This is a genomic window from Cytobacillus firmus, from assembly GCF_023657595.1.
GTDB lineage: Bacteria > Bacillota > Bacilli > Bacillales > Cytobacillaceae > Cytobacillus > Cytobacillus firmus_B.
Genome location: NZ_CP098323.1, coordinates 2,991,074 through 3,106,416, shown reverse-complemented (window position 1 = coordinate 3,106,416; position 115,343 = coordinate 2,991,074). Strand labels below are relative to the sequence as shown.

Genomic DNA, 115,343 nt, shown 5'->3' with positions numbered 1-115,343 from the left:
ATCTTCTGATAAAAGAGTATTATCACGGTGACAGGCTCAGATAGTATGTTAAAATAGACAACTATAAAGTATAAATATTGAATATATTTAACATTTTAACAAAGGGGAAGGGTGAGATTGAGTGTCAATTGAAAGTGTGAAAGCCCATTTTAAGAAATGGGACAGGGAACAGGATGTAATGGAGTTTGATTCTTCAAGCGCAACAGTGGAGCAGGCTGCTGAAACAATCGGTGTCTGCTCTGCCCAAATTGCCAAGACGCTTTCCTTCAGGGGTAATGGGGACGAAGCAATTCTTGTGGTGACAGCAGGCGACGCGAAAATTGACAACAAGAAGTTCCGGAAAACGTTCGGATTTAAAGCCCGTATGCTTTCAGCGGATGAAGTTCTCGAACAGACCGGCCATGCTGTTGGCGGAGTGTGTCCATTTGGACTGAAGAATGACCTGGAAGTCTATCTGGATGAATCTATGAACAGATTCGAAACCCTTTTCCCTGCATGCGGAAGCAGCAATTCCGCCATTGAACTGACTCCTGATGAAATCAATACATATTCAGATGCCAAAGCCTGGGTGGATGTCTGCAAGGATTGGGAGGACGCACTGATCGTTGAACGGCCTTTGGAGAAAATAACGAAATAATTCGTGCTGTAAAATAATATAGAAATGTATTATTATAATTATATATGAATAAATATAGATTTGCGGATTAGGAGAGCAGATATATGGGGAAAAATCTTATTATTAACCAAATCGATGAGTTTCAAGATGATTTTAATAGAATAAGCACTTACATAGGCGAGAATCCCGAACTGGGGCATGAAGAGTACAAGGCATGCAAAGTATTGACAGAGGAGCTTAAGAAGCATGGTTTTACCGTGGAAATTGGCACTTGCGGTTTACCGACTGCTTTCACGGCTACTTATGACAGCGGGAAAGAAGGGCCTGTAATTGGATATATGTCTGAATATGATGCATTGCCTGAAGTTGGGCATGCATGCGGCCATAATCTTATTGGGACAATGGGGATTGCTGCCGGAATTGGACTGAGCAAAGTGATTCATGAAACAGGAGGAAAAGTCATTGTCTTTGGCACGCCTGCAGAGGAGACAAAGGGCGGCAAGGTGACCATGGCCGAAGCAGGTATTTTTGACGCTTTGGATGCAGCGATTATGGTTCATCCCCTCGACAATTATGTGAAGAGCGGTTCATCACTGGCGATGGATGCGATCCAGTTTGAGTTTTTTGGAAAGTCAGCACACGCAGCTGCCAGCCCGCATTTGGGAATAAATGCGCTGGATGCTGTTCTTCAAACGTTCAGCAGCATAAATGCTTTGCGCCAGCATATCAAACCAGATGCCCGAATCCACGGCATTATTACGGAAGGGGGCAAGGCTGCAAACGTTGTTCCGGATTATGCGGTTGCCCAATTTTATGTTCGTGCTGCAAAGCGTGAATATGTAAATGAATTAGTAGAAAAGGTCAAAAAATGTGCTGAAGGGGCAGCTCTGCAGACTGGTGCAGAAATGAAGTGGTCCTTTTATGAATTCTCTTATGACGATATGGTTACGAACAGTCCTTTATCAGAAGCATTTAATAAGGAACTGATTTCCCTAGGTGTCAATGAGGAAGAAATAATGGAACAAAAGGATGGCTCAGGTTCTCTGGACATGGGAAATGTCAGCCAGTCAGCACCTTCCATTCATCCCTATATTAAAATTACAAACGAGGCTTATGCCTGCCATACACATGAATTCCGTGAAGCTGCAATGAGTGAGCAGGCCAGAGAAGCCATGATTCTTGGAGCTAAGGCAATGGCACTTACCGGGTATGAAGTATTAACAAATAAGGAGCTTTTAAAAAGGGTTAAAGAAGAATTTGAGTCGAATAAGACATTAGCATAAGTTCAAAATAAGGCCATGATCCCCAATGGATCATGGCCTTTCATTATGATAAGCTATTCCATTCTGAATACAGTCCGGTTCCATTGCAGCCCTGGCAGTCAAATTGATTAGCATGATAAGCGAATTCATTCCCCGGATAAAGTGAAAAACCCCTGCCGTAACAGTCCGGACACTTGTTTTCTTCCTTCATGCGATTGACATGATTCTGATATCTCATTTCGCGCCATTCATTAAAGGCATTCAATAATCCCATTTTTTTCACCTCAGCCATTTTTTCCTTATTTTGAATAAAATGGACAGATTTTATACACGTCGACACTATAATATATGAATAAAGTGGGACTAGTGTGAAAAAAAGCTTGTCTTTTTTTTGAGTCTGAACCTGGAGCAGCTTCGGACACAGCGGTCAGGTTTTTCTAATGTTGAGTTCAAACCTGAAGCAACTTCGGACACAGCGGTCAGGTTTTTCCATTTTTGAGTCCAAGCCCGAGGTAACCTCCGACTCAGCGCCATTATTTATGATGCCATCTTTCGCTGAGAGCTTCGATAAAAATGCTGACATTCCTTTTTTCCTGCATTATGGGAGAAAGTACATAGGACAGAGTGCGTTTGAATTCCTGACTTTTCACCTTGATGATACACAGGTTGTTTTGTTTGACGTCTCTTGCGACTACGCTTCCGGAAAGAATGCTCATTCCCAGCCCATTGATGAGTGTTTCTTTTATTCCCTGGTTGCTTGAGATCGTCAGGAGTGATTTCACCTTAAGGCCATTTGATCTGACCACATGGTTAAAATATTCCCGGGTTCCTGAGCCGTTTTCCCTCATGATCCAGGCCTGATCCTGGAGATCAGCAATGGTTGCTTCTTCTTTTTGTGCCAATGGATGCTGGTTGGAGGTCACAATAAATAATTCATCCTCTAAAAAAGGAGTCACGATAAGCTCTTTTTCATTTGTCTGGCCCTCAATTAAGCCGATATCGACATGATGGGAGCGGGTCGACAGGACAACTTCCTCCGTGTTGGCGATCGTAATCTGGAGATTCAGTTCAGGATATTCATTCTGCAGGTCAAGAAGAAGGGGAGGAAGGATGTATTCCCCTATTGTGAAACTGGCCGCAATTTTCAAATCCCCTTTAATGGTATGCTGCTGATCTAAAATTTCCTGCCTGGTTTGCTCATAAATGGTAATCATCTGCTTGGCCCGGTCATATAATATTTCACCGCTGGGCGTAATCTTTAAGTATTTTGGTGAACGCTGAAAAAGTTTTGTCTGAAATTCCTTTTCCAGATTTTTTACGTGCATGCTGACACTGGGCTGCGACATGAGAAGGAGCTCAGCGGTCTTTGTAAAATTTTTCACCTCAGCCAAGGTTACGAATGTTTTTAACGCATCATAATGCAAAATATCACCCTTTTGTAATTAATAATATTAATAGTTATGATAATTAATATTTATTTTACTAATGCTAAATCATTCGGTAAAGTATTAGATATATATTTTTTTAATTATAAACCCGACTTTTTTTATAGGAAAAGAAGAATTTTTAAAAAATAAGAATAAACCAGCCCTACTCTGCTGGTTTGCGAGGTGGATCATGTTGCAACTTCAGGTAATGAACAGTCCGTTTAACCAGGAGCAGACAGAGCTCCTGAATCGTCTTCTCCCGACTCTGACAGAGACTCAATCCCTCTGGCTGAGCGGGTATCTTGCCGCGATACAGTCCTCAACTTTGCAGGCTGCCCCTGCAGTGGAAGAGCGTCCAGCATCGGCAGCGGCGCCGGCTATTCCAAAGGAAGTGACCATTTTATTTGGATCACAAACCGGGAATGCGCAGAATCTGGCAAAAAAAGCCGGGAAAACGCTTGAGGAGAGAGGTTTTCAAGTAAACGTTTCAGCAATGAGTGACTTTAAGCCTAATAATCTTAAAAAGGTCAAAAACCTGTTAATTGTCGTCAGTACTCATGGTGAGGGAGACCCTCCGGATAACGCATTAACATTCCATGAATTCATTCACGGAAAAAGAGCTCCAAAACTTGAAGACTTCCGTTACTCCGTTTTAGCTCTTGGCGACAGCTCATATGAATTCTTCTGCCAGACTGGGAAGGATTTTGATAAACGTCTCGAGGAGCTTGGCGGAACGAGAATAACACCAAGGGTAGATTGTGATCTTGATTTCGAAGAGCCTGCAGCAGTGTGGGCGGAAGCTGTATTAGCCGGCTTGAGCGATGGGGAAAGCAGCAGTCCTTCTCCTTCAGCCGCTTCAGTTTCAGCTTCAGCACCTGCCGAGTCAGTTTATTCCCGATCGAATCCGTTCCGTGCAGAAGTGCTGGAGAATATTAATCTCAACGGCCGCGGCTCCAATAAAGAAACACGTCATCTAGAGATTTCGTTAGAGGGTTCAGGACTGACGTATCAGCCTGGTGACAGCCTGGGAGTATACCCAGAGAACGATCCTGAATTGGTTGACCTGCTTTTAACTGAGATGAACTGGGATCCTGAGGAAGCAGTCAGAGTGAAGGAGGAAACAGTAAAATTAAAAGATGCACTTTCGTCTCACTTTGAGATTACTGTCCTGACCAAGCCGCTTGTAGAAAAGGCTGCAAAGCTTTCCGGTAATGAAGAGCTGCACCAGCTTGCATTAGACAGCAGCCGATTGAAATCCTATATCGATGGGCGTGATTTAATTGATTTAGTCCGTGATTTTAAGCCATGGAGCAGTTCGGCACAAGAGTTTGTCTCTATACTGCGTAAGATTCCTGCGCGTCTATATTCTATTTCCAGCAGTTTTGAAGCAAATCCTGATGAAGTACACTTAACTATCGGTGCAGTCCGCTATGACGCCCATGGCCGTGAACGTAAAGGGGTCTGCTCGATTCTATGTGCAGAGCGCCTCCAGCCTGGTGATACACTGCCGGTATTTATTCAGCACAATGAAAACTTTAAACTGCCTGAAAATCCGGAATCACCAATTATTATGGTTGGTCCCGGAACAGGAATTGCACCGTTCCGATCCTTTATGCAGGAGCGTGAAGAAAACGGCGCGGAAGGGAAGTCCTGGCTATTCTTCGGCGACCAGCATTTTGTAACCGATTTTCTATATCAGACTGAATGGCAAAAGTGGCTAAAGGATGGAGTCTTATCGAAGCTGGATGTCGCTTTTTCCCGTGATGATGATGAGAAGGTTTATGTTCAGCATAGAATGCAGGAAAACAGCAGGGAACTATTCCAGTGGCTCGAGCAAGGTGCGGCAGTCTACATCTGCGGCGATGAGAAAAACATGGCGCATGATGTCCATAACACACTCATAGATATTATTGAAAAAGAAGGCGGTATGAGCCGCGAACAGGCTGAGGAATATCTTGCCGATATGCAGAAAAATAAACGCTACCAGCGCGACGTATATTGATTTGGAAGGAAAGGAGTTTTTCAGCATGGTAAACCCAAAATTAAAAGCACCGGACGGACCTCCCAGTGATGTTGAGGGAATTAAGGATCGAAGCAACTTTTTGCGCGGAACGCTGGCGGAAGTTATGCAGGATCGGATCAGCGCCGGTATCCCGGATGATGATAACAGACTAATGAAGCACCACGGCAGCTATCTGCAGGATGACCGGGATCTCAGGAATGAACGCCAGAAGCAGAAACTTGAGCCGGCTTATCAGTTTATGCTCCGCCTGCGTCTTCCCGGAGGTGTCGCATCACCAAAGCAATGGCTAGTCGTGGATGACCTGGCTGAGAAGTATGGCAACAGCACTCTCAAATTAACAACACGCCAGACCTTCCAGATGCATGGAATCCTGAAATGGAATATGAAAAAGACCATCCAGGCCATTCATTCAACGATGCTTGATACGATCGCAGCATGCGGAGATGTGAACCGGAATGTCATGTGCATCTCCAATCCCGATCAATCTGAAATTCATGAGGAAGTGTATGAGCTGGCGAAGATGTTAAGTGACGATCTTCTGCCCCGCACACGTGCCTATCATGAAATTTGGCTGGATGAAGAAAAAGTAGCCGGCTCTCCAGAAGTGGATGAAGAGATTGAGCCGATGTATGGCCCGCTTTATTTGCCGCGGAAATTTAAGATTGGGATCGCTGTACCGCCTTCCAATGATATTGATGTCTTTTCACAGGATCTCGGCTTTATAGCGATAGTTGAAGATGGCAAGCTGGCAGGCTTTAACGTGGCAATTGGCGGAGGAATGGGCTTCTCTCATGGAGATAAAGCCACATACCCGCAGCTTTCGAAGGTAATTGGCTTTGTGACGCCAGATAAAATCTACGAAGTGGCTGAAAAGACTATTACGATTCAGCGGGATTACGGAAACCGCTCCGTCCGGAAAAATGCACGATTTAAATATACGGTTGACCGCCTCGGGCTGGAGACTGTTATTGAAGAACTGGAAACCCGCTTAGGCTGGAAACTGGAGGAAGCACGCGGATTCAAGTTTGATTCCAACGGTGACCGCTATGGATGGGTAAAGGGTGTCCGCGGAAAATGGCATTTTACGATGTTCATAGAAGGAGGCCGTGTGGCAGACTTCGAAGATTATAAGCTGAAAACAGCATTGCGGGAGATCGCCAAGGTTCATAAAGGCGATTTCAGGCTGACGGCCAATCAGAACCTGATTATCGGCAGTGTGGCTGACGAAGATAAAGCTGCGATTGAGTCGCTGATTGAAAAATATGGCTTAACAGACGGAAGCCGCTACAGTGCGCTGCGCCGTGGATCCATGGCCTGTGTGGCTCTGCCGACCTGCGGTTTGGCGATGGCTGAGGCTGAACGCTATCTGCCAGGATTGATCGATAAAATTGATGAAATCGCTGATGAGGCGGGCTTGCGGAATGAAGAAATCACGATCCGCATGACCGGCTGCCCGAACGGCTGCGCGCGTCACGCACTCGGAGAAATCGGCTTTATCGGCAAGGCGGTCGGCAAGTACAATATGTATCTCGGGGCAGCCTTTGACGGAAGCCGCCTCAGCAAAATGTACCGCGAAAATATCGGGGAAGAAGAAATCCTGAACGAGCTGCGCGTCATCCTGCCGCGCTACGCCCGTGAACGTCAGGACGGCGAGCATTTTGGCGACTTCGTTATCCGGGCGGGTATTATTGAAGCGACAACGGACGGGACTAATTTTCATAATTGAGGTTGAGGAAAGATGGGGCTTGTGCCCTGTCTTTTTTTCTTGGTGTGCTGAGCTGAGCTGTGGGCGTGAGCGCACAGAAATATTTTTAATCGCACATATTTTCTGCCTATCTGCACACAAAATCGATTATCCGCACACAAATTTCGGCTATCCGCACATAAACACTCTCTTCGCAGCTTTTCATAGAGGATTTGCAGGAATATTGTTGAATTTTTTAGTATGAAACAAGAATGGAGTGAAAAAATGATCCTCAAAGAACGAAAAATCCCACTTTAATGAGCTTTTGCCCTGACATTTTTCTTGGTGTGCTGAGCTGAGCTGTGAACGCACAGAAAAATTTTTATCCGTACATATTTTCTGCTTATCCGCACACAAAATCGATTATCCGCACACAAATTTCGGCTATCCGCACATAAACACTCTCTTCGCAGCTTTCCATAGAGGGTTTGCAGGAGTATTGTTGAATTTTTTTAGTATAAAACAAGAATGGAGTGAAAAAGTGATCCTCAAAGAAGAAAAATCCCTCTTTAATGAGCTTTTGCCCTGACATTTTTCTTGGTGTGCTGAGCTGAGCTGTGAGCGCACAGAAATATTTTTATCCGCACATATTTTCTGCTTATCCGCACACAAAATCGATTATCCGCACACAAATTTCGGCTATCCGCACATAAACACTCTTTTCGCAGCTTTCCATAGAGGGTTTGCAGGAATATTGTTGAATTTTTTAGTACGAAACAAGAATGGAGTGAAAAAATGATCCTCAAAGAACGAAAAATCCCTCTTTTGATTCGCAAAACAGAAGCTCTCCTCCGCAGGCTTCCATCCCATCACCCAAAAATCACACTCATTAACGAAGAAATGAATAAAAGACTTGCCGGTTATAAAGGAGAAACTTCATTGGATTTTCAACTTGATTTTCTGGACAGTAAGGAATATTTTATTCTTCATGATCTCCGCTTGCCGGATAATGATCGCTTTTTCCAAATCGATACTCTTATACTTACGAAAAAGTTCGCACTAATACTTGAAGTGAAAAATATAACAGGAATCCTGCATTTTGATACAGTATATAATCAATTAATTCGTATTAAGAATGGAAAAGAGCAAGTTTTTCCTTGCCCTTTAATTCAGGTAAATAGGCAGGCATCACAACTTAGAAGGTGGTTTAAAGCCAATGCCAGTAATGAGGAATTACCGGCCTATTCTTTTGTAGTCATTAGTAATCCGCATACAGGAATTAAAGTCATTCCCCATCATATTGACCTCAGCCGTAAAGTTATTCACCGAAATACTCTTCCTATAAAAATTGAGCAGATAGAGAGTTCAATTAAGAAAGATATCAGTGAAAAACTCCTTAAAAAGATCATTCGCTTATTAAAGAAGCAGAGCACTGAGCAGGAAAGCTCAATTCTATCAAGATTCCAGATCAATCAATCTGAAATTCTTACGGGCGTGTTCTGCCCTGCATGCAGCTTTCTGCCTCTTGAAAGAGTAAGTCGCACATGGTACTGTCCAAAATGCAAGATTACCAGCAAAGCAGCACATATGAAAGCATTACATGACTATAGTCTTCTGCTGGGACCTGCCATCACAAACAAGGAACTCAGAAACTTTCTGCATGTTTCTTCATCCCATGCCGCAACAAGGCTCCTTCAATCCCTCAATCTCCCCCAAACCGGAGCTCAGAAAAATAGAACATATACACTCATGTTCCCAGATGAATCCACGAATCAAAAAGGAATTAAAAGAGGTATTTAATAGGAAATGTCGAAACATTTAGATATCTAAAACCAACCAAAGGAGGATTTATCATGCCAAACGAGGAAATGCTTTTGATCCCGGGACCTACACCTGTTGTGGATTCGATTTATGAGGCGATGTCACAGGAAACAAGGGGGCATACGGATCCGAGATTTGCCGCTGTTTATAAGAGTGCGATTGAGAAAACGAGGGAGATGCTGAAGACAGATGGTGAGGTGTTTGTGATCTCCGGCTCCGGTACGATTGCGATGGAAATGGCTCTGGTGAACACGGTAGCAGCAGGAGAACGGCTATTGATTATAAGCCAGGGCTTTTTCGGTGATCGTTTCCTGCAATTAGCCAAGGCGTTCGGAATACAGGCAGATATTATTCAATCCGAATGGGGGAAGCAGGTGGACCCCGCCGCTGTTGAGGAAAAACTTGCATCACGTTCCTATAAAGCGGTGACGATAACCCATGCTGATACCTCAACCGGTGTTGCGGCTGACCTGGATTCCCTGATACCTATCACTAAAAAGCATGGGGCACTGGTTATTCTGGATGGAGTCTGTGCGACGGCTGCGATGGAAGAGGATATGAGCAAGTCATATGGCGAAGGGAAAATTGATGTCGTATTAACAGGCTCACAGAAAGCGATCGGTGTGCCGCCAGGACTCGCTGTTGTGGCATTCAATGAGACAGCATTGGCTGCCCGTGAACAAATGGAACGGGTTCCTGCCTACTATTGCGATATTTATAATTGGATTCCCATTATGCATGATCCGCAAAAGTACTTTGCTACGCCACCTGTTAATCTGATTTATGCCTATGAGGAGGGAATGAGGCTGGTGTTAGCGGAAGGAATGGAAAACCGTTACAAGCGCCATGAAGCATTTGGAAAAGCTGTCAGGGCTGCGCTTGCTGAATATGGAATGAAGGCAATTGCTGATGAAAATGCCGCTGCAGCTACTCTCAGCTGTATCCTTTACCCTGAAGGTATGGATGATGCTGAATTCCGGGCCTCTCTTGCGACAAAAGGTGTTATTGTTGCCGGTGCCCTGGCTCATCTTGCGGGGAAAGCATTCCGAATCGGCCATATGGGGAATACGACTGAAGACATGCTTGAAAGGGCCATTGTGCTAATCGGTGAAACAATGAACGAAATGGGCTTTGACACAGATATCCAAAAAGCAGCTGAGAGGTTTAGAGAACTGGCATTGCCCATTGCTTAATAAGGAGGGAAAGGATGTCTGAATTGATTTTGCGGGCTTCTGAGACAGAACGCGGAAGTTTGAGACTAATAGGGATCCGCGTCTTATGCCCGCCGGATCAGTACCTGGCTGAAATTCCGCGGGCTATTAAATTATTTACGGAACGCCTTACAGAAATTAAGGGAGCTGTAAATCCAGACCGGCTTGTTGGTGCTTTTAAAGTGGAGGAAGACTCTCCTGAAGAAGACGGCTATTGGATTGGCATTGAGGTAAAGGAATTTATCGGAGTTCCTGATGGAATGTTCTCATTAGAAATTCCACCGCAAAAATATGCCTCTATCCGGCACAATGGACCTAATGATGAGATTGGAAATTCCTATAGGGAATTGCACAGCTGGATTGAAGAAAAGGGATACAATCGGCTGAAAAATGAGTGGCACCTAGAAATCCATCATAGCTGGGAGAATATTGAGGATTTAGATATTGAGCTGCTGGATACGATAGCATAATGTTAAAGACTGCCATCCCGGCAGTCTTTTCCCTGAAAAAGAAGAAGGGAGAATTTAAAAGTGATAGATTATCGAATTAAACATGTGAAAGGTTACGATGAAAAAATTGGAGAACTTGTGTCAATGCTTGAACATGCCAGGTCTGTGACTCTTAATGATGTTGCTGGCTTGACACAGAAAGAGCTGGATTTTCTTCCTGATGATAACAGTAATTCAATTGGATCACTTTTGAAGCATATTGCTTTTGTTGAATATGTTCACCAAATCATTACTTTTGAAAATAGAGATCTTAACGATGAAGAATATTCAAGATGGGCCGCTGCGTATGAATTGGGTGAGAAAGCAAGGAATGAAATTAATCATCATCCTCTAGAATTTTACTTGGATGACCTATCATCACTTAGAGAGAAAACGTTAAACCTTTTAGCATCCAAACAGGATAGCTGGCTATATGAAGAAGGAAAGTGGAACAATGGAGTCCCTTTCAACAACTATTGGTTCTGGTATCACGTTATGGAGGATGAAATCAGCCATCGGGGGCAAATTCGGGTGTTAAAAAGACAGCTGGCAGCTCAGAGATGATAAGAATTCTTTTTTCCAAAAATATGAAACTAAACTTCTATTAGATCGTATATAAGGTAAAACATTTAAAGGCGGTTTAATGGATGATAAAAGTGAATTGGGGTTTTTCAGGAAGCGGAATGGCCTCTGGTCTGTCGCTGGGATTAGTTTTTGGAATGCTTTTTGAAAATTGGGCTTTGGGCATTGCCATGGGAGTTGCTTTCGGGGCATCGTTTGGATCCTCAGAAAAGAAGTAAAGGAGGATCTGACTTGATTAAAAATAAAAAGCTCTTTCTGACATCAACTGTCTTAATCGTTATTTCCATGGCATTAAACTTCCCTTTTCCGCATGAAAATCGACTAGGTGATACGGGAATAACAATTTTAAATATCCCAATCAACTCGGCAGATGGCTTTAATTTTGCAGGATTATTTATTCTCATATTACTAGTCCTGGGTATGGTCTTGCTTCATCGTTCACTCGAAAAATATCATTTACGATCATTTTTTGCCGTTATCATCATCGTTTCCCTTCTGCCTCCTTCTCTGGCAGAGGCTTATCAAAAAACGCTGGCCAATGGCATCAATGCCGTTTCCTATATAAAAGATGAAAGTCAATGTAAGTTTGTAATGATTGGTGAAGATACTTTGAAGGGAAAGTGTGAGCTGCCATTTGAAAATTACAGCAATGAAGAAGTGTCTTTTACTATCGGCTTTTATGACAGATATTTATTTGAAGAGGATGTAAAGATGCTTTCACTGATGAACAGCGGTGAACCTGCTAACGTTAAATTGCTCCCTAACGAGGTAAAGCTCATCCGGATTGAGAAAGAGATCGATGTGTCACAAATCAAAAACCATGTTGAAAATGGAGAGGCCGCTTATGTAAGCATCATTATTGATGATGGTGAGAAAAACAGGAAATTGTAAGAGGGGCTGAGGCTAATGACCATTAAGTTAAAACCCGTCACAAGAGACAACTGGGAAGAAGCCATACAGATGAAGGTAAAAGAATGGCAGCGTGATTTCGTTCCCTCAGCGGCTGTATCACTTGCCAAGGTTTATATTAAACCAGATGGGGATGCAGTAGAGTATATTCCATTCTCAATCTATGACAATGATAAAATGGTTGGTTTCATCATGCATGCCTATGAACCGGATACAGTTAATATGTATTGGATAAACGGTTTTTTTATTGATCAGAAGTATCAGGGCAGAGGCTATGGCCGTGCAGCATTAGCCGTGATGATCAGCTGGATAAAAAGTAAATTTCCAAAATGCGAGGAAATCCGCTTAACGGTTCATAAAGATAATCAACACGCAAGGATACTTTATAAAAACTTCGGATTTTCCCCCACCGGAGAGATATGGGGAGAGGAAGAGCTTTACTATTTTTTGGTTTAAGGGAGTTATTTATGATTAATGAAACACTGGAATTAAATAAGAAAAGCTGGGATGAAGCGGCTAAAAGGTTTTATGGTCGCAATCCGCTGCCTGAATATGGACCATTGGCGCCAACTGAAGATGACCTTCACTTGTTTGGAGATGTGAGCAGTTTAAAGATGCTGGAGATTGGCTGCGGCAGCGGGCATTCCCTAAAGTATTTGGACCAGCGGGGAGCAGGTGAATTATGGGGATTGGATTTATCGTCCCGACAAATCGATGCTGCCAAGGAACTTTTGAAAAATTCCTCCTCAAGAGTAAAGCTGGTTGAATCCCCGATGGAACAAAATCCCGGGATCCCTGCTGATTATTTCGATGCCGTTTTTTCCATTTATGCGATTGGCTGGACCACGAATTTAGAAGAGACGCTGAAAAACGTTCATTCCTATCTTAAATCAGGCGGGATGTTTATTTTCAGCTGGGAGCATCCCTTGTATAACCGGATTAAGGCTGAAAATGGAGTATTAATTATGGATAAATCCTATCATGAAGAAGGCCCCTATCAGCACATTGCATGGAACCAGCCTGCCATTATGCAGCAATATAAATTAAGTACATATATCAATCTATTAATTGAAAACGGGTTTGTGATTGAGAGGGTAATTGAAGATGTAAGTCTTACTGAGCAAGATGTTCAGCGGCATGCCAATCAATGGTATTCCTATGAAAAGGCGAGAGCAATACCCGCTGCTTTTATTATTAAATGCAGAAAGTTATTTTAGGAGGCAGCTGAGAGCGAATGACCTATCATATTAGAGTCAGAGCAGGTGCAGTAATTATAGAAAATAATTCAATTCTGCTGATTGAGTTTCAGGATGAGAGAGGCCTTCATTACAATTTGCCTGCAGGAGGGGTTAAACCCAAAGAATCAGTAATTGATGCAGTAAAAAGGGAAGCAAAAGAAGAGGCATCTGTAGATGTGACGGTCGGCCCATTGGCGTTCGTTTATGAATATGCCCCTCATTTAAATGAATTTAGGTATGGACAGATACATTCACTGGGCTTAATGTTTGAATGCCAGTTAAGGGAAGACTCATTGCCTAAAATGCCTTCAGCCCCGGACCTTGACCAAGCAGGCGTTAGGTGGGTGCCGCTTTCTGAACTGGCCAATATAGTGTTGTATCCTAATATGAAAGAACATATTTTGGAATATGTTAAAAATAAAAGAAACATAGATTTGATTGAAGAACACACACTGGATGTTTACGCAATGGAGATGAAAAAATGAAAAAAGAAATCATAATTGATTGCGGTGAAGTAATCCTCAGGGAATACCGAATGGAGGACGTCCAGGCACTCTATGAAATTACTTCCCAGCCGGAAGTTTATGAGTTTATTCCAGGTGCACAGGCTACGCTTGAGCAGCGGGTGGACTGGATGAATAATTATGAAATTCCGGCAAATGAAAAATTCAAGTCTTCAATGCCAGATCTGAAAGATGCCGGCTTTTTGAATTTGGGAATCATTTTAAAAAAAACTGGAGAGTTTATTGGCTTTTGCAATACAGGTATAAAGGATGAATTGCCGGAACCGAACAGGGAAATTGGCTATGCCATCTCAAAGCACTTCCGGAATAAAGGTTATTCCACCCTTGCAGCAAAAGGACTTATAGGTTTTCTTTTTGAAAAAACGGCTCTTGAAACACTAAATGCTGTTGCATTAACCAGCAATGCCAGTTCCAACAAAGTTCTGCAAAAATGCGGCTTCAAGCTTGCTGGCGAAATAGAGATTGATGGAGGACAGTTTTTCCATTACACCATTAGAAAAAGGGATTGGGCCTAGATGTTTTTCAAAGACACCCGCCATTCAACATGGGGGTGTCCCGTTATTTTGGCTATAGATCAGATTTTGGATTTGTATTAAATGTGCCGTTTTTATTTTCCTTTTCATGTCCGCGCACCTGGTCTCCGCCATTTCCCTTTTCGTGCACCTTTTTGCCGCCGAGTTTTACATTTGGATATTCTTGTTCCCGCATGGTCTTCACCTCCATGTTAATTAAATTATCCATAAAGGATAAAAATATATAAATTTTGGGGTTTTAATATGGAAATAACACTTATCAGACATGGCAGGTCAGCGCATATAGAAGATCACCGCCTGAATAGCCGTGAATTTAAGAAATGGGTTGAAACGTATAACCGCTTAGGGATTCTTGAAGATGAAGTTTGTCCTTCAGATGCTCTGGAAAAAGGGGTTTCAGCATCTTTTATACTTACGAGTAATCTGAAGAGGTCTATCGAGTCCGCTAAATGCTTAAACCCCCTCGCAAAGATACGAACAGACCGATTATTCAGAGAAGCTGAATTGCCCCTTCCTGCCAGTAATTTGCCGGGACTGAAATTAAGGCCCAAAACCTGGGCACTGGTATTAAGATTACTTTGGATATGCGGCTATTCGCAGGGGTGTGAATCATATAGGGATGCAAAGCTGCGGGCAAAGCAAGCATCATTATTATTAACCTCAATTGCAAAAGAACATCATTCTGCTGTTCTCGCGGGACACGGTTTTTTTAACCTGTTAATTGCGTGAGAGCTTCAAAAAGCCGGATGGACCGGTAAGAGGAAAACAGGTTCAAAGCATTGGAACACAGATACTTACGGTCTCGGAGGGGATGAAAATGTTAATACCTAACTTATCATTGAAATTTAAGACTTTTGGAAAATATGAATGCCGCGGTTCGAGTAATCTTTATGAATTTTTATCTAATAAAATTGCAGAGGATGAGGAATTGCTGGTTTTGGCATCTGAGGCGAGAGACGGCCAGCCAGTGCCAAATTTGTTTTTTGGAGCCATTCATTATCTGCTGTTACAAGGGAAAGAGCATGTACTTAAGGAATTCTATCCGAGTATAGTGGAGGATCCAAGAAACCCTCAGGATTCCTTTCAAAGCTTTAAAGATTTCTGCAGGCTGTATTCACAAGAAATTAAAGAGATAATACAAACAAGAATAGTTCAGACGAATGAAGTAAGGCGCTGTGCTTACCTGTACACGGTATTCGCTTATATTTACCAGCAAACCCAAAAGCCGCTGGCTCTGATTGAGATAGGGACTAGCGCCGGCCTGCAGCTTCTTTGGGATCAATACAGCTACTCTTATGGAACAGGAGAAACATACGGGAATCCAAGCGCGAACGTTCATTTATCCTCTGAAATCAAGGGGGGCCAAGTCCCGGTTTTTCCTGAAAAAATGCCGCCGGTTGCTTCAAGAATTGGCATTGATCTTCATATAAATGACTTGAATATCGGGGAAGATTTTTTGTGGCTAAAATCACTTATCTGGCCTGAACATGAGGAGAGAAGAACTCTATTCGAAAAAGCTGCCCAATGTGTTAGGGAAAACCCAATCTCCCTTATAGAAGGAGATGGTGTTGAGCTTTTGCCAGGTTTGATTGAAGGTATACCTGAAGAACATTCAATCTGTGTATTCCACACACACGTGGCCAATCAAATGCCGCCAGAAGTAAAAGAGAATCTGCTTGCAAAAATAAAAGCAAGCGGACGCATGAGGGATATCTTTCATATTTATAATAATATCCAGGACAGGAATCTGCATCTTGATTATTATTTGCATGCCGCAGAATACAAGAAACTGGTTGGCCAAACAGAAGGGCATGGAAAGTGGTTTACATGGGAATTGAATTAGATTCCATTAATCTTTCGCTCTCCGAAAATTTTGAAACTTGACATCATCTGTTATACTTATCTAGGTAAGTATATATTGTTTTAACCTATTAACAGATATATCTTGCAAATATTAAGTGATAGGTGGAAATACAAATGAGTCAAAAACCGTACAGAGTATTACTTTACTACATGTATGTTCCTATTGAGGACCCTGAAGAGTTCGCAAGGGAGCATAAAGCATTCTGCAATGAGCTGGGCCTTAAAGGGCGTATTCTTGTTGCGAATGAAGGAATTAATGGGACTGTATCCGGACCAGTGGAACAGACCGACCGCTATATGGAAGCGATGAAGCAGGATCCGCGCTTTGCGGAGATGGTTTTCAAAATAGATGAAGCAGATGGACATGCATTTCCTAAGATGAAGGTTCGAGCACGCCCTGAGCTTGTAACACTTCGCCTTGGAGACGATGTGAACCCGAACGAGATTACTGGCAAATACCTTGAGCCAAAAGAGTTCTACAAAAGACTTCAGGATGAAGACACGATTGTGCTGGATGCACGAAATGATTATGAATATGATCTTGGACACTTCAGAGGAGCGATCAGGCCGGATATTGAAAACTTCCGCGACCTGCCAAACTGGGTCCGTGAAAATAAAGAATTGCTTGGCGATAAAAAGATCATTACGTATTGTACAGGCGGCATCCGCTGTGAAAAGTTCTCCGGCTGGCTTGTAAAAGAAGGCTTTGAAGATGTAGCCCAGCTTCATGGAGGAATTGTCACATATGGAAAAGACCCAGAGGTACAGGGTCAGCTCTGGGATGGCCAGCTTTATGTTTTCGATGATCGCATTGGCGTACCGGTTAACCAAAAGGAGCATGTAATCGTAGGTAAGGACTACTTCACAGGCGAGCCTTGTGAACGCTATGTCAACTGTGCAAATCCTGCCTGCAATAAAAAAATCCTTTGCTCTGAAGAAAATGAGCATAAATATATGCGCAGCTGTTCTCATGAATGCCGCACGAATCCCCGGAACCGTTATATTGCTGAGCATGGCCTTTCAGAGGCAGAAGTGGAAGAAAGATTAGAAGAAGTAAAAGCATAAGATGATTAGAGCAGATTTTCTTTATGGAAACTGCTCTTTTTTATTGGAAATTTCATGAAAACTGATATAATATTCTTAAAATTTTTATCAGGTGGGTGTGATATGGAGAATTTGCTATTATTTTTGTTTATGTCGTTTCTGCTAGTCATTTTGCCGGGACCCGATACAGGAATACTAATTCAAAACACGATTTCAAGCGGGAAAAAAAGCGGCATTAAAACGATGTTCGGATCTGTCGCCGGGCTGATGGTCCATACAATGGCTGTCGTTTTTGGCTTATCGGCATTAATTGTAAAGTCTGCATACATTTTTTCTTTCATTAAGTATGCTGGTGCGATATATCTTATTTATTTGGGCATCGTTTCGTTAAAGTCTCTATCGAATAAACAAGAACCGGCTGACATGGAGAGAAAGCATAAGAAGAACAAATCGCATTTTCTTCAAGGCTTTTTCACTTGTGTGTCCAACCCAAAAGTGGCTGTATTCTTTTTAACTTTTTTTCCTCAATTTTTAAGCACGGAAGGGAATCACTTTGCGCAATTTCTTGCCATGGGCTTACTATATAGTCTTATAACAATCATATGGTTCTTTTTCTATGTATATTTGATAGACTTTTTCAGGGCCTGGCTGAAAAAACCTGCTGTTAATAATATGATCCAAGGATTATCTGGTGCGGTTTTAATGGGATTTGGCATTAAATTGGCACTTGAGAAACAGCCTTAAGGAAACGGCTGCTTAACCTCTAAAATGGGTTTAAGCAGTTTTTTTTATGGTGTTTAAAGAAGGAAATAGACTCTTTGATTATAGCTGTTCTCCCCACTTTCTAATGATTCCGGTCATAGCATATTTGTTCTGCTCAAACTGCTTAATCCTGTGGCCATTTGCACCTGAAGGATGCGGGAAGCCAAATAAAATGGTATGTCCTGTAAGCTGATTGGCTGTGTACAGGTGACGGAGGATCCTTTCAACGGTTATCCCTAGCGGAATAATGAGTGCATCACTATTAATTAGTTTCAGCTCTTCCGGGAATACTTTTGTTGCGTACTCAGCAAGAATTTCTGTTTTTAATGGATCAGGCTGGTGTCCGGTATAATTTTTGCCCCGGTAGAAAACAGGGTACTTTACAACGGAAGTGGTGTGCAGGAGTTCTCTATTTCGTTCAAATAGCGCAGCAGAGCTATCTATGCCAAGGGCATCCTGTACGCCGCATTGATCCAGCATGCTTATTAAATTTCTCCTCATCCCTCCTGCAAAACTGGCAGTTTCCTTGGTTTCTTTCAGTATTGTGTCTAGCTTCCTTTCTGCTTCCAGTCCTTTCATGAATGATTCAAAAGCAATCCTCATTTGGCTCCAACCAGGAGTAATTCCGACCATGACAATTTTCGCATTATTATTGATATATTCGTTGTGCGGGGCAAAATATATTTCTAAATCTCCATTCTTACTTATTAAAAAATCCCGGGTAATCAATTGATCCCTTGTCAGCGGCCTGCCAAAAGGAAGCTGCTGAATGGCCGGAAGAAACATTGAAAGTAATGAGGGCTCCATTAAATTCTCCTTTTAATCACAGTTAATATGATTAATGTTACCAAATCAGGAATAAAAAAAGCCATTTAAGAGACATTAACAAATAAAAAGGATTTTGCTATGATTGGACTGCTGGCAGCCACTATTCTTTTTAATCTTATTGCCTTTAAAACAAATAAGCGTTTGTCGAAAAACCAAATTTTACATATATGGACATTCACAATATCCCTTCAGCTGATATTTGATGTTATGATCGAGTTTAAATATTGGGGATATTGGTACTTTGACAAGGAGCCAAATTGGCCAGGGCTCTTGGCGCACATTGCGCTGGTGCCCCCGGTGAATATGATGTTTCTGAACTGGTATCCTTTTAAAGGAGATCTTATTAAACGTTTTTCTTATATCTTTTTTTGTGTCGTGGCCATTTTGCTATATGAAGTCATCGCCTTATTGCCGGAACCCTGGGGGTATTTTAACTATGGCTGGTGGAGATTATGGCATGCGGCAATACTTGACCCAATTCTCCTTCTATTAGTGGTGGTATTTTATAAATGGATTATCCGGCTGGAAGGGGAACTTAAATAATTGATGATTCAAAAGGGGGATATGCTCCCCCTTTTTGTGTTGTATTAAAATGAATTTAGGCAGTTGATTATGATACAATTTTGGTATAGATTTTCCCGGAAGGAGAACATTTGTGGATATTAAATTGACTCACAAAATGATAAAAGAAATGTGCGGTACTGTCTCCTTCAAAAGAGGGGACGCGTTTTTCAGGAATGATAAAGTAACGATAAATAAATACAATGGTGATATATGTAAGGCAACGGTATCTGCTGGTGAAGAGTTTTATGTTGAAGTAGAGAAAACTTCAAGTAATGGGTTTAAAACTACATGCAGCTGTCCCAAGCTTGCATCATTTGATAAAGAGTGCCAGCATGCTGCGGCTGTACTGCTGGCAATTCATGATATGCAGCAATATAGATTGCCAGCCCTATCAGCTGGAAGCCTTGAAGCTTCTCATGAACACGCCTTAACTGATAGCCTTATGACACTTTTCAGTGAACAGCCGGGAAGGTCAAGCGGACACCAGCTTCATTTTGAAAACAGGCAAGTCCTCCAGCCTGAGTTTACGTGTCTGCCTGTTCATTTGGGAAAAGGGCATTATTTGTTTGCCATTAAAATTTCTATCGGCCCAATGGCTGTCTTGGATATCCGTCAATTTCTCCATTCAGTTAAAGTGGGGAGTCCAAGCCTATTATCACTTTCTTTTTCCTATGATCCCGCCCTGCATTGTTTCCCTCCGGAAGCGGATGCAGTCCTTCAGCAGCTGATACAGGTAATACACGATGAATCTATCTATATCAATGCTTTAATGGATGATTTTGATTATACAGCATCGAAGCATATGCTCTTAATCCCTCCATCATCCTGGGAACGGCTGAAGCCTGCTTTGGCGTTTGCTGAAAAAGTAAAGCTTGAAATAACAGGAAAAACATTTGATCGGATGACTTTTTCAGAGGACCGGCTGCCACTGCGATTTGAACTGGCCGAAACAAAAAATCATTGTTATTTACATGTTAAAGGACTGGATCGGCTGCTGATCCTGGATTCGTATAGTGCGGTTCTATCCGGCGGAAAATTCATCACCCTCAGGAAAGATGAAGGTAAGCGTCTGTATGATTTAACACAGATGCTTGAGGCTGCCGGAAAAAACAAAATCCCTATAGCTGCTGAACAAATGGAGATGTTTCTGGAAAAAGTGGTTCCTGGATTAAGAAAACTGGGGGATGTCCATATTTCTGAAGACATGTCACACAGGTTTATGAAAACGCCTTTGACTGCCAAGCTGTACCTGGACCGTCTGCGGAACCGGCTGCTGGCAGGAATTGAATTTCATTATGAAAATATCGTGATTAATCCGCTGGAGAGCAGAGAGCCGAAGGGCGGCACGCGGATAATTAGAGATGTGGCATTAGAGGATGAGATCCTTCTGCTTATGGAGGAAAGCTCTTTTGCCAAGACGGATGGCGGCTATTTTCTTCAGAATGAAGAGCTGGAATATGAATTCCTTTATCACGTTGTCCCTAAACTGCAGAAACTGGTGAAACTATATGCGACTACGGCTGTCAGAAACCGGATTTTCAGGGAGAATGCCAAACCGCAGATACGGATAAAAATGAAAAAGGAGCGGACCAATTGGCTGGAATTCAAGTTTGAATTGACCGGCATAGCTGACCAGGAGATACGGGATGTATTATTTGCACTTGAGGAGAAACGAAAATACTATCGCCTGAAAAATGGCGCGCTCCTTTCTTTGGAAACACGGGAATTTGAGGAAATCCAGCGTTTTCTGAAAGCTGTGCCCGAGCAGGCAGAGGATCTGGAAAGCGGTTTGAACATGCCGATTGTATCTGGTCTTAGAATGCTGGACGCAGCTGGTGATCAGGAAGTGTTCTGTCATGAGGAATCTTTTCGGACGTTTTTGGCGGAGCTTGAGAATCCATCATGCCTGCAGATTCCTGTGCCGGAAAAACTGGATTCTATTTTAAGGGAATACCAGAAAAGTGGATATAAATGGTTAAAGACAATGGCGCATTATGGATTTGGCGGCGTTTTGGCTGATGATATGGGACTTGGGAAGACACTGCAAAGCATTGCTTTTATTCAGTCTGAGCTTAAGGATATTCGGGAAAGTACCCGCCCTGCCCTTATTGTGTGCCCATCATCCTTAACGTACAACTGGTTAAGCGAACTGACGAAGTTCACTCCGGACATCCAGGCAATTGTCATCGATGGAAATCAAAAAGAACGGGCTGAGCTTCAGATGGATTTATCCGGCGTTGATGTGGTGATTACTTCCTATCCGCTGGTGCTGAAAGATATAAAGTGGTATGAAATGCAGGAATTTCACACAGTATTTTTCGACGAAGCACAGGTATTTAAAAATCCGGTTACCCAAACAGCGAGAGCAGTAAAGAAAATCAATGCGAAATATCGGTTTGCATTAACAGGCACACCCGTTGAAAATTCAGCAGAAGAGCTGTGGTCTATTTTTCATGTTGTCTTCCCTGAATTGTTTGGCGGGTTAAAGGATTACGGTAATTTAACAAGGAAGACGATTGCGAGAAGAGTTCGCCCCTTCATGCTCAGGAGGCTGAAAGAAAATGTTCTTTCAGAGCTGCCTGAAAAGATGGAGCTGATTGATTCGTCTGAATTGCTGCCTGATCAAAAGAAGCTCTATGCTGCATACCTGGCAAAACTGAGAGAAGATACCTTAAAGCATTTAAATAAAGACACAATCAGAAAGAACCGCATAAGAATCCTTGCCGGTTTGACGAGGCTTCGCCAGATTTGCTGCCACCCTGCTTTGTTTGTGGATGGATATAAAGGGAGTTCAGCAAAATTTGAACAGCTGAAGAGAATTATTGAAGAATCCAGGTTGTCTGGCAGACGTGTTCTGATCTTTTCACAATTCACTAAAATGCTGGACCTTATTGGCAGAGAACTGGCCCTTATGGATTTGCCGTTTTTTTACCTGGATGGACAGACACCTTCGGGGGACCGGGTGGAAATCTGCCGCCGGTATAATGAGGGGGAGCGCGATTTTTTCCTGATTTCATTGAAGGCAGGCGGTACAGGCCTCAATCTGACTGGTGCTGATACCGTCATCTTATACGATCTGTGGTGGAACCCTGCCGTTGAGGAACAGGCAGCCGACCGGGCCCACCGCATAGGACAGAAAAACACCGTCCAGGTTATAAAATTATTATCGAGTGGCACCGTCGAAGAAAAGATGAATGAACTGCAGGATAAAAAGAAAAACCTGATCGAGGAAATCATCGATTCGAATGAAAGTGCAGCAGGAAGTCTGACGGAAGAGGATTTACGGGAGATCTTGATGATTTAGCATGGTGCAGCATCGGACTTGAAAGGGGTTATGGGTGGTTGTTGAGTAGGAGGTGGCTTGGGTTCCGACTCAAAACCAGAAAAACCAGGTCGCAGAGTCCGAAGTTGCTCCGGGTTCCGACTCAAAACTAGAAAAACCAGGTCGCAGAGTCCGAAGTTGCTCCGGGTTCCGACTCAAAACTAGAAAAACCAGGTCGCAGAGTCCGAAGTTGCTCCGGGTTCCGACTCAAAACCAGAAAAACCAAGTCGCAGAGTCCGAAGTTGCTCCGGGTTCCGACACAAAACCAGAAAAACCAAGTCGCAGAGTCCGAAGTTGCTCCGGGTTCCGACACAAAACCAGAAAAACCAGGTCGCAGAGTCCGAAGTTGTACCGGGTTCCGACTCTAAACCAGAAAAACCAGGTCGCAGAGTCCGAAGTTGTACCGGGTTCCGACTCTAAACCAGAAAAACCAGGTCGCAGAGTCCGAAGTTGCTCCGGGTTCCGACACAAAACCAGAAAAACCAGGTCGCAGAGTCCGAAGTTACACCGGGTTCAGACTCAAAACCAGAAAAACCAGGTTGCAGAGTCCAAAGTTGCTCCAGGTTCAGACTCAAAAAGACATACGCAAGTTCGCAGAGTCCGAAGATACCCCTCGCCTCTGACTAAAATAATGAAATTAGGGAGTTAAAGAGACGCGTCCCGCAAGGCGCGTCTTTTCTCATGCAAAAGAATAAAGGAGGATTTTCCCATCGCTTAGAGAATTTCATATGAATAAAAGTTTGGGGGGATTTCTAATATGTGCAATGTGGCATTAAAAGAATTCAAAGCAGTTGTCATAAGAAACAGGGGTTTATTTAAGGATTATGCCCATTTGGTGCCTGAAGCAGCTCAGGCTTTTTTAAAGCAGGGCCATCTTGTTCAAAACAGCAGCGGTTTAGAAGTGGCCTTTTATGAACCTAAGAGAGGGGAAGACCACTTGGAAGGAACCTTTTTTACCGGGTATTTAGCTCATGAAAAAGCAGAAATACTGCCATATGGGATGGAGTATTTAGAGGCCGAGCACACTTATGCATCGATCAGAGGAAAGACTGCTGAAATGGGTGATTTGCATTCGCGGCTTAACCGTTGGCTCAGCGAGAATAACCGCCAGCAGTCTATTGATCATTATATTATTGAAGTTTTTTATCCGGCCCCAAATGAGGAGGAAGAGGTAGAAGTTTTTATTCCAATCAAAGATTAAACCGCTCAGAAATTTGAGCGGCTGCTGTCTTAAATCTCTTTCGATGAAAGGGGAAGAAAGAGCTTTACCCCTCTCTTATTAAAGGGCAGGATTTTTAAATCCGCAATCAAATGGCTTATGTAACCGGCAAGGCAGGTATAATAGACTCCTTCTATGCCAAGGGATATTTCAAGTCTTGAAGAAATGAATGCGAAAAAAATAACCCCCAGCAGGGAATGAGTATAACTGCGGTGGGAAACAAAGGAAGCTATCAATATATAAATCCCAAATAATATGAGCCAAAGTTCCTGCAGAATGACGCCACCTGCCAGGACACCAATTCCCGTAATAGTCAGCATATGTTTTTGCCTGATTTTCGCAGAAATGGCGGTCATACTGATTCCTATAGCCATTCCAAGCCATTTCTCTTTAGGGGAGCCCTCATAAAAACTATAAATAATCATTAAAATTCCAATGATTTGGGCAACGGTCTGAACGACTTCATGTGATAGTGTAAGACGGTCACGAAGCTTCCCATCAATATCAAGATCAGGTACTAATCCTGAAACACTCCCGAGACCGACTAATAAAAGGGTTGTGGAGGGGCTGGCATGAACAGTGTTCGCTGCCACGTATCCTGCTGCTGCTCCAATTGCTGCATGGGCGGTACCATTCAATATTATTTCCACCTTTATGTCATATTTGCATTTTTTTCATGCATTCTTTTATTATATCAAAACATTTGTTCTGTTTGGCGGTTAATAGATTAAAATCTCCCGGCAGTTCATGATATAATGAGGACAAAGCTAAAGCATACATAATTGAATTTGTATCTAAGGAAGGTATTTATGTCAGAGGAAAACATAACAAGGATTCATTTAGACGGCAAGGAATACATACTGATCGGAACAGCACACGTGTCAAAGCACAGTGCAGAACAGGTGAAGGAAGTCATTGAGGCTGAACAGCCTGACTCTGTTTGTGTCGAATTGGATGAACAGAGATATCAGTCGATTACAGAAGGCAACAAGTGGAAAGAAATGGATATCATCCAGGTGATCAAGGAAAAGAAAGCATCACTGCTTTTAATGAATCTGGCGATTTCTTCCTTTCAAAACCGTATGGCTGACCAATTTGGCATTAAGGCAGGCCAGGAAATGATCCAGGGGATTGAGTCAGCCAAGGAAACAGGGGCAAATCTCGTTCTGGCTGACCGCAATATACAAATTACCTTTGCAAGGATATGGGGCAACCTTGGATTAAAAGGAAAATCACTGCTTCTCAGTCAGGTAATAGCAAGTATTTTCAGTAAAGATACCATAACAGAAGAAGAACTTGAAAAAATGAAGAATCAGGATACAATAAATGCGATTCTAAATGAATTTACCGATAGTTTTCCGCGATTAAAAAAACCACTCATTGACGAGCGGGATCAATACCTTGCGCAGAAAATTAAAGATGCACCAGGAGAAAAAATTGTTGCGGTGCTGGGGGCGGCCCATGTACCTGGGATCAAAGAGGAAATCAAAAAAGAACAGGATATGGCCAAATTGACTGAGCGTCCTCCAAAATCCAATGTTCCAAAGATCATTGGCTGGAGTATTCCGGTGTTCATTTTAGCTATTATCGCCTATACCTTCTTCGCAAATCCATCTGCGGGTCTTGCGCAGACGATCAGCTGGATAATCTGGAATGGGTCATTGTCAGCACTGGGGGCTGCCATAGCAATGGGGCATCCGCTGACCATTTTAACAGCCTTTGTTGCAGCACCCATTACGTCCCTGAATCCCCTTCTTGCAGCAGGCTGGTTTGCCGGACTGACACAAGCATATATGAGACGCCCCAACGTAAGAGATTTTGAGACTTTAACTGAAGATGTATTCAGTGTTAAGGGATTTTGGAGAAACAAAGTGAGCCGTATTTTATTGATTGTTGTCCTATCCAATTTGGGCAGCTCACTCGGAACCTTTATTGGGGGAGCAGATGTAATCAGAGTGTTTTTTGAAAATTTATAATTGACGAGTTTGAGGTGAAACCCAGATGGTTTCACCTTTTTTGATATTTTTACCGCACTTAATATGATGCTGGAAATCTTTTTAATAAATATGCGAATGGCGGGGAACCATATACCAGACAAAATGCAGGAGGGAAAGATATGCCTGGCGGAAATTATGAAGACAAGCTTACTGCAGCCGAACACGCAACCCTTTGGTCACAATATGTGAATGACAGCCTTGCTGTTTGTATCCTGCGGCATTTTTTGAACCATGTAAAGGACAAAGAGATCCGCAAAGTACTTGAATTTGCCCTCAAATTATCAGAAAGCCACATAAAAAAAATTAATGGGTTTTTATCAAAAGAGAATCAGCCAATTCCAATTGGTTTCACTGACAAAGATGTTAATGTGAATGCACCGTTATTATTTACTGATATTTTTATGGGGATGTACATACACATTATGGCAATACATGGGGGGACAAGATATTCAGGTGCCTTAAGCAATGCTACGCGGGCAGACATTAGGAAGTATATGAAGCAGGTTATAGATGAAACGATGGAATTATTTGATCGTTCTGCTGATGTTTTAATTGAGAAAGGGGTAATGGTCAAACCGCCGATATTAAACAACCAGCACGAAATTGACTTTGTAGGGAAACAGAGTTACTTAACTGGATGGTTCGGGAAGCGGAGACCTGTAAATGCGATTGAAATCAGCGGGATCTATCTGAATATGCAAAAAATAATGATGAAGGTTGTTTTAGAACTTGGATTTGGACAAGTAGCTCAACATAAAGAGGTTCAAAAGTATATGGAAAGAAGCAGACAATTATGCCGCAAACATCTTGAAATTTTATCAGGGATATTAACGCAGTCGAATCTGAATATCCCCAGGACATTTGAGGCAGAAGTAACGGATTCTACCACTCCTCCCTTTTCTGATAAACTTATGATGTATCATATCTCAACCCTTCTATCTGCTTCTATCGGCTTCTATGGGGAAGCGATGGCCATGTCGCAGCGAAGGGATATTGCAGCAAACTATGCACGGATGATTGCTGAGATTGGACTGCTGGCAGAAGATGGGATGAATCTCTTAATAGAACAAGGCTGGTTCGAAATGCCGCCTATGGCTGCTGATCATGAAAATTTGTCAAAGAAAAAGTTTTGAGAAAGCAATAGTATTAGGAGTTTCTCTTATCTAAGGTTATTAGTTCTAAAACATATGGTCCAGCCGCCTTATATAGGCAGCCGGGCCCTTCATTTTTATCTGTCTGCAGCAATCGCCTTTCGTTTATAAAGCACCGACCCCAGAAGGAAGGTAACCGCACCCCAAATCACCATCACAGCAATTCCTGCCCAAAGTGATGCAGTAGCTAAGCCGGTTTCATACACCATGCTCTCTCTTAAACCATCAGCGAAATAGGTGAGAGGCAGAACAGCCGAAATCGGCTGAATCCATTCAGGCATCGTTTCAATAGGGAAAAACACCCCGCTTAAAAACATCATGAGAAAGCTGCAGATATTCGCTACGCCCATATAAGCCTCGGTGGTTTTGCTGAAGGAGGAGAAGAAGTAGCCAAGAGCATTAAAGGATAAAGCGCCGATCAAAAATACGATAATCAGTGTAAAAGGGTTTATATAAAGATTGGCACCAAACACGAGCACTCCTATTAAAGACAGCAGGATGATCTGCACAATGCTGAACAAAAGTCTCATAACCATATCGCTTAACCCGAATATCCCCATATTGGCCGGCGTCATGCGCAGTCTTTTAATTAATCCCTTTCTGCGCATTTCCACCAGGTCCACCATGCCAAACATGCCGCCCTGGGCAATGGATAAAGCAATCATTCCGGTTAAAAGGAAATCCGTATAATCCAATTCATTGGTGCCTGATGTAATCGATTCATATTGCAGATCATATTTAGGAGAGGCACCTGCAGCCAGTAAATTAGCCTGCTGCACAAACTTATCCAGAATGCCGGAAACCGCCTGGGCTGCTGCACCCTGTTCATTTTCTTTATTGATAACAAGAAACACAGAGGATGCTTCCGCTGACTCCGGCAGGATAATGGCGGCATCGACTTCCTGATCTTTTACCCATTCTTCCGCTTTATCCCTCGTAACTGGCTTACCTGATTTCACCTCAAAAACAGGAAGCTCACTGATCTGAGATATCATCATCTCGGAAGCCTGATTCGGACTTGGATCGACTAAAGCAACCTCTGTTTTAAACTCTTCATCTGAATTTCCGCTGAAAATGACCATAAAGATGACCATTAAAATAACTGGGAAAAAGATGCCCCAGAACCATGCCTGTTTTTCACGAAGAGTTAATTTCAGCTGTGCCAGAAACATCATTTTAAATTGATTAAATTTAATGTTAATCCCTCCATTCTTTGCCGGTGAATGCAATAAACACATCTTCCAGGCTCATTTCCCGTATGGAGACCTGTTCCACTCCGTATGAATTTTCTTTAGTAAATTTAAATAAGTCCAAAAGGGTTTCTTCCGGTTTTGATGCCCATATTTTCAGAGCCGCCCCTTCCCGTTCTGTTTTCGAAACAGATGCCAGCTCCTTAGAAAAACTGTCAGCGTCCTCAGCTGCCTTTTCTCCATCAAGAAAGCTCATTCTTATTTCCCGCTCATCCGTCAGCTTCTCAATGAGTGCGGAAGGGGTATCGAGTGTAATCACATTCCCCTGGTCCACAATGCATACCCGGTCACTTAGCTTTTCCGCTTCTTCCATGTAATGTGTCGTTAAAATGGTTGTTTTGCCTAATTCCTTTAGATGGAGAATAATATCCCATATATTTCTTCGGGCCTGGGGATCGAGGCCGGTTGTCGGTTCATCCAGAAAAATGATCTCCGGGTCACTAATCAGGGCCAGCCCAATGGCGAGCCTTTGCCTCTGGCCGCCTGAAAGTTTTTTAACGTGATTTTTGCGGTGCTCAGTCAGGTTAACAATTTCAAGAATCTCTTCCGTTGGCCGGGCATGGTCGTAAAAGGAAGCAAAAAGGTTTAGGTTTTCTTCTGGTGTAAGCAAATCAAACATAGCACTTGACTGAGGCTGTACACCAATCTTCTTTTTTATCGAAACGGCATGTTTATTCCAATCAAGGTCACCAAAATGAATTACGCCATTATCAGGTGAAACAAGGCCTTCAATCATTTCCAGTGTCGTCGTCTTACCTGCTCCGTTAGGTACAATTATTGTGAAAACTTCACCGGCATGAACCGTGAAACTGATATCCTGGACAGCCTTGATGGAGCCAAATGATTTTTGCAGATTTCTTACCTCTAAAACAGTCATTCATTTTCCCCGCTTTCATGACAAGTTGGATGTCAGTATCCTGCAAAATTCCTAACCTTTTATTTAATACGTTGCTAATATTGAAAAAATTCACTTTTTTAGTAAACTTAACAATATCGTTGCATATCCATTTTTCAAGAACTGAGTTGATTGGAGCGGAGGGTGCGTGATCCTCGAAAATGCTGCCGCATTTTCTTCGTGCGTTCTCCGGTCGAAGAAGCATATTCAATGTCCTACGGGAGTAGCGTACCCAGGGAGACCCCGCAGACGCGCAACGTTGAGGAGGCTCCCGGCAGCCCCGTGGGATTGCTGAGTGCCTTCAGTGGAAATCAACGGGCAAGGTTATAAGAGGAAAAAGCTCTCTGAAAAGAATAAGGATGATGGTACCATAATATGGGACAAACCAAAAAGTGATAGTTGTTTGATAATGAGGCTTTTTCGTAAAAAGTCAGGGGAGTAGTGCAGATGAGAGAACTTCCAATAGCAGTTAATAATCTGCTGAATAAGTACATGAAACTATATAAAGAATATATGCCTAATCAGCTTGAAGGTCTATATTTGCATGGATCGCTTGCACTGGATGCTTATGTAGAAGGATCAAGCGATATTGATTTTATTGCGGTTACACATAGAGGGTTAACCCAATCAGAATTGGAAAAGGCTGAGGAGATTCATAAAATAATAGCTGACAATTATCAGTTTCCTGAGATGGATGGGGTTTATATAACTCAGAATGATCTCGGAAAACTCTGTGAAAGTTACTTTTATAATAACGGCAAAATGAATTATGGGCATTTCCTGAACCCAGTCACCTGGTGGCTTTTAAAAAAGAAAGGAATTGCCATTTATGGAGCTCTTCCGGTAATAGAGATAAATGACAATGATTTGGTTTTATACACTTATGAAAACATGAATACCTATTGGGCAAATCGAATCCTGGCAATCGAGAAATCGATTGATGAACTTGAACAAGTAGCCGAGTCTGAGGTGGATAAAGAAATTGAATGGACGGTGCTGGGTTTATTGCGGCAGTTTTACACATTGAGGGAAAAGGAAATTATCTCTAAGCAAGGGGCCGGGGAGTACTCTCTAAAGCATTTGCCGGAAGAATGGCACCCAATCATACAAGATGCCATCAATATTCGCAAAGGTGAGGAAGATAGACTTTATGCAGGAAAGCTTGAACGAATAGAAGAATCTATTAAACTGTCAAAATATCTTATAAACCAATCATCAGCAAATAGGAATAAGTGAGCTTCCCATGATGTGAAGCTCACTTGGCTGAAGGCGGTTATGTTAACCTCATTGGAGTATTCAAATTATGGGAATCCCGGTAGGATCGATAAGAAACAAATCTTTTTCCATGTGAGGATCCATCCAGTTGAAGAATTCGTTCATTGATTGTCTCCATATACAGAAAGTCATCATTCGCATTTAGCCGGTAAAAAGTGTAGGTGTTTCCAAGCAGCTCTCTCTTTGTTATTTGTGTATCGGGATGCTGCTGAATGAATTCTGACAGCTGCTTAACAGACACGGAAGGAATGTCTGCCATTTCATAAAGCTTCCCTTTAAGGTTTGATTTTAGCTTGTTTACGGCACTCATTGCCTTTTCTTTATATTTATTTCTGGACATGAAGTCACTCCTTAATAATGAGATATTAAGAATAATTTCCATTTGCAGAAAGATTAAACATTCCCGTAAGGAAAGTCAAGAACAGTATCAAATAAAAAAATATTGATGACATCTTTCCTGTACTTTGAACGAAAGGAAGTGCGTGTTCGAATGAGTAATTTAATACCCGATTGTGAAAATTGTTTTGGGCTTTGCTGTGTGGCCCTGCCTTATGCAAAATCTGCAGACTTTGCTTTCGATAAAGAAGCAGGCAAGCCATGTCCAAATCTTAAGGCTGATTATCGCTGTCAAATTCATGCTGACCTCAGGGGAAAAGGCTTCAGAGGATGTACCTCATTTGAGTGCTTTGGTGCAGGCCAGCAAGTATCTCAAAACACCTTTAAGAATAGAGACTGGCGCAGTCATCCAGAACTTCAGAAAGAAATGTTTGATGTGTTCCCCGTCATGCACCAGCTTCATGAAATGCTTTTCTACTTGACTGAAATTTTGCATTTGGAAGCCGCCAGGCCTATTCATGGTGAAGTCAGTGGAATTTTTTGCAAAACGGAGGAGTTAACTAATATGGAACCGGATTTAATTATGGCTATCGATGTTCAGGCACATAGGGAAGAAGTCAATAAGCTGCTTCTGATAGCCAGTGAGATTGTCAGGAGGAATTCAGGATTAAATCACAAATCTTCAAAAAAAAATAACGGCCGGCGAGATTTTATCGGGGCCAAATTAAGAGGTGAGGTTTTCTGCGGGGCGAATTTAAGAGGATCCTTATTTATTGCAGCTGACCTGCGCAAAGCTGATTTGAGATATACAGATCTTATTGGGGCGGACTTCAGGGACGCAGATTTAAGCGGAGCCAATCTAATGGGAAGTATTTTTCTCACACAGGCTCAGGTTAATTCAGCAAAAGGGGATATGCATACGAAGCTGCCTAAGGATTTACAGAGACCAGAGCATTGGGTGAATGAATAGGAAAGGAGATCTGCTGAATGACACAGAACGAAATCGTGCTTGTGGTCAGTACATCAATTATACAAGAAGGCAAAGTGCTGATGATAAAAGAGAATAAAGCCACAGTAAAGAATAAATGGAATTTCCCGTCAGGCCATGTTGAAAAAGGGGAAGATATTCTTGAAGCTGCCTGCAGGGAAGTTAAAGAAGAAACAGGCCTGGATGTTAAGCTGACTCATACAACTGGAATCTATAACTTTATCAGCAGTACGGACCATCAGGTCATCTTATTTCATTTTATTGGTCAAATAACAGGGGGGTTTTTGAGCCTTCAGGAAGAAGAAATAGCCGATAGCAAGTGGGTCAATCTATCAGACTTTAAAAGGTTTAAGGACGAGGAACTCCGTGATGCCAAAGTCATTAGGCAAATTCATGATGCCATAAGAGCTGATAAGCTTTATCCCATCGAACTGTTTCATAAAAAGTTAAGCTGACAAAGTGAAAGGGATTTTCAGGAATTTTGTCGAAAGAATACCCTATCGAAAAAAATAGGCGGGGTATGAATGGAGTTTATAATTAAGAATGATTATTTTTATAAAGCAATTGGAGAAGTAAGCAGTGTAGTATCAGCTAAGACTCCTTTTCCTATTTTGACCGGGATAAAGCTGACTGCAGGTGAGAATCATTTAACACTCACTGGGAGTAACGCTGATATTGTGATTGAAAAGGTCATTCCTGCATCTGATGAAGAAGCCGGACTTGAGATTGCAGAGAGTGGAAGTGTTGTTGTAACATCCAGATACCTGACAGAGCTCATTAAAAAGCTGCCGGGTGATATCCATATCAAAGCGGATGAAAAGAATAGCATGACAATAATGTCAGACGAAATCCTCACTTCATTAAATGGGTTTCCTGCTGAAGAGTATCCAGCACTTCCCGAATTTGAAGATTCTCAAGGAATTGAACTTTCTTCAGCAAAATTAATAGAAATGATAAAGCAAACCGTGTTTGCTGTTTCAAAGAATGATACAAGGCCGGCTCTTACCGGTGTACATATGAATTTTAACGGAAAAAGCTTTTCATGTGCCGCAACTGATTCACATCGATTAGCTTTTCTGGAGACAGGGATCCGTTATTCATTTAATGGCTCTTTCATTGTTCCGGGCTCCAGCCTTAAGGAACTTTTAAAGCTATTGGCTCATCAGGAAGAAAGTAAAGTACAAATCTTTTCATCAGAGAGCTATTTAGTTTTCAAAACAAAATCAATCATGCTCTGTTCACGGCTTATCGAAGGCAAGTATCCAGATGTAACTGGACTTATCCCGAAGGAAGCGAAAACAGTCATAAAACTGGATGCAAAAAAACTATTAAAGGGTATTGACCGCGCCTGCCTGTTTGCCCATGAGTGGAAAAATAATAATGTCCTTTTGGAGATGAAAGAAGGAGCATTGAAAATATCCTCTGTTTCCTCTGCCATGGGAAAAATTGAAGAAACACAGCCTCTTTTAGAAATCATTGGCGAGCGGGAACTATCTATTTCACTCGATGGGACCTTTTTAATGGATGCCCTAAAAGCCATACAGGAAGAGCATGTTCTTTTGAGCTTCAGCGGCTCAATGAGACCGGTTATAATCAAGCCTGTCAGCGGCGAGTCTTATATTCAGCTGGTTTCGCCTGTCCGGTCCTATTAAAAGATGAATTTTATTCTTTATGCACCATCCGTCAGCAAACTCAGCTGGAGGGTGGTGCTTTTTTGCGTCCTGCAAATACAAGTCTATATTTCCATTTTCACCCTATATAAAATAGAAGAGATAAGATTAATCCAATCCTCGTAAAGGCAGCTAACTACATTTGACCTCTGAGTTGATTGGAGCGGAGGGCGCTTGACTCCTGCGGGAAGTGAGGGAAGTGTGAGACCCCGCAGGCGGAGCCGAGGAGGCTCGCATTCCTCCCCGCGGAAAGCAAGTGCCTGGAGCGGGAATCAACGGGCAAAATTTAGAAAACACAAATCCAATCTTAAGAAATTCTTAAGATTTCTATTACATTAATGTTAAGATTTTACGTTTAGTATAAAAATATGAAAAAGAGCACCGTGAAAGCAGGGGAATTATGGATAACTATAATGTACTTGTCGTAGATGACGAAAAAGAGATCAGGGACGCCATTGAAATTTATCTCAAAAATGAAGGCATCACCGTTTTAAAAGCAAAGGATGGAATCGAAGCTCTGGAGATTTTGAATGAGAACCAGGTGCATTTGATTATTTTAGATGTCATGATGCCAAGGCTGGATGGCATTTCGGCTACATATAAAATTCGCGAGAAGAAAAACATCCCGATTATCATCCTGAGTGCCAAAACAGAGGATACCGATAAAATCCTCGGGCTGCAAGTTGGCGCTGATGATTATGTGACCAAGCCCTTCAATCCGATGGAATTGGTTGCCCGCGTGAAATCGCAGCTGAGAAGATATGTGACATTCGGAACATTTGAAGGAGTTAAAAAGGTCATTGATCTGAACGGCCTTATGCTTGATAAGGAAGCAAAAGCAGTGACTGTTAATGGAGAGCCGGTGAAATTGACTCCAATCGAGTATAAAATTGTGGAGCTTTTAATGACAAATGCCGGACGCGTTTTCTCCATAGATGAAATTTATGAACGGGTATGGAACGAACCGTGCTATAACGCGGAAAATACGGTGGCGGTACATATTCGGAAAATCCGTGAAAAAATTGAAATTGATCCGAAAAATCCGAGATATTTAAAGGTGGTATGGGGAATTGGATACAAGATGGAAAAATAGATTCATCATTGTGATGATAATGGTTTTATTTGCTTTCGGAGCAAGCGGCGTTTTGGCAGTTTTGATTAATGCGAGGGAATATGCAAACCCTGATTACTTTCACACAGCAGAGTTCAGAAGTGAAATAGATCAATATGCCGGCTATCTGGAATTGTATGAACTGAATAACGTGCCTATTGAAAAAGCGAAAGAAGCGATTGAGGTGACGGAAGAGGAAATTAATGAACATCGTTATCGTTATGGAACACTTCCTGAACAAATTGATAGTATAAAGAACCAATATGAGCCTAGGATTGAAGAAGCAAAAGCGGTGAACAGCAGTGAAATAGCACAATCTTTAAAAGATCAAATGTATAAAAAAATTGAAGATGTCACGAAAAACTTTGAAAGTGACGAACATGTACGCACCAAAGTGGTTAAGGAAAAAGAAGAGAAATTAGAAGAATTCTATAAAGAGAAAGAACAGCTCCGGGATCAGTACGATTACTATAAGGATTCATTTACCTATTATTTCAAAGACACTTCGACTGGTGAAGTATATACCAATTTAACTTTAGCCAGGAATGAATCTCCGGATGAAGTCATGGAAAAAGAAATGCTATATCATACCGATTATACGATGGATAAAAATTATTTCCTTCATTTTATTATGGGGGGATATGAGGAATTTGATCAGGCACTGGTTGAATCGCAATCAGGCTACTTTAAGGGACAAATAGGCCTTGCTAAAAACCTTCCTGAATCAAATATGTTCATTGATCAGAATAATCATTTCAAACAAAAACAGATTGTCTTATTAATTTATGGCGGTTCAGCGGTTTTAGCTGTTATCGCTGCATTGATTGCCGGCAGAAAATCAAAGGCCCTGTCAGCTGAAATCAAAAGGTGGGAGCCTTTATACAATAAGATGCCTATTGATTTACGGATCACCTTCTTAGGTTTATCAGCAATGGGCGGCATTTTAGCACTTTTTCTGGTAAACGATTTTCTTATAGACAGCTACAACATCTTCTCGCGTGTAATTGAATTGATTATTGTTCTCCTAGGAGCATCGGTTCTTTGCGGCCTGACAATTGTACAGTTCAAATATATTGCAAGTGAATTTAAGGACTTCGAAAACGCAAAATCAGTCTTGAAAAAAAGTCTGATGTATAGGGCGGCCAGCGGTTTGAAAACCAGCCTCCAGGAAGCTTTTATAAACCGGAGCACAGGAACGCAGCTGTTTGTTGTTCTATTAATCATCTTTGGAATGGGAATGGGTTCCATTATCATGTTCTTCCACCCGCTGTTTGTCCTGTTTTATGTACTAGTTTTAGCTTTTGCTGGTATTCCTCTTGTTATGGCATTAATCAGACGCGTTGGATATTTCAACCGTATTGTTGAGACTGCAGATGAATTGGCTTCAGGCCACATGGGACAGGACTTGCCGGTTAAAGGAAAAGGCGTCCTGGCTTCACTCGCAGGAAACATGAATGTATTGAAGCAGGGCGTAAAAACGTCCCTTAGCGAACAGGCAAAAAGCGAAAGGCTGAAAACGGAACTGATTACAAACGTCAGCCATGATTTAAGGACACCTTTGACTTCCATTATTACGTACACGCAGCTGATGAAGTCAGGCGAGGTATCAGAAGATGATCGCTCTGCCTACCTTGAGATCATTGACCGGAAATCTAAACGGTTAAAAGTTTTGATTGATGATTTATTCGAGGTCTCAAAGATGGCAACCGGCAATATTGAGCTTCGAAAAGAAAGAGTAGACCTGGTCCAGCTGCTGCAGCAGGCGCTTGCAGAGCATGATAATGCCATTAGGGAATCCAATCTGCAATTCCGTGTCACCAAGCCTGATCATCCGGCAATCGCCAATGTGGATGGCCAAAAGCTCTGGCGGGTATTTGATAATTTAATAGGCAATATTCTTAAATATTCATTGGAACATTCACGGGTCTATATTGCCCTTGCGAAAGCCAAAGGCCAGGCAGTCATTACGTTTAAAAATGTTTCAAAATACGAGCTCGATGACCAGAGTGAAGAATTGTATGAGCGATTTAAGCGGGGAGATAAATCAAGGCATACAGATGGTTCCGGACTGGGGCTCGCCATTGCGAAGTCGATCATTGACCTTCATGAAGGGAATCTCGAAATAGATACAGATGGTGATTTGTTCAAGGTGAGCATTTCGCTGAAATTAGAGGAGTAAGGGAAGAGGGGAATTATGGATATTGCAGAGCTGTATACCTGCTATTATAAACGGCTTTATCATATATGTTTTTCGATGACAAGGGACGCGTATCTTGCAGAAGATATCGTTCAGGAAACGTTTATTAAAGCCATGAAGAAGGCGGAAACCATTATAGATGAAGAAAAAGCAGGGGCATGGCTGTCTGTCATTGCCAGAAGAACCGCACTGGATATGATTCGGCGGGAAAAGCGGAAGACTGCAGTGCCGATGGAGCAGGACACTCTTGAAAGCTTCTGCCTCATTACAAAGCAAGATGTCGAACAGGAAGTGGAATCAGGTTTTGCGCTTAAGGAAATCAAGTCAGCCATCAGACAGCTTGCATCGAACTACCAGGAAGTACTTTTGCTCAAAGTTGATGGAGGATTAAAAGAGCATGAAATTGCCGCTGTTCTAAATTTAAAGCCTTCAACTGTGAAAACCAGGATTTTCAGGGCAAGAAAGCAGATGAGAGTATTAACGGGATTAGGAGCTTAATTGAAAGAGAGAGTTGACCAAGTTTTCTTACGGGTCTGCTCTCTTTTTTTATTTTAAAACTATTCAAATAATTGGAAAAATAATGTTTAAACTATGTATAACAGGGTATTCGCCAACCAGAGTCTATTATCTTCCATAATTACACCAAACAGGATAACTTCCCCTAATTTTGTAAACAATAGTAACGTTCTGAAAGGAAGGGATGATTAAGATTGACTAAAAAAATACCGCCGTTTTTGAGGAAATTGCGTTACTTTGGAAAATCGGAGGACATAACAGATCATGCCACCGTTTCACCTTATGACCGGGAAACTGAGAAAATTTACAGGAGACGATGGCAGCACGATAAGGTAGTGAGAACAACCCATGGTGTAAACTGCACGGGGTCCTGCAGCTGGAAGGTGCATGTCAAGGACGGAATTATCACATGGGAGACCCAGCAGACAGACTATCCTACCACAGGGCCTAATATGCCGGAGTATGAACCGAGGGGATGTCCAAGAGGTGCAACGTTTTCATGGTATACATACAGTCCCATTCGGATCCGTTATCCATATGTCCGCAGCGCTTTGATTGAGCTGTGGAGAGAGGCTTATAAAGAGCATAAAGATCCGGTTGAAGCCTGGAAAAGCATTGTAAATGATCCAGATAAGTCTGCCAGATATAAATCAGCGAGGGGTAAAGGCGGTTTTGTCCGCTCAAGCTGGGATGAATTGAACACGCTGATTTCGGCCTCACTGATTCATACAATCGAAGAGTTTGGACCTGATCGGATTTTTGGCTTCTCGCCGATCCCAGCCATGTCAATGGTCAGCTATGCGGGCGGTGCGAGATTTTTAAATCTGATTGGGGCATCACTCTTAAGCTTCTATGATTGGTATGCAGATTTGCCTCCTGCTTCACCGCAGATCTGGGGGGAACAGACCGATGTGCCGGAGAGCTCGGATTGGTATAATTCCAGCTATTTAATGGTTTGGGGCTCCAATCTGCCGCAGACACGGACTCCGGATTCGCACTTCATGGTGGAAGCCCGCTATCGCGGAACTAAAGTGGTGGCTGTAAGCCCTGACTATGCTGAATTCGTTAAGTTTGCCGATAAATGGCTGCCTGTACAGGCGGGCATGGACGGAGCCATCGCCATGGCGATGACTCATGTTATTTTGAAGGAGTTCTATGTTGACCAGCAGGTGGACTATTTTAATAACTATGTTAAGCAATATACAGATCTGCCTTATCTTCTTGTGTTAAAGAAAAATGGTGACTTTTATCAGGGAGATAAGTTTTTAAGAGCATCAGATATTGGCAGAAAAACAGAGAACGGGGAATGGAAAACCGTAGTGCTCGATAAGAACACAAAAGAGTTTGCCGTTCCTAATGGCAGCATAGGACACCGCTGGGAAAATAACCAGAGCTGGAATCTTCATTTAAAAGACAGTGATAATGAACTGGATGGCATAGACCCGGTTCTTACCCTTAAGGGTATGGAAGATGAAGTTGTAATGGCCGGATTTCCGTTCTTCGGGACAGAGAAAAAAGAAGTGTTAAAGCGTGGGATTCCTGTTAAAAAGTTTAAAAAGGACGGGGAAACCTATGTGGTGACAACCGTTTTTGATATGCTTCTGGCCAATTGCGGCGTGAATCGGGATTTGCCTGGAGATTACCCGAAGGATTACGATGATCCGAAGCCTTATACACCTTCATGGCAAGAAGGCATCACAGGGGTGAACAGGAAGGATTGTGCACAGATTGCAAGAGAGTTTGCTCAAAATGCCATCGATTCAAAGGGAAGGTCCATGATTATCATGGGATCGGGAATTAATCATTGGTACCATTCGGATATGATTTACCGCGCCATTTTGAATATGGTTCTCCTTACTGGCTGCCAGGGTGTAAATGGAGGAGGATGGGCGCATTACGTAGGCCAGGAAAAAGTCCGGCCGCTTGAAGGCTGGCAGACCGTTGCCATGGCGAGGGACTGGGGCGGCCCGCCAAGGCTCCAGAACGGGACTTCCTTTTTCTATTTTGCAACTGAGCAATGGCGCTATGACAATCAAATGTCTGATGAATTAATTTCACCGCTCGTCGACAAACCGACTTATAAGCATCCAGGTGATTATAATGTCCTTTCTGCAAGACTCGGGTGGCTGCCGTCCTATCCGCAGTTTAATGAAAATTCCATTAAAATTGCCGAAAAAACTGGACTGACAGACAAAGATGAAATCATTCAATCGGTCGTCAGGCAGCTGAAGGAAGGTACACTGAAGTTTGCCATCGAAAATCCGGAGGATCCGAAAAACTTTCCGAAGGTCCTGTTTGTGTGGCGGGCCAACCTGATCGGAAGCTCTGCCAAGGGACATGAATATTTCCTGAAGCATCTTCTGGGTACACATCATGGAAACTTGAGCGAGCAGAATGAGGAAGACCTGACCAATGAAATCAGCTGGGTGCAGGAGGTGCCTGAGGGCAAGCTTGATCTGATGATCGACTATGACTTTAGAATGTGCGGAACCGGCTTATACTCTGATATTATCATGCCGTCTGCGACCTGGTATGAAAAATATGATGTTTCGAGCACGGATATGCACCCTTTTATCCATCCGTTCAATCCGGCGATTACTCCTCCATGGGAAGCCAAATCGGACTGGGACGCATTTAAAAATCTGGCGAAGCGTTTTTCTGAAATGGCAGGAAAGTATTTTAAAGAGCCGATTACCGATCTTGTGGCAACACCGCTCTTGCATGATTCCAGGGACGAAATCTCCCAGGCATACGGGAAAATACCGGACTGGAAAAATGGGGATGCAGAGCCACAGCCGGGCGTTAATATGCCTAGGCTTCATCTGGTGAAAAGAGATCTTTCGAAGGTGTATGACAAGTTCATTGCACTCGGTTCGAATGTAAAAGAATCAATCGGATCAAAAGGAATCGGGTGGGATGCTGCCAAAGAATATGAAAAGCTGAAGGCCATGATTGGCACAGCTTCACAGACAAAGGATTACAAAGACCTGCCAAGCCTATATACGGATCGGAATGCAGCTGAGACGATTCTGACATTGTCCAGCACAACCAATGGTTCGCTTGCGATGAAAGCCTGGGGGGCATTAGAAAAGAAAACAGGATTGCAGCTGAAGGATTTGGCGGAGGAAAGGGCAGAAGAGCATGTGTCCTTTGCAGAAATTACAGCTCAGCCAAGGAAGGTTATTTCATCTCCGGTATTCAGCGGAACGGAAACCGGAAACCGGCGTTACAATCCTTTTACCACAAATGTGGAGCGCCTAGTGCCATGGAGGACCCTGACGGGCAGGCAGCATATTTACATGGATCATGATTTAATGCTGGAGTTTGGCGAAGAGCTTCCGAACTTTAAGGCGCCGCTCCATAAGCTTGCTTTCTACAAAGGTGATCATGAGCCTGCAGGCAAAGGAAATGAAATCACCCTTAGCTATTTAACACCGCATTTTAAGTGGTCGTATCACAGCACATACGGAGATACGCTCCCAATGCTGACCCTTTTCCGCGGCGGGCCGCATGTCTGGCTCAATAATGAAGATGCTGCGTCTGTCGGCATAGAGGATAATGACTGGATTGAGATGTATAACCGGAACGGTGTCGTCGTGGCCAGAGCTGTGGTCAGCCACAGAATGCCACAGGGAATCGTGTTCATGTATCACGTTCAGGAACGCCACATTAATGTGCCTGGTTCCCCTATCACCAAACAGCGCGGAGGCACCTTTAACAGCCCGACAAGAATCCATGTGAAGCCGACTCAAATGATTGGCGGCTATGCTCAGTTTAGCTACGGATTTAATTACTATGGACCAACTGGGAACCAGAGGGATGAAAAGGTGGTTATCCGGAAAATGAACAGGGATGAGGTGGATTGGCTTGAAGATTAAAGCGCAGTTCGGGATGGTCATGAATCTTGATAAATGCATCGGCTGCCATACCTGCAGTGTGACCTGTAAAAACACCTGGACGAACCGTCCGGGTGTTGAATACCAATGGTGGAACAATGTGGAGACCAAGCCGGGCATCGGCTATCCGAAGGAATGGGAAAACCAGGAGCTGAGAAAAGGCGGGTGGGCGCTGAAAAATGGGAAGCTGGAGCTGAAGGCAGGCGGCCGCGTCAATAAACTGCTCAATATCTTCTATAACCCTGACCTTGCCGATATTGATGATTATTATGAGCCCTGGACATATGACTATGAAAACCTGATTCAGAGCCCTGAGAAAAAACATCAGCCGGTAGCAAGGCCAAAGTCCCAGCTGACAGGTGAGTATATGGACATCCAATGGGGCCCGAACTGGGAGGATGACCTCGCAGGTGTGCATGTAACCGGAAAGAAGGATCCGAACATGGCTGGGCTGGATGATCAAATTAAATTTGAATTTGAACAGGCATTTATGATGTATCTGCCGAGGATTTGTGAGCACTGCATGAATCCTTCCTGCGTGTCTTCCTGCCCATCAGGAGCCATGTACAAGCGGGAAGAAGACGGTATTGTGCTTGTGGACCAGGAAGCATGCCGCAGCTGGCGGTTCTGTATGACGGGATGTCCGTATAAAAAAGTCTATTTTAACTGGAAGACCCATAAAGCTGAAAAATGCACCTTCTGTTATCCGAGAATTGAAGCAGGGCTGCCAACTGTCTGTTCGGAAACCTGTGTCGGCAGGCTTCGCTATATCGGGATTGTCCTATATGATGCCGATAAAGTGAAGGAAGCGGCATCTGTTCCTGATGATAAAGATTTATACGAAGCCCAGCTGGATATGTTCCTGGATCCTCATGATCCGGAAGTAATTAAGGAAGCGAAAAAAGAAGGCATTCCGGATGATTGGATTGAAGCCGCGCAAAGATCGCCAGTTTATAAAATGGCCGTGGAACAGCGGATTGCGCTTCCGCTTCATCCTGAATATCGCACGCTGCCGATGGTTTGGTATGTTCCGCCGCTAAGCCCATTTGTGAATGCGTTCGGAGGACAACTTGATGATTTGGATCCAAACATCATTTTCCCAACGATTAACCAGTTCAGGATCCCAATCGAGTATTTAGCCAATTTGTTCACAGCAGGTGATACAGAAGTGATTAAATCTGTGCTTAAAAAGCTTGTTGCGATGCGGACCTATATGCGCCAGATCAACCTGGGAAAAGAACCGGACACAAGCGTACTGCAAGCATCGGGAATGACAGAAGAGACAGCTCGCGATATGTATGAACTCTCAGCTATTGCCAAGTATTCCGACCGATATGTGATCCCAGCTTCCCATAAAGAAAGAATCGGTGATATGCACAAAATGCAAGGAAATGCCGGCTTTGATGATTTGGCCACAGACTGTAATTCCTGCAGTGTCGGTTCCGAAAGAGATCCGCTTTACTATTACGGCGAGGAATATTGGAGTGATTTGGATGAATCAAAGCCAAGCGGTCTATAATTTAGCATCTGTCCTGCTTCAGTACCCATCCAGTGAATGGAAAGACTATTTGCCTGACCTGCATAGTGAAGCGGACTCCCTGGATGATAAGCAAATCGCCGCCAGCCTGAAGAAATTTTTGAACTATCTGGACAGTACTGCTTATGAGAATCTGTGCCAAAATTATGTCCTGACCTTTGATTTTAATGAACGCAGCACCTTGTACCTGACATATTCCGTGTTTAAAGATAATCGGGAGAGAGGGCCGGCGCTGGTTAAATTGAGGCAGGAATTCAAGGAGGCGGGGGCAGAGCTCGAGAGCGGCGAGCTTCCGGACTATCTGCCGCTTATTTTGGAATTTGCGGCTATTACGGAACCTGAGAAATCAGCTAAGCTGCTGAAGCTGCACTTTCGGTCAATTGAGCGCCTGTCTTTGGAACTTGAAGCCCAGAACAGTCCTTATCACTTCCTGCTGGCGGCATGTGTCGACTGCATCAAGCTGCTTCGCGCATCTGATACAATTGGCAGCTCGGATGAAAGGAGAATCATATGAGCAGTCTTGATCTGTTTTTATGGGTGATTTTCCCTTATATTTGTCTGACGATATTCGTGCTCGGGCATATTTACCGTTACAATACAGACCAGTTTGGCTGGTCGGCTAAATCAAGTGAATTCCTGGAAAAGAAAAAGCTTAAATGGGGCAGCATTCTGTTCCATTGGGGCATTGTCTTCGTGTTTTTCGGTCATGTAGCAGGCGTATTGATACCTAAAGTATTCTACGATACTGTGGGGATTACGGAGCATATGTATCATTTTGGCGCCGTCTGGTTTGGCGGAGCGGCTGGAGTCATTTGCGTAATCGGCGGTGCATTGCTATTTGCAAGACGTGCATCCGTAAAACGGATTAAAGTGAACAGCCAATTCAAAGACTGGCTATCACTCGTTATGCTTGGCATTGTGGTCATCGTCGGTTTTACCAACACAGTCGGATACACGGCATCCGGAGGGGATTTCGATTACAGGGTGACCATTGGCCCATGGTTTAGAGGGCTTTTAACCTTTAACCCGGATCCCGCCTATATGATCGGAGCGCCGATCGGCTTCCAGGCACATGTATTGCTGGCATTTGTCCTATTTGCCATCTGGCCATTTACAAGGCTGGTTCATGTGTGGAGCCTGCCTTTGGCTTATCTGAAAAGGAGATATCTTGTGTATCGGAAAATGTCGCCTGCTAAAAATCAGGATGTAACTAAGCGCTAAAAGAAATAAGGAGCGGAAAGGCTTCATCGTGATACAGCCTTTCTTTTTCCTTTACAAGGAGGAATTATTGTTGGCAGGCCCAGCGTTAAAAAACCATTATTCACACCAATCCATTCATGACGGGTATTATACGGAAGGCCGCGATCTCACTGAAGTGCTCGTTAAACTGGATCGTGAAGGCAGAGAGAAGGAGTGCGGGATTGCTGCAGAGGCTCTCGTGGAGCATTGGGAGACCAGAACCATTGCCCATGCGGATTCCGAAGAGGAAGGGTTTTATCAGGAGGTTATGAACGATAAACCGGACCTGAAGGAGGAAGTCATTAAGCTGATCAGAGATCATGATCTCTTAAGAATGCTTGTTTCTGATCTGAAGGAAAGAATTCCGCGTGATGGAGTAACGGAAGAAGTGATTGACCGTTTTAAAACCATTCTCCTGCTGGTGGATATTCACAATCGTGCAGAGGAAAGAGTGTTATTCGGAATGAACCATAAAGGACATTTGCAAGAGTTGCGTGAAAACGATGAAGGAACCGCATCTGGCCTATAAAGTAGAAAACAGCTCCCATGGAGGAAGCTGTTTTTTATTTTTTTGAGATATCGCTGAACATCGCAACATGCAGCTTTGGTTCTTCTGCATCATTTTTGATGGTACTGATGGTTAGCCACTCTGGAAAGATCTCTCCGTTTTTCTTTTTGTTCCAGATTTCACCCTGCCAATATCCTTTCGTCTCAATTTCCTCCCACATCTGCTTATAAAAATCTTTTGTATGTTTTCCTGACTGCAGGATTGCAGGTGTTTTGCCGACCGCTTCCTCCGGTGTATATCCAGTAACCTTTGTAAAGGCAGGATTTACTTTTTTAATAATTCCTTTTAAATCGGTAATCATCATGCCGGACTCAGTACTTTCAAGGACCTGTTTCGATAAGCTGAGTTTATCCTGGTAGTAAAGCCAAACGACCAGAATTAAGCTTGCAAGGGCAAATTCGGATAATGCCATAAAACCAATGGCATAATGCCCGGTCCAATCGAACAGGATGGTTAAAATAATCGGCGGGAAAAATCCGCCAAGTCCCCCCATAGCAGCAACTATCCCATTGACAATCCCGGCTTGTTTGGAAAAATACATGGGCACAAGTTTAAATATCGTACCATTTCCGATTCCTGCACAAATTGCTACACCGAGACATCCAACTGTGTAGATCGGAAGTGATGGCGTGAAGGATAGGAGAAAGCCGCCGAATGTCAGCCCGGAGAATACAAGCATCAAAATGACAAAGGAATTGAATTTATCCCCAAGCCAACCGCCGACAGGGCGCAAAAAGGTAGCAATTGCAATAAAGCCGGCCGTCCGAAGTCCTGCATCCACTTTATCCAGTCCAAAGTGATTTACAAGGAAATTGGGCAAATAAATGGTAAAAGCTACGAAGGATCCGAACGTGATGAAATAAAACAAACTTAACAGCCATAACTTGGGATTGCGGTAAACACTTTTAATCTGCTCCCCGAGAGACACCTGGACTTTCTTTTCCTTACGGTCACCAAGCAGGAAGTTTAATACCGCAATGAGTGCTAAAAGGATGATAAAGAACTGCACCGTAATTCGCCAGCCGAAGCTGTTTGCCAGTACCGGCGCCAAAAAAGCGGTTAATGCTGTGCCGATGTTGCCGGCGCCATAAATGCCGTTTACAAAACCGTGCCGTTCTTTTGGATAGTATTTGGGCAAGGAGGTAACACCGACAGAGAAAACTGCTCCGCCTATTCCCAGTAAAAGCCCTCCGAGGATGAGGGTCATCTTCGTACCTGCTAAACTGATCACAAACACAGGCAGAATCAAGACAATGAAGCTTATGGTAAAAATAGGCCTTGCACCATACCGGTTGGTCCAGTAGCCGATTGGGACTCTTAATAAAGACCCCAATATGACAGGGATGGCCGTGACTAACGCCACCTCTCCCGGCTTGAGGGCAATATCGGACTGGATATAGGGCATAAGTGAGGAAAGAATGACCCACACCATGAAGCCGACAACCAAACTTCCTGTCTGCAGAACTAATTGAAAGCTTCCTTTTTGCATAACACTCTCCTTTCATGTATGAAAATGCATGTGTGAACGTGATGTATATAGGGCAATCTTAGTTTTAAAATACCCAAATGCTTACAGGTCAACCATACTTTTTACGAGACCATAACCTGAGTTGACAAAATCGGGAACATGATCTTTGCATAGCAAATTGATGAATAAGGAAAAATATATTAAAACTTTGATTATCTGTTGGGGGAGATAAGTTCTTTACATTAAAAGCATTGAAAAAATAAAAGGCGGTTCATTGTATGTATTGGTTTCCTTATCTTTCATTGGCCATTAATCTCATGTAATCAGGTTTATGCCAAAACGTTTAACAAATAAAGAAATATACTTCAGCTGGGCTGTCATTGCTTTGATTAACTTAAGTACAGACGTAACGCTAAGTTTATATTTTCGGCTGTATGAGTTAAACGGAGGGGGAGTACAGCTGGGGGTTCATATCATTGAATTAACTCTTGGGGCATCATTTGGGATCATCTTTTAATTTTATGCCGGAAAGCAGGCGTTCTTTTTTCTTTTATACAGCAGCCTGGGTCATTTTTTCGGTGCTTTTCGAAATGGTTACGTTAAGCTGGATTTTATCAATTATATCTCCTGGAAATGGTGGTATTCTGCATTCTACTATTTCGCTGCTTTTATATTTGTCCTGGCATTTGCATTATATCAGGTCAAATTAGAGCTTCCTGCTATTGCCGAAAGCTCACAGCCTGTCTTTATTCCTTTCCATTCTGTTATCGAAGAATTTCCTGGCCTCGCCTTTTATCATTCTTCTTATCGTACCTAATATTTTCATGTTCATCACCACTATAGGAATACGCGGAAGAAAATATTCTGTGCCAGTCCGTGTATCGGCTTAAATGAATAAAAGACTCCTGCTCCGATGATCAGAGGCAGCAGTCTATCAGAGCGGGTATTAATTTCTTTCAGGAGTGCCAGGCGGCATATAGCTTGGCGGGATTCTCAGCCATCCTCTTTCCTTCATTAAATTCTTAAGAGGGGATGCTATTTCCATTAAGTGCACCTGTAAGGAAAAGAACATTAACCCCACATCTGTTCTGACTGTTTTACTCATAGCCTGTGCACAGAAGGTTATGCTTGCTGCGAGTTTTACAGATATTAAATTAGCTATTTCATCTTCCGTTAACTTTACACCTTCAGGAACAGAATCCGGGTTGGAAAGTGGTTTTTCGGCATTAGTTAAAGGCAGCGGCACCCCTTCTTTAAGCAAAAAATCTTCAATCATTTTTGTGTCTGCCCTGCTTCCTTCAATGGAGGAGCGTATAATATGCAATAGTTCAGGATCTGTGGTCATATTTAAAGCAATATAGTAAAGGGAGTGGGCTTCATGGAATGCTGTATACAGAGTCCATAAATCCATAACCTCCCCGACATGAAGCGGCGGCTTTGGTTCGTTATCAACAAAATTCTTAATGGTTTCCTTAATGGCCTCGAATGGATTTTGCATTATTTCACTCCATAATATGTATTTTTTTTAGTTTTACCGAAATGCACAATTTCATTCGATTTAAGGAAGGGACTTATTTTTTGAAACTATATTTGAGAATATTCGTAATACATGAGGAGCAGTTCTTACTCGGAAAAGGGGGATTTCAGATTGAGAAATAGAGTGCTGAAGAGACTTTCATATCTTTTTACCGGAGAATCAATGAGTCTTATCATGTTTTTATTCATCAGTTACCTGGTGAACTATACATATCCGGATCTCCATTTATATTCACTTTTTTCTTTCTGGTCATCATTTCTGCTGCTGGAGCTCATATTGCTTCAGGGCTCCATTTATTGGGTTGTAAAATGGAAGCGATTAAAAAGAGAAAATACGTCAGTTGCCCCGATCAGGCTTATACAGCGGCTAAGAGTTTCCGAGAAATGGAATTTAGGCATAATTACAGTGATTCCAGGTGCATTCATGGCAGACTACATGATATGGCATCCTGCAGTTCCGCTGGGGCTTGTGATTGCCGGCTTTATCTATGTCTTTGCCATTCTGGAGTATATCAACTATTTTCATATTCAGCTATCCTATGACAATCGCTCTGACATTAACAGCCTTAAACAGACTAAGCGATTTAAACAGGCTTGCTTGAGCAAGGATTTTAAGAGGCTGGAGCATTTAAAAGCTGATGGGAGGAAATTAGGGTGAGGATATGGAACATATACGATATAGTATTGGTGGAATCAACATGATTGGTCATGTGGTTTTAAGCAGCTTGTCTTGATTTTGCTGAAATTCTATCAATCGAAATGGTTATTAGAAAAATACATATTAAATAGTTGAAAGCAGGAGATTGCAATGGCAAAAGTAGTTGGGTTTGAATTAAACTGTCAGGATCCGGAAAAAGCAGCTGAGTTTTATTCCAAAGTTTTTAACTGGGAGATAGAAGAGCCGAAGTGGGGGTATCGGCCCGTCCATACTGAAGGAACTCAAAATCAAGCAATTAATGGGGGAATCAGTAAAGGACCAAGTGATTACCCGCATGGAACCAGGATTCAGATTGAAGTAGAATCGATTGATGAAACCATATCACTTGCAACAGAGAATGGAGCAATGGTTGTAAGAGCTAAAATGGAATTTGATGACTTTTACCTTGCCTATTTGGCGGATCCGGTTGGGCTGGGGATTGGACTAATACAGAAAAAGCGATAATGGAGAAGGATTAAGGTGCCTGCCTTGTTTCTGTCACGGTAAAGGAGAACGTTAAAATGGAAATATTGATTGAAAAAGCAATGATGAAAGATGCAGTGCGGTTAACAGACATTATGAAAGCTGCATTTGATGAGGAAGCTCAAAAATGGCTTACAGGTGATGAACAAATATCAGATTTTAATATTCAGCCTCCCGGATATGATTCCCTGCAAATGACGAAATATATGATTCAGGAACTGGATTATTATAAAGTAATTTATAAAAATGAAATAGCAGGCGGGATTATCGTTACGATTTCCGGAAAATCATATGGACGGATTGATCGGATTTTTATGCGGCCTGATCTACAGGGGTGCGGAATTGGTTCAGCTGTCATTACGTTTATAGAAAATCATTATCCCTATGTGAAGGCATGGGAACTCGAAACATCGGCCAGACAAATCAATAATCATCACTTCTACGAGAAAATGGGCTTTCAATTATCTTTTAAAACGGATGAAGAGTATTGTTATGAGAAACGAACCGGTCCTTCGAAACAGGATCTTAGAGATTCTCAATTTGAGAACTCCGATATGGGAAACACTGAATTTTACAAAGTGAATATGGCGGAAAGTTCGTTCAGCAACAGCAGCCTGAGTAAAGCACATTTCAGCAATTGTAATTTAAGTCATTCAAAGTTTCAAAATATTAATCTCCAAAAAACGCTGTTTGCCGACTTGAATCTATCCGAAAGCAGGTTCATGCATGTTACATTAAGCGGAGTGCAATTTACTGAGACAAATCTTCGGGGTGGAGAGAATCCCGTTTCCTTTCATGGATGTAACCTGGAAGGGAGTAAAATAACGAACTGCCGTTTGAAAAATGTTGAAGTTTCCGATAGCAGCATTGCTGGAATGAAGATCAATGGTATTCCGGTGGAAGAATTATTGCGTGTTTATGAACAAAATAAATGAGGGCCGCACGATTCTGTATTATGATAACTTGAAATGAAGCGGGGAGCTTTTGGCATGAGTAAGCCTGATGTAATGGAAATGGTTAATCAGTTATTAGAAGAAGCAAAGTTCCTATTAAAGGATAATTTTAAAGGTTTTTATTTGCATGGCTCACTGGCGATGGGCGGATTTAACCCTGATAGAAGTGATGTTGATATTTTAGTTGTAACGTATCATTCCTTGTCATCTGTTATTAAAAGTAAGATGGCAAAGTTACTCTTAAAGTGCTCCAATGCACCATTCCCCATTGAAGTCAGCTTTTTGAATGAAAAAGATCTCATCAATTGGCAGCATCCATGTCCGTTTGATTTTCACTATAGTGAATTTTGGCGGGAGAGATTTGAAGAAGAAGTGGATCCGCATAGCGTTTCAGGTTATGATCCTGACTTGGCTGCTCATATTACAATCCTTCATCATCGAGGGATTTGTGCTGCTGGCGAATCTATAAAAGCAACCTTTCCTAATGTGCCGAGAGAGGACTACCTGTCTTCTATCCTGGGGGATTATCGTGATTGCCTTGAAAATCTTAAAGAGGATCCTGTTTATAGTGTCTTAAATATGATTCGGATATATTGGTATCTCAAGGAAGATGTTATATCATCCAAGTATGAAGCCGGGGAGTGGGCACTGAAGTCAATGCCGGATGAGTTTATATCTGCTATTCAAAAGATAGTGGGAATATATAGTTCAGCTGCAAATGATCATACTGACATAGATTTTACTAAGCTTTATGATTTAAGAGATTATATTGATGGTGAAGTCCAGAAGCTGCTAAGCTGGTATGGCACTTAGTCGAGAGGAACAATGGCGAAAAGGCGAGTGATAAAGGGAATTGGTGGTTAATCCTGCGTCTGCTTTTGCTCCGAAAACGGCTTCCTCTGACTGCATCTTTTATTTTTCCCATTATGTACCTAATGAGTCACGATCTTACTGAAGATAAAAAGGAGGTCATACTATGAGCTTAGGTTCAACATATCTAAAGATCGTAAAGAAAAGATTTCAGGCTGTGAAGGAATTGGCGGATATAACCATTCAGCGGCTTTCCGGGGAGGAGTTGAATTGGACTTTCAATGAAGAGTCCAATAGTACAGCAGTAATTATCAGGCATATGAACGGCAATATGGTTTCACGGTGGACAGATTTTTTGATCTCAGATGGAGAAAAGCCTTATCGAAACAGAGATGAGGAATTTTCAACAGCTACTGCTTCAAAAGATGAACTAATTTTGATTTGGGAAAGAGGGTGGAAGGTGCTGTTTTCCGCGTTAGAAAGTTTAAAAGAGCAGGATCTTCTTAAAAATATCACTATTCGAGGCGAGAGCCATCTAGTTATAGATGCAATAGAAAGGCAGATGGCACATTATTCTTACCATGTTGGACAGATTGTTTATATCGGCAAACTAATAAAAAGTGGTGAGTGGGAAAGCCTCAGTATTCCTAAAGGGAAATCAGATCAATTTCTTAAGTAAATGCTCGACAAACATAATGACGGTAAATAGGCATTGTGTCCATCTAAAATCGAAGGAAAGTCATTCAGTAAATAAAAGCATAACGATCTTGGCAGGCATTATTTTAATTTCTCTTTATATGTTATTTCTCTAAAATTTTGATTGGATTCCGTTTAGTTCTTTTCTATTAGGCATGTTGATGCTGGTGATAAGATTGTAAGAGCGGGAGAAAGGGGAATGTGGATATGGTATATAGGTATTTTTGAAACTGTATTTATCTTTTCATCGCACTTCAATCATTCCCAACATAATGGTATAATCAGGAAAAAATGAAAGAAGTGTTCTTTTTGGATCTAATTACGGGGAAAATCCTGTTTACTTCCTTATTCATCATTCTTATACATAGTATTGAAACACTGGCCTATGCTGTCCGATTATCGGGTGCCAGGGTCAAGCTGATCGCATCAGGGCTTTCTTTGTTCAGTACCATTGTCATTGTTTCACGAATGGCGAACATGGGGCAGCAGCCGCTGCTTGGGAGTATTATTGATACTGCTCCAGAACAAAACTTTCTCGGTTACGTTGAAAATCAGTTCAGGGTGTTAATTGGGGCATCCACAATAGGGACCATCGTTGGAATTTTGCTGCTGCCGACATTCATAGCGATTTTCTCAAGAGCCATTATCCGTCTCGCCGATGCAGAAGGGTCAGTGCCTTCGCTGCTAAAAGTCGGGTTTAGCTTGAAATCGGCAAAGACAGCAATCAGCCATTTTAAGTTTCCGGGAATCTCCTATTTAAATGGACTTAAATTCAGTGAAATACCCAAACGGCTATTTTTATTCAATATGTTTGTAACCGCCATCTATACAATTGGAGTGCTGTCAGCACTATATGCTTCGCTGCTTACACATGATAGCTCAAGAACAGCGATTATGGCATCTGGCCTGATAAACGGTGTAGCAACAATCCTGCTATCGATTTTTGTAGACCCAAAAATTTCTGTCATGTCAGATAATGTGGTGCGCGGAAAAGCCAAGTATACGAGTTTAAAAGGAATCTCCATTATGATGGTTACCTCCAGATTGATCGGGACTGTCCTTGCTCAGATCATATTTATACCCGGGGCCTATTATATTGCCTGGGCTTCAAAGTTTTTTGTATAGAAAAAACGGCACTGCTCATTCAGTGCCGTTTTCGATTTAGATACTTTTGCTCTTGCGCTTGCTGATGAATTTGTAAGCAAAGAAAATAATGAGTCCCGCAAGGATAATCAGGACTAGAGGAAGGGCGTAGCTATTGAAAATTTCCTCTGCTTCTTTATAATGAGGGCCAAGTTTAAACCCAAGATAAACATAGAATGCGGTAATCGGAAGCATTGCCAGGAATGTATAGATTGAGAACTTCCACACATTCATTTTGGCCATTCCGCATGGAATCGATATTGCTGTACGGACAACCGGCATAAAGCGGGCAAAGAAAGCGACCCCAGAACCGTACTTCTCAAAGAACTTGTCCGAAGCATCAATCTGTTTTTGTGAAACTAAGAAGTATTTTCCGTATTTTAAAACCATGGGACGGCCGCCATATCGGCCCAGCGCATATAATGTCAGCGGCCCGATCGTTCCTCCCACAGTGCCTGCTAATACAACCAGATAATAATTAAAGTCACCCTGGAAGACCCAAAAGCCGGCCAAAGGGAGAACCACTTCTGCCGGAACAAATTCAAAGCAGAGGGCAAGCAATATTCCAAAGTAAGAGAACTGTTTTAAAAATTCAATTAAGCTGATAACAATTTCTGACATAGCCACACATCCTGTAAATTTATAAAAAGGTAATTCTTCAAGTACATAAGTCAGTCTAACGGGTAATAGGAAAACAATCAAGTATTTATCGCTGTCTAACGGTCAGTAAGACCCCGCTTCAAGACTCAGAAGAACCAAAGGAGGATAAGTGGGGGTCAAACTGCCCGTAAAGGCCCGAAAGAAGGATAAAGACTAAGAACGCCACGTCCTGTGGCAACGTCTTTGTGACCCACTTCCTGTGGGCCTCAACTAACAATCAGCAGGGAGAAAAGCACTCCCTGCTGATTGTAGTTTCACTTTATATAGACACAAAAATGGCGGCTGCCGAAATCGGAGCCGCCGTTTTTTCTTAAGCTAACTGGGGCTTGCTTTTAAAAACCTCCAGATAATGAAGCTGGTGTCCATCTTTTTCGTGGACTTTAAAAGTAAATCCATCCGCTTCAATCTCTGTTCCTATCTCTGCTTCCATATGCTGTGTAAGGAACCAGCCGCCAATAGTATCTACGTCTTCATGCTCAAAATCCGTGCCAAGCAGATTATTGACATCTTCAATAAGAAGCTTGGAATCAAGGATATAATGGTTATCGTTTAGCTTTCGTATCTCAGGAACTTCATCTTCATCAAATTCATCACGGATCTCACCGACTATTTCTTCAAGAATGTCTTCAACGGTCACCAATCCGGAAGTTCCGCCATATTCATCCATTAAAATGGCAATATGAATGCGTTCCTTTTGCATTTTGACAAGCAGGTCATGAATTGGAATGCTTTCAATGACATGGATGACCGGGTTAATAAAGGAGTCAAGATCAAGATTCTCCGGGGTAATCCTGTCTGTAAGACTGGCTGTCAGAAATTCTTTTACATTAATAAACCCGCGGATATTATCCTTATCCCCATCTTCAACAGGGTATCGCGTGTAATTTTCTGTTTGGATGGTTTGCATAATTTCTGCCAGTGTATGATCTGAAGCAATCGTAATCATCTCTGTTCGCGGCACCATGATTTCTTTTGCAATTCTTTCATCAAATTCAAAGATATTGTTCACGTACTTTAATTCATTCTTATTGATCTCACCGCTCTTATAACTCTCGGATAAAAGAATTCGCAGTTCTTCTTCAGAATGGGCCATTTCATGCTCAGAAGCCGGCTTTAAACCAAATAGGCCAACGAGTACCCGGGCAGATCCATTTAAGAACCAAATGAATGGGAACATCACTCGGTAGAACCAGATAATCGGTGCTGCGAACGCCATTGTAACTGCTTCCGCTTTCTGAATGGCAACGGTTTTAGGTGCAAGCTCTCCTACAACGACATGCAGGAAGGTGACTAAAGCAAAGGCAATACCAAATGATAAAATATGGGTAAGGGACTCTGCTATTTCAAACCTCTCAAATAACGGATGCAATAACTTTTCAACCGTTGGCTCACCAAGCCAACCGAGACCTAATGCGGTGATAGTAATCCCCAATTGGCAGGCCGATAAATATTCATCGAGGTGCGTGACGACTCTCTTTGCCGCTATAGCCCTTTTATTCCCTTCAGCAATCAGCTGATCAATTCGGGAAACACGGACCTTTACAATCGCAAACTCGGTTGCTACGAAGAATGCGGTTAATGCTATTAATAATGCAATCAATAATAAATTTATGGTTGTCAACAAGCAGTCTTACTAAAAAGTAAGACATACACCTCCTAAAATGGTAATAATACTTAATAAGTTCACTACTTAAATTGTGCCCAAACAAATATGCATAATGCTCCAAAATTCAAAAAACCAATATTAGTTCAGCAATAAAAGCAGTGACTGAATTAATGATAAGCTTTCATGTGAAATATTTTTTTTAACGTATTCATATTTTTCCGGATCTGATTTTTTCAGCTGAGAAAGTGCTTTCGTTACATCCTCCTCCAGATCCTGAATTTTTAGCCTTAGCTCAAGAACATCTACCTCTTCAGAAAATTGGCTGATGACTTTTTTCTTGATTTCCTCCAATGACAAACCATCCGCTTTACATTTCTCGATGAAAGCAATACGTTCGATGGAGGAGTGGTCATAATAGCGATAATTTGAAGGTGAACGTTCTGCTTCTAAAAGACCCAGGGAAGTATAGTAATCAATCGTTCTCTTCGTAACCTTTGCTTTTTCAGCCAATTCTCCTATTCTTAACTTCTCAGCCCCATGAGGTTTCCTCCAAACTGTTACGTGATGGTTATGAATCTAATTATACTAAACTATCATAGAAAAGCAATGAAATTGAATGAAGAAGGGGAGGAAGAGCTCCGAAAAAAATAACACCGGATAACCGGTGTTATTTTTTGATCAGGCTTTAACAGCCTCTTTTTTTGCTTCTGTTTCCGCGACAATCACTGCACAAGCAGCATCGCCTGTAATATTGACAGCTGTTCTCGTCATATCAAGCAGACGGTCAATACCAATGATTAATGCGATACCTTCAACCGGAAGGTTAACGGAGTTAAGAACCATCGCCAGCATGATCAGGCCGACACCCGGCACACCTGCAGTACCAACGCTGGCAAGCACTGCGGTAAGAACAACCGTGATAAGCTGGGTGAGTGATAAATCCACATTGAATACCTGTGCGATAAATATAGTGGCAACACCCTGCATGATGGCTGTTCCATCCATGTTAATCGTTGCACCAAGCGGCTGCACAAAGCTGCTGATTGATTCAGGAACTTTCAGATTTTTTTGGGCAGTACTCATCGAAATCGGCAATGTGGCATTACTGCTTGAAGTACTGAACGCTACTCCCATGGCAGGTGCAAATCCCTTAAAGAAGGTTAATGGATTTCTTTTTGCAATGAGTGCTATTGAACCGCCATAGGTGATAATGGCATGGACAAGAAGGGCAAGAACAACCACGATCATATAAAGTCCCATTGCCTTAATGGCATCGAGACCCTGGCTTCCAACAGCAGAAACAATAAGTCCGAATGTTCCATATGGCGCAAATTTCATAACCAGATTAACAAGATACATCATTATGTCATTGCCCTGTTCAATCAGGTTTAAAATGCCTTTTGTTTTATTGCCGAGCATCGTTAAGGCAAATCCGACAAAAATGGAAAAAGTAATAATCTGAAGCATGTTTCCTTCCGTAAAGGCTTTTACCGGATTGGTCGGAATAATATTTAATAGTGTCTCTGAGACAGGCGGAGCTTCTTCAGATTCATACTCCACGTTTGTTACGTCAAATTCCCCGACATTTCCCGGCTGGAAGACATATGCCAAAGCTAGTCCGATAATAATCGCTATACTTGTAGTAACTAAGAAGTAGGATATCGTTTTGACACCTATTCTTCCTAATTTCTTTGGATCACCAAGCCCGGCTGTACCAAGAGTAATGGAAAAGAATACAATCGGGACAACCAGCATGTTGATTAAGTTTAAAAAGATTTTTCCAAGCGGTGTAAACACAAACTTGTCAAGCTCAGGAAATATTCCAGGCGCAAACAAATTAATCAGTAAACCTGTAATTCCCCCTGCAATCAAAGCAATAATAATTTTAGTAGATAATTTCATACGCTTTCCTCCAATGAATGATGTAAAAAAATGTAAAATATAGACACAGAAAATAATGTCCTTCCCTATATTACCCCCAAAAAACATAAACCTAACTTAAAAAAGGCAACAAAAAAACACAGAGGTAAAAACCACTGTGCATAGATGCAGTGTTTCCCTCTCAACACGCTTACGAGGTTAGCTGTCGGGTTCGGGTCTTGAGAGTACCCTACCTGTAAAAGGATTCACCCCAGGTACTTTTAAGAAAAAGTACAATTGGTTCCCCCGCTCAAATAAGATTAAGCGAAAAATATAATGTTTTTTTAATATATTAACAATAATCATAAAAGTTGTAAATCATAAGATTTTCTTATCCATGATTACTATTAAAAAAATAGTAGTTTTATAGAAAAGGACAAATACGATCAGAAGTTAAGCCAGCTCAAAAGAGGGTGTCTTTTTTTGTCCGTCACCTTCAGTTCCTTCTTATTCAGCTTGTCTTCATGTTCAGCCAGCCACTCTTTTAACTCCTCTTTATCCTTGCATTGCGTATAATAAGTCTCCCCGTTTTTCCCGGTGGCACTCACAACATATCTGCATGTATTTCCCATAATGCACCCTTTTCAAAGTAATTTCTTTTTGAATTATAACAAGATTTATGGGAATGTCCACTATATTTTTAATGAGTATGGGTACATGAATTATGGAAAAAATAATCCTATTTTCGCAAAACTGTAATAAAGCCGTCCAGAATATCGTGACTCACAGTAAATCCTTTGCTTTTATAAAATTCAAGGGCCTCTGTATTTCCATTTGATACATAAATAAAATAATCTTCCACATCATTAAATTGACTTAACCATTCCATCGACATGTTAAAAAGAACTGAACCAATTCCGTATTGCCGATAGCCATCTTTAATAAAGAATTGTGATAAGCAGCCAACATTTTCTTTCCTGACTGAAGTTAGATCAAAAAAAGTGGCGAAATCATTGGAGTAGGCTTTCTTAGGTGAAACATTAGAATAAACATAGCCCACGATTTCTTCGTCGTCCTTAACAATTACAATATAATTATGTATAGCAGATTTTACGGATGGAACCAATCTTGTTTCAAAATTCATGCTGTCAAAACGCTCAGGTGTTATATGTGCCTTAGATTTTTGAAAAGCCATCAGCTCATTGCATAAATCCCGGCAAAGGCTGATATTGTCTTCTGTTATCACTTCATAGTTTAAATTCATCCCATTCGTCCCCCTTTAGCTAACATTTTATATTGGAATGCCTATATTCGTCCAAAAAAAGAGGGAAAATATTTTTGATAGAGAAATTATTTTTTAAACTAATATAAGAAGAGGGACCATCATGATTAAGGAAATAAATATTAAAGACCGAAAAGCGGCTGAGCAGGTTCTAAGCGTACAGCTTCCCGCGTATAAAATTGAGGCTGAAATTATTGGTTATCCTGATTTGCCCCCTTTGAAAGATACTGCTAATACCCTGCAAATTACAGGAGAGACCTTTTTTGGGTATTTTACTGGTAAAAAATTATGCGGGGTGATTTCGTTTAAACAGGAGAAAGGTGTTTTAGATATACATAGACTCATTGTGCATCCTGAATATTTTAGAATGGGAATTGCACAAGAGCTGCTGAATTACATTGAACGGAGGCCGATGATTGAAAAAATGGTTGTCACAACCGGCTCTAAGAATACTCCAGCTGTCGCATTTTATCTGAAAAGTGGATTTAGGGAGGTTGAAAAAATAAAAATAAATGATTCACTGACTATTACTGCTTTTGAGAAATTATTATAGGAAAGCCGTGAAGGTTGAAAGGAGCGAATATATGAATTTTAACTTAAGAGAAGCTATTGAAATTCTTGAACGTACACCGGATACGCTGGATGCATTACTAAGCGGTCTATTTTCAGAATGGCTTTATGGCAATGAAGGGGAAGGCACGTGGAATGCAGCCGAAGTGGTTGATCATTTGATTGATGGCGAGGAGAAAAATTGGATTCCGCGACTGACATTTATTTTGCAGGAAGGGGAAAGCAAGCCATTTCCTCCCTTTGACCGTTTTGCTCATTTAAGTTTGTCAGAGGAACTGCCGCTTGAAGAAAAGCTTAAGATCTTTAAGACCCTTAGAATAAAAAATTTGGCCACACTGAGGGGGATGCCTGATCTGGAAACTCATTTCGAAAAGAAAGGGATTCACCCTGCATTTGGCCCAGTAAGAGTCAGGGAATTGATTTCCACTTGGGCTGTTCATGATCTTACGCATATTACACAGATTACAAGAGTATTGGCAAATAGGTACAGGACAGATGTTGGTCCTTGGATTGAGTATTTGGGCATTCTAAAAAAGTAAGCATTACACGATTGTTAAGTATTGTAAAACAGCGAAATTTCGGGACCAATACATCATGTCATGGCCGAGGGTGTTCATTTATACTAAGGGTTGATTGTGACTTTTCTGATTTCCAAGTCCTTTCAAAACATTATGGAGGCGAATGAATGCTGAATCGCAAGAGAAAAGGTCTGCTTTTATCGTTTATTCTATTTGCTGCCATTCTCATTGTAATGCAGCCCATCCAAGATTCAATAACAAAGGCAGCTGGGGGAGATGGGTCCTGGTCATCACCTTATTCGGTTTCACAGGGAATCAATGCACAAAATAACTCATCCAAAACTGTTCAAGGCTATGTGGTTGGACAGCCGACTGCAGCAAATACGGTTATCATCAGCGGGTTTCCAAATGACTATGCTTTAGCCTTGGCGGAAAGTCCATCAGAGACTAGCTTGGCTAAAATGATTTATGTTCAAATCCCATCCTCCTTTCGCTCAAGCTTTGGTTTGAAATCGAATCCATCTCTGATGGGAAAGAAAATGAAAGTTACGGGAACGCTGACTGCCTATTTTTCTCATCCGGGGCTTAAGGACGGTACTGCTTTTGAACTGGATAGTGGCGGCGGAGCAACTGACCCGGAACCCGGACCTGGCGGGTATTATGATGCTGCATATGGAAAAACAGGTCAGTCTTTAAAATCAGCTCTTCATAACATCATTGATGACCATACTGAAATTTCCTATTCCAATGTATGGGAAGCTCTTCGTGAAACAGACGAAGACCCGGCTAATCCGAATAACGTCATTCTCTTATATACCGGCCGTTCTCAGGGCAAATTCAACAATGGATCTGGAGTCAATGACTGGAACAGAGAACATGTGTGGGCTAAATCGCACGGAGACTTTGGCACAGCGATGGGGGCGGGAACTGACCTTCATCATTTGCGGCCAACAGATGTATCTGTAAATAGTTCGAGAGGAAATCTTGATTTTGATAATGGGGGGTCCCAGCATTCTGAAGCACTTGGAAATTACTATGACTCAGATTCCTGGGAACCAAGGGATGCTGTAAAAGGTGATGTAGCCCGGATGCTGTTTTATATGGCTGTCCGCTATGAAGGAGACAGCGGAGAAGTGGATCTGGAGCTAAACAATGCAGTCAACAACGGTTCTGCTCCTTATCATGGCAGAATGTCTGTCCTGCTAGAGTGGCATAAGGAAGATCCGGTCGATGATAAAGAACGAAGAAGAAACGAAATCATCTACTCTGATTACCAGCATAACCGCAATCCGTTTATAGATCATCCTGAGTGGGCATCTGCGATATGGGAATAATGCACTATCCGTTTTAGTAAATAATTCAGTTAAAATAGCATTTTAATTCACAGGTAAATTAGCACAGTAAAATACACACAAAAAAGCTCGGAGCATATGGCTCTTGAGCTTTATTTTTTGTATGTGACATATTCCAATAAAGTACTCAATGAATGCTTAATAATGATTAATGTCTTTTACGATTTCCTCCCAGTAATCCCAGGCTTCAAGGTATTCCTGAAAATCACTTGGATGATGTTTTATGCAAGTTGCCATTCTAAGATATAAACCAACTAGTGCCTCTTCATATAAAACAGAAGGATTTATTTCAGTTTTAGATTTCAAAAAGGCTGCTGCACTAAGAAGGGTTTCTTTTGTTAGTTCCTCTGGGGATGAACAAAAAGCATATATTAAATCATATAACGGCTCGCCAATAACAGGCGTCGGGTCAATTACACCACTTAATTCTCCATTACGAAAAATAAAATTATGTACTCCGCAATCCCCGTGCAGTAAAAATGGCTCTTTGCATTGGCTGTTTTTTTCAGCAAGCTCCAGTACGATATTATAATGACTAGTATCTAATCGTGAATGGAGAATTTTATTTGCTTCATTGATTTTATCAAGTATAAAACTCTGCCAAGATTCTGATGGCTGATCCGCCCAGCCCCAGCCTTCACTGTTTTCAACGGGTTTGTAATGATTTAAAAGCCCTTGCACCAGTGTTTGGAGGGTTTCTTTTTTGTTTTTTCTAACATAATTGGCAGTGCCTTCAATGAAGGAATAAATGATGTACTTGTATAATGGTTCAACGAATAAAAGTTTTGGCAATAAATCAGTCTTCTTGTAATCATTAAGGAAATTTGCCTCCGATTTAATAATTTGTGGTTCATTTTTCTTAATGACATACTTTATATCCTCAAAATGCAGAAGGTACAATTCACTTACCGTACCACCATTTAATTGTTCATGATAAGTTGGCTTTGAATGGAAAATGTTATTGTCCATTAGCTGATGTATTATTTCTTGTATATTCATATTTTCCCCCTTTCTAGGATACCTCTTCTGCTTCTCTCTATATATTAATATAAGTTACCTGTTGCTTGCTGTTTCTCAAAAAAAAATCGAGTATAATTGCGAATTCATATTCATACTCGATTCCGAATGTTAATTCTATTATTTCTCCATGATATCTGACCTGCTTGCCGTTCTAGGTACTTTAATATTTCACAAATTATCAATATATTCTGAAATGAATAAGGGGGTTAAACGGTTATAATTAAATTAAGGGGAAAGCGTTTTCATTCCTCCTTTCAAATTTTATAAAAGGCGAAAGGGTGCTGAAAATGAACTATTTAGAAATAAAGAAGAAGCTTGAAGCTGCAAAACAAGAACTGGAGATTAAAATGCACGGTCAGGCTGCATCAGACAGTGAAAAGGAAACTCTTCAAAAAAGGATTGACAACTATGAGTATATGATTGAATTAACAGAAATGAATCATTTTGAAAGAGGGAATATAATCAGTTAGGGAGGCGGTGCTGAAAGCCGTTTCTTTTTTTTGTGAAAGGCCATGATGAAAATAATATTGATTTTTTTTTTAAAACAAACGGGGCAGCCGTTTTCGCTTCTTTTATTGAGAGAGAATAGTTAAAAAAACTTATTCCTAATATAATTAAAACTGTTCAATACTTGTATAATGATAATAAAATTATTAACTCAATTATTAGGAGATGTTAAATTGGATTTCTTAGGTTTTATTACTTTGTTGATAGCGGGCTTTACTGCTTGTGCTGAGTTTACTTCATACGCTTTAGTGCATCCAGTTATCCGTCATTTACCTCAAAAGCAACATATATTTTTTGAACAAGCTTCCCTGAAAACATATGGACGTATTATGCCTATATTAATGCCTGTAAGTGTCATTCTAACCTTATCCTTTGCAGTATTTACTAAAGAACTTGGAACAATCGAGCTTGCAAGCCGTTTTTCTTCTGCTGGAATGTTCATCTTAGCAACAATAATAACTATTAGATATAATGTTCCTATTAACAAGGCAATCAAACAGTGGGATGGAGATAACCCACCCGCTGCTTGGAAGGAAATAAGAAAACGATGGATGTTCTTTCAATCTATTCGTTCTTGGTTGCTTCTTATTGGCTTTGTGTTACTTTGTTTCTCAGTTACAATTTAATTAATATTACATATAAAGGATTAAACATTTTGTCATTACCTTATTGAACAAACGGGTGTGCCAGTTCAATAAGGAATGACCAAAAGGACCTTATAAGGAGGTCTTTTTCTTTTGTTCAAAAATTAATATACCTTTAAACAAAGCTTTATGAAAAAAAGATTGACAAGAGATAAACATGGGAGTAATTTATATTTATTAATTTCATAGCAAACCTTTTTGCTGAATCATTTGAGCGGGGGAACCAATTTTGATAAACCTTGTTTATCTTGGGGTGAATCTTAGCATATTAAAGCTAAGAAGGGATACTCTCAATCCCTAATCCGACAGCTAACTCCGTAAGCCAAATCGAGAGAAGGGTTAATGGAAACCATTGGCCATTCTAAATTAAGAGTGGTCTTTTTGTGTTCATTTTTCTAAAAGAAGGGAATTTCTTCAATGAAAAAACAGTATGCAGTATTTGGATTAGGCCGCTTTGGCGGCAGTCTTGTAAAGGAATTTCATGAATTGGGTGTGGAAGTGCTTGCGATTGATGTGGATCAGGAGAAAGTGAATCATTACGCACAGTTTGTGACATATGCCGTTCAAATCAATGGTATTGATGAAGCTGCGATTAAACAGACGGGAATTAAGAATATTGATCATGCATTTGTTTCATTTGGTGAAAACATTGAGTCCAGCATATTGACATCATTGCTGTTAAAAGAATTGGGAATTCCAAAGGTGTGGGCGAAGGCACATAATGAGTATCATGCCAGAGTGCTCGAAAAAATTGGCGTTGATCGTGTGATTCATCCGGAGCGGGATATGGCAAAGCGGATTGCCCACCATATTGTTTCAGAAAAGATGATTGATTATATTGAGCTGTCTGAAGATTATAGTATGGTGGAGATTGTGGCTACAAATAAGATTGCCAACAAATCTCTATCAGAATTGAATATAAGGGCTAAGTATGGCTGTAATATCGTGGGGATTCAGCGCGGGAAGGAAATAATCGTTACTCCGCCCGCTGAAGAGGTCATTTTAAAGGGAGATGTCCTGATTATAATGGGACACAATAAAGGGATTGGCAGATTTGAGAGGCATGGAGTTTAAGCTTTTCAATTATGTTTACCATCTAAATGAGGAGATTATGGACCATGTACAAAGAAACCAGAAGGAGTAGAAGAATTAAGCGGCCCGGCACCTGGATCAGGATGAATCCTGCTCAGGCTTTGTCTGTTGGCTTTTTAATACTAATAGCGATTGGCACCCTGCTGCTTATGCTGCCTTTTTCCACTAGTGACAGGCATCATCTATCGTTTATTGATGCATTATTTGAAGCAACTTCTGCTGTATGTGTGACAGGTTTAGTCGTCGTAGATACACAAACAACTTTTACGGTTTTTGGCCAGGTAGTTCTTATGGCGCTTATACAAATAGGCGGACTTGGTTTTATGACCTTTGGAGTTCTCATTGCCATTATGCTTGGGAAAACTATTGGCTTAAAGGGGAGGCTGATGATACAGGAATCATTAAATCAGCTTACAATTGAAGGGATGGTACGTCTTGTAAAATTTGTGGTGGCTTTTACTCTGATTGTAGAAGCAATTGGTGCAATCATTTTGGGTGTTCGCTGGGCTGAAGATTTTGGGTTTCCACAATCTTTATACTATGGGGCTTTTCATTCGGTCTCAGCTTTTAATAATGCAGGGTTTGATATAATGGGCGACTTTAGCAGCGTCACCGGTTATGCAGGGGACTTTACTGTCATTATGACGTTAAGCTCGCTGTTCATCATTGGGGGGATTGGCTATATCGTGCTGCTTGATTTAAAAATCAATAAAAGTTTACGGAAACTTTCTCTCCATACGAAATTGGTTTTGCTGATGACACTGATTCTTAATATTTTAGGCACAGTTTTCATATTCTTTTTGGAATTCAATAATCCCGCGACAATTGGTGACTTGGGAATGAAGGAAAAACTGTTAGGATCTTATTTTCACGGAGTCGTTCCAAGAACAGCTGGTTTTAATTCGCTTAATACGGGTGAGCTGACAATGGGCTCGCAGCTTATTACCATGCTTCTAATGTTTATTGGCGGAGGATCAGGCGGAACCGCAGGAGGCATTAAAGTAACAACTTTTGCCTTGATCCTGCTTGCTGTCAGAGCGCTCATTAAAGAAGATGAAGAAGTTAATCTGATGGGCAGAAGAATCCCTAAGGAATTAATTTTTCGGGCATTTACGATTACAGTGTACTCTATGGGATTGATAGCACTGGTTCTATTTCTTCTTTCTTTGACAGAGAATGCACCGTTGAATATGCTTTTATTTGAAGTTATTTCCGCTTTCGGCACAGTTGGGATGTCTCTTGGCTTAACTCCTGAACTGAGTCCATTAGGAAAACAATTAATTGCTTTGATGATGTTTGCTGGCAGAGTGGGTCCTTTAACTCTTGCTTTCGCACTTGCCAGAAGAAGAGAAAAAGCTAATTTTAAATATGCTGAAGAAAAAATCATGATTGGATGAGTAGATGATGATTTAAAAATAAGAAGAAATATAGACGTAATAAGTAAAAAAAATTGAGATTGTGCAGGATAGAGTGGGATGCTCTTCCTGTTTTTTTGTGAAGCTTGAAGCCGGAGATTAGTACAGTTGGGGGGAATTGTTCGTCATCAGGCGGTCATGAGGCCGAAAAAGAGTACAGCGAAAAGAAAAAGATCGCCATGCTAGTGCGAATACCAAATTTCATGCATCTAAATCGATTCAGTTCCTTTTATAATAAAATACATATATTTCCATTTTTAGGCCGACGGGTATTTTCAGTGAGTCATACAGGGGGACGATGATGGCTAAGGTTATGCAGATATCAGACGAACTGAAGGAATGGATTACGGGTGCGCTAAAAAATGAAGTGAGTCCGATTTCCCTTGCAAATGCTTTGATCAAGAAGGGATTTGATAGCCGGTTTGCTTATGAGACTTTATTTAAAATTGTTGGAAATGAAGCAATTGGGACGACAGAAGGGCAGCAGATTCGATATAATTATGAAGTCCCAGAAATAGGCAGGAAGGGGAACATCTTGCATGCCGATGACAGGGACGTCAAAGTGCTTTCCAGGAATGAAAAGCCGTTTGTCCTCCACTTGGATTCTGTGCTCAGCTCAGGAGAATGTGATGAGCTCATCAGTCTTTCAAGGAGCCGCCTGCAGCCATCCCGTGTAGTGGATACGGGTTCGGGAGTTGAACGGGCAGGTTCCGGCAGAACAAGCAGGAGCATGGCTTTCCGCTTCAGGGAAAATGAGCTGGTCGAAAGGATCGAAAAGAGGATAGCCGAATTGATGGGTTATCCGGCAGAAAATGGCGAATGCCTCCAGATCTTAAACTATGGATTGGGTGAAGAATATAAGCCTCATTTTGATTTCTTCCCTCCCCATATGGTGGATGCCGGCAAGGGCGGACAACAATTTATACGGAAAAGAGCTTAAAAGAAAAACCAAAAGGAAGTTTGATAAGGTGAAACTCATCAACAAACTATTCTCAAAGCAAAAAACATCTTCAATTGAATTTTGCCAGCGGAATCTGGATGAATTTTTAAAAGAAGATAATTTAACTGAATTTAATCAATTCCTGAGCCAGAAGAATATTATTTATAAAGAATACGAATGTCAGAGCAAATGCAAAGAATGCAGGCTGTCTCCCTATGCTGTAGTGGACGGAAAATTGATTGCAGCGGAGAATTCGGATGAATTATTAATAAAACTGAAAGAAGAAGTAAAGAAATAAAAGGAATCGGAGCAATCCGGTTCCTTTTTTCATACAATATTCAAATAATTGTTTGAATAAGCTCACAGACGAGGTATAATATATTCAAATGAATGTTTGAATAATGAGGGGAGAAAAAATTGGGCTCTAAAGATACATGCGAAATTTACTGCTTTGATGAAGACAAAGTGAACCGCATTCAGGGGGAACTGGTGAAGGAAGATCTTTCAGGTGCTGCCCAATTATTTAAGGCTCTTGCTGATGAGAACAGGGCAAAAATTTCTTATGCACTAACCCGGGATGAAGAGCTATGTGTCTGTGATATTGCCAATATCATTGGCGCAACAGTTGCAACGGCATCCCACCATTTGCGGACATTGCATAAGCAGGGAATTGTTAAGTTCCGGAAAGAAGGGAAATTGGCTTTTTATTCATTGGATGATGATCATATCAGGCAATTAATGATGATTGCACTTGAACACAGAAATGAGGTGAAAGCCAATGTCTGAACAAGCTGGAATTGCGGAGAAAGAGACGGTAACCTACCGTGTTCAGGGCTTTTCCTGAGCAGGCTGTGCCAAGACGTTCGAAGAGAACGTGAAACGCCTGGATGGCGTTTTAGATGCGAATGTGAATTTCGGAGCTTCCAAAATAACCGTTACTGGGACAGCTTCAATGAAGGCGGTCGAAAAAGCCGGAGCCTTCGAAAATCTGAAGCTGCGTGCCGAGAATGAAAAAGCGGTTGTGCGCGAGCCGTTCTGGAAGCAGAAATCAAATTATAAAGTCTATATATCAGCTCTTATTCTCATTATCAGCTGGTTTTTAAGCGAACAGTATGGAGAGGATCATCTATACCCGATCACAGGGTATGCAGCAGCTATAATCATAGGCGGTTATACTTTATTCCTGAAAGGCTTCAAAAATCTTGCAAGATTGAATTTTGACATGAGCACCCTGATGACGATCGCTATTATAGGTGCAGCGATCATTGGCGAGTGGGGAGAAGGAGCGATGGTTGTCATCCTTTTCGCCATCAGTGAAGCCCTTGAGCGTTTCTCAATGGAAAAAGCGCGTCAGTCCATTGAATCATTGATGGACATTGCCCCTAAAGAAGCATTGATCAAACGGGACAATGAAGAAATGCGGATTCATGTGGATGATATTCAAATTGGTGACATCATGATTGTGAAGCCGGGAGAAAAATTGGCCATGGATGGCGTGGTCTTGAAAGGAACCTCTTCCCTGAACCAGGCAGCGATTACAGGAGAGAGCGTGCCTGCCGTTAAGACTGCAGGTGATGAGGTTTTTGCAGGTACACTAAATGAAGAGGGATTGCTTGAAGTAAAAGTCACAAAGCATGCTGAAGATACCACCATCGCTAAAATCATTCATTTAGTTGAAGAAGCACAGGCGGAAAAAGCGCCTTCCCAGCAGTTTGTCGATAAATTTGCCAGGTATTATACGCCTGCCATCATTGTTTTAGCACTTTTAATAGCGGTTGTTCCTCCGCTGTTTGGCGGGGATTGGAACGAATGGATTTACCAGGGGCTAGCAGCACTCGTTGTCGGCTGTCCGTGTGCGCTTGTCGTGTCTACACCGGTAGCCGTCGTTACGGCCGTCGGTAATGCAGCAAGAAACGGTGTCCTGATTAAGGGCGGCATCCACCTGGAGGAAACAGGGGCGCTTAAATCGATTGCATTTGATAAAACAGGCACATTAACAAAAGGTGTTCCTGCAGTTACAGACATCATCACTATTAAAGGTGATGAAAGACAGCTCCTCAAAGTCACGGCTGCCATAGAGAAAGGGTCACAGCATCCCCTTGCTTCAGCAATCATGAAAAAAGCAGAAGAAATGGGCACTGATTTTACCGGGCTGGACACAGAGGAATTCACCTCTATTACCGGAAAGGGAGTAAAAGCCGCAGTAAATGGTGTCCTCTACTATGCCGGCAGCCCCAATCTGTTTGAGGAGCTTCATAGCGGCATGGAAAGCACTATTCAAAAGCAAATAGCAGATCTGCAGACCCAGGGTAAAACCGTTATGATTCTAGGGACAGCAAGCGAAATTCTGCTATTAATAGCTGTTGCAGATGAAATACGGGAGCATTCGAAAACGGTCATCAGCAAACTAAATGATATGGGAATTAAAACGGTTATGCTGACAGGCGACAATCACAGAACGGCTTTGGAGATCGGAAAGCAAGCCGGCGTTTCCGAGATTAAAGCGGATTTGCTGCCGCAGGATAAACTGGCTGTTATTAAAGAACTTCGTGCCGGCCATCAAAGTGTGGCAATGGTCGGGGATGGCGTCAATGATGCGCCTGCTCTTGCTGCTGCGTCTATCGGGGTTGCCATGGGCGGTGCCGGAACAGATACAGCACTAGAAACAGCAGATATTGCCCTAATGTCAGATGACTTGAGCAAATTGCCTTATACGATTAAACTCAGCCAAAAAGCGTTAAGGATCATCAAGCAGAATATCACGTTCTCACTTGGAATCAAGGCACTGGCTTTATTGCTGGTTGTTCCGGGCTGGCTGACCCTATGGATTGCCATATTCGCGGACATGGGAGCAACCTTGCTGGTCACCTTGAATAGCCTGCGGCTTCTCAAAATAAAGTGAAACTTCAATCAGTGGGGGGTTCACTGATTGTTAGTTGAACCAATCGGGCCTTTACGGGCAGTTTGACCCCCACTTATCCTCCTTTGATTCCTCTGAGTCTTGAAGTGGGGGTCTTACTGCCCGTTAGACTGCGATAAAGAAATGAAAAGAGTGATGCTTTCGGGCATTGCTCTTTTTTTGCGGTGTATTTGAATTTCTGACTAGGTGACAGCCTACTCTTAAAATAAATATCTGCATACTCTAATACTGCAATTTATCCTGAAGAGGACTGGACATGCAGAATGAAGTGAATGGACTAATGCAGATTAGCCCAGATGATGACTTGAGGAGGCCATTTGGTTTTGGGAGACCTTTCGGGTTTGGCAGGCCGTTTGGTTTTGGGAGACCGTTAGGATTCGGAAGACCATTTGGATTGGGCAGGCCGTTCGGTTTTGGCTTCGGGTTTCCTTTCCTGGGAGGTCTGCTTTTGGGAAGTGCCTTAGCTCCGCCATTCGGATATGGTTACCCTTACCCATATTACGGTTATCCTTATTACTCATATCCTCCATATTACTATTATAAATCTCTATATAAATAAAAGAGGAAGGAGCATTATTGCTCCTTCCCTGCACCAAGCTCTTCTGCCAATTCCACAATCGCTTTGTTGATTCTCCAGACGAAATAAAGATGATGAATCAAATCACGCTGGGATTGCTGCCTTGGTGGTGCCATTCGTTCAATTTGTTCTCTTTCCCGGTCCAGACTATAGACAAGTGTGCCGTCTCCGCTTTCTTTAATCAGGTCCATTAATGTTTCAATATTTAATTCAAGTTTCTCCTCAATTCTTGTGAAAACATCGACCAGCTCATCAGGATAGTCGAATCCTTTCCGGTAGGAGGAAGCCACCAGATGTCTTGCATAGTAATTGATGGCTGAAAAAAGGGTGATCCATCTGTTAACGTCAGCATGGCGCGGAGATCCGGGTTTTTTTATCAGCGATTGCGCTTCGACGTTTATGGTTTTAAGCTTTTGATCCAATAAGAAGCCTTTGCCTGAAAGCTCCTTAACATTCACATCTTCCCGGAAGCTTCGCACATATGCCGTGACATACGGTTTCAGTTCTTGAAGATAATCATTTATCGTATCGGCCACTTTATCCTTCGTTTTTTTAGGAAAAATAAATAGAGATACGCCGAATGCAATGCCGGCACCGGCAATCGTATCGATAACCCTGGAACTGATAAGGGAGAATGATATTCCGCCAAGTAAAAGGTCATACATAAAAGCGACCAGCATCGTAATAAACATGCTCATTAATGTATAAGAGACTTCAAATAAATAAAAAGAGAAGAAAACTGCTGCAAAAATGAGCGTAATTTCCAGCACAGAATGGCCGCTGACCACTCTGGCAAGCGTAAATCCAATCACTGCCCCGATAATCGTTCCAACTGACCGCTGAAAACCTTTTGTATAAATGCGCCCGATTGATTCGGTTCCGAGCAGAACGATAAAGGCTGTTAAAAGAACCCAATAAGGCTGGTCAGGCGAAAGAATCTGTCCAGCAATGATGGATATGATGGCAGCAGTCAATGCCTGAAACGCTTTTTTGGTGGAAAGTTTGAGGCTCTTATCTTCCTTAGGTGATTCATCTTCATCAGGCGTCTCTTCAGATACTTCTATTTCATTGTCTTTTACTTTATGAAGCGCCTGCTGTATAGTTATGCCGCCCTCAATGACATGGTTTGCAAGGGACTCGATCCGCCTGATCAAGTAAAGCCATCCTGCCGGTTTGTCTTCCCTGTTGAACAAATCCATAATAAGCAGGCGAAGTGCCTGTACAGCAAGCTCTGCTTCACGAAGATTTTGTTCTTCATATTGATGGGCAAGAACTTCAGCGTCACGGAGAGAGCGGGTGACCCAGACCAGGAGGTTTCTCAGCTCTTCTATGTCAAGGGCATTCGCTTTTTTTAAGTTCCGGATGGAGTCAGTCAGGGTTTCAATCAGCATGCCTGTATCAAATATATATAACCTCAGCTGGGATGGAGTCAGCCCTTGCCATAATTTCTGCACATCATCCTCATTGATATACTCTGAAACGATTACAGCATAATCCCGGAGTTTAAGCACGTTTCTCCGCAATTCTTCCCGCTGATGAGCAGTCATACGCTCTCCCTGCATTCCCTCAATTAAGAGATTGAAGGTAAAATTACTTTGGAAATGAAAGGAGCGGATGCTTCTTTTCAGGTTTTTCGCGGTGTCCTGAAAAAGAATGAAATTGAACAGGAAAGCATACGCGACCCCAATCCAGATCCCGAAGTAAAAGGAAGGAAGCTGGCTGGCTGATAATTGCAGAATAGATGAGAAATAAAGTGTCATGAATGCGATCATGCATAATGAGAAATAGCGGACACCAAAGCGGGTCAAATAAAAGCTTAAAAATATTAATGCAACCATTGAAATATCGGTAAAGATTGTGCTTTCTGCCAGCAGTGAACCGATTGATACCCCTGCCATTGCTGAAAATCCAAGGATGCCGGTTGTGAGCATTTTCCCTTTTTTAGAGTCATCCATCACAATCATGATGCCAAGCATGCCGGCCATTCCGGAAACAATTGCCGGAGTAAGGGCGAGAGCGGCATCTGCCCCACCCAATTGCATAAGAAATAGAGTTGTAAATACCGAAGCCATTAAACTTAATGTGGCCCGTCCGGCTTTTTGAAAACGGATCAGGCCGGGGTCGGACGCCAGCAAGCGTCCAAGCCATCGGTGTTGGATTTGAAGCTGCTTCATTGTTTCACCAATCTTTTTTTTGAGAGTTAAAGTGTATTTTACCATTCGTACTTTTATTATCCAAATGAACCAACTTAAGCTTTTTCTGTTTTTTAGGTTTTAAAACAGAACAAATGTTCTATAATAGAATATGGAGGGATTTATTATGCCGCTAAAAGACAGAGGGAAAATAAAATGGCAGCCTGCTCACTTCATGCCGGAACACCGGGCGATGCTAAGAAAGCTGGAAAGAGATCAAATGGCGCAAAACAAGCCGCTCATTGATGAATATGAATTGGAGGAATATGAAAACAAAATTCACTATGCAATGGAATTTGCTTATCTTTTGAAAGTAAAAGTCTGGCGGGAAGGATTTTTCCTCGAATACAAAGGAAGGGTAAACCGACTGGATGGCATCAGCAGAAAAATTCATCTGCAACTGGAGAGCGGGGATCTGGAGAAAATTAACTTTGATGAAATAGCCGGGGCGGAAGTGGAAGAATGAATAATATTTTATAATTGCAGCAGACTCGAGGAACTTACCTCGAGTTTTTATTTGGGCCGTGGACCGCAAACCTGGAGAAAACACACCCATTTTTTTCAATTTTTAGATATAATAAAGAAAGAGCAGCTGGGAGTGAGTAGCGTTAAAGTACATCAAACATTTTTTCGTTATAAGGAGACTTATCAATGAATGAATTGTTAACAGATTTACTTGATAATCTGCAAAAGTCAAACGGAGGTCATATTCTTTATCACTATGATCAAATGGATTGCTATCTTCAAAATGCGGTCTCATACATAACGGCTGGTGTAAGATGCGGCGGACATGTTTTATTTGTGGAGAATGACCGAAATTATTTTCTTATTGATAAAGAATTAACTAATTTGTTAGGAAAAGAGGAATTAAACAGAGTTCATTTTATGAATAATTATGATTTTTATTACACTAACGGTAATTTTAATCCTGATACCATTTACATTTTTTTCTTAAACATATTCAGCCTTATTTAGACAGCAGTTCTAAGATATATACATGGGGTCTGGTTGAGTGGGGTAACGTGAAGGACTACATTCCGTTAGTGGAACAATATGAAAAGAATCTAAGCAATGCCATTTCTGACCATGACCTGATTTCCCTGTGTGCGTATGATAGCAAAAATACCCCTCCGGAACTAAAGGAGAATTTAATGCGCTGCCATGATGTGCTCATAACAGACAGAGAGTATAAATACCTATAAAATGTTCTTAGGAGAAACCGATGGAAAAGATCACATTTCATGATATTTATAAACCGGGACACACTGTTCTGGAAAATGACCTAATTATTCATAACCATAATCCTGACATGCTCCTTCAGTATGACAGCAATTTTATTGCCTTTAAAAGAATGCCTTCCGTTCAGGAGTTTGAGGAGGCACATCAATATTTAAGAGATTTTCATCAGAAAAATGGCCAAAAGCATGTAAGATTTTATTTTCCGGATGATGAGGAGCTTTCTGGAGAGCTTGTGGCTTTCTTTCAGCAGGATAAAGATAATACGGTTGGGTTCCTGGAGTTATTTGCGATTCTTCCGGCTGATTTTCCGGAAGTCCAGGAAAGGGAAGAAATTAAAGTTGAAAATGTAACGGATAAAACATGGAACGATTATTTGGAATTTCAGTATGAGCAGGATTCGGTATATGGGGAAAACTTCGCAGAGAAAAAGAAAGCTCAGCACTTAAGAAATTACAAAGATGAAAGTATTCAGCAGCTTATTGCATTTTATAAAGGAAAGGCAGCCGGATCTGTTGATGTCATTATCAAGGAACGAACAGCTGAAATTGATGGACTGATGGTCCATGAGGATTTTCAAAAAAAGGGCATCGGCAGCTCCCTGCAGAAATCCGTGATGGATCAGTATAAGGATAAAACGATCATTCTTGTGGCGGATGGAGAAGATACTCCAAAAGAGATGTACCGCAGGCAAAATTACCGGTATATTGGAAAGCAGTATAACTTACTAAAAATATACGAATGAAGGGAAACCTGGTTCAATATGAGCCAGGTTTTTTTGTGTCAATAAAACATTGTTTTACAGTGAGAAGCGCGAACAGTATTGATTTCGTGGTGAATTCCGGAAGATTTGTCGAAAAAAATCAGGAAAAAAAGAATAAAAACACATTTCATGCGTAACAGTGTTATGTTACAATCGTATCATCAGAAAGGAGTCCTGGAATTGAGCGATGAATTAATTTCAAAAAAAGAGGTTCTGGATTTAACTGGGATTTCATATGGACAGCTTTACCGGTGGAAAAGGAAGAACCTGATACCTGAGGACTGGTTTGTCAGGAAATCAACGTTTACAGGGCAGGAGACTTTTTTTCCAAAAGAGAAAATCCTCGAGCGGGTTGAAAAGATACAGAAGATGAAGGATACCCTTTCTTTGGATGAGCTGGCCAATTTGTTTTCATTGAATGCTTCGAACCTGAAGCTGCCAAAGGAAAGTCTGATGGCTAAAGGAATAGCTTCTGATCCGGTTATGAATATCTTTCTGGACACACAGGGGGAGATTCACGAATTCAATTATTATGAGATTTTAAAGCTTTATATACTTTCCAGCCTGCTGGAATCGGGGGATATCCATATCGAAGAAGGGAAAATGCTCCTTCAGCTATTAAATGATCATCAAGAGATTCTGCAGCAGCCCAAAGCTGTGATCTGCTTCATTCGAAAACTCGGCATGTCCAGCTGCCTGGCTTCAATGAACGGGGAACAGGTCCTTCTCGAAAAAGGGACAAAATTGGCAGCCGCTATATCGGTAGAGCAATGTGCTGAGGAATTAAAATCCAAATTGGCATAGGAGGAAATGCTGTGGAAATGAAAACACTGGGGAACTTAATCATTAATGGAGTTGGATCGGTTAATGGAGGATCTTTTAATAAAGTCGAAATCAATGGAAAGGGCACGGTAAATAGTGATATAGAATGCGAGAGATTCAATTGCAACGGTACGGGGACGATCCATGGAAACGTAAAAACCGAAAAAGGAAAGATCAGCGGTGCAGCCAAGATCCATGGAGCAGTTAAAGCTGAATCTTTAAATATCAACGGCTCCGCATCCATTTCAGAAGCTGTCCACAGCCAAAAGCTTGAGGTTGCCGGGAATTCCTCCATTGGAGGTTCTGTAAAAAGCGATGAAATGGTAGTGAACGGGAAAGCAAAGATTGCAGGAGACTGTGAAGCGGAGGTTTTCCGCGCGGAAGGGGCTTTTAAGATAGATGGTTTACTAAACGCAGAAACGATTGATATTAAACTATTTGGAGAAAGCAAAGCGAAAGAGATTGGCGGAAGAAAGATAAAAGTGGCACAGCATAGAGAAAGCCTGTTTAAATTGATCAAATCACTCTTCCCCCTCAAGCTCGAGGCAGAATTAATTGAAGGTGATGACATCGAACTTGAAGGCACCTCAGCTCTTGTCGTCAGAGGCAAAAATGTCAAAATCGGCAAAAATTGCGAGATTGGACTAGTGGAATACTCGGGAGAATACGAATGTTCACCAGACTCAGTGGTGAAAGAATCCCGGTTAATATAGAATCATGAATTCCTAACCTGATTGGTTAGGTTTTTTTTAATTAAAAGGCAAGATATTCCTCATACCGGGCACACTAACAAACAAGACTCGTTTTCCAAAGGAGAATTATTGTGTTCCGGAAACATTACAGCCACCATAAAATGATAAGCAAGAGTACTGATTCCAATATTGAATACTTAAAAGAGCAGTTTGGCAACAGCTCCGATCTATCAGTCCGAAATATAATACTTTCAAACCATGGAAAAGCAGCTATCATACATATCCAGGGGATCGTTGACGAACAAAGCCTGCATGACAATGTTCTGCATCCAATTCTTTCCTTTAGTAATGAACAAAAATCTATTCGAAATTGGTCCGATGAAATAACTCAGATCATTTCGGTACCTAAGGTGAATATCATTGATGAATGGCCCGTATTAGTCGACGGTCTGCTGAGCGGGGACACGGTTATTTTGATAGAGGGGCATTCAGAGGCGATCCTTGCGGGAACAAGAAAGATTCAATCAAGGTCTATTACAGAACCTACCACACAAACGGTGGTGAAAGGGCCAAAGGATGGATTTACAGAGAATTTAGGGACGAATATTTCGCTGATCCGTGCCAGAATACAAAATAACAATCTAAGGATTGAACAGACAAAAGCAGGGAAAGTGACCAAAACCGATATAGGCATTTTATATATGGAGGGCATAGCGAAAGAGGAAATCGTCAAAGAAGTGAAGGAAAGAATTAGTAAAATCGATATGGACAGTATATTGGACACAAATTATGTGGAAGAAGCCTTAAAGGACAACAGGAAAACGATCTTTCCCCTCTTCCAGAATTCAGAGAGGCCAGACGTGGTCTCTGCTAACCTTTTAGAAGGCAAAATTGCGATCATTATACAGGGAACACCATTTGCATTGATTCTGCCGGCTGTATTTATCCAATTTTTTCACTCTCCTGAAGACTATTATGCCAATTACCTGGTGAGTTCTTTTTTAAGACTCATTCGGGTTGGCTCGTTTTACGTTAACATGTATGCATCGGCAATTTATTTGGCCCTGATCACGCACCACCATGGCTTAATCCCTACTACTTTAATGGTGACGCTCATGGCACAAAGAGAACAGGTTCCTTTTCCAGCCATTGTGGAATTACTGGTAATGGAACTGGCCTTCGAAGTCCTGCGGGAAGCCGGGATTAGAATGCCAAGGGCCATTGGTCCGGCTGTTTCCATTGTAGGGGCACTTATTCTCGGGCAGGCTGCAGTCGAAGCAGGCTTTGTTTCAGCGGCAATTGTGATCATCGTGGCGACGACAGCTATCTCAAGCTTCACACTGCCTAACCCTAATATTGTGAACACCGCACGCGGAATGCGTTTCATTCTTATTTTTGCCGCTGCTTTTATTGGATTCTATGGAATTATCCTGTTTTCTTTATGCATTATTCTGCACCTTTGCAGCCTTAAATCAGTAGGAGTCCCATATCTCACTCCACTCTCACCGGTCAGAGTCAGCGATTTGAAAGACAGTTTAGTCCGGATAGGCACCTCATCCAAGTGAGGCTCCTTGATCGGAAGTCAAATAAAAGAGCAGGGATGAACGTATGAAAAAAGTCATTTCAGTCCTGTTGATAATGGGTTTACTAACGGGCTGTTCCAATTATAGAGATTTAAATGAAGTCGGTTTAATAATCGCCATTGGCATAGACCTCCCCCAGGAAAGGGAATCAGGCTATCGGGTCACGTATCAACTAATCAATCCGGGTTATTTTTCGCAAAATGGGGCTGGAAGCAGCCTTCCAGTTATTAATTACACAGTCGAAGCAGAAACGTTTATTGAAGCCTACCGGATGGCGTCTTTAATCATTCCAAGAGAGAACAGTGTTACTCATCTTTCTTTGATTGTGATTGGAGAGGCTCTTGCAAGAGAGGGGCTGGGGCTTATATTTGATGTGTTTGAAAGAGGTGAATCACGCTCATCGTTTCCTGTTTTTATTGCAAGGGACACGACTGCAGAAGAAGTTCTGGGGGTCATTGAGCCGCTGGAATCCAATCCAACGAAAAGTATCATCAGCACCAGCGAAAATAATGAAAAAATGTACGCCATCTCAGAAATCGTTCCCATTTACAGGGCTATCTCCCTTTTATCAGGTGAAGGGCAGAACCTTATGCTGTCTGGAATTCATTTGAACAAACCGCTTAAATCTCAGAATCAGACGGATAACCTGCAGGACATCAAGCCTCCGGTCGTAGAGGTAACTGGATTGGCACTGTTTAAAAAAGATCAATTAGCCGGCTGGTTTGACGGCAAAATCGCAAGAACAGCCCATTTAATTAACTCAGCCGCTGAGTATACATCCTTTCCGCTGCCGTGTAACAGTAAAAAAAATATGACCGTCACGACAAAAGGTATAAAGTCAACCATTAAGACAGAGTTAAAACCAAAATTGACCCTGGCAGTTGACGCAGATATTAAGGGCTATATTGCAGAACTGGAATGCTATATTAAAATTGACAGTGAAGAAGAAATAAGAAAGATTGCGAAAAAATTAGAAGACGAGGCTGAAAGCCAAATAAGGCAAACAATAAAATTGGCGCAGGAAATGGAAACCGATGTATTTGGTTTCGGCAGAAAACTATCAATAAATGATCCAAATTACTGGAAAAAACACAAGAAAGAATGGAATACGCTATTTAGAAATGCGGATATTGAAGTAAATGTGAATGCAAACATATCGAACGCAGGGTTGCTGACAGATCCATATAAACTACAATAATTCTGGATGTGAAGTAAATGCCGAAAGATAAGATTGATGGAATACAATTATTCTGCTTGATGGTCCTTTTTATGTTTGGGACAGCCGTGTTTCTGGATCTTGGAAGCGGAGCACGCCAGGATGCATGGATCGTTACGATTCTTTCACCCATTGCCGGGCTGGCAATCTTCGCTGTTTACTATCGTCTTTACAGACAGCATCCGGATTTGCCGCTGACAGAATACGTGAAAAAAATTTTAGGAAAATACCTGGGAAGCCTTATAAGCTATATGTACATTATCTATTTCATATATATCGCGTCCAGGGTTTTACGTGATGTTGAGGAATTGCTGATCAGTTCTCCTTATGCTAAAAACTCCATTATTACGCTGGGTATCTGTATGATGTTTGCATTGATATACGCAGTTCATTTAGGTTTTGAGGTATTTGCAAGAGCAGGGATTATCTGTTTCGCCGTCATGACAGTCACTTTATTGCTAATCCTGATATTCTATGTGATCAGTGACTTGATTCACCTCGAAAATTTACGGCCTGTTTTGGCTAATGGATGGAAGCCGGTCATCGGGGAGATTTTTCCGGTTAATATGACGGTTCCCTATGGAGAATTGGTTCTATTTACGATGATCCTTCCTTTAATGAAACGGAAGACAAAGATTTTGAAAACAGGAAGTATGGCAATTGCTTATGTAGGCATTTATTTAACTATTAATACTATAATCTTAATTTGTATTCTTGGTGCAGACCTCCTTGAGCGTTCGGCCTTCCCGGCATTGGCTGCTGTTGGCTATATTGAAATTGGGGGATTTATTCAGCGTCTGGATCCTTTTATCATCCTATTGATTGTATTTCTGGGGTTTATTAAAGTGGGCATGTTCTTCTATTGTGCGGTAATCGGAATGAATAACCTTTTCAAAATGAAGCCAAATGTTTTTACCTCCTATTTTATGGGCGGGATTATTTGTCTTTCTTCCATTATGATTGCACCAAGCTATCAAAGCCATCTGGATGAAGGATTAAAAGTAGTGCCTTATTTCCTGCATATTGCTTTCCAATTCGCTATTCCTGCTGTATTGCTAGTATTGGCGTCAATCCAGCGTAAATGGAAACTGGGAAAAGTGTGAATAGCGGTTATTTTTTTTTCTTTTCCTGTAACAAGTACATAACGAATAAACCAAGGATAAAAATTACCATAAGAAAATAATCTTCTCCCTGTGCGGAAGACAGAACACTTTTTATGCTTTGCCAGGATTCAAATAATGGATGACCCTGGATATAATCAAGAGAAACAATGAGGCTGATTGTACCGGCTAAAAGTGATAAGAGAATGAATAAAGCACGCAAATGATTCACCCACAGGTATTAGGATATGTATTAGGTTTAACATGTTTTTTCTTTTATAAACTTAATAGGAACCGAGGGTGGCGGAAAATTACGGAATGGATAAGGGATAAAAGCCTGTTCTGCAGCATAATGTACAAATTACGAAAAATATACTTTATTATTCATAGAAAAATAAATAAATTTTTTATTTTTGTAAGCGCTTTAAAGGGTTGAAGTTTTCTGAAGACTTTGATAAGATTTAAAAAACCGAAAAGGCTATGTGTAACTGGCGAGACGCGGATCACCGCGGGGGAGCACATAGTGTCGAAGCCGTTCGCCTGGGCAGAGGTAAGGGATTCTACCCTTACCTCTTTCTGTTTTAAAATCTGACAAAGTTAGTTGAAAAGGGGAGAATCCAGTGAGTACCATGACTTTAGACAAAGTGAAGACGATAAAAACACTAAATGCAATTGCGCCAAGCGGTCTTGAAGTGTTTAACAAGGATCATTTTACAATTGATAATGAAAGCGGCAATCCGGATGCAATTGTTCTTCGCAGCTTTAATATGCATTCTATGGAATTGGGCGATCGATTAAAAGCAATCGCCCGTGCAGGAGCAGGAGTGAACAATATCCCGGTGGAGAAATGCACTGAGCAGGGAATTGTCGTGTTTAATACACCTGGCGCCAATGCGAATGCCGTAAAAGAAATGGTGCTTACTTCCTTAATGGCTTCATCCCGCAATCTTTTTGCCGGCATCTCCTGGACCAAAACGCTGAAAGACGAAGGAGATCAGATCCCTAAGCTTGTAGAAGCAGGGAAGAAGCAATTTGTCGGAAAAGAAATTAAAGGCAAAACGCTGGGCGTCATCGGATTGGGGGCAATCGGGGCACTTGTGGCCAATGATGCACTGGAACTTGATATGGATGTCGTTGGCTTTGATCCATTTATTTCTGTTGACACGGCCTGGAACCTGTCCCGCAATGTACAGCGTGCTATGAGCATCGAGCAGGTGTTTGCAGAATCTGACTATATTACTGTACATGTTCCATTAACCGATGATACAAGGGAAATGTTCAATGAAGATTCTTTTGGCATGATGAAAAAGGGTGTTCACATCCTGAATTTCTCACGCGGGGAGCTTGTGAATGAAGCAGATATGGCAGCTGCCCTTGAAAATGGAAAAGTGGGCAAGTATATTACAGACTTCCCAAATGAAAATATCCTGAAAATGAAAAACGCAGTGGCGATTCCGCATCTTGGCGCGTCAACGAAGGAATCTGAGGAAAACTGTGCTGTCATGGCAGCAAGACAGGTGAAGCACTTCCTTGAAACAGGCAATGTCAAAAACTCAGTGAACTTCCCAAATGCTGCTCTTCCTTACACTGGCAAGCGGCGTGTCACTGCTTTTCATAAAAACATTCCCAATATGGTCGGACAAATCACACTTGCCATTTCAAGCTACCAGCTGAATATCGCAGACATGGTGAACCGCAGCCGCGGTGAATATGCGTACACCATGATCGACATTGATAATAAGGTGAATGGCGATGTGATCCCTGGACTGCTTGAACAGATTAATCAAATAGAAGGCATTGTTACGTCACGGATTATATAAAAATGCAGCCTCAATTCCGATGGGATTGGGGCTTTTTTTGAAAGCACACAGAACTAATCTTAAAAATAGTATAGGTGCAGTATAAAATCAGCTATCCTTAGAATAAACTGATAAAAATTTTAATCCCCCGTATCTTTTTGTTCTCTTAATGCGTTATAGAAGCAGAGATGTATTAAAGGAGTGAACAGGTTTATGAAGCATGGGAAAGTTCAGGCTGAATCAAGGAGTTCCTTAAAACAGAAGGAAAGCTGTATTGCAGATATCTATCCTTCACTGCAGAGATATAGCCGGTTTCTTGCACAGAACCGCTGGGATGGGGACGATCTAGCTCATGAAGCAATCGTCCGCGCTTATAAAAACTATTTGCCTGAGAAAATTAATCAGGCTCTTTTAAAGAAGATTGTCTATAATTGCTGGATTGACACTCTTCGAAACAGAAAGCGGGAGCAGCTGGCAGAGTCGCCTGAAGGTGAAAAGAAGAATTCCATCTCCAGTGGAGGAGAAGCAATCAGCCATCTCATTAATCGTCTAACATTAAAACAGGCAGTTATTTTTACGCTGAAGGAAGGGTTTCGATACAAAACTAAAGAAATTGCTGATATCATGCAGACTACTGAATTTGCAGTGAAGTCTGCGCTGACCCGTGCACGGAAGCAGCTTCAACACGCAGTTGAGGATAAGACTCAGGATATTTTTGCAAATGAGGAAGAAGAAAAGCTTTTTCATCTGATGCAGCAATCAGTGGCGGCTGAAGACCCGTCCATCCTAATAAAGTCCATCCCTTTCCTGCAATCCCTGGAAAGCTATTCGAAGAAGCCTGTTCTGCCCGTTTCATCTCCTTCTAATACTCTCTGTATGGCGGCATAGATCCGCAAAGAACAGGAGGGATAAAGATGACAGCCATACCATATGTCATTGAGCAGTCCAGCAAAGGAGAACGTTCCTACGATATTTACTCACGGCTTTTAAAAGACCGGATTATCATGATTGGTGAAGAAATTAATGATGTGGTTGCCAATAGTGTGATTGCCCAGCTGCTATTTCTTGCAGCGGAATCTCCTGAAAAGGATATCTCTCTTTATATTAATAGTCCGGGCGGTTCGACAACCGCAGGGTTTGCCATCTTTGACACGATTCAATATATAAAGCCTGATGTGAGAACGATTTGCACTGGAATGGCTGCGTCATTTGGGGCGATGCTTCTGCTGGCAGGGAAAAAAGGAAAACGCTACAGTTTGCCGAATAGTGAAATCATGATTCATCAGCCGCTTGGCGGAGCGAGGGGGCAGGCGACCGAAATCGAAATTTCGGCGAAACGGATATTAAAACTGAGGGAGCACATCAATGGAATTATTGCAGAAAGAACTGGCCAGCCTGCAGAAAAAGTGGCGCGGGATACGGACCGTGATTATTTCATGACTGCCGAAGAAGCAAAGGAATACGGGATTATTGATGAAATTATCTATAAAAGCTAGGTAAAAAGAAAAAGCAGCCGATGGTGGCTGCTTTTTCCGTTTGATCATTTTTCTCCGGTGTAATATTCGTCAATTGCCCGAAGCCAATTAACACGTGCGATATTTCCGGCCTTTTCTCTGTCTTTTTGTTCAAAAGCTTTTAATATATCTTCATGTTCTTCAATAGAACGTTCTTTTAAAATAATAGTTTTATTATAGTATAACCGCATGACATGAGCCTGCAGCATGGAAGCTGTATTCGAAATATAAGGATTCTGAGCAAGATCGATAATGATATTATGAAACTTTTCATCCTGCTTCAAAGCTGAGAAGGTATCTCCCGCATTTAGAGCTTTGGCGAATTTATGATTGATGTCCCTGAGAATATTGATTGTCTCCTGGCTGATAACAGGAGCGGCTAGTTCAGCAGCAAGCGCCTGAAGGACGCCCAAAGGAGGCAGAATCTTGCTGATATCTTCCGGGTTAACTGAAGTGACTTGAGTTCCGACACCCGGGAACATTTCGACAAATCCCTGAACATTCAGCAGCTGAAGCGCTTCCCTGATAGGGGTGCGGCTGACTCCTAACGCTTTGGCAAGATCAGCATCGTTTAATTTTTCCTTCGGCTGAAGTGTCCCGTCAATAATCCACTCCTGGATTTGGGAGAAGGCGCGATCTTTAGCGGATACACGAGTAGGTGATGAATAATTAGAGGGTATTGGCATAGCTGTGACCACCTTTTCATTTCTAGCAATTTTCCTGCGGATTTATAGTTATTTCCAATAGATTATAAATTTAGTATATAGAAGTATCCTAAAAAATTCAATATATCGCATGATTCGACAAAAAGATTTATGCGATATATTGCATAAGTATTTTGAATATGTTATCTTGAGTTATGCGATATATTACTAGAGTGCAAAAATAATAATATTAGCGCGCTATAATATCAGAAAATTTAAATTTGTTAAATTTATAGCCTTGTTAATAGGAGGAAATAACCATGACGAACAAAGTACCATTCTCATTTACAGTGACAGTTGGTTTTATGCTCTTTGCCTTATTTTTTGGGGCAGGAAACTTAATTTTCCCTGCAATGCTGGGCCAATCGGCAGGAACGAATATATGGTCAGCAAACGCAGGCTTCATTATAACGGGTGTGGGTTTGCCATTGCTTGGCATCCTGGCTTTGGGCTTCTCGGGGAAAAGTGACTTGCAATCGCTGGCAAGCCGTGTCAATCCATTATTCGGACTGGCTTTTACAGTAGCCCTGTACTTATCAATTGGACCACTTTTTGCGATTCCGAGAACAGCTACCGTTTCATACGAAATCGGCATTAAGCCTTATCTGTCAGAAGGAAGCGGTTTAGTCGGCTTAATTATATTTTCAATTATTTTCTTTGGAATTACAGCATTTTTCTCTTTGAATTCATCAAAAATTGTTGATATCGTAGGAAAATATTTAACACCTATTCTTCTAATTGTTATTGCTGTTTTGATCGGTGCGGCATTCTTTAATCCAATGGGTGCATTCCAGGCTCCGACTGAAGCCTATGTGAACGGTGCATTCTTTAAAGGGTTCCAGGAAGGCTATCTGACAATGGACGCATTGGCAGCATTTGTATTCGGGATTATTGTCGTAAATGCTGTAAAGGAAAAAGGCGCTGCAACCAAGAAGGAGATCATGGTATCTATTGCCAAAGCAGGAGTAATTGCTTCCGGTTTATTAGCAGTCATTTATACATCCCTTTCCTTTATTGGAGCGTCAAGTGTCAGCGGTCTGGGAGCATTGGATAACGGCGGTGCTGTTCTATCAGGTACGTCTGCGCATTACTTTGGCTCATTTGGTACACTGCTTCTAAGTGTAATTGTGTTTGGCGCTTGTCTGACTACCAGCATCGGTCTGATCACAGCGTGCTCTTCATACTTCAATAAACTGATGCCAAAAGTTTCTTACAAAATGTTCGTAGTGGTTTTATCTATATTCAGCGCCGTTTTTGCCAACTTTGGTTTAAGCCAGCTGATCACCATTTCTGTACCTGTATTGGTGGGAATCTATCCATTGGCGATTGCACTGATGGCTCTTACATTCCTTCATCCGATTTTTAAAGGCAGGAAAGAAGTTTATCAGGGAAGCATGCTTTTCACATTTGTGGTAAGTTTGTTTGATGGCTTGAATGCAGCAGGTATTACATTCGCGCCAATCAATGACCTATTTAGTGCAATCCTTCCTTTATATGATGTTGGCTTAGGCTGGATTGTCCCGTCCTTGGCAGGCGGTCTGATCGGTCTTGCGATTGCAGTAATAAAGGGCAGCAGCCAGTCAAATTCTTCAGAAGTGAAGAAAGCGGCATAATGTGTGCAACCTCCAGTTTTCTGCTGGAGGTTTTTTTGTGAATTTTGTAATTACGAATATTAATTAGTAATTATGAACTAAATGTTCGTTTTTCAGTTGAATTTATAAGGGTTATTTGTTATATTGGCAAAGTAAACTTATAAAAAACATCACTCGTATATGCTCGGTAATATGGTCTGAGCGTTTCTACCTGGTTCCCAATGAAAGAACCGGACTACGGGTTAAAGTATTAAAAAAGCTGTATTCTTTTTTGGCAGCTGCTTTAACTCTATGGTCTGGAAGGTAGAATTCATTCTGCTTTTTTAGGCCTTTTTTATTTTCTATTACCGGCACTACGGTGCATCAGACACCAGGAGAAGGGGAGAACGTAAAATGAAAAAGAAATTAGCATCAATCGCTGCCATCGCAGTCATGTCTGTATCCGTGCTTACAGGGTGCACTTCAGCACCAAAATTTGAAACAGAAGCAGAAGGGGCACAAAAGCCAATTCTTATTCAAGGACCTATGCCGATCGAGGCAGAAAAATTTGCCCAGCGATTAGACAAGGTTAAGGTTGAAAAATCAGGGAATTTTGTTTTCTATAAAGGAAAATTGGACAAGTATCCAGTCATCGTTGCCAAGACAGGAAAGGGTATGGAAAATACAGCTGCAGCTACCGCGATTGCCATTGAAAAATATGATCCAGCTGCCATCATCAATCAGGGAACATCCGGCGGCCATGATCCGAGCTTGAATGTGTATGATATTGTATTAGGCGAAAGAACAGTCAATATCGGATCACTGAAAACGGGGCATTTAGAAGAAGGAGAAGGAATCGAACCAACCAATTGGATTCCAATGGACCTCATGGCTTCTGAAGGAAGTGCGGGGGAAGACCCTGATGCAGAAAAGATTCGCTACTTTGAAGGTGATGAAAATCTGCTGGCCGCTGCCAATGCCGTAAAAGATAAGTACACCAAGGGCAAGGTAGTTGAAGGAACGATAGGTTCAGCAGACTTATGGAATAATGAAGTGGACCGCATTAACTGGTTCCATGAAAACTATGAAACATCGGTGGAAGAAATGGAAGGTGCTGCAGCAGCGCAGATTGCCGGAGCATATGGTGTTCCATTCCTGGGAATTCGCGTCCTTTCCAATAACAAGACAAACGGGGGCAAGTACGATCCCAACACCGCGGCAGCAAATCAGGATTATGTGTATGAAGTTGTAAAGCAGTATATTAAAGAGATAAGTGGTAAATAGTTTGAAGTGTGAAGCTGTTTGGATAATGAAATCAGCGTTGGAACCTGGTTTCGGTTTCGGACAGGCAGAGTGAGGTTTGAGTCCATCTTCGGACACAGAAGGCGGGAATCCGGGGATTTGAGTCAGAACTTGGTCCATCTTCGGACACAGAAGGCGAGAATCCGGAAGTTAGAGTCAGAACCTGGTCCATCTTCGGACACAGAAGGCGAGAATCCGGGGATTTGAGTCAGAACTTGGTCTATCTTCGGACACAAAAGGCGGGAATCCGGAAGTTAGAGTCAGAACCTGGTCCATCTTCGGACACAGAAGGCGGGAATCCGGGAGTTAGAGTCAGAACTTGGTCTATCTTCGGACACAGAAGGCGAGAATCCGGGAGTTAGAGTCAGAACTTGGTCCATCTTCGGACACAGAAGGCGAGAATCCGGGGATTTGAGTCAGGCTTGGTCTATCTTCGGACACAAAAGGCGAAAATCAGGGAGTTAGAGTCAGAACTTGGTCTATCTTCGGACACAAAAGACGAGAAACCGGGATTCTGAGTCCAAACCCAGGCACCGACCCAATCAAAACCCGTCACCAAAATGATAACGCAAAAAAAGAGTCTTCCCCAAGCGGGAAGACTCTTTTTTATGCTTCTAACCAGGTCTGTGACCATTTTTCTATTTCTTTCATTAACGGCTCCATGGCAAGGCCTTTTTCTGTTAGGGAATATTCAATTCTTACAGGAGTTTCAGGGAAGACATTGCGTTTTACGACTCCCTCATTTTCCAAGTCCTTTAGCCGGTCTGAAAGAACTTTGCCGCTAATCCCGATAGATGATTCGATACTGCAGAACCGCTGTGGCCCGTTAAGTAATTGATAGATGATCAATCCGGTCCAGCGCTGGCTCAATATGCCAATGGCTTTTTCAAATCTAGGACAAATTAGTGATTTCTCCATCCGTATCACTCCTTGTTTATTATTATAATCATAAACCAAAAATAATTAAATAACTATTAATAAAATAATTACTTGACGACACTTAATTTAAATTATATACTAACTTACATAAAGTAAGTAACTAACAAAAAACAAACTTACTATCCAAGGAGGAAAAAACATGAACAAAAACGAATTAGGAAATTTCATTCTGCGTGCAATTTTAGGATTTATTTTCTTTATTCATGGTTTATCAAAATTTCAGGGAGGCATCAGCAATACAGCTGGTTTCTTCGATAGTATAGGTATTCCAGGTTTTATGGCTTATATCGTTGCCGTTATTGAGCTGGCAGGAGGAATAGCGCTTATTCTGGGAATTGGGACAAAAATTGTTTCTGTATTATTTGCTGTCATCATGCTAGGTGCTATCTTTACTGCTAAGCTGCCTCTAGGTCTGTTGGGGAACGGTCAAATGGCGGGATATGAATTAGATTTAATCCTGCTTGCTGCATCAATCTATTTTGTATTAGCCAAGGAATCACCACTGTCTCTTGAGAGCAAAATAACACAATCAAAGGCAAACTAATGGGAGGAGAATTTCATATGAACTTTCATCAAAAACCTATAACCTTTGTTGCTCAGGTCAATATAAAAGTTCAGGATCTGGAACGGTCTCTGTCTTTCTATAAAGAAGTAATCGGATTTAAGGTATTAACCAAAACTGAAAAAACTGCCCAGCTGACCGCTGATGGCAAAACCGCATTACTGACCATCGAACAGCCGGAAAATGTTGAACCCGCAATCGGAAGAACAACTGGTTTATATCATTTCGCTCTGCTGCTTCCAAAACGCTCCGATTTGGCTAAAATAGTGCGTCATTTCGTCGAGATCGGGCTGCAATTTGGATCATCCGACCATCTTGTCAGTGAAGCACTTTACTTATCTGATCCAGATGGCAATGGAATAGAAATTTACATTGACCGCAGTCCTTCCGATTGGACTTGGAAAAATGGGGAAGTTATGATGACCGTCGATCCGCTGGATTTTCCTGACCTGCTCTCCATTGGTCAGCAGCAGTCCTGGAAGGGCTTGCCCGCCGGTACAGTCATGGGGCATATTCATTTACATGTGGCTGAACTGGCGAATACCGAAAAATTTTACACAGAGGGACTGGGGTTTGAAGCGGTCTGCCGATATGGAACACAGGCATTATTCATTTCAAGCGGAAAATACCACCATCATATTGGTTTGAATACATGGAATGGAGTAGGAGCTCCGCAGCCTTCAGAGAATAGTGCCGGACTTCAATCCTTCAAGCTCATTTTTGAAAATGAAGCGGCTATCGACCAGGCAGTAGAAAATTTGAAAAAGCTTGGCGCGGCTGCAGCAGTTGAAAATAATCAGGTAATTACGGAAGACCCTTCAGGGAATCGAATTATTTTAGGAGTATAAATTATCATCAGGTGGTGTGAGTGATGGGTTTTTTTAATCAATTATTTGGGAGAAAATCTAAGGAGGAACAAAAAATGAGCGAGAAATTAAATATTGGAATTATCTTAGGAAGCACACGTCAGGGGAGAGTTAGCCCTCAGGTCGGTTCATGGGTAAAAGAGATTGCCGATAAACGCGGTGATGCCGAATATGAGATTATAGATATCGCTGATTTCAAGTTGCCATTCTTAGGTGAAGCGGATTCGCCAGGAATTGCTGCATGGAATGAGAAGCTTAGTAGCCTGGATGGATTCATTTTCATTGTCCAGGAATATAACCACAGTATTACAGGCGCATTAAAAAATGCACTTGATCTGGCCCGTGAACCGTGGAACAATAAAGCTGCAGGAATTGTAAGCTATGGGTCAACCGGCGGTGCGAGAGCTGCTGAACATCTGCGCGGGATCATGGGTGAATTAATGATCGCTGATGTGCGCGTGCATCCAACATTGTCTTTATTTACTGATTTTGAAAATGGTACAGTATTTAAACCTCAAGATCTTCATCTCGATAATGTGAACGCAATGATTGACCAGGTGATATCCTGGAGTGGTGCATTAAAAAACATTAGATAGAGCAAAAGCAGAACCTTCGAGGTTCTGCTTTTTTAATCTTATTCTGAATAGTGGTTTTTAGGGCGGGCAAAAAGGAAATAATTAAACAATACAACGAGAAGGGAGTGGTCCTGGTGTGGAATGCTGCATTTTGGGGCGCAGTTTCAGGGTCAGCGGTCCTGCTAGGGGCATTGGCAGCCATGTTTCTGCCCATCCGGAAGAAATTAATCGGGTACATTATGGCATTCGGTACAGGTGTCCTGATTGGTGCAGCCTCATTTGAGCTTCTTGGGGAGTCTGTCCATAACCGCGGGTTATTGCCTACCGGCATTGGATTTATGGCAGGGGCTGTTACCTTTACCCTCTTCGATATAATGATTTCCAAAAAAGGGGCACAGCACAGGAAAAGGTCCGGCCATAAAGCAGCAGCCAGCAGCGGAATTGTGCTTTTCGCGGGAACCATTATGGATGCCATACCAGAATCGATCATGATCGGAACAAGCCTGCTTGAAGCAGATTCGGTCAGCTTTCTTTTAGTCACCGCCATTTTTATCAGCAACTTTCCTGAGGGGCTTTCAAGTACTTCAGGTATGAAAAAAAGCGGTTACTCAAAAAAGAAAATCATTCTCCTTTGGAGTTCGGTATTTGTCATTTCGGGAATGGCATCAATGGCTGGGTACATATTTTTGGATGGAGCTTCAGAAGAGGTGCTGTCAGGGATTGCCGGATTTGCCGGAGGTGCGATTATTGCCATGGTTGCATCCACGATGATGCCTGAAGCCTTTGAGGACAGCGGTCCGGTGACCGGATTTATTGCAGCGATCGGCTTGCTGGCTTCATTGGTCCTGGATTATTTTTCTTAACATCTTTTCGAAAAATCATGAATGTTTGGCACCTCATGTGGAAAAGGCAAAGCAGGGGGTGTTATTCATGAAGATAAAAAATATTGTTAGGAAACAGCAGGAAGATGTGCATATTGAGATCGGCAGCTACAAAATGGTCATTGAAAAGCGATATCAGGCTGTTTCATTTGTAAATGACATGCTCCTCGGTGTTCTTTATTTAATCGGAAGTATACTATTTTTGACAGATGTCAGCCAGACGGTTTCCATCTCGTTTTTCCTTGCTGGAAGTATCATGATGATCATCCGTGCAGGCTTAAATTTATTGAAGGATCTTCATATTAATAAAATATCACGAAAATAAAACGGGTTTTGCAGAACGCCAAAACGGCAATACTAGCGACATAGTTAAAAATATATTTATTTTTAAAGGAGAATCGAGATGGCTGAAGAAACAGATAAGGTAAGCAGTGGAAAGAAAGCGGATGTTGGCGATATGATTAGCATCATAAGCGGATCTGAAAAAGGGAAAAAAGGCAGAGTAGTCGTGGTCAGGGATAACTCAGTCATTGTAGAGCTTGGGGTCAATCCGAAAAAGGATGAGCCCATTAAAACGGTGATCAGCCATAAACGCTACAAAGTCGTTAAATAATGGGGAGGTGCAGGAATGAAACCTGAATCAAAACGGACCTCTGTCTCCATACCTCCAGATGTCCGGGAAAAAATTATTAGGTTGGACAGGGATGAAAAAGCCAAGCGGCAAACAAAACGGCCGCAGTAATAGGATTTCCATGATAGACGAAAATGCTGTCATGGATTTTTTACTTTTTAGGAATTATAAAATCGCGATAGGTTTATAACTTTGTGGATGAATTTATCTACGTCTAGCTTCAGCGCCTACCCCCTCGAGGTGTCGGGGGTGAGCAAGGCGCTTGCGCTTTTGTTCTTGAATGGGGGAGTGAAAATGCTGATTGGACATATAAGGGAGATTGTCCGTTATCCGGTGAAAAGCTTTCATGGGGAAAGCGTGAATAAAACGAATGTAATGAATTATGGACTGTATGGGGATCGCAGTCATGCCTATCTGGATGAGTCCAGGCCAGGTAAATACTTGACGATTACTCAATTTCCGGAAATGGTGCGGTATAAAGCTGAGTTTATGGGTGAGGAAAATAAGGACAAATATCCGCCTGTTAGAATTACAGCTCCGGACGGAAAACAGGTCCCCTGGGATGATGAACAATTGATTAAAGAAATAGAAGAACATTCTTCCGCAAAAATTAATCCGGTGCAGTACAGTCCTATACATGTTCCAGAAGGGGCAATTGAAGAAGAGAATATTTTAGTGATAACAAATACTTCCCTAAAGAAAATGAAAGAGCTATGGGGAAAAGAGAAGCTGGACTTCCAGCGGTTTCGTCCGAATCTTATGATTTCCCTAGTGAAAAATGAACCCTTTATGGAGGAACAGTGGTTTGGGAAGACGATGAAGATAGGAAATGTGGAGCTGAAAGTTAAGCGGCATTGTGAACGATGCATGATTATTACAGTAGATCCTGAAAGCGGGGAAAGGGATCCAAGCCTCCATAAAAAGGTGATCAGTAAAAGGAATAATCACTTCGGTGTGTATTGCTCTGTCCTGAAAACAGGTGAGATCGCATCAGGGGATAAGGTTTACCTTTTTGAGTGAGAACATGTAAACTAGAAACAAATGTTTCCGGGAGTGAAAAGATGTTTCAGGCTATTATTTTATTTATACTGGCCGGTTTAGCCGAAATTGGCGGAGGGTATTTAATCTGGCAATGGATACGCGAAGGAAAGCCTCTTTCATGGGGAATCGCGGGCGGATTGATTCTGGCATTATACGGTGTTATTGCAGCATTCCAGGCCTTCCCGTCTTTTGGAAGAGTGTATGCTGCATATGGAGGTGTGTTTATCATTCTGTCCATTTTATGGGGATGGGGCATAGATAAAAAAACACCTGATTTTTATGATTGGCTTGGTGCAGGGATTTGCCTAATAGGGGCATCTGTCATCCTGTTTGCACCTCGTCAATAAAATGAGCCCAGTTCATGAACTGGGCTATTTTTAAGCACTTTGACTCAATCTCTTCCCCTTTTTCTGCATCCCTGCAGCAAAAATGAGGACGAAAATACTTGCGGAAATTAAGGTCCCATGAAAAACCCAGACCATTTTAGCCAACGATAAAACTTCAAGTAAAAGCGGCGCGGCAACAAACCCTAGGGCAAAACCCAATGATTTTAAAAGCATGCCGACTCCAAAAATCCTGCCTCTGATGTGGTTGTCTGTCTTTTGCAGGATGGTGGTATGCAGAGTCGTGAAGCACGCATCAAAAATACCGGTTAAAAAGGCAAACGGCAGAATGACAGCTAAGACCGTATTGGACAGGAAGATGATAAATCCTGCGGACATTAGCATGGCTGCTGTGAAGCAGGCAAAATAAAGGCGGTTCCCCTGAAGGCTTTTCAATCTTGGCAGGATGATAGTTGCCAGTACGGAACCGATCCCCCATACCCCCCATATTATGCCGTAATAGAAGCTTTGTTTGCTGCTGTCGATCTCTTCTGCCAGCAGCGGAATCCCTAAATTATGCGAAGCTCCTGCAAATGCCCCGATAAGAAAGACAATATTGACAAGCAGCAGCATTGGTTTAAGTAAGATAAATGAATAAACTTCCTTCAAATCCCGGCCCATCCCGGCCAGCTTTTCCTTAAAGCCGCTGCTGATTCCTTCTTTCAAGGCCGGTTCAGATGTTTGCCACTTCATTTTTACCAAAACCAGTGCCGAAATAACGTAGGTGGCGGCATCAAGGATTAAAGTGACCTCATAGCCAAGGAAATCAGTGATGACTCCAGCCCCGATAAAGCCAAACACCAGGCTGACAGACGTTAGCCTGGAAATTAAAGCATTTGTCTCCAGCACTTTATCCTGCCCAAAAATCTGTGGAATTTCTGCGCTGTAGCTTACCGCAAAAAAGCTAGACGTCAAACCAATAAAGAAGCAGACAATGAGAATCATGATGGGGTTGGGAAACGGAATTAAGCATAGAATGATAACGGCCCGGAAAACATCCGTCCAAATCATTATTTTCCGCCGGTCATATCGGTCGGCGAGAATCCCTGAGAAAAGGCTGGATAAAACGCCCCCAAGTGTCCTGAAGGCCATTGTGGCAGCAAGCCAGGCAGAGCTTCCGGTGGCCACATACATGAGCACATTAATGGCAATCAAGTCCATGAACGTGCCCAGATCAGAAAAGGCTTTTACATACAGAAAAATTTTGCGGTTCATGTGTGTCTCCCTGGTTTTCAAAAATGGTTTCTGTTTTATTTTAAAGATTTTGAATTTAATTCGCAATACGAAATTTCAGATTTATGCTAAAAAGGATATTCTCATAGTGATGTTGAATAAGTGTGACATAGAAAGCGAAAGCAGGGGGATATGGATGATTGCCTATTACGGTGAACTTTGCGCAAAAATGTATGAAAGTGATAAATCAATGGCTGAAGGTGCAGAATTGAGTTTCTACCTGTCATATATAAAAGACCGTGAAATGAAAGTATTGGAGCCGATGTGCGGCAATGGCCGAATGCTCATTCCTTTCATGCAGAATGGAATTGAGGTCGATGGCTTTGATATCTCAGAAGACATGCTGAAGGTGTGCAGGGAAAAAGCTGTTGCATTAAACTTAAAGCCCGCTATATTTCTAGAGAAAATAGAAGAATTTAAAAGTGAAAAACAATATGATTTAATTATGATTCCTTATGGTTCTTTTTCGCTTTTGCCTGATTCCCTGGTACATAAAAGTCTTAAGAATCTTAAGAATGCCCTCAATGAAAAAGGAAAAATGTTACTCACTATTGTGGAAAAAGACCATGAGATAGAAGAGGTTTCCGAATGGGCGGAAACGAACAGGAAAGAGTTTGGCGGACAGTCCATTATAGAATACAGAAAAATAGCATATGAGGAAGAAACGAAAATCCTTCAGATCAAGCTGAAGTATGAAGCCATTCGAAAGGGGATCACGGAAAAAACAGAGATGATGGACTTTCCTATACGGCTCTATGAACCGGGTGAATTCGAGAAAGTGCTCAAAAGCAGCGGATTTAATAAAATCGCAGTTCATGAAGTTAGAGATGGATATGTAGATGGACAATCTTTTCCGGTTTATGAATGTGCGAAATAATGGAAGGGGGATAAGAGTGACCAGTACTGTCTTAAAAACAGACAGATTGATTTTAAGAAAAATGAAAAGAACTGATCTGCCTTTTTTGATGGAAATCTTTTCAGACCCGGTGGCCATGAGATTTTATCGCTCCACAAAAACAAAAGAGCAGGCTGAAGATTGGATCAGCTGGACGCTGCGTAATTATCGGACATATGGGGTCGGCCTTTGGATTGCGGAAGAGAAAGCTTCAGGCAGGTTTTTGGGGCAGTGCGGGATTACCCCGCAGGATACAGGCGCAGTTACTGAAATGGAAATCGGCTACTTGTTTGCCAGGCGTGAATGGGGAAAAGGCTATGCCACGGAAGCGGCACTAGCCTGTAAAGAGTATGGGTTCACCAGCTTAAACTACAGGAAGCTGGTTTCCATTATTAACGTCCATAATCTTGCATCTATCCGTGTTGCAGAGAAAGCGGGCATGAAAAAGGAAAAAACCTTCCATAAAGCGGGAAATAAGATGTATGTATACTCGATTTCCAATGGTTAAAAGATGTTTTTATAATGTTCATTAAACACCTTGAAAAGTCTTTCATCTCCACCGCGGTCTGGATGGAGGGCTTTTAATAGCTTTTTGAATTCTTTTCTGACTATTTGCAGATCCTCATCAGGCTTCAGGTCCAAAAGCTTTGCCGGCTTAATTTCTTCATCAACAATCAGTTTTTGTGCCTGAATCATTTTCTTCAAGGATTTCACCTTTGATTCCTCTATTTGGACACGGGTATTCAGGATTTCGATTTGCCCTTTCAGGTCTTTAACCTGAAGCAGGACTCCTTCGAGCTTTTGGCGATACAGCACTTCTTTTTCCTGAATGATGAAATCAGCGAGATCCTTCATCTTTATGGAGTAGCTGACTTGCCTCCTCGCGCTTCGTTCCGCTTTTATTTTTCCTTCTTCAATCCAGCGCTCAACGTCTTCACTATTCGCCTTTATTCCAGATTTATGCAATTGCCCTACAGCATCAGTAATGTTCATTTTTCTTGCTCGCTCTCTATAAAATCTATACAGCAGTCAAAATAATCATATCACTGATCACTTTCAGAAAAATGACAGGAGGATAACATAGTATTAAAGTTTATTTACATGATTGTTTCTGCTAAATGAAATAGAATCACCCATGAATAGGTGATTCCTTTGCTGAAATCTACTTTATGGGACGCTCGAGCGTCAGGATTTCATCCTCCATTGAAGCATATTGCTGTTCCACCACATGCTTTACATCAGCGATTGCTGCATTGTAGAAATGCGGGGCCAAAGACTCCTTAACAAAATCCAATACTCTTTCCGCAGAGAACTCAGATAGATCTTCATCTCTCTCCTCGGAAAAGAAAATCTGGATGTCCTCTATCATCTTTTGCTGCTGCTCTTTTGTTATTTTAATAAACATAGCATGTCTTCCTTTCGGGTTGGGATACATGCTACTATACACGGAAATTTTAAAAAATGGGAGGGTGGTATTTTGCCGGTTATGCGTCATCCCCGTAGACATCAAATAAAGAGCTGTAGTAATCTTTTGCATAAGTGTTCTTGTTTGCTTTCTTTTTCGGATAGAGAGAAATAGGAATAGATGACAGGGCAAGAATAGAACTGCATAATAAAACCAGATAGAATATTCCAGATAGAATGAACATGAAGGAAACCTCCTTTAGTTGTTAAGAAAAGCTTAATTTATGAAACGCATTTCATAGCAAGAAAAAACGTGAAAAAAACAGGTGGGTTTATGGCAAATATTAAAGATATCGCTAAAAGAGCGGGAGTGTCAGTAACAACCGTTTCGAGGGTGCTCAATAATCATCCCTATGTGAGGGAGGATAAGAGGGAAGCGGTACTGCAGGCGATGGAGGAATTTAATTATCAGCGGAATATCAATGCTGTTCATTTGAGCAAAGGGGAGACCCTTCTTATTGGAGTGGTTGTTCCTTTTACCAATCATCCTTATTTCGGTCTGCTGGTAGAAGGGATTGCCAATGAAGCCATGAAAAACAACTATAAACTAGTTCTTTTTCAGACGAATTACGAGGAAGAGAGGGAAATTGAGGCTCTGAAAATGCTGCAGCATAAGCAAATTGATTCCTTAATCATTTGTTCAAGAATCTGCGGCTGGGAGGTCATCAGCCAGTTTACCGAGTATGGCCCCATCGTCCTTTGTGAGGATGCAAGGAATCAGGATGTGTCCTCAACCTTTATCGATCATTATAAGACATTCACTAATGCTTTAGAGTATTTACATAATAAAGGCCATCAGAAAATAGGATATTGCATAGGAAGAAGGTCCGGCGCCAACAGCAGGCAGCGCGGAAAAGCCTACGAAGATTTTGTAAGGCGGATTGGGGAGTCTTATAATGAAGACTATATCTTTTATGAGTGTCTGAATTTTGAGCATGGCGAGGAAGTGGTCCAGCGGTTATTGAACATGGATAATCCCCCAAGTGCACTGCTGGTAACAAGTGATTTTGCTGCTGCCGGAATCGTCACATCCTGCAGGGAAAAAGGGATTCGCATTCCCGGGGATCTCGCGATTATGGGGTTTGATAACCAGCCGATAGCCAAAATCATGCACATCACCACACTTGAAATCCCTCTGGTGGAAATGGGAAAAAAGCTGATGCTTCAAGCGATAGATAGTGAAAGCCGTACTCATGTGGAAATATCGGTGAAGCTGATTGAGCGGCAGACTGTTTAGGATGGCGGGGGTCAGTTGGGGTCGGGCGTGGAGTAAGGAGCAGCTTTGGATAAATAAAGACTTAAACCAGAAATCTGAGTCAGAACCCGGAGCAACTTCGGACAGAGAAAGTAGAAAACGGAGTGTCTGAGTCGGAACCCGCCCCAACTTAGGACAGAGAACGCCGGAAACCAGGGATTTGAGTCAGAAGCTGGAGTAACTTCGGACACAGGAAGCAGAAATCGCAGGATCTGAGTCAGAACCCGGAGCAACTTCGGACACAGGAAGCAGAAAACGGAGTGTCTGAGTCAGAACCTGACCCAACTTCGGACACAGAAAGCAGAAAACGGAGTGTCTGAGTCAGAACCCGGCCCAACTTCGGACACAGAAAGCAGAAAACGGAGTGTCTGAGTCAGAACCTGACCTAACTTCGGACACAGAAAGCAGAAAACGGAGTGTCTGAGTCAGAACCTGACCCAACTTCGGACACAGAAAGCAAAAATCACAGTATTTGAGTCAGAACCCCGACTAAACAGCTAAAGGGTGGCACGGCAGAATAATTATCCCTCCCCCGCAAATACTAACAAAAAAATGGGGCTGATGTTACATGGGGTTTGTACTTTTGGTTTTTCTTGCCTGGCTGGTGCTTGTACTGTTTACTACTATGAATAAGAAGCTGACTTTTATTGAAAATACCTTTGTGTATCTGTCGGCGATGGTCATTAATATTAATTATACGTGGATTGTTTATGAAGAGCTGAATATGGCGGATATTTCCCAGCAGATCTTAAACAATTCCGCCTTTTTAATACATAGAAGCATAACGCTTCCAATCACATTAGCAATCACATTAAATTTAGTAAGGACAGGTGATTCGCTGGCTTCAAAGTTTATTATAATGACGGTTTCCGTTGCATTCCTTGTTTCTGCTGTAATGATTGCCGGGTATTTTGGAATTGTGGATTATAAAGAATGGAATATAGGCTATGAAATCATCTATCTACTCCTCCTGCATTTAGTGGTTCAATTCTTACTTAAGTATTTTGGACAGCTTAAGACAAGAGGGGTGAATGAAGCATGAAAATGTGGAAGGAATTTGGCAACAACGAGCTTTATCTTTTGCTCATGGTTGCTGCTGCCTATTTTGTATATTTTCTTCTAATAAGAAGGCCGGACAGGCTGGCGAAGCAGGTCAGAGTGCTGAGTTTGCTGTGGGGCATAGCCGTTGGGATCCTTTATGATTTCACAATAGGCGGAGGCAGAACAGATTTTTATAAGGTTAATGATCTAAACAATTATGAAGTCACAGATATTTTATACTATATATTATTTGCCCCATTTGGCTACTTCTTTTTTTACCTTTATGAAAAACTGAACATCGGCAAAAAAACGTTCATTATGTATGTATTGGTATGGGCATTTTTTGGTGTTTATTTTCAATGGGTTTTAACAGCTGCAGATATAATAACCCTGCAAAAAGGGTATAAGCTCATGCATTCTTTCCCAATCTTTTTGCTGACTCAGACACTGACAGGAGTTTATATTCAGGTGCTCAAATCAAAGGAATCACTTACAGCAGCTGAATAGTACCGGATCTGTATGGCCGCAATTACTGTTTTCGTGAAACTTTTTCATGCTTCTGAACGTATGACTTACTAATAGAAGCGGAAAGGAGAATGAATATGAAAGCAGAAAATTGTCCAAAGTGCGGATCAAATGAGCTGGGGAAAGGGAAGCATTCGGGATATGGGGTCATGTTTCCTGTGTATAAGATGAGTCTCGGTTCTGATATTGAATATGTTATTTGCACTAGCTGCGGTTTTATCATTGAAGGGTATGTGAAGAAGCCGGAGAAGTTTAAAAATAGAATGTAGGAGCATCATGAAAAAATATAAGTTAAAGAATCATTTTAAAGGTTTAAAAAAGGGTACGCACTTTTACTTGATTGCGGAATCTGAATTTATTGGCATTAAAGAATATGTACTGCGGACAAAAGATTTATCGTATCGGATCTCCATTAATGAGGCCGAGCTGAAGAGGAATTTTATTTTCATACCCAAAGAGTAAAAAGAATGCTCAGAGCATGCCGCCCGGAGCATTCTTAAAAATTTTGTCACCAAATATCCCCGCGTTCTTTCTTCAGAGCTTTCATTTTTTCAACCCATTCGTCTACTCTCTGTCTAATTTCATCACTTTCCGTTTCAGCTGTATTCCGATTTTTTTCGTGCAGCTCCATATACAGATCCTTCATTTGGCCGCTGCGTTCATAGCCCCATTCACGGAGTTCGGATCGCTGCTCATCCGTGATCCAGCCCTTATCGCCCATAATGGTGACGGCATCCAGGATTCGCTGTGATTCACGCCTGCCGACTGTAAATAATTGGCGGGGATAAACTTCACCGATTTTATATTCATCCATCATTTCCCACGGGCTGGGTGCCATTGTAAAAGCCCATGCGAGGTCACCGGCAGACGGAAGCCACTCGTATTGAATGGTGTCTTTCAGATCGTCGGGACTGTCTGCTTTAAAGTACTCCCCGTTGCCGGCTTCGGCTACTGCTTTTAATTGATCCTCGGCCTTGCCGTCTACATCAAACCCAATGATATTAACAGTATTGCTGCTGTTGTTTTTCACAAGGTTCTTGCTGGCCTTGACAGGGTCGCCGTCACATGTTTCGGCACCGTCACTGACAATGTAGATCGTGGTGGAGCCGTCATAGCCGCTGCTCATTTCTGCTGCTTTTTGAATGGCGCCGGCAAGAGGCGTCCAGCCTTTGCTTTCAAATGAATCAACAGCTTCGTGAAATTCCTTCTTGGAATAGTTGCTCATAGGATAGACTTCCTCAACACCAGAGCAGGAAATTTTTTTATCAGCGTCTGCTTCAGAGCCTTTATGGCCATAGACCACAAGGGATACATCACTGCTTTGGCCAATCGTCTGGGCGAAACTCTTGACGGCGCTTTTAGCAATATCCATTTTCACATTGCCGTCTGCCTGCAGCAGCATGGATGAACTGGCATCCAGAAGAATAATGGCCTGTTCTGCTGCCTTTTTTTCTTCTTCTCCGGGTTCTGACTTGGTGGGATCCGGCAGGTAAGGTTCTTCAAAATCGGGTTTGTAGGCATTGGACTTTTCAATAATGTCTTTATAATGTGGACTCGCCAGCAGGGAAACTAGCCCTTTTTTAATAGAGTCTGTATCTTTGGCTTCCTCCGTCAGCTCTTCCAGTTTGGGCGTCATCTTCCTTAAAAGTTCAGGATCAGTTTCCGGTATAACTTCAATGGCTTCAATGTCTTTTTCGTATGTAAGGTTATCCATTAGGGTTCCAGGAGGCAAATTTAGCAGGGTTTCTTCAGAGATCTCTAAATTAATATTCTTAGACTCTGCTAAAATGCTTACCTGCTTTTGTTCTTTTTTTTGCTCTTCTTTAACAGGTGAATCAGCGGCTGTTTTCTCTTTGTCATTGCTGCACGCGGAAAGAATCAATCCGGCAGACAGCAGCCATAGACCATAACGTTTCACAGAAATTCTCCTTTTGTTTATATTTTACTAATAATAGAGTGTAACATGGATAAAGCTGGTTTTGAAGTAATTTCCATATGATAGGATTTTTTTACAGCAATTTGGTATAGTTGAAGATAGATATTTTGCAGAGGAGGCAGTCCGTTGGAAAAAGCATTTCCGATTCTTGAAACAGAAAGATTAATTTTAAGAGAAGCAACTGAAGAAGATGCAAAAGATATGTTTGTATACCTGTCAGATCAGCTGGTTGTAAAGCATATGGGAATCTCAGCCTGTGAAACTCCAGAGGAGGTGCTTGGAGAAATAGAATGGTATAAATCCATTTATACAAATGGCACAGGAATTCGCTGGGGCATCACACTGAAGGATTCAGGGAAGGTCATTGGGAGCTGCGGTTTCCTGAATAGGAATCCGAAACATTACCGAAGTGAAGTCGGTTATGAACTAAGCAGGGAGCATTGGGGAAAAGGAATTGCGAATGAAGCCCTTGAGAGGGTTTTACAATTCGGCTTTGAACAGCTTGGGCTTGAAAGGGTAGAAGCTTTGATCGAGCCAAAAAATCTCTCATCCCAGAAGCTGGTTGAAAGGCAGGGCTTCACGAGAGAAGGACTGCTTAGGCATTATGAATATACTAACGGGAAATTTGATGACTTGTATATGTACTCCATTTTAAAAGGGGATTTATAAATCGATACATACCAGGAGGATATTTTTATGAATTACAATGGCCGTACCTTTGTTTCTGTGCAAAATACAGAGAATGGTGAAGTTTCATCAAAGACCTTTTTTCATTATAAACAGGATGGAAAAATAATATCAGCTAGTTATGGCGGGGGAGAAATCATTCAGGGGACACTGATTGGAATTGCCAATGAAGACGGATGTTTGGAATTCAGATATAACCATGTGAATAACAAAAATCAGCTGCGCGGCGGAAAATGTCTCTCCACCCCTGAAATATTGGAGGACGGCCGCATCAGGCTGCATGAAAAATGGCAGTGGCAGGATGATGAAGGAACTGAAGGACAGTCGATTATCGAGGAAGTAAAAGAATAAAGCAGGCGGCATGCCAGCCGGAGGGAATTATCCCTCCGCATGCAGCTTCAGGCTCTGTCGGCTTCTTTTTGTTTTTTCTTTCGTTAAGGTGAAGAAAAAAACAAATCCGATGAATGATGTAATAAACAAGATGGCACCCATTGGCACTGCAGTAGTTTCATCAATGCTCACCAAAGGGGAAACAGCTGAACCCAGCACTGAAGGAAGCATTCCGATTACGGCGCTGGCACTGCCGGCACGATGCCCCTGATTTTTCATGGCCAATGTAAACGAGCTGGTGATGATCATCCCCATTGAAGTCATATAGATAAAAATCGGAATGACAAGCATGAATAGCGGTCCTTTAATGATGGTCATAATTAATAGGAACAAAGTGGCACTGACCGCTATGCAGACTGCTGTCCGGAGCAGGCTTCTTTCCGGAATGACACCTGCGAGGCGGCCAATCAGAAAACTCCCCGTAATGATGGCCAATCCATTAATGCCAAACAGGATGCTGAACACCTGTGGCGATACACCATAAATTCCCTGATAGACAAAGGGTGTCCCCGACACATAAGCAAAGCTTCCGCCATGTATGAATCCAACGATAAGGGCATAGCCGATGAAGGAACGGTCCCTGAAAAGTCCCCCCATGCTTTTAACGGAATTCCCAATGGAGCTTGGGACCCTTTTTTCTGGAGGAAGAGTTTCTTTTAATCGGAAATAGATCACAATGGTAATAAATAATCCCAAAAAGCTTAGAAAATAAAAGATGGATTCCCAGCTTGCGAAAGGAATCAGAAGCAGCGCACCGCCTGTCATGGGCGCAATCATCGGAGCGGTTGCATTAATGACCATTAGCAAAGCAAAAAATTTCGTAAGCTCTTTTCCGCTGAACACATCACGGACAACTGCCCGGGATAAGACGATTCCCGCAGAGGCGGTTAATCCCTGCAGAAAGCGGGCTGCAATAAAGGCCGCAATATTGGGTGAAACGGCGCATAAAAGGGAAGATACGGCAAAGAGAGAGATTCCGATGAGTAGTGGTTTTCTTCTTCCATGCGAATCACTGAGCGGTCCGACAATTATCTGTCCAGCCGCAAGTCCAATCAAACAGGCCGTCAGACTCATCTGAACAAGTGAAGCACGGGCACCGAAATCATCAGCGATATCTGGAAAGCCCGGCAAATACATATCAATATTGAATGGCCCCAATATGCCAAGCATGCTGAGGAGAAATGCCAGCGCAAGCCGCTCTTTTCCAGTCGGATTGTGAATCATATTAAACACCTTACTTTCTATGAAGCTGTTAATCTTTTACATAAATATGGCTAGTATACGCGAGGAAAAGGGGGATGTCCAGCGGGGAATGCTGTAAATAAAAAAATCCATGGCCATATAGCCACAGATTCCATCATTAACAATTGCAGATCATCAATACATTGCCATCCGGGTCCTGAAAGTTAAAATAAGCAAAATCTCCAATACGCTCTACTTCTTTTACAATGGTGATTCCATGATCTTTTACAAACTTGTAGGCCTCATCGATATCCTGGGCAAAGAAATTAAATAAAACGTGACCGGAAGGAGTCCATTTGAAGGATGGATCAAAGGTGTGATCATCCAGTGTAAGTCCGGTTTGAGAGGTGACCGGAATGTTGTATACCGGAGATTCCACATCCTCCATATTAAAAGGCAGTCCAAGAAGATTGCTATACCATTGAGCCGACTTTTTCAGGTTCTTGACATGAATAAACACATTGTTCACTTTGCCTGCAATCGGGGAAGCAATTGAATTCATCTACTCACCGCTTTCATTGTATGTTTTTTACATATTCTCTATACGAGGCAAAATCCCTTTATTTAAGGTTTTAGAAATGCGGCAACAGGATCTTCTTTAAAAATACAAATCCGGGTTAATAGGAAAAAGTTAAAATATATGTCGAATTATACCCCCATAACATACAGATTCTTATTCGTATTCTGTGTATATAATCTATAATTAGTCTTGAGGAGAATATTATGAAATCACCAGCTAAGGGAGCCCTTGTCATGGTAATAGCGGGGGCTTTAACGTTTTCTGCTGCCAATGGCATTTTGAAAGCAACTGAACTTTTTTCAGCGGAAAATTCATCTGTTTTAACAGGTATTCAAAAGAAATCTGAAGGATACAGACAACTTGACAATAAGGCTGAAACAAAAACAGTGTCTGTAAAAAATAAGGTGAAACAAAAAACGGAGGAAAATACTCCTTCTTCTGCAAAATCCCCCAAAAAGGGAGAGAGCAATAAGGCAATAGCTGCTGTGCAAACGGATACCGAATTATCGAGCCGGAAACCTGCAGCAAAACCAGTGATTAAAACGGAGTCTGTATCAGCCAAAAAGCCTTCAGATCCAGAGCCTGCTTCTGCGTCTTCAGGAAATAAGACAACAAGTGAACCTGCGAAACCTGTGACCAGCCCAAAAGATTCCCAAGCACCAGCATCTGGTACGGGAGGGAATAGTACAGCAAGTCCTGCTGAAAAAGTTCTCAACCATGGACAGCAGGTTTCCCAGACCGCTAAAGAAAAAGCTGAGAGCAGACGAGTGGAAAAAGGAAATGAAAACAAAGACAGCAATGGGAAGAACTTATAGACTTCCCGGATCATGAAAAATCAAAAGGCCTCTCCCGGAATTGGGAAAGGCCTTTTAGCTTATAGCGGATTATCTTGTGTCACACTGCCTTTACGCTTTAGTTTATTCCAGCCGACAGTTACTCCTTTTATGGCGGAGAATATCGATTTTACCACCACATACGTCATCAGCTGTTTATATAAGATTCGCTGCAAAAACAACGAGACCAATGGTTTAGGATTTTCTTTCTCCAGCCTGAACGCATATAAGGAGGTAAAGAAATCCATCAAGTAAAAAAGAACAAATCCAATTGCTGCTTTTTCAGGGTTTGGGCTGAAAAGGGCTAAGATAAACAAAAGATCTGCAATGGGAGAAATCGTTTGATAAACATATTGAAAAAGCCACATGTTCGGTAGGGCTACATACCCTAATGACTGATGATTCCTGTTAAATAACGCCTCCCTATGTTTCCAGAGGCATTGAAGAGTCCCATATACCCAACGGTAGCGCTGTTTTGCCAGGCTTTTAATATCTTCCGGAACTTCTGTATAAGCATAGGCCTTTTCTTCGAATTCAATTTTCTTTCCATTGCGCAATAGGGCAAGAGTGATATCTGTATCCTCTGCAAGTGTATCCTCGCTAAAGTAGCCGGCTTCTGCAACTGCAGACTTTTTCCATGCCCCGATTGCACCTGGTACTACAGTAATACAGTTAAGTGCAGCGAAGGCTCTTCTTTCCAGGTTGAAGCCTGTCACATATTCAATATGCTGCCAGTTCGTCAGAAGATTCCCTTTATTGCCAACCTTGACATTACCTGACACAGCAGCCACCTGATCATCTTTAAAATGGCTGACAAGCAGTGAAATAGCATTTTCGGCGATAAGCGTATCGGCATCTAAAGCAATCACAATTTCCCCCTTAGCTTCCTTGAATCCAAGGTTTACAGCTGAAGATTTTCCGCCATTGGCTTTTTTAATTAATCTGACGCGGGAATTGTCTGCAAAAGCTTCCTCAACGGCACGGGCCGTCTGATCCTTTGAGCCATCATCAATAACCAGTATTTCAAAAGCAGAATAGTCACTGGTTAAAATAGAATCTATAGTTTTGCAGATGACCTTTTCCTCATTATAAGCAGCAATGACTACACTGACATATGGAGTAAATCCAGGGTCAAGCTTTGTCTCTTTATACCTCTTAACCTGTTTCCTGGACAGGAAAACAAGAAAAATCAGACGCAAAATTCCTAAAAGGATGGCTGAATAAAACAAAAAGCTGATGCCGGTATTCCAGTTTTTAAGGATTTTAAAAACGGCACTATTATATACAGAATAAGGGTTTTCCTGATCAGCAAAAGGCATGATCTCACTGTCACTTTTCCCAATTAAGCCGGCAGTAGTTGAAAATGTATAGCCGCGGCCTTTAAGTGTTTCAATAATAATCGGAAGGGCCTCAACTGTTTTGGAGCGGTCACCGCCGGCATCATGAAGCAAAATGACATTTCCTTCTGACAGCTGATCCAATGTTTGATTTACAAGATCATCAACTGTGGCTCCTTGCCAATCTCCAGAGTCAATGGATTGGCCGACCATGGTATAGCCAAGTTTCTGGGCTTCCAAAACAGGAAGCTGCTCTTGTTTTGTACTAAGCTCCGTATCTGCAATGTAAGGTGGCCGAAAAAGAGTCATAGAATGGCCGGTTATGCCTTGAATTAAGCGTTGTGTTGCATTTAGTTCCATCCGCAAACGAGAAGGTGTGATGGATGTAATATCTGGATGTGTAAAGGTATGGTTTCCAATTTCATGCTCCTCATCATAAATTCTTTTAACAAGCTGAGGATGCATCAGCGCATTTTCCCCTACGACAAAAAAAGTGCCTTTCACCTGATACCTGTTCAATATGTCCAGTATTTCCGGAGTGTAGGCTGGATCAGGACCGTCATCAAACGTAAGGACGACTTCTTTTTTACTTGATTTTCCATGGCGGATTACTTCAAAAGGCTTTGGGTATTTGACATAGGATTCCTTTTCTATCATTCCATTCGAAGCCAATTCAATTGTCCTTTTTCCTTTTTCTGTTTCTGAAGCAATTTGCATTACCTCTCCGTTACTAGTATGAATGGCTGAAAAATGACTATCAAAGGTACTAAGCACTTGAGATGGTTTTTTGGCTTCATTAGTCTTGTCAAGAAAATTCCAAATCGAAGGATCCTCGGAACCGAGCCGCCATATGGCAATCCCGGTAGAATCGCTATTTAGCGCAAGGTTCATCTGGTTATAAAAAGTAGCAGCATCCAAAAACCAGACAGTATGATTTTTTCCATTCTGTGTATATCGTAAGTAGGGGTTTCCAGCTTCCATACTCCAATTGATATGGAGGTTCGCTTCCCTGCCCATCTTCATGATATCCCCAAACGTCATTTCAGCTGCGGGTTCACTTGAATTTTCTTCCCAGTTGTAACCGTATGTTCCCAGGCCTGCAACCAATTTGTCGGAGGGAATATCAGTTTGATTCAAGTTCTCCTTTACCCAATCTGTTTGAGCGACAGGCCCTGGTGCGCTCATGGAGTAATGCTGGTCATAAAGCATCACAATGACACGGTCGGCGTATTTAGCCAAAGAAGCATAATCATAGCTTTCATCATTCGGCGGAACATCCAATGTTACCATTAAATCTACCTTATGAAAGGCTTTGTACACCTTACTCATGAATCGTGTAAAATGATCCCGGTCAGAGGGTTTAATCGCTTCGAAGTCAATATTAATCCCATCGAAATTATTTGATACCACATAAAAAATCATTTCTTCAATAAAGCGATCTTCTGCCCCTGGAACAGTGAATAACCTATGCAGAACATCTGAATCCCATTTGCCGTCTATAAAATTATTTACTAATGGCAAAACCTTGATTTGATGTTCTTTAGCTTCTTTTACAATGGATGGGTCAATGGAGGAATTGACCTTTAGATCTGGTGTAACCTGCATCCATTCAGGTACCAAAGTAGTTATTGACTCTTTATTTTTCTTGAAAGATATTTTACTATTCTCGTCCCAATTGACATAGAATCCATACACTTCTTGATCTTGATTTTCTGGAATTTTGGCAGCAGAGTTTGTTTCCAGAGCCCGAGATGCCGTATCCTTTTCATGGAAGGGTGTGTCAATCGGCTCTATTTGTTGGCTTGAAGTGTGCTGCTCCAGATTCAATGCAGGTACCTTGGGAGCCGTATTAAGGCTCTCAATAAAAAATGCTGATATCACTGCAATTAATAGAACGAAGCCTGCAGTCATTCGTTTGATTAGAGACCAGCGCCGTTTAGCTGGATCAAGAAATATAGATTCCTGTTTTCCATCATTTGTTTTCAGCCCCAGATTATAAAACCAGTGGAAGAAAAAATAGCAGACAAGTCCAACAATCCCTCCTAAAATACCTGAAACAACTGAATCGGAAGATAATATTCCGCTTTTAAGATTTGAAATCAGCCAGAAATCGTCTAATGGGCCAAAATCCATGTAAGGCAGCTTATGTATGTATGGGATAAAAACAGTAATCAGAGAGCCCAGGAACAAGGCAATAATATTAAGGCGCAGAAACAGTGAACAAGCAAACAACAATGAAACTCTGTAACTATCCAAAGGTAAAAATGCCAGAAAAAAGCCCATAGTACTTGCGATTGCTCCTGCGGTACCAGAGACAGGGGCAAACAGGGATCTGACAACCCACCTGAAAAAACGATCCAAATTTATTCCTCCCAAGATGTAATGTTAATTATGTAAGAGGGGGACGCCTGTACTCCCAACCCTTCATTAATTCTATTAAAAATGACCATCAACAAAAATTTAGGCTTTCATTCCTGGGTTTTGGGGGTAGGATAAAATTTTCGCTGATTTTTTTATTGGTAAAACTGGTTAATCATAAAAGAAGCATATTGTAAAGCTGACCGGCAATATGATGAAGTAATAGCTATTTGACAGATTGCCGGAGGGAGAATCGGAATGGCCTATTATCGGGATCCGCAGTTATCACCAGAAGAAATGCTTTCTATCATCAGAAACGGACTCGGCATTTCACAGGTTCAGAAGAAGATTATTGTTGTCGGAGCCGGTATGTCCGGGCTGGTGGCTGCTTCACTGCTGAAGGATGCCGGTCATGATGTAACGGTTTTAGAAGCAACACAAAGGGTTGGCGGCAGGATTTTTACGATGAGAGAGCCGTTCATGGACGATTTGTACCTGGATGTGGGCGCCATGCGAATTCCTCATATTCATCCATTAGTCCTTGAGTATATTAAAAAATTCCGTTTAAAAGTAAATGAATTCAGGAACACAACACCCCAGGATCTGATCTTTGCCAATGGAATAAAAACCAATCGAACTGCCTATAAGAAGAATCCGGATATGCTGGGCTACCCGGTTGCACCGCATGAAAAAGGAAAGACAGCCGAAGAACTGCTCATGATGGCAATAAAGCCGGTTGCAGATTTTATTAACCAAAACCCCGCACAAAATTGGAATACCGTAGTTAGAGAGTTTGATAGGTATCCCATGAGTTTTTTTCTCAGATATAATCCAGTGGGGCCCAGCCTATCGCCTGGAGCCCTTGAAAGCATTAAGGTTCTGCTGGGCCTGGAAGGGTTTCCGGAGCTGAGCTTTCCGGCCATTCTGAGGGAGCTGCTTCCTTTATTTACCCCGGACATTCATTTTTATGAAATAGAGGGAGGCAATGATAAGCTTCCAAATGCTTTTTTGCCTCAGTTAAAACAAGATCTTTATTTCGGCTATCAGATGACAAAAATAGTACAGGATCATCAGCAGGTTACCATTCATGCCAGCCATACCTTGAGCCAAAGGCCTTTGGCCGTAACTGGTGATCTGGCCATTATCACGATTCCTTTTTCTTTGCTCTCCTTCGTTGAAGTCGTTCCCCGGCATTCATTTTCACATAATAAATGGAAAGCCATTCGGGAACTTCATTATGTTTCGTCCACGAAAATCGGGCTTCAGTTCAAGAAGCGATTCTGGGAACGAGAAGGACTGCAGGGAGGGAAGCTGATGACAGATCTGCCCATTCGATTCGCTGCTTATCCGAGCCATCTGATCGGATCTTCAGGTTCCGGAGTTATTATGGCAAGCTATACATGGGAAGATGATACGTTATCCTGGGATAACCTTAAGGAAGGTGACCGGATCCGGAATGCCCTTGACAATTTGGCTGTTGTTCATGGCAATCAGGTTTATGGGCATTTCTTAACAGGAGCTTCCCATAGCTGGTCGCAGTACCCTTTTTCGGGCGGAGCCTTCTCCATGTTCAAGCCGAGCCAGGAAACAGAGCTGTACCCGTCTATTCCTGTTCCTGAGGGAAGAGTTCATTTCGCCGGGGAACATACTTCCACAGCCCCGGGCTGGATAGAAGGAGCGATTCAATCAGGCATAAGGGCTGCAAGTGAAGTGACCGATTTGCTAAGGGGCTATTATAAGTGGTCTTAAAGGCTAAAATGCGACAGAGATGTCTGTTTTTGACGTTAAAAAGTGCCATTGGATAGGCACTTTTTAACGATTTTCCAACAAATTGTACAAGACAGGTGTAAACGCTTTCAATTATAATTGAAGTATCAGATAGGAAAGGGGATGCGTTCAGGTGGAACTTTTAATGGAGCAATGTGAACATGGCCAGCAGGAAGGACCTTGTGAAGAGTGTGCCCCCAATATAGAAGGGGAAGAGAATTTCGATACCTCTGATTATGACTATCATAAGAGACTGTGGTTTTAAAGAAAGGCGCTTGGGAATAAATTTCCCAAGCGTTTTTTCATAGTTTCTTTCTTCTCATCCACTGTGTGGCAGCCCATTTATCACCAATGACAACAGGTGCTCCGCCATGAAGGGTCAGATCGTTTAAGTTCTGGTCATTGTAAAAATATTCGAAGTACACGGCCATGCCTTTTTGTGGTGATACGGAGAGGTTAAGCTTTGGGAAATACGTTTCCCCGCCCTGTTCCACATCATTCAGGTACATGACAAGCGTGCTGATTCTCGGGTTGCTTGCTGCTTTGCTGGTTGAAGAAAAAAAGTCAAAGTGTGCTTTATATTCCTGGCCTATTTTATAATTAAGAATTTGCAGCCCTTCACCATGCTCAACTGGAATGTTCATGATTTGGGATACTCTTTTTTCAATTCTGGCGACGAGTTCATTTTCCCCTTCCTCGAAAAACGTACTGCTGCTGGTTCTCAGTTCATCCACTTCAAGAGAGTTGGCAACTTTTGAACGCTGCATGCGATCTTTTGACTGCTGAATCAGCTGGTCACATTCTTCATCGCTCAAAACATTTCCCAGTACCACAATTAATGGTTCTGCGAATTTAGCGATTATATGAATTTCCCGATCCTCTGTAATAATTTTATTTCCAGCATGATCAAAAATCGTTTGTTCCTTAATAGATGCATCCATTGCCATGTACATCAACCTCTTTTATTTAGTTTTCTGAAAATTCAATATATTTTAGTGCTGCTTGACGTATTTCTTTTTGTGTTTCCTATACCAGTTTTTCAGCTGGCTGAATTTATTTTACACTCTGATATGAAGGAATTCTATCTTTTTTTTTCTGGAAAACCATTAAAAATTTAAAAGAAAGCATCCGCATTTTATTGATTTGACGGAATATATTTCAATACATAAGCCAGACTGAACAAAAGGAGATGGACGGTGTATAGAAATAGAGTTCCAAACTATTTAGGTCAGAGTCGAAACGGCACTTTTTCCGCATTTAAAAATGGGCTGATTATCATATTAGGGGCAACACTTGTGGCTGTATCCCTGCAATTATTCCTTGTGAAAAATTATGTCATTGACGGTGGCATTGTCGGATTGAGCATTCTCCTTTCACATGTTTTTCATGTAGATGTAGGTGCCTTGATCCTGCTGTTGAATCTCCCGTTTTTAGCGGCAGGCTTTTTCTTTTTAGGAGGAAGATTTTTGGTGTTAAGCCTGTTTGCCAGTTCCGTACTGGCAGGGGAAACATACATATTGGCTCCCTTTGAGGAAGTGACTAACCATCCCCTGCTGATCATTATCATTGGAGGACTTTTGCTCGGTACGGGAGTGGGGCTCATTATCCGGTTCGGAGCCTGCCTGGATGGTACAGAGGTTTTAGCGATATTATTCAGCGAGCGCCTGCCGTTCACCATCGGGCAATGCATTTTGATCATGAATACCCTGCTTTTTGGAAGTTCGGTTTTTTTATTCGGACTCACCGAAGCGGCATACTCCCTTGCCACATTTTTGGTTGCTTATAAAACCATAGATACCATTTTAATGAAAACTTAAACATATTCGAATAATTTGAGGGGCCCGATGCATCCTAAGCTATAAAAAGCTAAAGGAGATAGTAGAGTGTATCCTTACGAAATAACAGGAATGATTGTGGATGATGAATTTGATGGGGAAGAATATGTGACGGCAGAATTTCTTCATGAACACAATACTTATAGCATCACATTTAAAAAAGCGGATCTTGAGGTGATCAACGCCTGGGTATTTAATGATGGCTCGTCGCTTCCAGCGAACTTGTCTGAAGAGATGGTCGGGCTCATTAGAGATGATGTGAAAAATAGAATAGGACTAAAATAGAGGCACGAAAGTGAACCTCTATTTTTTTTTAGCAAACAATACTTGTAAATACAATTGTATTTGCAAGTGAGGGGGAACTGGATGAACATATTAGTGAAACAGCGAAGTAAAAAAAGATGGACCAGTCAGACTTGCAAATAGATGAGCAAACCTGCAAATAGATCAGTCAAACCTGCAAATAGATGAGCAAACTTGCAAATAGACCAGTCAAACCTGCAAATAGACCAGTGAAACCTGCAAATAGATGAGCAAACCTGCAAATAGACCAGTCAAAATTGCAAATAGATGAGCAAACCTGCAAATAGATGAGCAAAATTGCAAAATAGACCAGTCAAACCTGCAAATAGATGAGCAACTTGCAAATAGACCAGTGAAACCTGCAAATAGATGAGCAAACCTGCAAATAGACCAGTCAAACTTGCAAATAGATGAGCAAACCTGCAAATAGACCAGTCAAACCTGCAAATAGATGAGCAAACCTGCAAATAGACCAGTCAAAATTGCAAATAGATGAGCAAACCTGCAAATAGACCAGTCAAACCTGCAAATAGATGAGCAAACCTGCAAATAGACCAGTCAAACCTGCAAATAGATGAGCAAAATTGCAAAATAGACCAGTCAAACCTGCAAATAGATGAGCAACTTGCAAATAGACCAGTCAAACTTGCAAATAGATGAGCAAACCTGCAAATAGATGAGCAAACTTGCAAATTAGACCAGTCAAACTTGCAAATAGATGAGCGAACTTGCAAATAGACCAGTGAAACCTGCAAATAGATGAGCAAACCTGCAAATAGACCAGTCAAACCTGCAAAAAGATGAGCAAACCTGCAAATAGACCAGTCAAAATTGCAAATAGACCAGTCAAACCTGCAAATAGATGAGCAAACCTGCAAATAGACCAGTCAAACTTGCAAATAGATGAGCAAACCTGCAAATAGATGAGCAGAATGAGTGAGAATATTAAAAGGTGAAGAAACAATCAGCCTCCCCGCTGCTTTGAGAAGGGAGGCTAAGTGTTAAATGTGTTCTTTCCAAAGCTTCATTGGATTGTCTTGATCCTCATTTAATGGCATTTGGACCAATTTTAGTCCCCTGTCATCTTTAGCGTTTTTTAAATCCTCATAAATCATTTTAGACTTGCCTAAACCTGCAATAGAAGCATCCTCGACTGATTGGCAATAGTACACCTTATCGATGCCTGCGAAATAAATGGCAGTTAAACACATCGGGCAGGGTTCCCCGCTTGCATACATGGTAAATCCGGCTAAATCATTCGTTTGAAACTGCTCCTGTGCCCGCCGGATTGCAAGCAATTCCGCATGCCCGCTTACATCATGCTTTTTATGCAATTCATTGACGCCCTCAGCAATGATGTCCTGATCTTTTACCAGAACGGCACCGAAGGGCTGGCCTCCTTCTTTTACATTGTTAATGGCCAGTTCAATAGCCCGTTTCATGAAGTGATTCATTTCTAATCATCCTTTTTCAATTAATTGATTCTGCTTAAATTAATACCATTCTTGCGCCAGTTTTCCAAATCATCTGCTGACTTTACAGCCTGCAAATAGCTAAACTTTTAAATACGTCCATCTGGTTCTGCTGTAAAAGCATGGATATTCATTCAGGTAATCTATATAATTAATTATACATTTTGCATTTAGAGAAAATAAAGGAGGCATCCATTATGAGAGAGTTAGATTCCAAAAGTCCTATTCCACTTCACATACAACTAAAGAATAAACTGCAGGAGCTAATAGACAACCGTTCTTTCAATGAGAAAATTCCAAGCGAAAGAGAACTGATGGATACCTATAAAGTAAGCAGAAGCACGGTGAGAGAGGCAGTTTCCCATTTAGTAAACGAGGGTGTGCTAAAGAAAGTCCATGGAAAAGGCACTTTTATTTCAAGGAAACCGATTGAGGAATGGCTTGGGAATATTACCAGTACAACAGAAGTGATTAATAATATGGGGATGAAGCCCGATTCAAAATTACTTGACAATGGGATCGTTGTTCCAGCAAAAGAAATTGTGGAAGCCAGCGGGCTTACAGAGGCATACTTTATAAAGCGTATTCGCTATGCAAACGATAAGCCATTGGCACTTGAAAACCAGTACTATCCTGTAGAAATTGGTGAAAACCTCGCCCAATATGATATTGAAAAAGGAACACTGTATGATCTGCTCGAGCAAAGTTTAGACTTAAGGTTTGCTGAAGCCGAACAGATTATAACAAGTACTTATTTATCAAAAGAAGAAGCCGATCTGCTGGGTGTTCCATGCTCCTTGAGTGTGCTTCATATAGAGCGGTTATTATCAGATATAAATGGAAATTTAATAGAATACTATTCTGCTTTTTTTCGCTCGGATATGTATTCATTTAGAATAAAACTATCAAAGAATTATAGTTAAATGCACTGTTATTCAATTTTGTAATAATATCTATTGATAATTCCGATAATATAAAATCTTTAGAAAATATTGAAAATGGATAAAGGTTGTGTTTTAATTACAACTGAGGCTAGTCATACAACAACTGGTACGGACGACATGATGTCATGATGAGAGGATAAATATTTTTATTTTGCAGGATGGAGTGATGACATGATTATTGGTGTGCCAAAGGAAGTAAAGAATAATGAAAATCGGGTTTCTGTTGTACCGGCAAGTGTTTCTGCATTTGTTAATGCCGGCCATACGGTCTGGATTGAGAAGGGTGCAGGTGCAGGAAGCGGCATCTCTGATCAGGAATATGAAAAAGCTGGTGCAACGGTTGTTTCAAGTGCAGAAGAGGCCTGGTCTGCGGATATGGTCATGAAGGTTAAAGAGCCGCAGCCAGATGAATACCAATATTTTCGAAAAGGATTAATTCTCTTTACTTACTTGCATCTTGCAGCCGAGCCTGAATTGACAAAGGCTTTGGTCGAAAAAGAAGTTACCTCTATTGCTTATGAGACCATTCAGCTGGATAACAAATCATTGCCTCTCCTAACACCTATGAGCGAAGTTGCAGGAAGGATGTCTGTCCAGCTTGGAGCTCAATTCCTTGAAAAGATTCATGGTGGAAAAGGAGTCCTTTTAGGCGGAGTTCCTGGTGTGAAGCCTGGAAAAGTGGTGATTATTGGCGGTGGAGTTGTTGGGACAAATGCCGCAAAAATGGCAGTTGGACTCGGTGCGGATGTAAGCATCATCGACATTAGCGCTGAAAGACTCCGCCAGCTGGACGATCTTTTTTCTGGCAGGGTGAGAACGGTCATGTCAAATCCGTTCAATATCGCCCAGGAAGTAAAACTTGCCGATTTAGTGATAGGGGCTGTTCTCATCCCCGGTGCAAAAGCACCTCAGTTAGTAACCGAAGAAATGGTTATGCAAATGGAGAAGAATTCGGTCATTATTGATGTTGCCATTGATCAGGGCGGTTCAATCGAGACCATCGATCATATTACCTCACATGATACTCCAACATATGTAAAGCATGGTGTTTTGCATTACGCTGTTCCAAACATCCCGGGCGCTGTAGCAAGAACTTCCACTTATGCCCTCGCCAATACTACAGCACCATATGCCTTAATGCTCGCTAATACTGGGATCGAAAATTCTATTTTAAAGTATCCTTTTCTTGAAAAAGGGGTCAATACCATGAATGGAAAGGTCACTCATCAGAGAGTTGCAGAGGCGCATAATTACCCTTATACACCCACCCATGAATCAACACACAAAATTCCAGCCGCAACATGATTCCCATGATGCAAACCTGAATGTTTATTAAATAGAAGGAGGCAAGCAATATGTCTACAGTAGAACTAAATGATCACAAAAAGTTAACAGATCAGGATCAGAAACACTTATGGCATGCGATGAGCCGGCATACAGAAGGAAGCAGTCCGATGATTGCCCAATCAGGTGAAGGCTCCTGGTTTACTGATATGGACGGAAATCGATATTTGGATGGTGTATCCGGTCTTTGGTGCCTGAACCTTGGACATGGCAGGAAAGAAATTGCAGAGGCCGCTGCGGAGCAAATGATGAAGCTGTCGTATTTCCCTCTAACTTTAAGCCATGCACCAGCCAT

General features: G+C 41.9%; 120 protein-coding genes, 1 pseudogene and 4 riboswitches (1 of these 125 cut by a window edge). Of the genes and pseudogenes, 91 read left to right on the top strand and 30 right to left on the bottom strand.

The window, feature by feature from the left end:
* Positions 1-121: 121 nt before the first annotated feature.
* Both NAF01_RS15695 and NAF01_RS15690 read left to right on the top strand, forming a co-directional pair.
* A complete protein-coding gene (locus NAF01_RS15695; protein ID WP_048009957.1) occupies positions 122-637 on the top strand; it encodes a YbaK/EbsC family protein in 516 nt (171 codons plus the stop codon).
* A gap of 83 nt (positions 638-720) precedes the next feature.
* Positions 721-1,899, top strand: a complete 1,179-nt coding sequence (locus NAF01_RS15690) for a M20 family metallopeptidase (protein WP_048009958.1) — start codon at positions 721-723, stop codon at positions 1,897-1,899.
* Positions 1,900-1,942: 43 nt separating this feature from the next.
* On the opposite strand, the gene NAF01_RS15685 is transcribed toward NAF01_RS15690, so the two are convergent.
* On the bottom strand, positions 1,943-2,152 hold the full coding sequence (locus NAF01_RS15685) for a hypothetical protein (protein ID WP_035329519.1): 210 nt from the start codon (positions 2,150-2,152) through the stop codon (positions 1,943-1,945).
* 259 nt (positions 2,153-2,411) lie between these two features.
* Positions 2,412-3,302, bottom strand: a complete 891-nt coding sequence (locus tag NAF01_RS15680) for a LysR family transcriptional regulator (RefSeq protein ID WP_048009959.1) — start codon at positions 3,300-3,302, stop codon at positions 2,412-2,414.
* Positions 3,303-3,498: 196 nt separating this feature from the next.
* Between NAF01_RS15680 and NAF01_RS15675 the strand changes: the two genes are divergently transcribed.
* The 12 genes from NAF01_RS15675 to NAF01_RS15620 all read left to right on the top strand — a co-directional run bounded on the left by NAF01_RS15675 (position 3,499) and on the right by NAF01_RS15620 (position 14,300).
* Positions 3,499-5,307, top strand: a complete 1,809-nt coding sequence (locus tag NAF01_RS15675) for an assimilatory sulfite reductase (NADPH) flavoprotein subunit (RefSeq protein WP_250802490.1) — start codon at positions 3,499-3,501, stop codon at positions 5,305-5,307.
* 25 nt (positions 5,308-5,332) lie between these two features.
* Positions 5,333-7,054, top strand: a complete 1,722-nt coding sequence (gene cysI / locus NAF01_RS15670; protein ID WP_197216810.1) for an assimilatory sulfite reductase (NADPH) hemoprotein subunit — start codon at positions 5,333-5,335, stop codon at positions 7,052-7,054.
* Positions 7,055-7,807: 753 nt separating this feature from the next.
* Positions 7,808-8,812, top strand: a complete 1,005-nt coding sequence (locus NAF01_RS15665) for a nuclease-related domain-containing protein (protein ID WP_226617556.1) — start codon at positions 7,808-7,810, stop codon at positions 8,810-8,812.
* A 53-nt stretch (positions 8,813-8,865) separates the two neighbouring features.
* Positions 8,866-10,026, top strand: a complete 1,161-nt coding sequence (locus NAF01_RS15660) for a pyridoxal-phosphate-dependent aminotransferase family protein (protein WP_226617557.1) — start codon at positions 8,866-8,868, stop codon at positions 10,024-10,026.
* A 14-nt stretch (positions 10,027-10,040) separates the two neighbouring features.
* Positions 10,041-10,514, top strand: a complete 474-nt coding sequence (locus tag NAF01_RS15655) for a GyrI-like domain-containing protein (protein WP_250800778.1) — start codon at positions 10,041-10,043, stop codon at positions 10,512-10,514.
* Positions 10,515-10,574: 60 nt separating this feature from the next.
* On the top strand, positions 10,575-11,096 hold the full coding sequence (locus NAF01_RS15650; RefSeq protein WP_226617559.1) for a DinB family protein: 522 nt from the start codon (positions 10,575-10,577) through the stop codon (positions 11,094-11,096).
* A gap of 83 nt (positions 11,097-11,179) precedes the next feature.
* Entirely contained in the window at positions 11,180-11,332 is a 153-nt protein-coding gene (locus NAF01_RS15645) for a glycine zipper domain-containing protein (protein ID WP_197249410.1), read from the top strand.
* Between the two features lie 13 nt (positions 11,333-11,345).
* A complete protein-coding gene (locus NAF01_RS15640) occupies positions 11,346-12,005 on the top strand; it encodes a hypothetical protein (protein WP_226617561.1) in 660 nt (219 codons plus the stop codon).
* A gap of 15 nt (positions 12,006-12,020) precedes the next feature.
* On the top strand, positions 12,021-12,479 hold the full coding sequence (locus tag NAF01_RS15635; protein ID WP_197249412.1) for a GNAT family N-acetyltransferase: 459 nt from the start codon (positions 12,021-12,023) through the stop codon (positions 12,477-12,479).
* A gap of 11 nt (positions 12,480-12,490) precedes the next feature.
* Complete coding sequence (locus tag NAF01_RS15630; RefSeq protein ID WP_163141079.1) at positions 12,491-13,240, top strand: class I SAM-dependent methyltransferase; 750 nt, start codon at positions 12,491-12,493, stop codon at positions 13,238-13,240.
* A 17-nt stretch (positions 13,241-13,257) separates the two neighbouring features.
* Positions 13,258-13,746, top strand: coding sequence for an NUDIX domain-containing protein (locus NAF01_RS15625; RefSeq protein ID WP_250800777.1), 489 nt, complete (start codon positions 13,258-13,260; stop codon positions 13,744-13,746).
* A complete protein-coding gene (locus tag NAF01_RS15620) occupies positions 13,743-14,300 on the top strand; it encodes a GNAT family N-acetyltransferase (RefSeq protein ID WP_250800776.1) in 558 nt (185 codons plus the stop codon). The genes NAF01_RS15625 and NAF01_RS15620 overlap by 4 nt, the downstream gene beginning before the upstream one ends.
* 52 nt (positions 14,301-14,352) lie before the next feature.
* Here the strand turns inward: NAF01_RS15620 and NAF01_RS15615 are convergent, their stop codons facing one another.
* The gene (locus tag NAF01_RS15615) at positions 14,353-14,493 is read right to left on the bottom strand and encodes a hypothetical protein (RefSeq protein ID WP_175609156.1); all 141 of its coding nucleotides are present in this window, start codon (positions 14,491-14,493) and stop codon (positions 14,353-14,355) included.
* Between the two features lie 68 nt (positions 14,494-14,561).
* On the opposite strand from NAF01_RS15615, the gene NAF01_RS15610 reads away from it, so the two are divergent.
* The 4 genes from NAF01_RS15610 to NAF01_RS15595 all read left to right on the top strand — a co-directional run bounded on the left by NAF01_RS15610 (position 14,562) and on the right by NAF01_RS15595 (position 17,969).
* The gene (locus NAF01_RS15610) at positions 14,562-15,047 is read left to right on the top strand and encodes a histidine phosphatase family protein (RefSeq protein WP_250800775.1); all 486 of its coding nucleotides are present in this window, start codon (positions 14,562-14,564) and stop codon (positions 15,045-15,047) included.
* A gap of 88 nt (positions 15,048-15,135) precedes the next feature.
* Positions 15,136-16,161 carry a DUF2332 domain-containing protein gene (locus NAF01_RS15605; RefSeq protein WP_250800774.1) on the top strand — a complete coding sequence of 342 codons (1,026 nt, stop codon included), beginning with the start codon at positions 15,136-15,138 and terminating at the stop codon, positions 16,159-16,161.
* A 134-nt stretch (positions 16,162-16,295) separates the two neighbouring features.
* Positions 16,296-17,246, top strand: coding sequence for an oxygen-dependent tRNA uridine(34) hydroxylase TrhO (locus NAF01_RS15600; protein WP_250800773.1), 951 nt, complete (start codon positions 16,296-16,298; stop codon positions 17,244-17,246).
* Between the two features lie 102 nt (positions 17,247-17,348).
* Complete coding sequence (locus NAF01_RS15595; RefSeq protein ID WP_250800772.1) at positions 17,349-17,969, top strand: LysE family translocator; 621 nt, start codon at positions 17,349-17,351, stop codon at positions 17,967-17,969.
* A 78-nt stretch (positions 17,970-18,047) separates the two neighbouring features.
* On the opposite strand, the gene NAF01_RS15590 is transcribed toward NAF01_RS15595, so the two are convergent.
* On the bottom strand, positions 18,048-18,794 hold the full coding sequence (locus NAF01_RS15590; RefSeq protein WP_250800771.1) for a hypothetical protein: 747 nt from the start codon (positions 18,792-18,794) through the stop codon (positions 18,048-18,050).
* Positions 18,795-18,893: 99 nt separating this feature from the next.
* On the opposite strand from NAF01_RS15590, the gene NAF01_RS15585 reads away from it, so the two are divergent.
* The 3 genes from NAF01_RS15585 to NAF01_RS15575 all read left to right on the top strand — a co-directional run bounded on the left by NAF01_RS15585 (position 18,894) and on the right by NAF01_RS15575 (position 23,902).
* Positions 18,894-19,358, top strand: a complete 465-nt coding sequence (locus tag NAF01_RS15585) for a hypothetical protein (protein WP_250800770.1) — start codon at positions 18,894-18,896, stop codon at positions 19,356-19,358.
* A gap of 112 nt (positions 19,359-19,470) precedes the next feature.
* Positions 19,471-22,683 carry a DEAD/DEAH box helicase gene (locus NAF01_RS15580; protein ID WP_250800769.1) on the top strand — a complete coding sequence of 1,071 codons (3,213 nt, stop codon included), beginning with the start codon at positions 19,471-19,473 and terminating at the stop codon, positions 22,681-22,683.
* A 775-nt stretch (positions 22,684-23,458) separates the two neighbouring features.
* Positions 23,459-23,902, top strand: coding sequence for a GyrI-like domain-containing protein (locus tag NAF01_RS15575; RefSeq protein WP_197249421.1), 444 nt, complete (start codon positions 23,459-23,461; stop codon positions 23,900-23,902).
* A 29-nt stretch (positions 23,903-23,931) separates the two neighbouring features.
* On the opposite strand, the gene NAF01_RS15570 is transcribed toward NAF01_RS15575, so the two are convergent.
* Positions 23,932-24,558, bottom strand: a complete 627-nt coding sequence (locus tag NAF01_RS15570; protein WP_226617571.1) for a metal-dependent hydrolase — start codon at positions 24,556-24,558, stop codon at positions 23,932-23,934.
* Positions 24,559-24,729: 171 nt separating this feature from the next.
* Here NAF01_RS15570 and NAF01_RS15565 point away from each other — a divergent pair, with 171 nt between their 5' ends.
* A complete protein-coding gene (locus NAF01_RS15565; protein WP_250800768.1) occupies positions 24,730-25,896 on the top strand; it encodes a TraB/GumN family protein in 1,167 nt (388 codons plus the stop codon).
* A gap of 140 nt (positions 25,897-26,036) precedes the next feature.
* Complete coding sequence (locus tag NAF01_RS15560; RefSeq protein WP_250800767.1) at positions 26,037-27,050, top strand: DUF3231 family protein; 1,014 nt, start codon at positions 26,037-26,039, stop codon at positions 27,048-27,050.
* Between the two features lie 95 nt (positions 27,051-27,145).
* On the opposite strand, the gene NAF01_RS15555 is transcribed toward NAF01_RS15560, so the two are convergent.
* The gene (locus NAF01_RS15555) at positions 27,146-28,306 is read right to left on the bottom strand and encodes an ABC transporter permease (protein ID WP_226617574.1); all 1,161 of its coding nucleotides are present in this window, start codon (positions 28,304-28,306) and stop codon (positions 27,146-27,148) included.
* Complete coding sequence (locus tag NAF01_RS15550; RefSeq protein WP_250800766.1) at positions 28,266-29,195, bottom strand: ABC transporter ATP-binding protein; 930 nt, start codon at positions 29,193-29,195, stop codon at positions 28,266-28,268. The genes NAF01_RS15555 and NAF01_RS15550 overlap by 41 nt, the downstream gene beginning before the upstream one ends.
* Before the next feature lie 465 nt (positions 29,196-29,660).
* Between NAF01_RS15550 and NAF01_RS15545 the strand changes: the two genes are divergently transcribed.
* Positions 29,661-30,449, top strand: coding sequence for an aminoglycoside adenylyltransferase domain-containing protein (locus NAF01_RS15545; protein ID WP_226617576.1), 789 nt, complete (start codon positions 29,661-29,663; stop codon positions 30,447-30,449).
* A 37-nt stretch (positions 30,450-30,486) separates the two neighbouring features.
* Here NAF01_RS15545 and NAF01_RS15540 read toward each other — a convergent pair whose 3' ends face one another.
* Positions 30,487-30,828, bottom strand: a complete 342-nt coding sequence (locus NAF01_RS15540; protein WP_163141034.1) for a hypothetical protein — start codon at positions 30,826-30,828, stop codon at positions 30,487-30,489.
* A gap of 150 nt (positions 30,829-30,978) precedes the next feature.
* On the opposite strand from NAF01_RS15540, the gene NAF01_RS15535 reads away from it, so the two are divergent.
* The 11 genes from NAF01_RS15535 (at position 30,979) to NAF01_RS15485 (ending at position 44,507) form a co-directional block, all read left to right on the top strand.
* Positions 30,979-31,794, top strand: coding sequence for a pentapeptide repeat-containing protein (locus tag NAF01_RS15535; protein ID WP_226617577.1), 816 nt, complete (start codon positions 30,979-30,981; stop codon positions 31,792-31,794).
* 17 nt (positions 31,795-31,811) lie between these two features.
* Positions 31,812-32,267 carry an NUDIX hydrolase gene (locus tag NAF01_RS15530; RefSeq protein WP_197249426.1) on the top strand — a complete coding sequence of 152 codons (456 nt, stop codon included), beginning with the start codon at positions 31,812-31,814 and terminating at the stop codon, positions 32,265-32,267.
* 69 nt (positions 32,268-32,336) lie between these two features.
* Positions 32,337-33,464, top strand: a complete 1,128-nt coding sequence (gene dnaN, locus NAF01_RS15525; RefSeq protein ID WP_226617578.1) for a DNA polymerase III subunit beta — start codon at positions 32,337-32,339, stop codon at positions 33,462-33,464.
* Positions 33,465-33,882: 418 nt separating this feature from the next.
* Positions 33,883-34,575, top strand: coding sequence for a response regulator transcription factor (locus NAF01_RS15520; RefSeq protein WP_163141022.1), 693 nt, complete (start codon positions 33,883-33,885; stop codon positions 34,573-34,575).
* Positions 34,553-36,772 carry a sensor histidine kinase gene (locus NAF01_RS15515; protein ID WP_250800765.1) on the top strand — a complete coding sequence of 740 codons (2,220 nt, stop codon included), beginning with the start codon at positions 34,553-34,555 and terminating at the stop codon, positions 36,770-36,772. The genes NAF01_RS15520 and NAF01_RS15515 overlap by 23 nt, the downstream gene beginning before the upstream one ends.
* Before the next feature lie 15 nt (positions 36,773-36,787).
* Positions 36,788-37,288 carry an RNA polymerase sigma factor gene (locus NAF01_RS15510; protein ID WP_048009989.1) on the top strand — a complete coding sequence of 167 codons (501 nt, stop codon included), beginning with the start codon at positions 36,788-36,790 and terminating at the stop codon, positions 37,286-37,288.
* A gap of 212 nt (positions 37,289-37,500) precedes the next feature.
* Positions 37,501-41,184 (top strand): nitrate reductase subunit alpha, encoded by a 3,684-nt coding sequence (locus NAF01_RS15505; RefSeq protein ID WP_048009990.1) that lies wholly within the window; start codon positions 37,501-37,503, stop codon positions 41,182-41,184.
* Positions 41,174-42,721, top strand: coding sequence for a nitrate reductase subunit beta (gene narH, locus NAF01_RS15500; RefSeq protein WP_048009991.1), 1,548 nt, complete (start codon positions 41,174-41,176; stop codon positions 42,719-42,721). The genes NAF01_RS15505 and narH overlap by 11 nt, the downstream gene beginning before the upstream one ends.
* Positions 42,696-43,253 carry a nitrate reductase molybdenum cofactor assembly chaperone gene (gene narJ / locus NAF01_RS15495; RefSeq protein WP_048009992.1) on the top strand — a complete coding sequence of 186 codons (558 nt, stop codon included), beginning with the start codon at positions 42,696-42,698 and terminating at the stop codon, positions 43,251-43,253. The genes narH and narJ overlap by 26 nt, the downstream gene beginning before the upstream one ends.
* Positions 43,250-43,960 (top strand): respiratory nitrate reductase subunit gamma, encoded by a 711-nt coding sequence (gene narI, locus NAF01_RS15490; RefSeq protein ID WP_048009993.1) that lies wholly within the window; start codon positions 43,250-43,252, stop codon positions 43,958-43,960. Before narJ ends, narI begins: the two co-directional genes overlap by 4 nt.
* 70 nt (positions 43,961-44,030) lie before the next feature.
* Positions 44,031-44,507, top strand: coding sequence for a hemerythrin domain-containing protein (locus NAF01_RS15485; protein WP_048009994.1), 477 nt, complete (start codon positions 44,031-44,033; stop codon positions 44,505-44,507).
* 34 nt (positions 44,508-44,541) lie between these two features.
* On the opposite strand, the gene NAF01_RS15480 is transcribed toward NAF01_RS15485, so the two are convergent.
* Positions 44,542-46,035, bottom strand: coding sequence for a nitrate/nitrite transporter (locus NAF01_RS15480; RefSeq protein WP_048009995.1), 1,494 nt, complete (start codon positions 46,033-46,035; stop codon positions 44,542-44,544).
* A gap of 310 nt (positions 46,036-46,345) precedes the next feature.
* On the opposite strand from NAF01_RS15480, the gene NAF01_RS15475 reads away from it, so the two are divergent.
* Positions 46,346-46,531: a hypothetical protein gene (locus NAF01_RS15475; protein ID WP_156185167.1), complete on the top strand. Its 186-nt coding sequence runs from the start codon at positions 46,346-46,348 to the stop codon at positions 46,529-46,531.
* A 429-nt stretch (positions 46,532-46,960) separates the two neighbouring features.
* Here the strand turns inward: NAF01_RS15475 and NAF01_RS15470 are convergent, their stop codons facing one another.
* Complete coding sequence (locus NAF01_RS15470; RefSeq protein ID WP_048009997.1) at positions 46,961-47,512, bottom strand: DUF3231 family protein; 552 nt, start codon at positions 47,510-47,512, stop codon at positions 46,961-46,963.
* 150 nt (positions 47,513-47,662) lie between these two features.
* Here NAF01_RS15470 and NAF01_RS15465 point away from each other — a divergent pair, with 150 nt between their 5' ends.
* The 6 genes from NAF01_RS15465 (at position 47,663) to NAF01_RS15440 (ending at position 52,314) form a co-directional block, all read left to right on the top strand.
* The gene (locus NAF01_RS15465; RefSeq protein ID WP_250800764.1) at positions 47,663-48,208 is read left to right on the top strand and encodes a general stress protein; all 546 of its coding nucleotides are present in this window, start codon (positions 47,663-47,665) and stop codon (positions 48,206-48,208) included.
* Positions 48,209-48,358: 150 nt separating this feature from the next.
* Positions 48,359-48,712: a VOC family protein gene (locus NAF01_RS15460; RefSeq protein WP_048009998.1), complete on the top strand. Its 354-nt coding sequence runs from the start codon at positions 48,359-48,361 to the stop codon at positions 48,710-48,712.
* Positions 48,713-48,768: 56 nt separating this feature from the next.
* The gene (locus NAF01_RS15455; protein ID WP_048009999.1) at positions 48,769-49,665 is read left to right on the top strand and encodes a GNAT family N-acetyltransferase; all 897 of its coding nucleotides are present in this window, start codon (positions 48,769-48,771) and stop codon (positions 49,663-49,665) included.
* Positions 49,666-49,719: 54 nt separating this feature from the next.
* Positions 49,720-50,496, top strand: coding sequence for an aminoglycoside adenylyltransferase domain-containing protein (locus NAF01_RS15450; RefSeq protein WP_250800763.1), 777 nt, complete (start codon positions 49,720-49,722; stop codon positions 50,494-50,496).
* A gap of 163 nt (positions 50,497-50,659) precedes the next feature.
* Positions 50,660-51,172 carry a DUF1572 family protein gene (locus NAF01_RS15445; RefSeq protein ID WP_048010001.1) on the top strand — a complete coding sequence of 171 codons (513 nt, stop codon included), beginning with the start codon at positions 50,660-50,662 and terminating at the stop codon, positions 51,170-51,172.
* Between the two features lie 326 nt (positions 51,173-51,498).
* The gene (locus NAF01_RS15440; protein ID WP_197216728.1) at positions 51,499-52,314 is read left to right on the top strand and encodes a lipid II flippase Amj family protein; all 816 of its coding nucleotides are present in this window, start codon (positions 51,499-51,501) and stop codon (positions 52,312-52,314) included.
* 36 nt (positions 52,315-52,350) lie between these two features.
* Here the strand turns inward: NAF01_RS15440 and NAF01_RS15435 are convergent, their stop codons facing one another.
* The 6 genes from NAF01_RS15435 to NAF01_RS15410 form a co-directional block, all read right to left on the bottom strand.
* A complete protein-coding gene (locus NAF01_RS15435) occupies positions 52,351-52,953 on the bottom strand; it encodes a DedA family protein (RefSeq protein WP_163141007.1) in 603 nt (200 codons plus the stop codon).
* 349 nt (positions 52,954-53,302) lie between these two features.
* Positions 53,303-54,613, bottom strand: a complete 1,311-nt coding sequence (locus NAF01_RS15430) for a hemolysin family protein (RefSeq protein WP_163141004.1) — start codon at positions 54,611-54,613, stop codon at positions 53,303-53,305.
* A gap of 123 nt (positions 54,614-54,736) precedes the next feature.
* Positions 54,737-55,108 (bottom strand): MerR family transcriptional regulator, encoded by a 372-nt coding sequence (locus NAF01_RS15425; protein ID WP_048010004.1) that lies wholly within the window; start codon positions 55,106-55,108, stop codon positions 54,737-54,739.
* 168 nt (positions 55,109-55,276) lie between these two features.
* Complete coding sequence (locus NAF01_RS15420; protein ID WP_048010005.1) at positions 55,277-56,500, bottom strand: dicarboxylate/amino acid:cation symporter; 1,224 nt, start codon at positions 56,498-56,500, stop codon at positions 55,277-55,279.
* A 150-nt stretch (positions 56,501-56,650) separates the two neighbouring features.
* A riboswitch (cyclic di-AMP (ydaO/yuaA leader) is annotated at positions 56,651-56,795 on the bottom strand.
* Between the two features lie 109 nt (positions 56,796-56,904).
* Positions 56,905-57,090, bottom strand: a complete 186-nt coding sequence (locus NAF01_RS15415) for a hypothetical protein (RefSeq protein ID WP_048010006.1) — start codon at positions 57,088-57,090, stop codon at positions 56,905-56,907.
* 107 nt (positions 57,091-57,197) lie between these two features.
* A complete protein-coding gene (locus tag NAF01_RS15410) occupies positions 57,198-57,722 on the bottom strand; it encodes a GNAT family N-acetyltransferase (RefSeq protein ID WP_250800762.1) in 525 nt (174 codons plus the stop codon).
* A 121-nt stretch (positions 57,723-57,843) separates the two neighbouring features.
* Between NAF01_RS15410 and NAF01_RS15405 the strand changes: the two genes are divergently transcribed.
* From NAF01_RS15405 to NAF01_RS15395, 3 genes are all read left to right on the top strand, one after another.
* Positions 57,844-58,293, top strand: coding sequence for a GNAT family N-acetyltransferase (locus NAF01_RS15405; protein WP_222499628.1), 450 nt, complete (start codon positions 57,844-57,846; stop codon positions 58,291-58,293).
* Positions 58,294-58,324: 31 nt separating this feature from the next.
* Positions 58,325-58,849 carry a DinB family protein gene (locus tag NAF01_RS15400; protein WP_250800761.1) on the top strand — a complete coding sequence of 175 codons (525 nt, stop codon included), beginning with the start codon at positions 58,325-58,327 and terminating at the stop codon, positions 58,847-58,849.
* 146 nt (positions 58,850-58,995) lie between these two features.
* Positions 58,996-60,162 (top strand): endonuclease, encoded by a 1,167-nt coding sequence (locus tag NAF01_RS15395; protein WP_250800760.1) that lies wholly within the window; start codon positions 58,996-58,998, stop codon positions 60,160-60,162.
* A 156-nt stretch (positions 60,163-60,318) separates the two neighbouring features.
* Here NAF01_RS15395 and NAF01_RS15390 read toward each other — a convergent pair whose 3' ends face one another.
* Entirely contained in the window at positions 60,319-61,179 is an 861-nt protein-coding gene (locus NAF01_RS15390; protein WP_250800759.1) for a phosphotransferase, read from the bottom strand.
* A gap of 308 nt (positions 61,180-61,487) precedes the next feature.
* Between NAF01_RS15390 and NAF01_RS15385 the strand changes: the two genes are divergently transcribed.
* From NAF01_RS15385 to NAF01_RS15345, 9 genes are all read left to right on the top strand, one after another.
* Positions 61,488-61,670, top strand: coding sequence for a DUF3896 family protein (locus tag NAF01_RS15385; protein WP_250800758.1), 183 nt, complete (start codon positions 61,488-61,490; stop codon positions 61,668-61,670).
* A 210-nt stretch (positions 61,671-61,880) separates the two neighbouring features.
* Positions 61,881-62,333, top strand: a complete 453-nt coding sequence (locus tag NAF01_RS15380; protein ID WP_250800757.1) for an anthrone oxygenase family protein — start codon at positions 61,881-61,883, stop codon at positions 62,331-62,333.
* Between the two features lie 207 nt (positions 62,334-62,540).
* Positions 62,541-62,690: riboswitch (cyclic di-AMP (ydaO/yuaA leader) on the top strand.
* A gap of 78 nt (positions 62,691-62,768) precedes the next feature.
* Entirely contained in the window at positions 62,769-63,425 is a 657-nt protein-coding gene (locus NAF01_RS15375) for a potassium channel family protein (RefSeq protein ID WP_048010013.1), read from the top strand.
* Positions 63,426-63,469: 44 nt separating this feature from the next.
* Positions 63,470-64,840, top strand: coding sequence for a TrkH family potassium uptake protein (locus NAF01_RS15370; protein WP_163140993.1), 1,371 nt, complete (start codon positions 63,470-63,472; stop codon positions 64,838-64,840).
* A gap of 319 nt (positions 64,841-65,159) precedes the next feature.
* Positions 65,160-65,798, top strand: coding sequence for a prolyl 4-hydroxylase family protein (locus NAF01_RS15365; protein ID WP_250800756.1), 639 nt, complete (start codon positions 65,160-65,162; stop codon positions 65,796-65,798).
* Positions 65,799-65,826: 28 nt separating this feature from the next.
* On the top strand, positions 65,827-66,096 hold the full coding sequence (locus NAF01_RS15360) for a DUF1450 domain-containing protein (RefSeq protein WP_048010022.1): 270 nt from the start codon (positions 65,827-65,829) through the stop codon (positions 66,094-66,096).
* Between the two features lie 119 nt (positions 66,097-66,215).
* The gene (locus NAF01_RS15355) at positions 66,216-66,584 is read left to right on the top strand and encodes an ArsR/SmtB family transcription factor (RefSeq protein WP_163140991.1); all 369 of its coding nucleotides are present in this window, start codon (positions 66,216-66,218) and stop codon (positions 66,582-66,584) included.
* Complete coding sequence (locus NAF01_RS15350) at positions 66,577-68,700, top strand: heavy metal translocating P-type ATPase (RefSeq protein ID WP_250800755.1); 2,124 nt, start codon at positions 66,577-66,579, stop codon at positions 68,698-68,700. The genes NAF01_RS15355 and NAF01_RS15350 overlap by 8 nt, the downstream gene beginning before the upstream one ends.
* A 274-nt stretch (positions 68,701-68,974) precedes the next feature.
* Positions 68,975-69,277, top strand: a complete 303-nt coding sequence (locus NAF01_RS15345; RefSeq protein ID WP_250800754.1) for a hypothetical protein — start codon at positions 68,975-68,977, stop codon at positions 69,275-69,277.
* Positions 69,278-69,291: 14 nt separating this feature from the next.
* On the opposite strand, the gene NAF01_RS15340 is transcribed toward NAF01_RS15345, so the two are convergent.
* Positions 69,292-71,469 (bottom strand): FUSC family protein, encoded by a 2,178-nt coding sequence (locus NAF01_RS15340; RefSeq protein WP_226617595.1) that lies wholly within the window; start codon positions 71,467-71,469, stop codon positions 69,292-69,294.
* 145 nt (positions 71,470-71,614) lie between these two features.
* Between NAF01_RS15340 and NAF01_RS15335 the strand changes: the two genes are divergently transcribed.
* The 11 genes and pseudogenes from NAF01_RS15335 to clpP all read left to right on the top strand — a co-directional run bounded on the left by NAF01_RS15335 (position 71,615) and on the right by clpP (position 82,194).
* Positions 71,615-71,953, top strand: a complete 339-nt coding sequence (locus tag NAF01_RS15335; RefSeq protein WP_163140987.1) for a YolD-like family protein — start codon at positions 71,615-71,617, stop codon at positions 71,951-71,953.
* 185 nt (positions 71,954-72,138) lie between these two features.
* Positions 72,139-72,689: pseudogene (locus NAF01_RS25080) on the top strand (MEDS domain-containing protein).
* A gap of 20 nt (positions 72,690-72,709) precedes the next feature.
* Positions 72,710-73,468: a GNAT family N-acetyltransferase gene (locus NAF01_RS15320; protein WP_250800753.1), complete on the top strand. Its 759-nt coding sequence runs from the start codon at positions 72,710-72,712 to the stop codon at positions 73,466-73,468.
* 198 nt (positions 73,469-73,666) lie between these two features.
* Positions 73,667-74,290 carry a YhbD family protein gene (locus NAF01_RS15315; RefSeq protein WP_250800752.1) on the top strand — a complete coding sequence of 208 codons (624 nt, stop codon included), beginning with the start codon at positions 73,667-73,669 and terminating at the stop codon, positions 74,288-74,290.
* Between the two features lie 17 nt (positions 74,291-74,307).
* Positions 74,308-75,021 (top strand): polymer-forming cytoskeletal protein, encoded by a 714-nt coding sequence (locus NAF01_RS15310; protein WP_250802488.1) that lies wholly within the window; start codon positions 74,308-74,310, stop codon positions 75,019-75,021.
* 110 nt (positions 75,022-75,131) lie between these two features.
* Positions 75,132-76,565: a spore germination protein gene (locus NAF01_RS15305; protein WP_250800751.1), complete on the top strand. Its 1,434-nt coding sequence runs from the start codon at positions 75,132-75,134 to the stop codon at positions 76,563-76,565.
* A gap of 43 nt (positions 76,566-76,608) precedes the next feature.
* Positions 76,609-77,781 carry a Ger(x)C family spore germination protein gene (locus tag NAF01_RS15300; protein ID WP_226617599.1) on the top strand — a complete coding sequence of 391 codons (1,173 nt, stop codon included), beginning with the start codon at positions 76,609-76,611 and terminating at the stop codon, positions 77,779-77,781.
* A 17-nt stretch (positions 77,782-77,798) separates the two neighbouring features.
* A complete protein-coding gene (locus NAF01_RS15295) occupies positions 77,799-78,902 on the top strand; it encodes a GerAB/ArcD/ProY family transporter (protein WP_250800750.1) in 1,104 nt (367 codons plus the stop codon).
* A 471-nt stretch (positions 78,903-79,373) separates the two neighbouring features.
* A riboswitch (ZMP/ZTP riboswitch) is annotated at positions 79,374-79,452 on the top strand.
* Positions 79,453-79,519: 67 nt separating this feature from the next.
* Positions 79,520-80,719, top strand: a complete 1,200-nt coding sequence (locus tag NAF01_RS15290; protein ID WP_048010753.1) for a phosphoglycerate dehydrogenase — start codon at positions 79,520-79,522, stop codon at positions 80,717-80,719.
* A gap of 192 nt (positions 80,720-80,911) precedes the next feature.
* Positions 80,912-81,586 carry a sigma-70 family RNA polymerase sigma factor gene (locus NAF01_RS15285; protein ID WP_226617600.1) on the top strand — a complete coding sequence of 225 codons (675 nt, stop codon included), beginning with the start codon at positions 80,912-80,914 and terminating at the stop codon, positions 81,584-81,586.
* Positions 81,587-81,612: 26 nt separating this feature from the next.
* Positions 81,613-82,194 (top strand): ATP-dependent Clp endopeptidase proteolytic subunit ClpP, encoded by a 582-nt coding sequence (gene clpP, locus NAF01_RS15280; protein ID WP_035329466.1) that lies wholly within the window; start codon positions 81,613-81,615, stop codon positions 82,192-82,194.
* 44 nt (positions 82,195-82,238) lie between these two features.
* Here clpP and NAF01_RS15275 read toward each other — a convergent pair whose 3' ends face one another.
* Positions 82,239-82,898 (bottom strand): GntR family transcriptional regulator, encoded by a 660-nt coding sequence (locus tag NAF01_RS15275; RefSeq protein WP_163140964.1) that lies wholly within the window; start codon positions 82,896-82,898, stop codon positions 82,239-82,241.
* Positions 82,899-83,176: 278 nt separating this feature from the next.
* Here NAF01_RS15275 and brnQ point away from each other — a divergent pair, with 278 nt between their 5' ends.
* Both brnQ and NAF01_RS15265 read left to right on the top strand, forming a co-directional pair.
* On the top strand, positions 83,177-84,529 hold the full coding sequence (gene brnQ, locus NAF01_RS15270) for a branched-chain amino acid transport system II carrier protein (RefSeq protein ID WP_250800749.1): 1,353 nt from the start codon (positions 83,177-83,179) through the stop codon (positions 84,527-84,529).
* A 133-nt stretch (positions 84,530-84,662) separates the two neighbouring features.
* A riboswitch (purine riboswitch) is annotated at positions 84,663-84,766 on the top strand.
* A 135-nt stretch (positions 84,767-84,901) separates the two neighbouring features.
* Positions 84,902-85,771: a 5'-methylthioadenosine/S-adenosylhomocysteine nucleosidase gene (locus NAF01_RS15265; protein ID WP_250800748.1), complete on the top strand. Its 870-nt coding sequence runs from the start codon at positions 84,902-84,904 to the stop codon at positions 85,769-85,771.
* A gap of 624 nt (positions 85,772-86,395) precedes the next feature.
* Here the strand turns inward: NAF01_RS15265 and NAF01_RS15260 are convergent.
* Entirely contained in the window at positions 86,396-86,707 is a 312-nt protein-coding gene (locus NAF01_RS15260) for a winged helix-turn-helix transcriptional regulator (RefSeq protein WP_048010760.1), read from the bottom strand.
* Between the two features lie 160 nt (positions 86,708-86,867).
* Between NAF01_RS15260 and NAF01_RS15255 the strand changes: the two genes are divergently transcribed.
* The 8 genes from NAF01_RS15255 to NAF01_RS15220 all read left to right on the top strand — a co-directional run bounded on the left by NAF01_RS15255 (position 86,868) and on the right by NAF01_RS15220 (position 91,631).
* Positions 86,868-87,272: a DoxX family protein gene (locus NAF01_RS15255; protein WP_197206233.1), complete on the top strand. Its 405-nt coding sequence runs from the start codon at positions 86,868-86,870 to the stop codon at positions 87,270-87,272.
* A gap of 17 nt (positions 87,273-87,289) precedes the next feature.
* A complete protein-coding gene (locus tag NAF01_RS15250) occupies positions 87,290-88,138 on the top strand; it encodes a VOC family protein (protein ID WP_226617603.1) in 849 nt (282 codons plus the stop codon).
* 23 nt (positions 88,139-88,161) lie between these two features.
* Entirely contained in the window at positions 88,162-88,752 is a 591-nt protein-coding gene (locus NAF01_RS15245; protein WP_250800747.1) for an NADPH-dependent FMN reductase, read from the top strand.
* A 113-nt stretch (positions 88,753-88,865) separates the two neighbouring features.
* Positions 88,866-89,594, top strand: a complete 729-nt coding sequence (locus NAF01_RS15240) for a ZIP family metal transporter (protein WP_250800746.1) — start codon at positions 88,866-88,868, stop codon at positions 89,592-89,594.
* A 67-nt stretch (positions 89,595-89,661) separates the two neighbouring features.
* Positions 89,662-89,937 carry a YrhK family protein gene (locus tag NAF01_RS15235; protein WP_250800745.1) on the top strand — a complete coding sequence of 92 codons (276 nt, stop codon included), beginning with the start codon at positions 89,662-89,664 and terminating at the stop codon, positions 89,935-89,937.
* 78 nt (positions 89,938-90,015) lie between these two features.
* Complete coding sequence (locus NAF01_RS15230) at positions 90,016-90,225, top strand: DUF2187 family protein (RefSeq protein WP_197206238.1); 210 nt, start codon at positions 90,016-90,018, stop codon at positions 90,223-90,225.
* Positions 90,226-90,537: 312 nt separating this feature from the next.
* The gene (locus NAF01_RS15225) at positions 90,538-91,263 is read left to right on the top strand and encodes an MOSC domain-containing protein (protein ID WP_250800744.1); all 726 of its coding nucleotides are present in this window, start codon (positions 90,538-90,540) and stop codon (positions 91,261-91,263) included.
* 41 nt (positions 91,264-91,304) lie between these two features.
* Positions 91,305-91,631 (top strand): YnfA family protein, encoded by a 327-nt coding sequence (locus NAF01_RS15220; protein WP_048010767.1) that lies wholly within the window; start codon positions 91,305-91,307, stop codon positions 91,629-91,631.
* A 30-nt stretch (positions 91,632-91,661) separates the two neighbouring features.
* On the opposite strand, the gene NAF01_RS15215 is transcribed toward NAF01_RS15220, so the two are convergent.
* Positions 91,662-92,882 carry an MFS transporter gene (locus NAF01_RS15215; protein WP_250800743.1) on the bottom strand — a complete coding sequence of 407 codons (1,221 nt, stop codon included), beginning with the start codon at positions 92,880-92,882 and terminating at the stop codon, positions 91,662-91,664.
* A 154-nt stretch (positions 92,883-93,036) separates the two neighbouring features.
* On the opposite strand from NAF01_RS15215, the gene NAF01_RS15210 reads away from it, so the two are divergent.
* Together NAF01_RS15210 and NAF01_RS15205 are read left to right on the top strand one after the other, a co-directional pair.
* Positions 93,037-93,777, top strand: a complete 741-nt coding sequence (locus NAF01_RS15210) for a class I SAM-dependent methyltransferase (protein WP_250800742.1) — start codon at positions 93,037-93,039, stop codon at positions 93,775-93,777.
* A 16-nt stretch (positions 93,778-93,793) separates the two neighbouring features.
* Positions 93,794-94,303, top strand: coding sequence for a GNAT family N-acetyltransferase (locus NAF01_RS15205; RefSeq protein WP_250800741.1), 510 nt, complete (start codon positions 93,794-93,796; stop codon positions 94,301-94,303).
* Here NAF01_RS15205 and NAF01_RS15200 read toward each other — a convergent pair.
* From NAF01_RS15200 to NAF01_RS15190, 3 genes are all read right to left on the bottom strand, one after another.
* Positions 94,300-94,788, bottom strand: coding sequence for a J domain-containing protein (locus NAF01_RS15200; RefSeq protein ID WP_048010768.1), 489 nt, complete (start codon positions 94,786-94,788; stop codon positions 94,300-94,302). The two genes, NAF01_RS15205 and NAF01_RS15200, sit on opposite strands and share 4 nt — an antisense overlap.
* A 169-nt stretch (positions 94,789-94,957) precedes the next feature.
* A complete protein-coding gene (locus NAF01_RS15195) occupies positions 94,958-95,200 on the bottom strand; it encodes a DUF2164 domain-containing protein (RefSeq protein ID WP_048010769.1) in 243 nt (80 codons plus the stop codon).
* Between the two features lie 79 nt (positions 95,201-95,279).
* Positions 95,280-95,444: a hypothetical protein gene (locus tag NAF01_RS15190; protein ID WP_163140928.1), complete on the bottom strand. Its 165-nt coding sequence runs from the start codon at positions 95,442-95,444 to the stop codon at positions 95,280-95,282.
* Positions 95,445-95,533: 89 nt separating this feature from the next.
* Here NAF01_RS15190 and NAF01_RS15185 point away from each other — a divergent pair, with 89 nt between their 5' ends.
* The 5 genes from NAF01_RS15185 (at position 95,534) to NAF01_RS15165 (ending at position 98,542) form a co-directional block, all read left to right on the top strand.
* Positions 95,534-96,496, top strand: a complete 963-nt coding sequence (locus NAF01_RS15185; protein WP_250800740.1) for a LacI family DNA-binding transcriptional regulator — start codon at positions 95,534-95,536, stop codon at positions 96,494-96,496.
* A 586-nt stretch (positions 96,497-97,082) separates the two neighbouring features.
* Positions 97,083-97,556, top strand: coding sequence for a hypothetical protein (locus NAF01_RS15180; protein WP_250800739.1), 474 nt, complete (start codon positions 97,083-97,085; stop codon positions 97,554-97,556).
* Entirely contained in the window at positions 97,553-98,062 is a 510-nt protein-coding gene (locus tag NAF01_RS15175) for a hypothetical protein (RefSeq protein WP_250800738.1), read from the top strand. Before NAF01_RS15180 ends, NAF01_RS15175 begins: the two co-directional genes overlap by 4 nt.
* A gap of 95 nt (positions 98,063-98,157) precedes the next feature.
* Complete coding sequence (locus NAF01_RS15170; protein WP_434964676.1) at positions 98,158-98,349, top strand: transcription initiation factor TFIIIB; 192 nt, start codon at positions 98,158-98,160, stop codon at positions 98,347-98,349.
* Between the two features lie 7 nt (positions 98,350-98,356).
* Positions 98,357-98,542 carry a hypothetical protein gene (locus tag NAF01_RS15165; RefSeq protein WP_163140913.1) on the top strand — a complete coding sequence of 62 codons (186 nt, stop codon included), beginning with the start codon at positions 98,357-98,359 and terminating at the stop codon, positions 98,540-98,542.
* 46 nt (positions 98,543-98,588) lie between these two features.
* Here NAF01_RS15165 and NAF01_RS15160 read toward each other — a convergent pair whose 3' ends face one another.
* On the bottom strand, positions 98,589-99,998 hold the full coding sequence (locus NAF01_RS15160) for a vWA domain-containing protein (RefSeq protein ID WP_250800736.1): 1,410 nt from the start codon (positions 99,996-99,998) through the stop codon (positions 98,589-98,591).
* Positions 99,999-100,142: 144 nt separating this feature from the next.
* Between NAF01_RS15160 and NAF01_RS15155 the strand changes: the two genes are divergently transcribed.
* The gene (locus NAF01_RS15155; protein ID WP_222501529.1) at positions 100,143-100,685 is read left to right on the top strand and encodes a GNAT family N-acetyltransferase; all 543 of its coding nucleotides are present in this window, start codon (positions 100,143-100,145) and stop codon (positions 100,683-100,685) included.
* Positions 100,686-100,712: 27 nt separating this feature from the next.
* Positions 100,713-101,054: an avidin-fold protein gene (locus tag NAF01_RS15150; RefSeq protein WP_250800735.1), complete on the top strand. Its 342-nt coding sequence runs from the start codon at positions 100,713-100,715 to the stop codon at positions 101,052-101,054.
* A gap of 27 nt (positions 101,055-101,081) precedes the next feature.
* Here NAF01_RS15150 and NAF01_RS15145 read toward each other — a convergent pair whose 3' ends face one another.
* The gene (locus NAF01_RS15145) at positions 101,082-102,317 is read right to left on the bottom strand and encodes a Bcr/CflA family efflux MFS transporter (protein ID WP_250800734.1); all 1,236 of its coding nucleotides are present in this window, start codon (positions 102,315-102,317) and stop codon (positions 101,082-101,084) included.
* Positions 102,318-102,453: 136 nt separating this feature from the next.
* Positions 102,454-102,837 (bottom strand): VOC family protein, encoded by a 384-nt coding sequence (locus tag NAF01_RS15140; protein ID WP_250800733.1) that lies wholly within the window; start codon positions 102,835-102,837, stop codon positions 102,454-102,456.
* Between the two features lie 221 nt (positions 102,838-103,058).
* Between NAF01_RS15140 and NAF01_RS15135 the strand changes: the two genes are divergently transcribed.
* The gene (locus tag NAF01_RS15135; protein ID WP_250800732.1) at positions 103,059-103,670 is read left to right on the top strand and encodes a hypothetical protein; all 612 of its coding nucleotides are present in this window, start codon (positions 103,059-103,061) and stop codon (positions 103,668-103,670) included.
* A gap of 59 nt (positions 103,671-103,729) precedes the next feature.
* Here NAF01_RS15135 and NAF01_RS15130 read toward each other — a convergent pair whose 3' ends face one another.
* Entirely contained in the window at positions 103,730-107,386 is a 3,657-nt protein-coding gene (locus NAF01_RS15130) for a polysaccharide deacetylase family protein (RefSeq protein ID WP_250800731.1), read from the bottom strand.
* A gap of 255 nt (positions 107,387-107,641) precedes the next feature.
* Here NAF01_RS15130 and NAF01_RS15125 point away from each other — a divergent pair, with 255 nt between their 5' ends.
* Complete coding sequence (locus NAF01_RS15125) at positions 107,642-109,132, top strand: flavin monoamine oxidase family protein (RefSeq protein ID WP_250800730.1); 1,491 nt, start codon at positions 107,642-107,644, stop codon at positions 109,130-109,132.
* A 320-nt stretch (positions 109,133-109,452) separates the two neighbouring features.
* On the opposite strand, the gene NAF01_RS15120 is transcribed toward NAF01_RS15125, so the two are convergent.
* Positions 109,453-110,097, bottom strand: coding sequence for a 2OG-Fe(II) oxygenase (locus NAF01_RS15120; RefSeq protein ID WP_163140884.1), 645 nt, complete (start codon positions 110,095-110,097; stop codon positions 109,453-109,455).
* A 249-nt stretch (positions 110,098-110,346) separates the two neighbouring features.
* Between NAF01_RS15120 and NAF01_RS15115 the strand changes: the two genes are divergently transcribed.
* Both NAF01_RS15115 and NAF01_RS15110 read left to right on the top strand, forming a co-directional pair.
* Positions 110,347-110,967: a YitT family protein gene (locus tag NAF01_RS15115; protein WP_163140881.1), complete on the top strand. Its 621-nt coding sequence runs from the start codon at positions 110,347-110,349 to the stop codon at positions 110,965-110,967.
* A gap of 66 nt (positions 110,968-111,033) precedes the next feature.
* On the top strand, positions 111,034-111,270 hold the full coding sequence (locus NAF01_RS15110; RefSeq protein ID WP_048011856.1) for a hypothetical protein: 237 nt from the start codon (positions 111,034-111,036) through the stop codon (positions 111,268-111,270).
* A 1,019-nt stretch (positions 111,271-112,289) separates the two neighbouring features.
* Here NAF01_RS15110 and NAF01_RS15105 read toward each other — a convergent pair.
* The gene (locus tag NAF01_RS15105; protein ID WP_226617616.1) at positions 112,290-112,742 is read right to left on the bottom strand and encodes a nucleoside deaminase; all 453 of its coding nucleotides are present in this window, start codon (positions 112,740-112,742) and stop codon (positions 112,290-112,292) included.
* A 215-nt stretch (positions 112,743-112,957) separates the two neighbouring features.
* Here NAF01_RS15105 and NAF01_RS15100 point away from each other — a divergent pair, with 215 nt between their 5' ends.
* From NAF01_RS15100 to NAF01_RS15090, 3 genes are all read left to right on the top strand, one after another.
* On the top strand, positions 112,958-113,683 hold the full coding sequence (locus tag NAF01_RS15100; RefSeq protein WP_197249476.1) for a GntR family transcriptional regulator: 726 nt from the start codon (positions 112,958-112,960) through the stop codon (positions 113,681-113,683).
* A 192-nt stretch (positions 113,684-113,875) separates the two neighbouring features.
* The gene (ald, locus tag NAF01_RS15095; protein ID WP_250800729.1) at positions 113,876-115,009 is read left to right on the top strand and encodes an alanine dehydrogenase; all 1,134 of its coding nucleotides are present in this window, start codon (positions 113,876-113,878) and stop codon (positions 115,007-115,009) included.
* A gap of 50 nt (positions 115,010-115,059) precedes the next feature.
* Positions 115,060-115,343 carry the start of an aspartate aminotransferase family protein gene (locus tag NAF01_RS15090; protein ID WP_250800728.1) on the top strand. 1,078 nt of this gene lie beyond the right edge of the window, so only the first 284 of its 1,362 coding nucleotides appear in the window; its start codon is at positions 115,060-115,062; its stop codon lies beyond the right edge, outside the window.

Coding starts and splice junctions, on each gene's coding strand:
- NAF01_RS15450 (WP_250800763.1), top strand. CDS start 49,720: ATGAGTAAGCCTGATGTAATGGAAATGGTTAATCAGTTATTAGAAGAA.
- NAF01_RS15320 (WP_250800753.1), top strand. CDS start 72,710: ATGGAAAAGATCACATTTCATGATATTTATAAACCGGGACACACTGTT.
- dnaN (WP_226617578.1), top strand. CDS start 32,337: ATGGAGTTTATAATTAAGAATGATTATTTTTATAAAGCAATTGGAGAA.
- NAF01_RS15610 (WP_250800775.1), top strand. CDS start 14,562: ATGGAAATAACACTTATCAGACATGGCAGGTCAGCGCATATAGAAGAT.
- NAF01_RS15215 (WP_250800743.1), bottom strand. CDS start 92,882: ATGAACCGCAAAATTTTTCTGTATGTAAAAGCCTTTTCTGATCTGGGC.
- NAF01_RS15595 (WP_250800772.1), top strand. CDS start 17,349: ATGGAGAATTTGCTATTATTTTTGTTTATGTCGTTTCTGCTAGTCATT.
- NAF01_RS15415 (WP_048010006.1), bottom strand. CDS start 57,090: ATGGGAAATACATGCAGATATGTTGTGAGTGCCACCGGGAAAAACGGG.
- NAF01_RS15395 (WP_250800760.1), top strand. CDS start 58,996: ATGCTGAATCGCAAGAGAAAAGGTCTGCTTTTATCGTTTATTCTATTT.
- brnQ (WP_250800749.1), top strand. CDS start 83,177: ATGACGAACAAAGTACCATTCTCATTTACAGTGACAGTTGGTTTTATG.
- NAF01_RS15685 (WP_035329519.1), bottom strand. CDS start 2,152: ATGGGATTATTGAATGCCTTTAATGAATGGCGCGAAATGAGATATCAG.
- NAF01_RS15385 (WP_250800758.1), top strand. CDS start 61,488: ATGAACTATTTAGAAATAAAGAAGAAGCTTGAAGCTGCAAAACAAGAA.
- ald (WP_250800729.1), top strand. CDS start 113,876: ATGATTATTGGTGTGCCAAAGGAAGTAAAGAATAATGAAAATCGGGTT.
- NAF01_RS15375 (WP_048010013.1), top strand. CDS start 62,769: ATGAAAAAACAGTATGCAGTATTTGGATTAGGCCGCTTTGGCGGCAGT.
- NAF01_RS15295 (WP_250800750.1), top strand. CDS start 77,799: ATGCCGAAAGATAAGATTGATGGAATACAATTATTCTGCTTGATGGTC.
- NAF01_RS15620 (WP_250800776.1), top strand. CDS start 13,743: ATGAAAAAAGAAATCATAATTGATTGCGGTGAAGTAATCCTCAGGGAA.
- NAF01_RS15575 (WP_197249421.1), top strand. CDS start 23,459: ATGTGCAATGTGGCATTAAAAGAATTCAAAGCAGTTGTCATAAGAAAC.
- NAF01_RS15195 (WP_048010769.1), bottom strand. CDS start 95,200: ATGTTTATTAAAATAACAAAAGAGCAGCAGCAAAAGATGATAGAGGAC.
- NAF01_RS15455 (WP_048009999.1), top strand. CDS start 48,769: ATGGAAATATTGATTGAAAAAGCAATGATGAAAGATGCAGTGCGGTTA.
- NAF01_RS15390 (WP_250800759.1), bottom strand. CDS start 61,179: ATGAATATACAAGAAATAATACATCAGCTAATGGACAATAACATTTTC.
- NAF01_RS15605 (WP_250800774.1), top strand. CDS start 15,136: ATGTTAATACCTAACTTATCATTGAAATTTAAGACTTTTGGAAAATAT.
- NAF01_RS15635 (WP_197249412.1), top strand. CDS start 12,021: ATGACCATTAAGTTAAAACCCGTCACAAGAGACAACTGGGAAGAAGCC.
- NAF01_RS15420 (WP_048010005.1), bottom strand. CDS start 56,500: ATGAAATTATCTACTAAAATTATTATTGCTTTGATTGCAGGGGGAATT.
- NAF01_RS15100 (WP_197249476.1), top strand. CDS start 112,958: ATGAGAGAGTTAGATTCCAAAAGTCCTATTCCACTTCACATACAACTA.
- NAF01_RS15545 (WP_226617576.1), top strand. CDS start 29,661: ATGAGAGAACTTCCAATAGCAGTTAATAATCTGCTGAATAAGTACATG.
- NAF01_RS15145 (WP_250800734.1), bottom strand. CDS start 102,317: ATGATTCACAATCCGACTGGAAAAGAGCGGCTTGCGCTGGCATTTCTC.
- NAF01_RS15445 (WP_048010001.1), top strand. CDS start 50,660: ATGAGCTTAGGTTCAACATATCTAAAGATCGTAAAGAAAAGATTTCAG.
- NAF01_RS15225 (WP_250800744.1), top strand. CDS start 90,538: ATGCTGATTGGACATATAAGGGAGATTGTCCGTTATCCGGTGAAAAGC.
- NAF01_RS15180 (WP_250800739.1), top strand. CDS start 97,083: ATGGGGTTTGTACTTTTGGTTTTTCTTGCCTGGCTGGTGCTTGTACTG.
- NAF01_RS15645 (WP_197249410.1), top strand. CDS start 11,180: ATGATAAAAGTGAATTGGGGTTTTTCAGGAAGCGGAATGGCCTCTGGT.
- NAF01_RS15480 (WP_048009995.1), bottom strand. CDS start 46,035: ATGCAAAAAGGAAGCTTTCAATTAGTTCTGCAGACAGGAAGTTTGGTT.
- NAF01_RS15190 (WP_163140928.1), bottom strand. CDS start 95,444: ATGTTCATTCTATCTGGAATATTCTATCTGGTTTTATTATGCAGTTCT.
- NAF01_RS15535 (WP_226617577.1), top strand. CDS start 30,979: ATGAGTAATTTAATACCCGATTGTGAAAATTGTTTTGGGCTTTGCTGT.
- NAF01_RS15285 (WP_226617600.1), top strand. CDS start 80,912: ATGAAGCATGGGAAAGTTCAGGCTGAATCAAGGAGTTCCTTAAAACAG.
- NAF01_RS15335 (WP_163140987.1), top strand. CDS start 71,615: ATGCCGCTAAAAGACAGAGGGAAAATAAAATGGCAGCCTGCTCACTTC.
- NAF01_RS15550 (WP_250800766.1), bottom strand. CDS start 29,195: ATGACTGTTTTAGAGGTAAGAAATCTGCAAAAATCATTTGGCTCCATC.
- NAF01_RS15510 (WP_048009989.1), top strand. CDS start 36,788: ATGGATATTGCAGAGCTGTATACCTGCTATTATAAACGGCTTTATCAT.
- NAF01_RS15230 (WP_197206238.1), top strand. CDS start 90,016: ATGGCTGAAGAAACAGATAAGGTAAGCAGTGGAAAGAAAGCGGATGTT.
- NAF01_RS15365 (WP_250800756.1), top strand. CDS start 65,160: ATGGCTAAGGTTATGCAGATATCAGACGAACTGAAGGAATGGATTACG.
- NAF01_RS15690 (WP_048009958.1), top strand. CDS start 721: ATGGGGAAAAATCTTATTATTAACCAAATCGATGAGTTTCAAGATGAT.
- NAF01_RS15600 (WP_250800773.1), top strand. CDS start 16,296: ATGAGTCAAAAACCGTACAGAGTATTACTTTACTACATGTATGTTCCT.
- NAF01_RS15210 (WP_250800742.1), top strand. CDS start 93,037: ATGATTGCCTATTACGGTGAACTTTGCGCAAAAATGTATGAAAGTGAT.
- NAF01_RS15200 (WP_048010768.1), bottom strand. CDS start 94,788: ATGAACATTACTGATGCTGTAGGGCAATTGCATAAATCTGGAATAAAG.
- NAF01_RS15410 (WP_250800762.1), bottom strand. CDS start 57,722: ATGAATTTAAACTATGAAGTGATAACAGAAGACAATATCAGCCTTTGC.
- NAF01_RS15220 (WP_048010767.1), top strand. CDS start 91,305: ATGTTTCAGGCTATTATTTTATTTATACTGGCCGGTTTAGCCGAAATT.
- NAF01_RS15460 (WP_048009998.1), top strand. CDS start 48,359: ATGGCAAAAGTAGTTGGGTTTGAATTAAACTGTCAGGATCCGGAAAAA.
- NAF01_RS15560 (WP_250800767.1), top strand. CDS start 26,037: ATGCCTGGCGGAAATTATGAAGACAAGCTTACTGCAGCCGAACACGCA.
- NAF01_RS15105 (WP_226617616.1), bottom strand. CDS start 112,742: ATGAATCACTTCATGAAACGGGCTATTGAACTGGCCATTAACAATGTA.
- NAF01_RS15265 (WP_250800748.1), top strand. CDS start 84,902: ATGAAAAAGAAATTAGCATCAATCGCTGCCATCGCAGTCATGTCTGTA.
- clpP (WP_035329466.1), top strand. CDS start 81,613: ATGACAGCCATACCATATGTCATTGAGCAGTCCAGCAAAGGAGAACGT.
- narI (WP_048009993.1), top strand. CDS start 43,250: ATGAGCAGTCTTGATCTGTTTTTATGGGTGATTTTCCCTTATATTTGT.
- NAF01_RS15475 (WP_156185167.1), top strand. CDS start 46,346: ATGCCAAAACGTTTAACAAATAAAGAAATATACTTCAGCTGGGCTGTC.
- NAF01_RS15140 (WP_250800733.1), bottom strand. CDS start 102,837: ATGAATTCAATTGCTTCCCCGATTGCAGGCAAAGTGAACAATGTGTTT.
- NAF01_RS15235 (WP_250800745.1), top strand. CDS start 89,662: ATGAAGATAAAAAATATTGTTAGGAAACAGCAGGAAGATGTGCATATT.
- NAF01_RS15170 (WP_434964676.1), top strand. CDS start 98,158: ATGAAAGCAGAAAATTGTCCAAAGTGCGGATCAAATGAGCTGGGGAAA.
- NAF01_RS15660 (WP_226617557.1), top strand. CDS start 8,866: ATGCCAAACGAGGAAATGCTTTTGATCCCGGGACCTACACCTGTTGTG.
- NAF01_RS15260 (WP_048010760.1), bottom strand. CDS start 86,707: ATGGAGAAATCACTAATTTGTCCTAGATTTGAAAAAGCCATTGGCATA.
- NAF01_RS15245 (WP_250800747.1), top strand. CDS start 88,162: ATGGGTTTTTTTAATCAATTATTTGGGAGAAAATCTAAGGAGGAACAA.
- NAF01_RS15300 (WP_226617599.1), top strand. CDS start 76,609: ATGAAAAAAGTCATTTCAGTCCTGTTGATAATGGGTTTACTAACGGGC.
- NAF01_RS15405 (WP_222499628.1), top strand. CDS start 57,844: ATGATTAAGGAAATAAATATTAAAGACCGAAAAGCGGCTGAGCAGGTT.
- NAF01_RS15250 (WP_226617603.1), top strand. CDS start 87,290: ATGAACTTTCATCAAAAACCTATAACCTTTGTTGCTCAGGTCAATATA.
- cysI (WP_197216810.1), top strand. CDS start 5,333: ATGGTAAACCCAAAATTAAAAGCACCGGACGGACCTCCCAGTGATGTT.
- NAF01_RS15520 (WP_163141022.1), top strand. CDS start 33,883: ATGGATAACTATAATGTACTTGTCGTAGATGACGAAAAAGAGATCAGG.
- NAF01_RS15665 (WP_226617556.1), top strand. CDS start 7,808: ATGATCCTCAAAGAACGAAAAATCCCTCTTTTGATTCGCAAAACAGAA.
- NAF01_RS15135 (WP_250800732.1), top strand. CDS start 103,059: ATGAAATCACCAGCTAAGGGAGCCCTTGTCATGGTAATAGCGGGGGCT.
- NAF01_RS15555 (WP_226617574.1), bottom strand. CDS start 28,306: ATGTGTTTATTGCATTCACCGGCAAAGAATGGAGGGATTAACATTAAA.
- NAF01_RS15400 (WP_250800761.1), top strand. CDS start 58,325: ATGAATTTTAACTTAAGAGAAGCTATTGAAATTCTTGAACGTACACCG.
- NAF01_RS15565 (WP_250800768.1), top strand. CDS start 24,730: ATGTCAGAGGAAAACATAACAAGGATTCATTTAGACGGCAAGGAATAC.
- NAF01_RS15370 (WP_163140993.1), top strand. CDS start 63,470: ATGTACAAAGAAACCAGAAGGAGTAGAAGAATTAAGCGGCCCGGCACC.
- NAF01_RS15150 (WP_250800735.1), top strand. CDS start 100,713: ATGAATTACAATGGCCGTACCTTTGTTTCTGTGCAAAATACAGAGAAT.
- NAF01_RS15590 (WP_250800771.1), bottom strand. CDS start 18,794: ATGGAGCCCTCATTACTTTCAATGTTTCTTCCGGCCATTCAGCAGCTT.
- narJ (WP_048009992.1), top strand. CDS start 42,696: ATGAATCAAAGCCAAGCGGTCTATAATTTAGCATCTGTCCTGCTTCAG.
- NAF01_RS15435 (WP_163141007.1), bottom strand. CDS start 52,953: ATGTCAGAAATTGTTATCAGCTTAATTGAATTTTTAAAACAGTTCTCT.
- NAF01_RS15340 (WP_226617595.1), bottom strand. CDS start 71,469: ATGAAGCAGCTTCAAATCCAACACCGATGGCTTGGACGCTTGCTGGCG.
- NAF01_RS15585 (WP_250800770.1), top strand. CDS start 18,894: ATGATTGGACTGCTGGCAGCCACTATTCTTTTTAATCTTATTGCCTTT.
- NAF01_RS15255 (WP_197206233.1), top strand. CDS start 86,868: ATGAACAAAAACGAATTAGGAAATTTCATTCTGCGTGCAATTTTAGGA.
- NAF01_RS15275 (WP_163140964.1), bottom strand. CDS start 82,898: ATGCCAATACCCTCTAATTATTCATCACCTACTCGTGTATCCGCTAAA.
- NAF01_RS15630 (WP_163141079.1), top strand. CDS start 12,491: ATGATTAATGAAACACTGGAATTAAATAAGAAAAGCTGGGATGAAGCG.
- NAF01_RS15345 (WP_250800754.1), top strand. CDS start 68,975: ATGCAGAATGAAGTGAATGGACTAATGCAGATTAGCCCAGATGATGAC.
- NAF01_RS15655 (WP_250800778.1), top strand. CDS start 10,041: ATGTCTGAATTGATTTTGCGGGCTTCTGAGACAGAACGCGGAAGTTTG.
- NAF01_RS15615 (WP_175609156.1), bottom strand. CDS start 14,493: ATGCGGGAACAAGAATATCCAAATGTAAAACTCGGCGGCAAAAAGGTG.
- NAF01_RS15540 (WP_163141034.1), bottom strand. CDS start 30,828: ATGTCCAGAAATAAATATAAAGAAAAGGCAATGAGTGCCGTAAACAAG.
- NAF01_RS15530 (WP_197249426.1), top strand. CDS start 31,812: ATGACACAGAACGAAATCGTGCTTGTGGTCAGTACATCAATTATACAA.
- NAF01_RS15120 (WP_163140884.1), bottom strand. CDS start 110,097: ATGGCAATGGATGCATCTATTAAGGAACAAACGATTTTTGATCATGCT.
- NAF01_RS15165 (WP_163140913.1), top strand. CDS start 98,357: ATGAAAAAATATAAGTTAAAGAATCATTTTAAAGGTTTAAAAAAGGGT.
- NAF01_RS15185 (WP_250800740.1), top strand. CDS start 95,534: ATGGCAAATATTAAAGATATCGCTAAAAGAGCGGGAGTGTCAGTAACA.
- NAF01_RS15625 (WP_250800777.1), top strand. CDS start 13,258: ATGACCTATCATATTAGAGTCAGAGCAGGTGCAGTAATTATAGAAAAT.
- NAF01_RS15175 (WP_250800738.1), top strand. CDS start 97,553: ATGAAAATGTGGAAGGAATTTGGCAACAACGAGCTTTATCTTTTGCTC.
- NAF01_RS15310 (WP_250802488.1), top strand. CDS start 74,308: ATGAAAACACTGGGGAACTTAATCATTAATGGAGTTGGATCGGTTAAT.
- NAF01_RS15470 (WP_048009997.1), bottom strand. CDS start 47,512: ATGCAAAATCCATTCGAGGCCATTAAGGAAACCATTAAGAATTTTGTT.
- NAF01_RS15125 (WP_250800730.1), top strand. CDS start 107,642: ATGGCCTATTATCGGGATCCGCAGTTATCACCAGAAGAAATGCTTTCT.